At 73.1% G+C, this 112,461-nt stretch carries 112 protein-coding genes, 2 tRNA genes and 1 pseudogene (1 of these 115 cut by a window edge); 38 read left to right on the top strand and 77 right to left on the bottom strand.

Annotation, left to right across the window (positions count from 1 at the left end):
* The 15 genes and pseudogenes from D6B71_RS04135 to rpsP all read right to left on the bottom strand — a co-directional run.
* Positions 1-461, bottom strand: partial view of a YifB family Mg chelatase-like AAA ATPase gene (locus tag D6B71_RS04135; RefSeq protein WP_121252310.1) — the beginning only. Its footprint begins 1,129 nt before the window's first position; the window shows 461 of its 1,590 coding nt (coding positions 1-461); its start codon is at positions 459-461; its stop codon lies beyond the left edge, outside the window.
* 1 nt (position 462) lies between these two features.
* Positions 463-831, bottom strand: a complete 369-nt coding sequence (locus D6B71_RS04130) for a YraN family protein (RefSeq protein ID WP_121252308.1) — start codon at positions 829-831, stop codon at positions 463-465.
* 108 nt (positions 832-939) lie between these two features.
* Positions 940-2,805 (bottom strand): pilus assembly protein TadG-related protein, encoded by a 1,866-nt coding sequence (locus tag D6B71_RS23060; protein ID WP_121252306.1) that lies wholly within the window; start codon positions 2,803-2,805, stop codon positions 940-942.
* Positions 2,802-3,257: a TadE/TadG family type IV pilus assembly protein gene (locus tag D6B71_RS04120; RefSeq protein WP_121252305.1), complete on the bottom strand. Its 456-nt coding sequence runs from the start codon at positions 3,255-3,257 to the stop codon at positions 2,802-2,804. The genes D6B71_RS23060 and D6B71_RS04120 overlap by 4 nt, the downstream gene beginning before the upstream one ends.
* Before the next feature lie 117 nt (positions 3,258-3,374).
* Positions 3,375-4,721 carry a Tad domain-containing protein gene (locus D6B71_RS04115; RefSeq protein ID WP_240641064.1) on the bottom strand — a complete coding sequence of 449 codons (1,347 nt, stop codon included), beginning with the start codon at positions 4,719-4,721 and terminating at the stop codon, positions 3,375-3,377.
* Between the two features lie 135 nt (positions 4,722-4,856).
* Positions 4,857-4,973 (bottom strand): annotated as a pseudogene (locus D6B71_RS23890) (pilus assembly protein TadG-related protein); the annotation flags it as partial.
* Positions 4,974-5,018: 45 nt separating this feature from the next.
* The gene (locus D6B71_RS04110) at positions 5,019-5,489 is read right to left on the bottom strand and encodes a TadE/TadG family type IV pilus assembly protein (RefSeq protein WP_121252301.1); all 471 of its coding nucleotides are present in this window, start codon (positions 5,487-5,489) and stop codon (positions 5,019-5,021) included.
* A gap of 104 nt (positions 5,490-5,593) precedes the next feature.
* A complete protein-coding gene (locus D6B71_RS04105; protein WP_121252299.1) occupies positions 5,594-5,902 on the bottom strand; it encodes a DUF2469 domain-containing protein in 309 nt (102 codons plus the stop codon).
* A complete protein-coding gene (locus D6B71_RS04100; protein ID WP_121252297.1) occupies positions 5,899-6,645 on the bottom strand; it encodes a ribonuclease HII in 747 nt (248 codons plus the stop codon). The genes D6B71_RS04105 and D6B71_RS04100 overlap by 4 nt, the downstream gene beginning before the upstream one ends.
* Positions 6,646-6,662: 17 nt before the next feature.
* Entirely contained in the window at positions 6,663-7,496 is an 834-nt protein-coding gene (gene lepB / locus D6B71_RS04095) for a signal peptidase I (RefSeq protein WP_121252295.1), read from the bottom strand.
* A gap of 36 nt (positions 7,497-7,532) precedes the next feature.
* Positions 7,533-7,886 (bottom strand): 50S ribosomal protein L19, encoded by a 354-nt coding sequence (rplS, locus tag D6B71_RS04090; RefSeq protein WP_121252293.1) that lies wholly within the window; start codon positions 7,884-7,886, stop codon positions 7,533-7,535.
* Positions 7,887-8,105: 219 nt separating this feature from the next.
* Positions 8,106-9,254: a tRNA (guanosine(37)-N1)-methyltransferase TrmD gene (gene trmD, locus D6B71_RS04085; RefSeq protein WP_121252291.1), complete on the bottom strand. Its 1,149-nt coding sequence runs from the start codon at positions 9,252-9,254 to the stop codon at positions 8,106-8,108.
* A 10-nt stretch (positions 9,255-9,264) separates the two neighbouring features.
* On the bottom strand, positions 9,265-9,840 hold the full coding sequence (gene rimM / locus D6B71_RS04080) for a ribosome maturation factor RimM (RefSeq protein ID WP_240641063.1): 576 nt from the start codon (positions 9,838-9,840) through the stop codon (positions 9,265-9,267).
* A gap of 89 nt (positions 9,841-9,929) precedes the next feature.
* Positions 9,930-10,172, bottom strand: coding sequence for an RNA-binding protein (locus D6B71_RS04075; protein ID WP_121252289.1), 243 nt, complete (start codon positions 10,170-10,172; stop codon positions 9,930-9,932).
* Between the two features lie 5 nt (positions 10,173-10,177).
* Positions 10,178-10,708, bottom strand: coding sequence for a 30S ribosomal protein S16 (gene rpsP / locus D6B71_RS04070; RefSeq protein WP_121252287.1), 531 nt, complete (start codon positions 10,706-10,708; stop codon positions 10,178-10,180).
* Positions 10,709-10,893: 185 nt separating this feature from the next.
* Here rpsP and D6B71_RS04065 point away from each other — a divergent pair, with 185 nt between their 5' ends.
* On the top strand, positions 10,894-11,499 hold the full coding sequence (locus tag D6B71_RS04065; protein ID WP_121252285.1) for a hypothetical protein: 606 nt from the start codon (positions 10,894-10,896) through the stop codon (positions 11,497-11,499).
* Between the two features lie 15 nt (positions 11,500-11,514).
* Here D6B71_RS04065 and D6B71_RS04060 read toward each other — a convergent pair whose 3' ends face one another.
* From D6B71_RS04060 to D6B71_RS04050, 3 genes are all read right to left on the bottom strand, one after another.
* On the bottom strand, positions 11,515-12,837 hold the full coding sequence (locus tag D6B71_RS04060) for a UDP-glucose dehydrogenase family protein (protein ID WP_121252283.1): 1,323 nt from the start codon (positions 12,835-12,837) through the stop codon (positions 11,515-11,517).
* An 84-nt stretch (positions 12,838-12,921) separates the two neighbouring features.
* Positions 12,922-13,995: an amidohydrolase family protein gene (locus tag D6B71_RS04055; RefSeq protein WP_121252281.1), complete on the bottom strand. Its 1,074-nt coding sequence runs from the start codon at positions 13,993-13,995 to the stop codon at positions 12,922-12,924.
* Positions 13,996-14,016: 21 nt separating this feature from the next.
* Positions 14,017-16,086 (bottom strand): glycoside hydrolase family 3 protein, encoded by a 2,070-nt coding sequence (locus D6B71_RS04050; protein WP_121252279.1) that lies wholly within the window; start codon positions 16,084-16,086, stop codon positions 14,017-14,019.
* A 147-nt stretch (positions 16,087-16,233) separates the two neighbouring features.
* Between D6B71_RS04050 and D6B71_RS04045 the strand changes: the two genes are divergently transcribed.
* Positions 16,234-17,403: an ROK family transcriptional regulator gene (locus tag D6B71_RS04045; protein WP_121252277.1), complete on the top strand. Its 1,170-nt coding sequence runs from the start codon at positions 16,234-16,236 to the stop codon at positions 17,401-17,403.
* A gap of 3 nt (positions 17,404-17,406) precedes the next feature.
* Here the strand turns inward: D6B71_RS04045 and D6B71_RS04040 are convergent, their stop codons facing one another.
* The 10 genes from D6B71_RS04040 to smc form a co-directional block, all read right to left on the bottom strand.
* Positions 17,407-17,775, bottom strand: coding sequence for a hypothetical protein (locus D6B71_RS04040; RefSeq protein WP_121252275.1), 369 nt, complete (start codon positions 17,773-17,775; stop codon positions 17,407-17,409).
* Between the two features lie 4 nt (positions 17,776-17,779).
* On the bottom strand, positions 17,780-19,354 hold the full coding sequence (ffh, locus tag D6B71_RS04035; protein WP_121252273.1) for a signal recognition particle protein: 1,575 nt from the start codon (positions 19,352-19,354) through the stop codon (positions 17,780-17,782).
* 133 nt (positions 19,355-19,487) lie between these two features.
* Positions 19,488-21,707 (bottom strand): [protein-PII] uridylyltransferase, encoded by a 2,220-nt coding sequence (locus D6B71_RS04030; protein ID WP_121252271.1) that lies wholly within the window; start codon positions 21,705-21,707, stop codon positions 19,488-19,490.
* Between the two features lie 12 nt (positions 21,708-21,719).
* Complete coding sequence (locus tag D6B71_RS04025) at positions 21,720-22,058, bottom strand: P-II family nitrogen regulator (protein WP_121252269.1); 339 nt, start codon at positions 22,056-22,058, stop codon at positions 21,720-21,722.
* A 175-nt stretch (positions 22,059-22,233) separates the two neighbouring features.
* Positions 22,234-22,572, bottom strand: a complete 339-nt coding sequence (locus D6B71_RS04020; protein WP_121252267.1) for a P-II family nitrogen regulator — start codon at positions 22,570-22,572, stop codon at positions 22,234-22,236.
* A complete protein-coding gene (locus D6B71_RS04015) occupies positions 22,569-23,930 on the bottom strand; it encodes an ammonium transporter (RefSeq protein ID WP_206051551.1) in 1,362 nt (453 codons plus the stop codon). Before D6B71_RS04015 ends, D6B71_RS04020 begins: the two co-directional genes overlap by 4 nt.
* Positions 23,931-24,185: 255 nt before the next feature.
* Positions 24,186-25,349, bottom strand: a complete 1,164-nt coding sequence (gene ftsY / locus D6B71_RS04010) for a signal recognition particle-docking protein FtsY (RefSeq protein ID WP_206051550.1) — start codon at positions 25,347-25,349, stop codon at positions 24,186-24,188.
* A 93-nt stretch (positions 25,350-25,442) separates the two neighbouring features.
* Positions 25,443-25,661 carry a hypothetical protein gene (locus tag D6B71_RS04005; protein WP_121252265.1) on the bottom strand — a complete coding sequence of 73 codons (219 nt, stop codon included), beginning with the start codon at positions 25,659-25,661 and terminating at the stop codon, positions 25,443-25,445.
* 134 nt (positions 25,662-25,795) lie between these two features.
* Complete coding sequence (locus D6B71_RS04000; RefSeq protein ID WP_121252263.1) at positions 25,796-26,251, bottom strand: acyl-CoA thioesterase; 456 nt, start codon at positions 26,249-26,251, stop codon at positions 25,796-25,798.
* Positions 26,251-29,826 carry a chromosome segregation protein SMC gene (gene smc, locus D6B71_RS03995; RefSeq protein WP_121252261.1) on the bottom strand — a complete coding sequence of 1,192 codons (3,576 nt, stop codon included), beginning with the start codon at positions 29,824-29,826 and terminating at the stop codon, positions 26,251-26,253. Before smc ends, D6B71_RS04000 begins: the two co-directional genes overlap by 1 nt.
* 133 nt (positions 29,827-29,959) lie before the next feature.
* Between smc and D6B71_RS03990 the strand changes: the two genes are divergently transcribed.
* Complete coding sequence (locus D6B71_RS03990) at positions 29,960-30,385, top strand: hypothetical protein (protein WP_121252259.1); 426 nt, start codon at positions 29,960-29,962, stop codon at positions 30,383-30,385.
* A gap of 3 nt (positions 30,386-30,388) precedes the next feature.
* On the opposite strand, the gene D6B71_RS03985 is transcribed toward D6B71_RS03990, so the two are convergent.
* The 9 genes from D6B71_RS03985 to D6B71_RS03945 all read right to left on the bottom strand — a co-directional run bounded on the left by D6B71_RS03985 (position 30,389) and on the right by D6B71_RS03945 (position 38,515).
* Positions 30,389-30,607 carry an MreC domain-containing protein gene (locus D6B71_RS03985; protein ID WP_121252257.1) on the bottom strand — a complete coding sequence of 73 codons (219 nt, stop codon included), beginning with the start codon at positions 30,605-30,607 and terminating at the stop codon, positions 30,389-30,391.
* Between the two features lie 118 nt (positions 30,608-30,725).
* Positions 30,726-31,640, bottom strand: coding sequence for a bifunctional DNA-formamidopyrimidine glycosylase/DNA-(apurinic or apyrimidinic site) lyase (mutM, locus tag D6B71_RS03980; protein WP_121252255.1), 915 nt, complete (start codon positions 31,638-31,640; stop codon positions 30,726-30,728).
* Between the two features lie 5 nt (positions 31,641-31,645).
* Entirely contained in the window at positions 31,646-32,509 is an 864-nt protein-coding gene (rnc, locus tag D6B71_RS03975; RefSeq protein ID WP_476739129.1) for a ribonuclease III, read from the bottom strand.
* Entirely contained in the window at positions 32,464-32,649 is a 186-nt protein-coding gene (rpmF, locus tag D6B71_RS03970; protein WP_121252253.1) for a 50S ribosomal protein L32, read from the bottom strand. The genes rnc and rpmF overlap by 46 nt, the downstream gene beginning before the upstream one ends.
* A gap of 74 nt (positions 32,650-32,723) precedes the next feature.
* A complete protein-coding gene (locus tag D6B71_RS03965; protein ID WP_121252925.1) occupies positions 32,724-33,218 on the bottom strand; it encodes a YceD family protein in 495 nt (164 codons plus the stop codon).
* Between the two features lie 181 nt (positions 33,219-33,399).
* Positions 33,400-33,897 carry a pantetheine-phosphate adenylyltransferase gene (gene coaD, locus D6B71_RS03960; protein ID WP_121252251.1) on the bottom strand — a complete coding sequence of 166 codons (498 nt, stop codon included), beginning with the start codon at positions 33,895-33,897 and terminating at the stop codon, positions 33,400-33,402.
* Positions 33,898-33,899: 2 nt separating this feature from the next.
* Positions 33,900-34,496, bottom strand: coding sequence for a 16S rRNA (guanine(966)-N(2))-methyltransferase RsmD (gene rsmD / locus D6B71_RS03955; RefSeq protein ID WP_121252249.1), 597 nt, complete (start codon positions 34,494-34,496; stop codon positions 33,900-33,902).
* A complete protein-coding gene (locus D6B71_RS03950; protein WP_121252247.1) occupies positions 34,493-36,769 on the bottom strand; it encodes an ATP-dependent DNA helicase RecG in 2,277 nt (758 codons plus the stop codon). The genes rsmD and D6B71_RS03950 overlap by 4 nt, the downstream gene beginning before the upstream one ends.
* Before the next feature lie 12 nt (positions 36,770-36,781).
* Complete coding sequence (locus tag D6B71_RS03945) at positions 36,782-38,515, bottom strand: DAK2 domain-containing protein (protein WP_121252238.1); 1,734 nt, start codon at positions 38,513-38,515, stop codon at positions 36,782-36,784.
* 175 nt (positions 38,516-38,690) lie between these two features.
* Here D6B71_RS03945 and rpmB point away from each other — a divergent pair, with 175 nt between their 5' ends.
* A complete protein-coding gene (gene rpmB / locus D6B71_RS03940) occupies positions 38,691-38,876 on the top strand; it encodes a 50S ribosomal protein L28 (protein ID WP_121252236.1) in 186 nt (61 codons plus the stop codon).
* 96 nt (positions 38,877-38,972) lie between these two features.
* Here the strand turns inward: rpmB and D6B71_RS03935 are convergent, their stop codons facing one another.
* Positions 38,973-39,983 carry a thiamine-phosphate kinase gene (locus D6B71_RS03935; RefSeq protein ID WP_121252234.1) on the bottom strand — a complete coding sequence of 337 codons (1,011 nt, stop codon included), beginning with the start codon at positions 39,981-39,983 and terminating at the stop codon, positions 38,973-38,975.
* Between the two features lie 105 nt (positions 39,984-40,088).
* Between D6B71_RS03935 and D6B71_RS03930 the strand changes: the two genes are divergently transcribed.
* Both D6B71_RS03930 and D6B71_RS03925 read left to right on the top strand, forming a co-directional pair.
* Entirely contained in the window at positions 40,089-40,325 is a 237-nt protein-coding gene (locus tag D6B71_RS03930) for an Lrp/AsnC family transcriptional regulator (protein ID WP_121252232.1), read from the top strand.
* 30 nt (positions 40,326-40,355) lie between these two features.
* On the top strand, positions 40,356-40,859 hold the full coding sequence (locus D6B71_RS03925) for a DUF3515 domain-containing protein (RefSeq protein ID WP_164519533.1): 504 nt from the start codon (positions 40,356-40,358) through the stop codon (positions 40,857-40,859).
* 177 nt (positions 40,860-41,036) lie between these two features.
* On the opposite strand, the gene D6B71_RS03920 is transcribed toward D6B71_RS03925, so the two are convergent.
* A complete protein-coding gene (locus D6B71_RS03920; RefSeq protein ID WP_121252228.1) occupies positions 41,037-42,170 on the bottom strand; it encodes a D-alanine--D-alanine ligase family protein in 1,134 nt (377 codons plus the stop codon).
* 34 nt (positions 42,171-42,204) lie between these two features.
* On the opposite strand from D6B71_RS03920, the gene D6B71_RS03915 reads away from it, so the two are divergent.
* Positions 42,205-43,293: a trans-sulfuration enzyme family protein gene (locus tag D6B71_RS03915; RefSeq protein ID WP_121252226.1), complete on the top strand. Its 1,089-nt coding sequence runs from the start codon at positions 42,205-42,207 to the stop codon at positions 43,291-43,293.
* Positions 43,294-43,555: 262 nt separating this feature from the next.
* Here D6B71_RS03915 and D6B71_RS03910 read toward each other — a convergent pair whose 3' ends face one another.
* Together D6B71_RS03910 and D6B71_RS03905 are read right to left on the bottom strand one after the other, a co-directional pair.
* Positions 43,556-44,563: an NAD(P)H-dependent glycerol-3-phosphate dehydrogenase gene (locus D6B71_RS03910; protein WP_121252224.1), complete on the bottom strand. Its 1,008-nt coding sequence runs from the start codon at positions 44,561-44,563 to the stop codon at positions 43,556-43,558.
* Complete coding sequence (locus D6B71_RS03905) at positions 44,560-45,375, bottom strand: lysophospholipid acyltransferase family protein (protein WP_121252222.1); 816 nt, start codon at positions 45,373-45,375, stop codon at positions 44,560-44,562. The genes D6B71_RS03910 and D6B71_RS03905 overlap by 4 nt, the downstream gene beginning before the upstream one ends.
* A gap of 146 nt (positions 45,376-45,521) precedes the next feature.
* Here D6B71_RS03905 and cofC point away from each other — a divergent pair, with 146 nt between their 5' ends.
* Positions 45,522-46,181: a 2-phospho-L-lactate guanylyltransferase gene (gene cofC, locus D6B71_RS03900; protein ID WP_121252220.1), complete on the top strand. Its 660-nt coding sequence runs from the start codon at positions 45,522-45,524 to the stop codon at positions 46,179-46,181.
* A gap of 73 nt (positions 46,182-46,254) precedes the next feature.
* Here the strand turns inward: cofC and D6B71_RS03895 are convergent, their stop codons facing one another.
* The 3 genes from D6B71_RS03895 to leuC all read right to left on the bottom strand — a co-directional run bounded on the left by D6B71_RS03895 (position 46,255) and on the right by leuC (position 49,111).
* Positions 46,255-46,869: an HU family DNA-binding protein gene (locus D6B71_RS03895; protein ID WP_206051549.1), complete on the bottom strand. Its 615-nt coding sequence runs from the start codon at positions 46,867-46,869 to the stop codon at positions 46,255-46,257.
* A gap of 174 nt (positions 46,870-47,043) precedes the next feature.
* Positions 47,044-47,643 (bottom strand): 3-isopropylmalate dehydratase small subunit, encoded by a 600-nt coding sequence (gene leuD, locus D6B71_RS03890; protein WP_121252217.1) that lies wholly within the window; start codon positions 47,641-47,643, stop codon positions 47,044-47,046.
* Between the two features lie 49 nt (positions 47,644-47,692).
* Complete coding sequence (gene leuC / locus D6B71_RS03885) at positions 47,693-49,111, bottom strand: 3-isopropylmalate dehydratase large subunit (protein ID WP_121252215.1); 1,419 nt, start codon at positions 49,109-49,111, stop codon at positions 47,693-47,695.
* A 155-nt stretch (positions 49,112-49,266) separates the two neighbouring features.
* Between leuC and D6B71_RS03880 the strand changes: the two genes are divergently transcribed.
* Positions 49,267-49,992, top strand: coding sequence for an IclR family transcriptional regulator (locus D6B71_RS03880; RefSeq protein ID WP_121252213.1), 726 nt, complete (start codon positions 49,267-49,269; stop codon positions 49,990-49,992).
* 13 nt (positions 49,993-50,005) lie between these two features.
* Here D6B71_RS03880 and D6B71_RS03875 read toward each other — a convergent pair whose 3' ends face one another.
* On the bottom strand, positions 50,006-50,503 hold the full coding sequence (locus D6B71_RS03875; protein ID WP_121252211.1) for a methylated-DNA--[protein]-cysteine S-methyltransferase: 498 nt from the start codon (positions 50,501-50,503) through the stop codon (positions 50,006-50,008).
* Positions 50,491-52,023, bottom strand: coding sequence for an AlkA N-terminal domain-containing protein (locus tag D6B71_RS03870; protein WP_121252209.1), 1,533 nt, complete (start codon positions 52,021-52,023; stop codon positions 50,491-50,493). Before D6B71_RS03870 ends, D6B71_RS03875 begins: the two co-directional genes overlap by 13 nt.
* Positions 52,024-52,166: 143 nt before the next feature.
* Here D6B71_RS03870 and D6B71_RS03865 point away from each other — a divergent pair, with 143 nt between their 5' ends.
* A complete protein-coding gene (locus D6B71_RS03865; protein ID WP_121252207.1) occupies positions 52,167-53,252 on the top strand; it encodes an LCP family protein in 1,086 nt (361 codons plus the stop codon).
* A gap of 95 nt (positions 53,253-53,347) precedes the next feature.
* Entirely contained in the window at positions 53,348-53,890 is a 543-nt protein-coding gene (locus D6B71_RS03860) for a hypothetical protein (protein ID WP_121252206.1), read from the top strand.
* A gap of 54 nt (positions 53,891-53,944) precedes the next feature.
* Here the strand turns inward: D6B71_RS03860 and D6B71_RS03855 are convergent.
* From D6B71_RS03855 to D6B71_RS03825, 7 genes are all read right to left on the bottom strand, one after another.
* Positions 53,945-54,020: transfer RNA gene (locus tag D6B71_RS03855), tRNA-Glu, on the bottom strand.
* 113 nt (positions 54,021-54,133) lie between these two features.
* A tRNA-Gln gene (locus D6B71_RS03850) sits at positions 54,134-54,205 on the bottom strand.
* A 55-nt stretch (positions 54,206-54,260) separates the two neighbouring features.
* Positions 54,261-55,211, bottom strand: coding sequence for a CPBP family intramembrane glutamic endopeptidase (locus D6B71_RS03845; protein WP_164519532.1), 951 nt, complete (start codon positions 55,209-55,211; stop codon positions 54,261-54,263).
* 13 nt (positions 55,212-55,224) lie between these two features.
* Positions 55,225-56,667 carry a glutamate--tRNA ligase gene (gltX, locus tag D6B71_RS03840; RefSeq protein ID WP_420846302.1) on the bottom strand — a complete coding sequence of 481 codons (1,443 nt, stop codon included), beginning with the start codon at positions 56,665-56,667 and terminating at the stop codon, positions 55,225-55,227.
* A gap of 47 nt (positions 56,668-56,714) precedes the next feature.
* Positions 56,715-57,524, bottom strand: coding sequence for a fumarylacetoacetate hydrolase family protein (locus D6B71_RS03835; protein WP_121252200.1), 810 nt, complete (start codon positions 57,522-57,524; stop codon positions 56,715-56,717).
* A 9-nt stretch (positions 57,525-57,533) separates the two neighbouring features.
* Positions 57,534-58,103 carry a TetR/AcrR family transcriptional regulator gene (locus tag D6B71_RS03830; protein ID WP_121252198.1) on the bottom strand — a complete coding sequence of 190 codons (570 nt, stop codon included), beginning with the start codon at positions 58,101-58,103 and terminating at the stop codon, positions 57,534-57,536.
* 98 nt (positions 58,104-58,201) lie between these two features.
* Positions 58,202-58,972, bottom strand: a complete 771-nt coding sequence (locus D6B71_RS03825; RefSeq protein ID WP_164519531.1) for a M15 family metallopeptidase — start codon at positions 58,970-58,972, stop codon at positions 58,202-58,204.
* 108 nt (positions 58,973-59,080) lie between these two features.
* Here D6B71_RS03825 and D6B71_RS03820 point away from each other — a divergent pair, with 108 nt between their 5' ends.
* From D6B71_RS03820 to D6B71_RS03755, 14 genes are all read left to right on the top strand, one after another.
* Positions 59,081-59,614, top strand: coding sequence for a SigE family RNA polymerase sigma factor (locus D6B71_RS03820; RefSeq protein ID WP_121252193.1), 534 nt, complete (start codon positions 59,081-59,083; stop codon positions 59,612-59,614).
* On the top strand, positions 59,611-60,246 hold the full coding sequence (locus D6B71_RS03815; RefSeq protein WP_121252191.1) for a hypothetical protein: 636 nt from the start codon (positions 59,611-59,613) through the stop codon (positions 60,244-60,246). Before D6B71_RS03820 ends, D6B71_RS03815 begins: the two co-directional genes overlap by 4 nt.
* A gap of 21 nt (positions 60,247-60,267) precedes the next feature.
* Positions 60,268-61,194 (top strand): 3-methyladenine DNA glycosylase, encoded by a 927-nt coding sequence (locus tag D6B71_RS03810; RefSeq protein WP_121252189.1) that lies wholly within the window; start codon positions 60,268-60,270, stop codon positions 61,192-61,194.
* Positions 61,195-61,204: 10 nt separating this feature from the next.
* Positions 61,205-61,984 (top strand): hypothetical protein, encoded by a 780-nt coding sequence (locus D6B71_RS03805; protein ID WP_126688182.1) that lies wholly within the window; start codon positions 61,205-61,207, stop codon positions 61,982-61,984.
* 86 nt (positions 61,985-62,070) lie between these two features.
* The gene (locus D6B71_RS03800; RefSeq protein WP_121252185.1) at positions 62,071-63,234 is read left to right on the top strand and encodes a serine/threonine-protein kinase; all 1,164 of its coding nucleotides are present in this window, start codon (positions 62,071-62,073) and stop codon (positions 63,232-63,234) included.
* Between the two features lie 261 nt (positions 63,235-63,495).
* A complete protein-coding gene (locus D6B71_RS03795; RefSeq protein ID WP_240641062.1) occupies positions 63,496-64,983 on the top strand; it encodes a pyridoxal phosphate-dependent decarboxylase family protein in 1,488 nt (495 codons plus the stop codon).
* On the top strand, positions 64,983-66,311 hold the full coding sequence (locus D6B71_RS03790; protein ID WP_121252183.1) for a lysine N(6)-hydroxylase/L-ornithine N(5)-oxygenase family protein: 1,329 nt from the start codon (positions 64,983-64,985) through the stop codon (positions 66,309-66,311). The genes D6B71_RS03795 and D6B71_RS03790 overlap by 1 nt, the downstream gene beginning before the upstream one ends.
* Positions 66,308-68,719, top strand: a complete 2,412-nt coding sequence (locus D6B71_RS03785; protein ID WP_121252181.1) for a GNAT family N-acetyltransferase — start codon at positions 66,308-66,310, stop codon at positions 68,717-68,719. Before D6B71_RS03790 ends, D6B71_RS03785 begins: the two co-directional genes overlap by 4 nt.
* Before the next feature lie 57 nt (positions 68,720-68,776).
* Positions 68,777-69,160, top strand: coding sequence for a hypothetical protein (locus tag D6B71_RS03780; RefSeq protein WP_121252179.1), 384 nt, complete (start codon positions 68,777-68,779; stop codon positions 69,158-69,160).
* Between the two features lie 50 nt (positions 69,161-69,210).
* Positions 69,211-69,846 carry a M23 family metallopeptidase gene (locus D6B71_RS03775; RefSeq protein WP_121252178.1) on the top strand — a complete coding sequence of 212 codons (636 nt, stop codon included), beginning with the start codon at positions 69,211-69,213 and terminating at the stop codon, positions 69,844-69,846.
* A complete protein-coding gene (locus D6B71_RS03770) occupies positions 69,843-70,448 on the top strand; it encodes a pentapeptide repeat-containing protein (protein WP_240641061.1) in 606 nt (201 codons plus the stop codon). Before D6B71_RS03775 ends, D6B71_RS03770 begins: the two co-directional genes overlap by 4 nt.
* A gap of 98 nt (positions 70,449-70,546) precedes the next feature.
* Complete coding sequence (locus tag D6B71_RS03765; protein WP_240641060.1) at positions 70,547-71,065, top strand: RNA polymerase sigma factor; 519 nt, start codon at positions 70,547-70,549, stop codon at positions 71,063-71,065.
* Positions 71,058-71,789 (top strand): serine/threonine-protein kinase, encoded by a 732-nt coding sequence (locus tag D6B71_RS03760; RefSeq protein WP_121252176.1) that lies wholly within the window; start codon positions 71,058-71,060, stop codon positions 71,787-71,789. The genes D6B71_RS03765 and D6B71_RS03760 overlap by 8 nt, the downstream gene beginning before the upstream one ends.
* Before the next feature lie 36 nt (positions 71,790-71,825).
* Positions 71,826-72,515, top strand: coding sequence for a hypothetical protein (locus D6B71_RS03755; protein ID WP_121252174.1), 690 nt, complete (start codon positions 71,826-71,828; stop codon positions 72,513-72,515).
* 9 nt (positions 72,516-72,524) lie between these two features.
* Here the strand turns inward: D6B71_RS03755 and D6B71_RS03750 are convergent, their stop codons facing one another.
* Entirely contained in the window at positions 72,525-73,094 is a 570-nt protein-coding gene (locus D6B71_RS03750; RefSeq protein ID WP_121252172.1) for a TetR/AcrR family transcriptional regulator C-terminal domain-containing protein, read from the bottom strand.
* A 124-nt stretch (positions 73,095-73,218) separates the two neighbouring features.
* Between D6B71_RS03750 and D6B71_RS03745 the strand changes: the two genes are divergently transcribed.
* From D6B71_RS03745 to D6B71_RS03735, 3 genes are read left to right on the top strand one after another with little or no spacing between them, the layout of a single operon-like run.
* Complete coding sequence (locus tag D6B71_RS03745) at positions 73,219-73,833, top strand: biotin transporter BioY (protein WP_121252170.1); 615 nt, start codon at positions 73,219-73,221, stop codon at positions 73,831-73,833.
* Between the two features lie 4 nt (positions 73,834-73,837).
* Positions 73,838-74,557, top strand: a complete 720-nt coding sequence (locus D6B71_RS03740; RefSeq protein ID WP_121252168.1) for an energy-coupling factor ABC transporter ATP-binding protein — start codon at positions 73,838-73,840, stop codon at positions 74,555-74,557.
* Complete coding sequence (locus tag D6B71_RS03735; RefSeq protein WP_121252166.1) at positions 74,554-75,171, top strand: energy-coupling factor transporter transmembrane component T family protein; 618 nt, start codon at positions 74,554-74,556, stop codon at positions 75,169-75,171. Before D6B71_RS03740 ends, D6B71_RS03735 begins: the two co-directional genes overlap by 4 nt.
* A 41-nt stretch (positions 75,172-75,212) precedes the next feature.
* On the opposite strand, the gene D6B71_RS03730 is transcribed toward D6B71_RS03735, so the two are convergent.
* Positions 75,213-76,619, bottom strand: a complete 1,407-nt coding sequence (locus D6B71_RS03730) for an amidase (RefSeq protein WP_121252164.1) — start codon at positions 76,617-76,619, stop codon at positions 75,213-75,215.
* Between the two features lie 113 nt (positions 76,620-76,732).
* Between D6B71_RS03730 and D6B71_RS03725 the strand changes: the two genes are divergently transcribed.
* Together D6B71_RS03725 and D6B71_RS03720 are read left to right on the top strand one after the other, a co-directional pair.
* Positions 76,733-77,362, top strand: coding sequence for a TetR/AcrR family transcriptional regulator (locus tag D6B71_RS03725; RefSeq protein ID WP_206051548.1), 630 nt, complete (start codon positions 76,733-76,735; stop codon positions 77,360-77,362).
* A gap of 102 nt (positions 77,363-77,464) precedes the next feature.
* Positions 77,465-78,073, top strand: coding sequence for a transthyretin-like family protein (locus D6B71_RS03720; RefSeq protein ID WP_121252162.1), 609 nt, complete (start codon positions 77,465-77,467; stop codon positions 78,071-78,073).
* 82 nt (positions 78,074-78,155) lie between these two features.
* On the opposite strand, the gene cimA is transcribed toward D6B71_RS03720, so the two are convergent.
* Positions 78,156-79,751, bottom strand: a complete 1,596-nt coding sequence (gene cimA, locus D6B71_RS03715) for a citramalate synthase (protein WP_121252160.1) — start codon at positions 79,749-79,751, stop codon at positions 78,156-78,158.
* 280 nt (positions 79,752-80,031) lie between these two features.
* On the opposite strand from cimA, the gene D6B71_RS03710 reads away from it, so the two are divergent.
* Entirely contained in the window at positions 80,032-82,266 is a 2,235-nt protein-coding gene (locus D6B71_RS03710) for a GH92 family glycosyl hydrolase (RefSeq protein WP_121252158.1), read from the top strand.
* A gap of 26 nt (positions 82,267-82,292) precedes the next feature.
* On the opposite strand, the gene D6B71_RS03705 is transcribed toward D6B71_RS03710, so the two are convergent.
* The 6 genes from D6B71_RS03705 to D6B71_RS03680 all read right to left on the bottom strand — a co-directional run bounded on the left by D6B71_RS03705 (position 82,293) and on the right by D6B71_RS03680 (position 88,780).
* The gene (locus tag D6B71_RS03705; RefSeq protein WP_121252156.1) at positions 82,293-83,960 is read right to left on the bottom strand and encodes a serine/threonine-protein kinase; all 1,668 of its coding nucleotides are present in this window, start codon (positions 83,958-83,960) and stop codon (positions 82,293-82,295) included.
* A gap of 107 nt (positions 83,961-84,067) precedes the next feature.
* A complete protein-coding gene (locus tag D6B71_RS03700; RefSeq protein WP_206051547.1) occupies positions 84,068-85,114 on the bottom strand; it encodes an iron-siderophore ABC transporter substrate-binding protein in 1,047 nt (348 codons plus the stop codon).
* Positions 85,115-85,235: 121 nt separating this feature from the next.
* Complete coding sequence (locus tag D6B71_RS03695; RefSeq protein ID WP_121252154.1) at positions 85,236-86,108, bottom strand: ABC transporter ATP-binding protein; 873 nt, start codon at positions 86,106-86,108, stop codon at positions 85,236-85,238.
* A 35-nt stretch (positions 86,109-86,143) separates the two neighbouring features.
* Positions 86,144-87,235, bottom strand: a complete 1,092-nt coding sequence (locus D6B71_RS03690; RefSeq protein WP_206051546.1) for a FecCD family ABC transporter permease — start codon at positions 87,233-87,235, stop codon at positions 86,144-86,146.
* The gene (locus tag D6B71_RS03685; RefSeq protein WP_121252152.1) at positions 87,232-88,308 is read right to left on the bottom strand and encodes a FecCD family ABC transporter permease; all 1,077 of its coding nucleotides are present in this window, start codon (positions 88,306-88,308) and stop codon (positions 87,232-87,234) included. The genes D6B71_RS03690 and D6B71_RS03685 overlap by 4 nt, the downstream gene beginning before the upstream one ends.
* A gap of 121 nt (positions 88,309-88,429) precedes the next feature.
* Positions 88,430-88,780, bottom strand: a complete 351-nt coding sequence (locus D6B71_RS03680) for a saccharopine dehydrogenase family protein (protein WP_121252150.1) — start codon at positions 88,778-88,780, stop codon at positions 88,430-88,432.
* A 1-nt stretch (position 88,781) separates the two neighbouring features.
* Here D6B71_RS03680 and D6B71_RS03675 point away from each other — a divergent pair, with 1 nt between their 5' ends.
* On the top strand, positions 88,782-89,363 hold the full coding sequence (locus tag D6B71_RS03675; protein WP_121252148.1) for a GlxA family transcriptional regulator: 582 nt from the start codon (positions 88,782-88,784) through the stop codon (positions 89,361-89,363).
* A gap of 47 nt (positions 89,364-89,410) precedes the next feature.
* On the opposite strand, the gene D6B71_RS03670 is transcribed toward D6B71_RS03675, so the two are convergent.
* The 3 genes from D6B71_RS03670 to D6B71_RS22610 all read right to left on the bottom strand — a co-directional run bounded on the left by D6B71_RS03670 (position 89,411) and on the right by D6B71_RS22610 (position 91,885).
* Positions 89,411-90,487 carry a branched-chain amino acid aminotransferase gene (locus D6B71_RS03670; protein ID WP_121252146.1) on the bottom strand — a complete coding sequence of 359 codons (1,077 nt, stop codon included), beginning with the start codon at positions 90,485-90,487 and terminating at the stop codon, positions 89,411-89,413.
* A gap of 154 nt (positions 90,488-90,641) precedes the next feature.
* Positions 90,642-91,736: a 3-isopropylmalate dehydrogenase gene (locus tag D6B71_RS03665; protein WP_121252144.1), complete on the bottom strand. Its 1,095-nt coding sequence runs from the start codon at positions 91,734-91,736 to the stop codon at positions 90,642-90,644.
* An 11-nt stretch (positions 91,737-91,747) separates the two neighbouring features.
* Positions 91,748-91,885: a hypothetical protein gene (locus D6B71_RS22610; RefSeq protein WP_164519530.1), complete on the bottom strand. Its 138-nt coding sequence runs from the start codon at positions 91,883-91,885 to the stop codon at positions 91,748-91,750.
* 407 nt (positions 91,886-92,292) lie between these two features.
* Between D6B71_RS22610 and D6B71_RS03660 the strand changes: the two genes are divergently transcribed.
* Entirely contained in the window at positions 92,293-92,859 is a 567-nt protein-coding gene (locus D6B71_RS03660; RefSeq protein ID WP_121252142.1) for an O-methyltransferase, read from the top strand.
* A 24-nt stretch (positions 92,860-92,883) separates the two neighbouring features.
* Here the strand turns inward: D6B71_RS03660 and D6B71_RS03655 are convergent, their stop codons facing one another.
* The 4 genes from D6B71_RS03655 to yczE all read right to left on the bottom strand — a co-directional run bounded on the left by D6B71_RS03655 (position 92,884) and on the right by yczE (position 98,820).
* Positions 92,884-95,448, bottom strand: coding sequence for a hypothetical protein (locus D6B71_RS03655; protein WP_121252141.1), 2,565 nt, complete (start codon positions 95,446-95,448; stop codon positions 92,884-92,886).
* 124 nt (positions 95,449-95,572) lie between these two features.
* Complete coding sequence (locus D6B71_RS03650; protein WP_121252139.1) at positions 95,573-96,217, bottom strand: 3'-5' exonuclease; 645 nt, start codon at positions 96,215-96,217, stop codon at positions 95,573-95,575.
* Complete coding sequence (locus D6B71_RS03645) at positions 96,214-98,088, bottom strand: DUF294 nucleotidyltransferase-like domain-containing protein (protein WP_121252137.1); 1,875 nt, start codon at positions 98,086-98,088, stop codon at positions 96,214-96,216. The genes D6B71_RS03650 and D6B71_RS03645 overlap by 4 nt, the downstream gene beginning before the upstream one ends.
* 21 nt (positions 98,089-98,109) lie before the next feature.
* Positions 98,110-98,820: a membrane protein YczE gene (gene yczE, locus D6B71_RS03640; RefSeq protein ID WP_121252135.1), complete on the bottom strand. Its 711-nt coding sequence runs from the start codon at positions 98,818-98,820 to the stop codon at positions 98,110-98,112.
* Between the two features lie 61 nt (positions 98,821-98,881).
* On the opposite strand from yczE, the gene D6B71_RS23735 reads away from it, so the two are divergent.
* Positions 98,882-99,805 carry an aminotransferase-like domain-containing protein gene (locus tag D6B71_RS23735; RefSeq protein WP_206051545.1) on the top strand — a complete coding sequence of 308 codons (924 nt, stop codon included), beginning with the start codon at positions 98,882-98,884 and terminating at the stop codon, positions 99,803-99,805.
* Positions 99,802-100,320, top strand: a complete 519-nt coding sequence (locus D6B71_RS23730; RefSeq protein ID WP_206051544.1) for an aminotransferase class I/II-fold pyridoxal phosphate-dependent enzyme — start codon at positions 99,802-99,804, stop codon at positions 100,318-100,320. The genes D6B71_RS23735 and D6B71_RS23730 overlap by 4 nt, the downstream gene beginning before the upstream one ends.
* Positions 100,321-100,324: 4 nt before the next feature.
* Here the strand turns inward: D6B71_RS23730 and serA are convergent, their stop codons facing one another.
* Positions 100,325-101,896, bottom strand: a complete 1,572-nt coding sequence (gene serA / locus D6B71_RS03630) for a phosphoglycerate dehydrogenase (protein ID WP_240641055.1) — start codon at positions 101,894-101,896, stop codon at positions 100,325-100,327.
* 343 nt (positions 101,897-102,239) lie between these two features.
* Between serA and D6B71_RS03625 the strand changes: the two genes are divergently transcribed.
* The gene (locus tag D6B71_RS03625; RefSeq protein WP_121252131.1) at positions 102,240-103,838 is read left to right on the top strand and encodes an ABC-F family ATP-binding cassette domain-containing protein; all 1,599 of its coding nucleotides are present in this window, start codon (positions 102,240-102,242) and stop codon (positions 103,836-103,838) included.
* Between the two features lie 6 nt (positions 103,839-103,844).
* Here D6B71_RS03625 and D6B71_RS03620 read toward each other — a convergent pair whose 3' ends face one another.
* Together D6B71_RS03620 and D6B71_RS03615 are read right to left on the bottom strand one after the other, a co-directional pair.
* Complete coding sequence (locus D6B71_RS03620) at positions 103,845-104,666, bottom strand: DsbA family oxidoreductase (protein WP_121252911.1); 822 nt, start codon at positions 104,664-104,666, stop codon at positions 103,845-103,847.
* A 70-nt stretch (positions 104,667-104,736) separates the two neighbouring features.
* Positions 104,737-105,570, bottom strand: a complete 834-nt coding sequence (locus tag D6B71_RS03615) for a helix-turn-helix transcriptional regulator (protein ID WP_121252129.1) — start codon at positions 105,568-105,570, stop codon at positions 104,737-104,739.
* Between the two features lie 213 nt (positions 105,571-105,783).
* On the opposite strand from D6B71_RS03615, the gene D6B71_RS03610 reads away from it, so the two are divergent.
* Entirely contained in the window at positions 105,784-106,683 is a 900-nt protein-coding gene (locus D6B71_RS03610; RefSeq protein WP_121252127.1) for an ABC transporter ATP-binding protein, read from the top strand.
* On the top strand, positions 106,680-107,513 hold the full coding sequence (locus D6B71_RS03605) for an ABC-2 transporter permease (RefSeq protein ID WP_121252125.1): 834 nt from the start codon (positions 106,680-106,682) through the stop codon (positions 107,511-107,513). Before D6B71_RS03610 ends, D6B71_RS03605 begins: the two co-directional genes overlap by 4 nt.
* Positions 107,514-107,696: 183 nt before the next feature.
* On the opposite strand, the gene ilvC is transcribed toward D6B71_RS03605, so the two are convergent.
* From ilvC to D6B71_RS03580, 5 genes are all read right to left on the bottom strand, one after another.
* Complete coding sequence (gene ilvC / locus D6B71_RS03600; protein WP_121252123.1) at positions 107,697-108,725, bottom strand: ketol-acid reductoisomerase; 1,029 nt, start codon at positions 108,723-108,725, stop codon at positions 107,697-107,699.
* Positions 108,726-108,775: 50 nt separating this feature from the next.
* Positions 108,776-109,327 (bottom strand): acetolactate synthase small subunit, encoded by a 552-nt coding sequence (ilvN, locus tag D6B71_RS03595; protein ID WP_121252121.1) that lies wholly within the window; start codon positions 109,325-109,327, stop codon positions 108,776-108,778.
* Positions 109,324-111,084: an acetolactate synthase large subunit gene (locus tag D6B71_RS03590; protein WP_240641049.1), complete on the bottom strand. Its 1,761-nt coding sequence runs from the start codon at positions 111,082-111,084 to the stop codon at positions 109,324-109,326. Before D6B71_RS03590 ends, ilvN begins: the two co-directional genes overlap by 4 nt.
* Positions 111,085-111,368: 284 nt before the next feature.
* Complete coding sequence (locus tag D6B71_RS03585) at positions 111,369-112,040, bottom strand: 4a-hydroxytetrahydrobiopterin dehydratase (protein ID WP_240641045.1); 672 nt, start codon at positions 112,038-112,040, stop codon at positions 111,369-111,371.
* Positions 112,037-112,453, bottom strand: a complete 417-nt coding sequence (locus tag D6B71_RS03580; RefSeq protein ID WP_121252907.1) for a VOC family protein — start codon at positions 112,451-112,453, stop codon at positions 112,037-112,039. Before D6B71_RS03580 ends, D6B71_RS03585 begins: the two co-directional genes overlap by 4 nt.
* Positions 112,454-112,461: the final 8 nt, after the last annotated feature.

Below are 112,461 nucleotides of genomic sequence, written 5' to 3'. Positions count from 1 at the left end.
ATCCCCGGAACCATGGCGGCCTCAAGAAGCTGCGGCTCGGGCACGTAGACCTGCCGGATGCCGCGCGCCGAGGCCGCCAGCACCATCGGCAGCACACCGGGCACCGAGCGCAGTCCACCGGCCAGTGTGAGCTCACCGATGAACGCGGTCGCCGCGAGCTCTGCCCGGGGCACCTGTGCACAGGCGGCGAGGACCGACACGGCGATGGCCAAGTCGAAGTGGGTGCCGCTCTTGGCCAGGTCGGCGGGCGCCAGGAGGATCGTGATCCGCTTGGTGGCCGGCCACTCCAGATCGCTGTTGATGATCGCCATCCGGCACCGGTCGCGCGCCTCGTTCAGCGCGACGTCGGCGCGGCCGACCAGTGTCGTGCCGACCTGTCCGGGCGAGACGTCGGCCTGGACGTCGATCAGGTGACCCAGCGCGCCCCGCAACGAGACCGTGTGGGCGGTCGCGAACGGCATCTCAGCCGACCCCGCGTACGTGCTCGACCCGAGCGGCGCCGCGGGCGCTGAGCAGCACCGCCACCAGGTCGACCCGAGTGTCCTGCGGGTGCACGTCGTGGGCCTGGGCCCACAGCACGCCCAACCGGCGCAGCCGGTCCAGCTTCTCGTCGGTCACCGCCTCGTGCGGAGTGCCGCCCTCGGGACCGCTGCGGGTCTTCACCTCACAGACGACCAGGACCGAGCCCTCACGGAGCACCAGGTCGATCTCGCCGGCCTCGCACCGCCAGTTGCGGTCGAGCACCACCAACCCCTGGCCCACCAGGTGTCGCTCCGCCACCCGCTCGCCGTAGCCACCCAGGGCTTGTCGCTGCGCTGCTGTCGTCGTCATGTCGCTGACCTCCTGAACCGGAAGCCTGCCGCCGCGAGTACTCCACGCGCGCCCCACTGACGACGAGCCTGTGGACAACCGGCGGGGTCATCCGCCTGTGGAAAGCGCTCAGTCGACGAGGCGCACGATGGTCCGGTCGATGCGGGCCTGGTAGTCGGTGGTGGGCGCGCCCTCGTCGAGCTCGATGGCGTCCTCGTTGAAGACGAACACCTGCACCGACTGCACCTGCCCTCCGCCGTTGGTGACCACGCCGTTGGCGCTCGTCGCCGGCACGTTCGCGCCCTCCACGGAGAAGCCCTCGTCTGTGATGAACCCGGGCACGAACTCGAGGATCGGCTGGAAGTTCTTCTGGGCCCGATCATTGGCGTAGACCACCGGCAGCCAGACGAACCGCGGAGACTCGACGACGGACTGATCGAGCATCGCGGGGGTGACCCCGTCACGGGCGGCGATCGAGGCGAGGGTGGCGCCGCCGCGGAGGAAGCAGGACAGCACGTCGTTGTTGACGGCAACCCCGGACATCGAGATGTCGGAACGGCCCGAGCACACGGTGGCGCGTCCCGGAAGCGATGCGATGCGACCCGGATGGCCGTCGACGCCGGTGATCAGCCCCTCTTTGAGCGACGGGCCGTCGTTACCGGTGTCGCCCTTGATGCAGTTGCGCCGGTCCAGTGCCACGTCGTCCAGACGAGCGTCGGGCAGCAGGCCGGTCCTCGACTCGCACTCCTTGGTCTCCGGCACCGCAGCGGGGAAGACATAGGGCTCGAGCAGGTGATCGAGGCCCAGCGCGGTGTTCAGGGCCAACCGGGCGTTGCGGCCCCCTCCGGTCTTCCGCGGACTGTCCAGCTGTCCGAAGTTGCCGCGCTGCTGCCCGACGCAGCCGACCGGCACGCTGATCGGCACAGTCGTCGAGTCCTCGGCCGGCGGGCTCGACGGGTCGGACGTGGGCGTCGATGACGGTGCCGGCGCCCCGCTCGCGGTGACGTGGAAGGGCACGGACTCGAGGGAGATCTCCGGGTCGAACTTGCCGTTCTTGTGCTGGACCAGGGCCCAGACCCGCCAGGTCCCCGGAGTGTCGGTGACCTCCGGCCCCACCTGGAATGCCGGGACGACGAGGGGGTCGGTCTTCCCGAGGTCCTGCGCGGCGTACTCCAGGTACCGCCCGTCCGGTGCGACGAAGCGCACCGAAGCACGGTCGACATTGCTCGGGATGCTGCTGATGGTGAGGCCTTGCAGAGTGGCGACCATGCCCTGGGCCACCGTGAACGCCGGGCCCGCGAAGTGGTGGGTGCCGGGCGAGGTGCCTTCCGTGCCAGTCGCCGTCGGGGTCGCCGTCGTCGTCGCCGTCGGGGTCGTCGTCGCCGTCGGGGTCGCCGTCGCCGTCGGGGTCGCCGTGCTCGTCGGGATGGCCGTGCCACCGGTCGTGTCTCCGGCTGCAGGGCCGGCAGCACACCCGCTGGGCAGCCAGATCGGCAACACGTCCTCGGGGTCGGGGATCTCGGACTCGACCAGCACGGAGGCGTCCCTCTGCACCACGGTGTCGGAGAACCCCATGGCCCCAGCCAGACCGAAGTCGACGACCGCAGGCGGAGAGACGACTCTCATCCGGACACACTCCGTCGTGCAGGGTTCGCCCGCCTTGTTCATGAAGAGGACCTCGCCGTTGGCCTCGTTCGCGTCCAGGAGGGCCGCGCGAGTCACGACGGGCTGACCGCCCGCACGGTTCTCCGGGTCGTTGAGGTAGCGGGCGACCGCGTCGGCGATCGTGTCCCTGTTGGCGCTGGTCATCGGCAGCAGGTGGCCCGCGGAGAGCGCGCTGAGGTCGACCTGCTTCTGGACGGCCCGCTTCCGGGCCCACGCGTTCCCGAGGTCGACCGCCAGCGCCGCCACCGAGAACAGCATCACGACCATCACGGCCGCCATGACGGCCACAGCGCCGCGCTCGGGGCGCTGACGGGCGACGGGGAGCCTCACGGGCACACCTCTGGCTGCTGAGGGACGAAGTCCACTCGTGCCGACGCCTCGGAGGTGACCCGGCCATCGGCGATGAATGGGAGGAATGGCAGGCGCAAGTCGAAGCTGGTGAACTCGATCCGCACGGTCACCTCGTCGCCTACCGTGATCGTGGGCCGCGTGGGGTCGGTCTTGACGTAGGTGCGGCGGATGACCGCGGGCGCCTTGCCGACCAGGGCGTCCACGTCGCCACTCACCCCGCTCTTGAACGCGGCGCAGCTAGCCGGCTGGCCGACCGCCGCGCGCCGCGCGGCGTCCCGGGCGATGTCGCTGCCGCCCTGCATGGCCCAGAAGTACAGGCCGTACTGCACGATGCCGAACACGAGGAGCAGCAGCACCGGCAGCACGAGCGCGAACTCCACCGCCGCAGCGCCGCCCTGGCCGCGATGAAGGGAGCGCTCACGGCCGAGCATGAACGCCTCCTTCCACCACCGCGGAGGTCAAGTGGTTCCGATGACCTACGGGTCCCGATCGGCCACAGCCGCCTCGACCTGAGGACAACGCGCGGCCGGCCGCCTGGCGGTGATCGGTCAGCCGCGGAGCGTCGAGAACCGGCAGTTCGGGCGCGCCTCTCCACGGACGTCCACCCCCGACAGGTCGAGCCCGAGCAGCGAACCCAAGAAGTTCACAGTGGGCGTCAGGACCAGATCGATCCCGACCAGGAGAGGTCTGATGAGGAGGTCCGTCAGGGGTTCCAGCAGCAGTTTGTCGACAACCCACAGGTCGGTGCTCAACCCCGGCACCAACGAGGCCAGCCCGAGGGATGCGAGCGGAGCCCGGACCGGGACGGTGGCTGAGTGCGGCGCCTGGAGATCGGTCCAGCTGAGGGTGACCGTGCGGGCTGCGGTCGAGCCGATGGCGGCGTGGTCGACCTCGGCGGTGGGCTTCAGGCCGGGCAGGGTGACGGCGAGGTCTACGTCGACGTGAAGGAGCGCGGTCTGCACGTTCACCTCGGCCTCGTCGACCCCACCAGAGGGGGCACACCGGATGGCGGTGAGCTGACCCGTGGCGCGTCCCAGCTCCAGGTCCACCGCGAGGGCCACGCCGGCGATCTCCCCCGGGAGGCTGTCCATCGCCGACTCGAGCACGTCACCTCGCAGGTAGAGCCGGATCTGGGCGCTCTGTGCCTCGGTCTCGGGGGCAGCCCGGCCGCAGGCGATCGTGGGAGGCTCGATGATCCCGATCCTGGCCGTGAGCCGGATCAGCGGTGCAGCGGGCGGCACCGCGAGCGTCAGCGAGGGCACGCCGATGGCGTTCGCGTACGTGCCTTCGGATCCGTCGGTCTTCGCCTTCCCGGCGACGAAGAGCGTGGCCGTCAGGAGCTGCAACGCGCTGACGTCCAGCTGGAGGGCTGACGCGGCATCGGGGTCGATGCGAAGAATGTCCGCGAGCCGCAGTGGGACCTCGCCTACGGGCAGCGTGGCCAGGCCGTTCAGCAGCTCGACGGTGGCCGTGTTGGCAGAGTCCCGCTCCAGCACCGTCGCCATGGCCAGCACGAGCCGTCCCACCGTGATGGGTTCCAGATCCAGCAGCTGGTCCAGCTCGCCGACGCCGAGGGCGAGCGCCAGCTGGAGGAGGGGAATGCGCGCGCTGCCGATATCGGCGACGCCGGCGGCGCTGATCGCCGTCAGGTCGACCCCCACGATCCCGTTCAGCAAGGACAGGATGGGAGAGTCGCTGGTAGTCACAGAACCGGTCACGGCGCCGACGGAGAAGCAGGCCACCGACTCCGGCACGGCGACCGCGGATCGCACGGCACCACCCTCGCCGCTGGTGAAGCTGAAGTCCACGCTGGTCCGGGCCGTGACCTCGACCGCCGTCGGGACCGCATCGGCGGCGGTCAGCTCGCGGAACCCGGCGTCGTCGAGCTCTCCCACCCGCACGGTCAAGGTGGGTCGGGACCCGAGGGTGTCGCTGTTGCGCTCCCGGCTCTGCTCGGCCAGTGTCTGGAGCGAGGGCCACTGCGCCGCGAGCTGTTGCACCGTGCGGTTGCCCAGCGACCGTGCCACGTCGAGGGCGACCACGTCGGCGAGGGCCTGCATGTCGCGGCGGGCAACCCGCTGCATGCCGAGGTCGACGGCGAAGGCCGCGACGATGACGAGCAGGCTCACGGTCACCGCGAGGAACACCGCCACCGCGCCCGACTCCTGACGCCGAGACCCGCGCCCCACGGTTCAGCTCACCTCGGCGACGGCGCTGTACTTCAGGTGCTCGGGGAGGACGGCGCCGATTCCAGGAAGGGACGGCAGGAGTGAGTGCTGGCGGTAGAGGTAGTCGACCGTCACGGTCGCGCACTGTCGATGGTGGTTGTTGGAGCAGGCGGCTTCGGTGACCTCACAGGTGCCGACCTGGGTGCCGGCGCGCTTGAGCGCTGGGCCGTCGCACGTGACCCCGTAACTGCCCAGCGCCTCGTTCAACGCCTGCCGCGCTGCCTCGACCTTCTTGCTCCCGCCGGCGACGTCGAGCGTGACCGCGGCGGCACGCGCTCCCTCGGCCGCGCCCTGGCTCAGCGCCTGCCGGAAGCTCAGCATGTAGCCGTAGCTGATGATCCCGAACAACAGAAGCAGCAGCAGCGGCGCGACCAGTGCGAACTCGACGGCGGCCGCGCCCTCCTGCCGCCGACGTCTGGCCTCCCGGACCGACATCGACTCCCCGTCCTGTTGTCCGACGACTCCCCCAGTCGCCTCGCAGGGTAGGGCAGAAGGTCCCTATCTGTCGGGCCCCCCAGAGTGCGAATAGCCCGAAATGACTACGACTTCGGCGGATCGATGTCCGAAGGGCTGAGCTCCTCGACGTTGACGTCCTTGAAGGTCAGCACCTTCACGTTCTTGGCGAACCGCGCCGGGCGGTACATGTCCCAGACCCAGGCGTCGCTCATCGAGACCTCGAAGAACACCTCCCCCGCCTCGGTGCGGGCCTTCACGTCGACCTGGTTGCACAGGTAGAAGCGGCGGTCGGTCTCGACGACGTACTTGAAGATGCGCACCACGTCGCGGTACTCGCGGTAGAGCGTCAGCTCCATCTCGGCCTCGTACTTCTCGAGGTCCTCGGTGCTCATCGGCGCCCCCTCACGGTCTCGGCGAGCTCGGGCGGTGGGGTGTCCCGACCGACCTGCTCCTGTCCACCATTCTGCACGGCAGGCATCGGCTCGAGTCCCGCAGCGCGCCGGACGTTGACGAACCGCATCCGGTGCTGGGGGCAGGGGCCGTGCTCGCGGAGGGCCGCGGTGTGGGTGTCGGTGATGTAGCCCTTGTGGGTCTTGAAGTCGTACGCCGGGAACTCACCGTCCAGCTCACGCATCAGGCGGTCCCGGGTCACCTTCGCGAGCACGCTGGCCGCCGCGACGCAGGCCGCGACCCGGTCGCCCTTCCAGATCGCCAGACTCGGCACCGGCAGCCCGTCGACCGGGAACCCGTCGGTGAGCACGTAGCCGGGCGTCACCTCCAGCAGCGCCACCGCGCGCCGCAGCGCCTCGACGTTCGCGACGTGCATGCCCAGCCGGTCGCACTCCGCGGGCGGCACCACCACGACCGACCAGGTGAGCGCCCGCTTCACCACCTCGCCGTAGCAGCGCTCGCGCGCCCGCTCGGTGAGCAGCTTGGAGTCGGCGAGGCCGGGGATGATCCCGGCCTTGCCCGGCGGCAGGATCGCCGCGGCGGCGACCAGTGGCCCGGCGCAGGCACCACGGCCGGCCTCGTCGGCGCCGGCGACGGGCTCGATGCCGTGGCGGCGCAGCGCGCGCTCGTAGCCGTACAGCCCGGCGTCGCGGCGTACGGTGGCTCCTCGCGGCAGCCTGCTCATGGCCCGGTGGCGCGGGGTCAGGAGGCGTCCGGCACGTCGGCGAACGTCTCGGGACGCGAGACCCACGTGAAGCGGTCGCGCGGCCACAGCAGCACGAAGACCTTGCCGACCACGAGGTCGGTGTCGACGAACTCGTTGCCCGGGACGCAGTCGGTCTCGTCCTTGCGGCACATGTGCTTGGTGGAGTCGGCGGAGTGGCCCCGATTGTCGCCCATCACGAAGATGTGCCCCTCCGGCACGGGTCCGGCCTTCCAGTTGCAGCTGGGGATCATCGGGCCCCGGCACTCGACGCCGGGGTCCTGCAGGACGTAGTCGTCCTCGTTGAGCGGCACCCCGTTGACCGAGATGCGCCCCTCGGCGTCGCAGCACTCGATGACGTCGCCCTCGACACCGATGACCCGCTTCACCAGGTGGCCGCCGGAGGGGTAGAGCCCGATCCGGGCCATCACCTCGGTGACCGGGTTCTCGGGGCCGGCGCTGAGGCTGTCGTCGAGCCAGTCGCCCGGGTCCTTGAAGACCACCACGTCGCCGCGCTCGGGCTCGCCGCCGAACCAGTAGGACACCTTCTGCACCAGGATCCGGTCGTTCTCGACCAGCCCCGGCTCCATCGACTCCGACGGGATGTAGAAGGCCTGCACGAACAGCGCCTTCAGCACGATCGCCAGCACCAGCGCGACGCCCAGGAGCAGCATCGTCTCCTGCCAGATGGGCAGGTGCTTCTTGCTCTTGGCGGGTCGAGCCGCCGCGTCACCGGCCCTCGGCCCCCGCGACCTGCGCAGACGCGACGACCGCGACCCCCGGTCCGGGTCGAGAGGCTCGACTGGATCGAGGTCGCGGTCGTCGGTGGTCACGCGCTGAGTCTAAGGAACCGGTGGGCGGAGCCGACCTCAGGCCTCGCGGCGCTCCTTGATCTTGGCGGCCTTGCCGCGCAGGTTGCGCAGGTAGTAGAGCTTGGCGCGGCGCACGTCACCGCGGGTGACGACCTCGATCTGCTCGAAGATCGGGGAGTTCAGCGGGAAGGTGCGCTCGACGCCCACGCCGAACGAGACCTTGCGCACCGTGAAGGTGCGGCCGACGCCGTGGCCGTGCACCCGGATGACGACACCCTGGAACACCTGGACACGGGAGCGGTTGCCCTCGACGACCTTCACGTGGACCTTGATGGTGTCTCCGGCGCGGAAGTCGGGGACGTCGTCGCGCTTGACTGCGTTGCCGATCTCGGCGACAAGCTTGTGGGTCATGTCTCTCCTCGCGAGTGCCACAGGTCAGCCGCGGTAGGGGTGGGCGGTGCGTGCGGCCCGTCGTGGTGGCCGGCGGCGTCATGCTCCCCCTGTGGCAGGAGCCCGACGCAGACCCCCCGTGTGATCCTCGGGGCGGTCCTTCGGCCGACATGGCCGAGGAGCAAGTCTGCCACACGGCAACGGCCGCCGGAAAACCAGCGGCCCGGGCTCGCGGCCTGCTCAGCGACGACGTTTGGTCAGCACCACCGGCCCCGAGCGCCCCGGCAGCGTCTCGCGCACCGAGAAGCCGGCCTTCTTGTATCGCCGTAGGTTGTCGACGCTGTGCTTGCCGGTGAACAACCGGTACGCCGTCGCCTCGGCCGGCGCGGTCCGCTGGGCGTGCTCGAGCAGCAGCCGGCCCAGCCCGCGGCCGCGCAGATCGGGCGCCACCATCAGCCGGCCGATCTCCCACGTCTGCCCGTCCAGCCGTCCACGCACCGAGCCCACCAGGCGTCCGGCGGATCGCACGACGTAGGTGTCCCACTCCTGCAGCGAACCCTCGACGTCGGCGAGCCCTTCGTGCAGCGGCGGGATCGTGAGGTCGTCGTTGACGATGGCCTCGGTCACCCAGCAGGCGAGCTGGAGGGTGAGGATCTCCGCGGCGTCGGCACGCACGGCCGGGACGATCCGCCAGTCGTCGACGACCCGGCTGGGGTGCAGCAGGTCGGGTCGGCGCGCCGCGGTGCGCCGCTCGGCCTGGTCACGGCGCCAGTCGGCGACCGCCCCGTGGTCGCCGGACCGCAGCACCCCCGGCACGTCCAGGCCGCGCCACGACGGCGGCTTGGTGTAGACCGGGTACTCCAGCAGGCCGCCCTCGTGTGACTCCTCGACCAGCGACTCGGCGTTGCCCATGAACCCGGGCAGCAGCCGCACCACGGCCTCGGTGATCACCAGCGCGGCCGCCTCGCCGCCGTTGAGGACGTAGTCGCCGATCGACACCTCCCGCACCTCGGTGCGGGAGGCGGCATGGTCGAGGACCCGCTGGTCGATGCCCTCGTAGCGGCCGCAGGCGAACACCAGTCGCTTGCGGGTCGCCAGGTCGCGCGCCAGCGCCTGCGTCAGCGGCTCGCCCGACGGTGTGGTCACCACCAGCGTCGCACCGTCGAGGCCGAGCTCGTCGAAGGCCTCGCCGAACGGCTCGGGCTTCATCACCATGCCGGCGCCACCGCCGTAGGGGGTGTCGTCGACGGTGCGGTGGCGGTCGTGGGTCCAGCGCCGCAGGTCGTGCACCCGGATGTCGAGCAGGCCGGCGGAGCGGGCCTTCCCGGCCAGCGAGAGCTCCAGCGGGGCCAGGTAGTCGGGGAAGATCGTCAGGTAGTCCAACCGCACCGGAGGGGCCTCACTCGTCGTCGGGTCCGGGACGGACCAGCCCGGGGCGGTCGGCCACCACGACCCGCCGGGCGGCCAGGTCGACCTCGGGCACCAGCGCCTTCACGAAGGGAACCAGGGCGTCGCGGCCGTCGGGGGTGCGCACGCTGAGCAGGTCCTGGGCGCCGCCGTGGACGACGGCGGTGACCTCGCCCAGCGCCGTGCCGTCGACGTCGTACGCCGCCAGCCCGACCAGCTGGTGGTCGTAGTACTCGTCGGGGTCCTCGGGGGTGGCGTCGGCGGGGACCTCGGCGTGCAGCACGATCCCACGGGCGGCCTCGGCGGCGTTGCGGTCGGGCAGCTCGGCGAAGGTGACCAGCAGCACCGTCTGATGCCAGCGGGTGGCGGTCACGGTCAGCGAGCGCAGCGTGCTGGCCGATCCGGGCGGAGGGACGGCGCGCAGCACGGCACCGGTCGCGAACCGTCGCTCGGGCTCGTCGGTGCGGACGTCGAGGGTCACCTCGCCGCGGATGCCGTGCGGCTTGCCGATCCGGCCCACGACCACGTCGATGACAGGGTGGTCCGGCTCAGGGGTGTGCGGGGGCACTGGACTCCTCGGTGGTGTGCAGAAATGGCGCATGGGCGCCGCCCCGGAGGGCGGCACCCATGCGTGTGTACTCGTGCGGCGTCCGGGGCTCAGCGGCCGCGGTCGACGTCGACGAAGTCGATCCGGGCGCCGCCCCTGCCGGCCAGTGCCCCGATCACCGTGCGGAACGCCGAGGCGGTGCGGCCGCCCCGGCCGATCACCTTGCCGAGGTCGTCGGGGTGGACCCGGACCTCGAGCAGGGAGCCGCGCCGGAGCTGCTTGTCGCGCACCCGGACGTCGTCCGGGTGCTCGACGATGCCCCGGACCAGGTGCTCGAGCGCGTCGGCGAGCATGATGCTCAGCTGTCCGTCTTGGGCGCGTCGGCCGTCTCGGCCGCCTCGGCCTCGACGGTGGCGTCCTCAGGGCTCTGGCCGGCGGTCACCGGAGCGGCCTCGGGGGCCTCCTCCGCCTTGGGCTCGGCCTTCTCCGCCTTGGGCTCGGCCTTCTTGGCGGCCTTCTTGGTCACGGCCTCGCCGGTGTCGCCCTTGTGCGCCTCGGCCAGCGCCTCGTTGAAGACGTCGAGCTTGTCGCGCTTGGGCGCGGCGGTCTTCAGGGTGCCCTCGGTGCCGGGCAGGCCCTTGTGCTTCTGCCAGTCACCGGTGATCTTGAGGATGGCCTCGACGGCCTCGGTCGGCTGCGCGCCGACACCGAGCCAGTACTGCGCCCGGTCGGAGACGACGTCGATGTAGGACGGGTCCTCCTTCGGGTGGTACTTGCCGATCTCCTCGATCACCCGGCCGTCGCGCTTCTTGCGGGAGTCGACGACGACGATGCGGTACTGCGGCACCCGGATCTTGCCCAGGCGCTTCAAGCGGATCTTGACGGCCACGTTTGTGGTGTCTCCTCAGGAATTGGATGTCGGTGAGGGTCGGCGCGCGGGTGGGGTCCGGCGCCGACGAACTCGATGGGCACTGCCGCGACCGGATGAGAGGGTCCGGGCGCGCAGGACACAGCGGCCGATTCTGCCAGACGAGGACGTCGCGCAGAAAATCGGCCATGCGCCAAGATGGGGACATGGCCTCCTCGACTCCCCCACCGTACGCCGGGGTGCCCGGCGCCGTGCCGACCCCGCCCCGCAAGCCGCGCCCCAGCGGGTGGTGGTTCGCGGTCGGCGTGTTCCTGCTGGTGGCCGCGGTCGGGGCGGGCGTCGGGCTGTTCTGGTGGACGCTGTCGGGGTTCTTCTCGACCGACGACTCGGTGCCGGTGGACGGGCGGCCTCACCAGGTCTCGGTGGGCACCGACGGTGACCGGATGCTGTGGACCGAGGAGCTCCTGACCACCACGTGCACGATCGTCGACTCCGAGTCCGGGCAGGTGATCCCCCAAGACGACGTCGGCGCCGACTTCACCCGCGCCACCCGTGGGCCCCAGATGATCGGCTCGACGACGTTCGACCCGGGGTCTGGGCGGCTGGAGGTCACCTGCGTCGACGAGTTCGCCGGCGGCCCCGGGGCGGACGGGGGCGAGGTGGAGATCGGGCCGGCGCCGAAGATCGCCAACTTCGCGCTCGGCATCATCGCCGGGATCGTGGTCCCGCTGTTGCTGGGGCTGGCCGGGTTCATCGTGCTGCTCGTGACCGGCATCCTCTTCGCGACCCGGCCGGCCCGGCCGAAGGGCTGACCTCTCCGGAGAGCGTCAGGGGCGGCCGAGGGCGCGGTAGGTCCAGCCCGCGGCCCGCCAGGTGACGGGGTCGAGGCAGTTGCGGCCGTCGATCAGCCTGGGCGTGGCGACCTGCTCGCGCAGCGCGACCGGGTCCAGCCCGACGTACTCGGGCCACTCGGTCAACACCATCACCACCTCCGCGTCCGCGACCGCGTCCGCCACGGTCTCCGCGAACGCCAGGTCCGGCCACCTCTTCCGCGCGTTGTCCAACGCCTTCGGGTCCGTCACCCGCACCTGCGCACCCTGCAACTGCATCTGCGCGGCCACGTTCAACGCCGGCGAGTCCCGGATGTCGTCGCTGTCGGGCTTGAACGCCGCCCCCAGCACCGCGATCCGCCGCCCCACGATCGACCCACCACACACCTCCCGGGCCAGGTCGACCATCCGCACCCGACGCCGCATGTTGATCGAGTCCACCTCGCGCAGGAACGTCAACGCCTGGTCCACCCCCAGCTCACCGGCCCGCGCCATGAACGCCCGGATGTCCTTGGGCAGGCACCCACCGCCGAAGCCGACCCCGGCGTTGAGGAACCGCCGCCCGATCCGCGCGTCGTGGCCGATCGCATCCGCCAACGCCACCACGTCCGCCCCGGTCGCCTCGCACAGCTCGGCCATCGCGTTGATGAAGCTGATCTTCGTGGCCAGGAAGCTGTTCGCCGCCACCTTCACCAGCTGCGCGGTCGCCAGGTCGGTCACGATCCGCGGCGTCCCCGCCGCGATCGCCTCCGCGTACACCTCGTCCAGCAGCTTCACCGCGGCCTGGGCCTGCTCCCGGCCCTCCACGTCGGCGACCCCGTAGACCAACCGGTCCGGCGACAGCGTGTCCGCAACCGCGTGCCCCTCCCGCAGGAACTCCGGGTTCCACACCAGCTCCGCCTCGGGCTGTGCCTCGCGGACCCGCTCGGACAGCATCTCGGCCGTCCCCACCGGCACCGTCGACTTGCCCACCACCAGGTCACCGGGGGTCAGCAGCGGGAGGATGCCCTCCACCGCACTGCGCACGGCGCTCAGGTCCGCGGCGTACTCGCCCCTGCGCTGGGGAGTGCCGACACAGACGAAGTGCACCCGGGCACCGGCCGAGGACGCCGGGTCGGTCGTGAAGGTCAGTCGGCCGGACCCCAGCGTCTCGCCGAGCAGCCCCTCGAGGCCGGGCTCGTGGAACGGAGCCAGGCCCCCTGCCAGCGCGGTGACCTGCTCGGGGACGACGTCGACACCGACCACCTCGTGGCCGAGACGGGCCAGGCAGGCGGCATGGACGGCACCCAGGTAGCCGCACCCGATCACGGAGATCCGCACCCTCGGGACGGTAGGAACCGGACACACCGGGTGGCCGAACCCGGCGCGACGGCTGACGGTCGGGTGGGTGAACGCGTCGGTGCGTCAGGCGACCACGCGGCCGCGCAGCACCACCCGGGTGGGCTCGTAGAGCACACCGAGGTCGGACCGGGGATCGCGGTCGTAGACCACGAAGTCGGCCGGTGCGCCCTCCTCGAGGCCGCCGTTCCAGCCCAGCCACTCCCGGCCTCGCCAGGACGCGGCGGCCAGCACGTCCTCGGCCGGCAGCCCCATCTCGGCCATCGCGAGCACCTCTCCGGGCAGGTGCCCGTGTCGGGTCGGTCCGCCGCCGTCGCTGCCGACGAACATCTCGACGCCGGCTTCGTGGGCGGCCAGCAGCACCTCACGGCGGCGCGCGTAGAGATCGTCCATGGTGTCGGAGTAGGCGGGGAACTTGTCGCGGCCGCCGGCCGAGAACTCGGGGAACTTCGCGGTCTGCATCACCGTGGGCACCAGCGCCACTCCCCGGGCGGCCATCTGGTCGAGCTGGTCGACGGTGAGCCCGGTGCCGTGCTCGATGCAGTCGATGCCGGCGTCGAGCAACCCCTGGAGCACCTCACGGCCGAAACAGTGCGCGGTCACCTTGGCGCCGTGCTCGTGCGCGATCGCGATCGCCTCGGCGAACGTCTCCTGCGGGAACGAGGGTCGCAGGTCGCCGTCCTCGCGGGAGATCCAGTCGCCGACCAGCTTCACCCATCCGTCGCCGGCCTGCGCCTCCCGGGCGACGTAACCCGGCAGCTGATCGGGCTCGACCTCGTGACCGAAGTTGCGGATGTAGCGCCGGGTGCGGGCCAGGTGCCGGCCACAGCGCACCAGCCTCGGCAGGTCGTCGCGCTCGTGCACCCAGCGGGTGTCGGCCGGCGACCCGCAGTCGCGCAGCAGCAAGGCACCGACGGCGCGGTCGGCGAGCGCCTGGCGCTCGGTCTCGGCGTCGTCGACCGCGCCGCCGTCGTCGAGTCCGAGGTGGTTGTGGGCGTCGACCAGCCCGGGCACGATCCAGCCCGACGCGGCGGTCTCGGCGCCCGTCTGCACCTCGTAGGTGATCGCCCCGTCGACGACGTAGACGTCACGGTGTTCACCATGGGGCAGGACCGGTCCGGAGAAGCGCAGGGGTCGCATGCCGGCACAGGTTAGCCCGGCTCAACGGCCGCGGCGGGTGCGCAACCCCCATCCGTAGCCGAACAGGGGGTCGTAGTCGTCGTCGCCGACGTTGACCGGCTCCTGCTCGACGGTCCTCGGCCAGCTCACCGGCAACCGCCCGGTGAAGGCGCGCCGGCCGAAGAGGACGTCGGCGACCCCGCGGCCCTCGCTGCCGGGCAGCCAGGAGGCGACCAGCGCGTCGATGCCGTCCAGGAGGCCCGGGTCGATCGCCAGCGGGCGGCCGGAGACGACCAGCACCGTGCAGCTGCGGGCCTGCTCGCACACGGTGCGGACCGCGGCGCTGTCGGTCTCGGAGAGCTCCATGGTCTGCGGCGGGCGCGGCACCCCCTCGTCGGCGGGGTCCCATGCCCACTGCGGGCCGCCCACGTCGCCGAACCCTTCGGCGTACGGCGTCTCGCCGACCACGACGATGCCGTGCGCACCGCGCGGCACCGGCGCCGACGCGGCCTCGCTGAACCGCACGCGGCCCCGGTAGGCGTCGCGGATGCCGTCGAGGATCGTGTCTCCGGGGATCACGTTGCTCGAGCCGCCCTGCCAGGTGAGGGTCCAGCCGCCGGCCTGGTTGCCGATGTTGTCGGCGTTGCTGCCCGCTACGTAGAGCTCCGGGCGAGCTGCCGGCCCTCCACGCTTCGCCGTGCGGCGCAGTGGGAGGGTCCGATCGCGGTTGCGCAACAGCACCTGCGAGTCGGCGACGGCCCGCCTGGCCACGGCCCGGTGCGCTCGGCTGCCGATCCTGTCGATGAACCGCCGGTCGGTCATCGGCTGCTCGAACAGGCCGAGCTCGAACTTGACGGTCAGGATGCGGCCCACGGCGTCGTCCAGCAGGGTCTCGTCGACCCGTTCGGCCTCGACGAGCCCGATGAGCGTGGTGATGAACTCGCGCCAGGCGGGCTCGGTGCCTGAGCCGGGCTCCATGAACATGTCCACGCCCGCCTCGACGGCGGTCTCGACCTGGGTGGCGAAGTCGCCGGGGATCTGGTGGATCGCGCGCCAGTCGGAGACCACCAGGCCCTCGAACCCGAGGTCGCCCCTGAGCACGTCGGTGAGCAGCTCGCGGTGGGCGTGCATCTTCAGCGGGTCGCCCAGCCCGTCGTCGGCCCAGTCGACGCTCGAGAAGGACGGCATGACCGACCCGACGCCCTGCTCGACGGCCGGGCGGTACGGCGCGAGCGCGAGCGCGTCGAACTGCTCGCGGGAGACCTGGGTCACGCCCTGGTCGATCGTGTAGTCGCCCTCGCCGGTGCCGAAGCTGGTGAGCCCGTCGCCGGCGAAGTGCTTGGCGGTCGCCAGCACGCGGTCGGGTCGGTCGAGCTGCCCGGGCTTGCCCTGGAGCCCGTCGACGGCCGCGGCGCCCAGCCTGGCGGCCAGTCGCGGGTCCTCGCCGAAGGACTCGTAGGTGCGTCCCCACCGGTCGTCGCGAGCCACACAGAGGCAGGGCGCGAAGTTCCACTGCGGTCCGGACGCCCGGGTCTCGACGGCGGTGATGTGAGCGGCCCGCTCGACCAGCCGGGCGTCGCGCGTCGCGCCCAGTCCGATGTTGTGCGGGAAGACGGTGGCACCGAGCAGGTTGGCGTGCCCGTGCACGGCGTCGACCCCGTAGAGGAGGGGGATGCCGAGTCGGGTGTCGAGAGCGGCCTGTTGGAAGCCGTCGACCATGTCGGCCCACCCCTCGGGGCTGTTGTCCTCGGGCACCGAGCCGCCGCCCGAGAGGACGCTGCCGAGCCCGTGCTCGGTGATCAGCGTCGGGTCGCCGGCGACGTCGGCGCGCTCCGCCTGGGTCATCTGACCGACCTTCTCGGTGAGCGTCATCCGCCCGAGCAGGTCGGCGACCCGCTCCGCCGTCGGGAGCGTCGGGTCCTGATAGGGCAGCGTCCCCGGCGCGGTGTCGGCGTCCGACGGTGGCGTCCGCTGCTCACCGGCCAGCGCGGGCGCCGTGGTCGTGGCCAGGCAGAGCGCGGCCGCGACGGCGACGACCCCCCGGGAGGTCCGGAACCGGTGCCGGCCGGGAGCCTGCGTCGGTGGTGCGGAGGTGGGAGAGGGCAGCGACATGGGGGCCTCCTTGCCCGATCAAGAAGTGCGCGCGAGTGCGCGTCCGCCCAACGTAGGAAGCCGATTTTCGCCGGGTCAATGCGTAACGAGCCGGTAACATCGCGCCATTTAGTTCGGTTGACGGACGAATCCCCGTAGGGTGCCTGCGTGGTCAGTCACGGTTCGCTGGAGCGGCTGCGCACCGCGAACCGGCGCGCCCTGGTCTCCCTGCTGGGTGCCGAGGGGCCGATGAGCCGCGCCGACCTGGCTCGCGGCACCGGGCTCTCGCGCACCACCGTCTCCACGCTGATCGGCGAGCTGATCGCCAGCGGGCATGTCACCGAGACCACCGTGCGCGGTCGACCGCACAAGGGCGGGAGCGGGCGGCCTCCGCTGCTGGTCGCCCTGGCCACCCCTCCTGGCGTGGTGGCCGGCATCGACGTCGGCCACCGGCACGTCCGGGTCGCACTCTCGGACCGGTCGGCAGCCGTCCTGGCAGAGCAGGTCGAGTCGGTCGACGTCGACGCCGACGGCGGCGCCGCGCTGGACCGCGTCGCCGAGATCGTGACCACGCTGCTGGCCACCTCGGGCTTCGGGCGCGAGGAGCTGCACGCGATCGGCATGTGCGTGCCGGCGCCGCTGGACCGCCGCTCGGCCCGGGTCGGCACCGGCATCCTGCCCGGCTGGCGCGATCTCCCGCCGGCCGAGGAGCTGCGCCGGCGCCTCGACGTCCGGGTCGTGGTCGTCGACAACGACGCCAACCTGGGGGCGCTCGCCGAGCACAGCCGCGGCGCGGCCAAGGGCGTCGCGGACATCATCTACGTCAAGATCGCCAGCGGCGTCGGGGCCGGCATCGTGCTCGGTGGTCGACTGCACCGAGGCGCGACCGGCATCGCCGGTGAGCTCGGGCACGTGCAGGTCGACGAGGACGGCCAGGTCTGCCGGTGCGGCAACCGTGGCTGCCTGGAGACGCTCGTCGCCGCCCCCCGGCTGCTGGAGCTGCTGCAGCCGGCCTATGACGAGCCGCTCACCGAGGAGCGGGTGCTGGCGCTCGACGCCGAGGGCGACGCGGGGGTACGCCGGGTGCTCGGCGACGCCGGGCGGGCGGTAGGCCGCGCCCTGGCCGATCTGTGCAACAGCCTCAACCCCGAGCGGATCGTCCTCGGCGGCTCGCTGGGCACCTCCGGGTCGCTCGGCGAGGGGGTGCGGACCTCGCTCACCCGCTTCGCCCAGCCCGACACCGCGGCCGCGCTCCAGGTGGTCCCGGGTCGGCTGGGCGACCGGGCCGAGGTGCTCGGTGCGCTCGCCCTCGCGATCAGCCGGTCCGCCACGCTCTGAGGCTCACAGGTGCTCGAGCAGCCAGCTCGGGCGCAGCGCGACCGCGCCCGCGTGCTGGACCCGGGCCTGGAGGGCCCGGTCGGCGGTGACCACCGCGACCCGCCCAGCCCGGGCGACCGCCGCCGTGGCCTCGGCCAGGATCGTGTCGTCGCCGTTGCCGCGGGCGTGCACGGTGCGCAGGTGGCCGTCGCGACCGGCCGGCACCCCGGCCTTGGCGGCGCCCTCCAGCACCAGCACCACCTCGTCGTACCCGGGGTCGGCGACGGAGAGCTCCTCGTGCAGCCGCCGGGCGGCCCCGCCGCGGTCGCGCCACCAGCCGTCGGGGCGGCTGCCGACGACGTTCGCGCCGTCGACGACCAGCACCGAGGTCATCGGCTCACTTGAGGAACTTGGAGAAGTCCTTGGGCAGGTTCAGCGCCGCGGCGGCCTTCTCGTAGTCGACGTCCTCGGCCGCGGCGGGTGCGCCGAACGGGTTCGCACCGGCCCCCTTGTCCTTCTGGGCGGCGGCCTGCTGGGCCTTGTCCTGGGCGGCCTTGGCGGGGTTGCCCGACACCCGCTTCCTGCCCTTCTTCGCCGCGGGCTTGGCCTTGCCGCGCTTGCCGCCCATGCCGGGGAGTCCCGGCATGCCGGGCATGCCCGGCAGGCCGCCGCCGCGGGCCAGCTGCTGCATCATCTTGCGGGCCTCGAAGAAGCGGTCGACGAGCGTGTTGACGTCGGAGACCTGGCGGCCGGAGCCCTTCGCGATCCGGGCCCGGCGGGAGCCGTCGATGATCTTGGGGTTGGCTCGCTCGGCGGGCGTCATCGACTGGATGATCGCCTGGATGCGGTCGATCTCGCGCTCGTCGAAGTTCTCCAGCTGGTCGCGGAACTGGCCCATCCCGGGGAGCATCCCCATGATCTTCGACATCGAGCCGAGCTTGCGCACCTGCTGCATCTGCTCGAGGAAGTCGTCGAGGGTGAACTCGCCGTCGCCGCTGAGCTTCTTGGCGGCCTTGAGCGCCTGCTCCTGGTCGAAGGCCTTCTCGGCCTGCTCGATCAGCGTGAGCACGTCACCCATGTCGAGGATGCGCGAGGCCATCCGGTCGGGGTGGAACAGGTCGAAGTCGGTGAGCTTCTCGCCGTTGGAGGCGAACATGACCGGGCGGCCGGTCACCGAGGCGACCGAGAGCGCCGCACCGCCGCGGGCGTCGCCGTCGAGCTTGGTGAGGACGACGCCGTCGAAGCCGACGCCGTCGAGGAACGCCTGGGCGGTGCTGACGGCGTCCTGGCCGATCATCGCGTCGACGACGTAGAGGACCTCGTCGGGGTGCACGGCGTCGCGGATGTTCGCCGCCTGGCTCATCATCTCGGCATCGACGCCGAGCCGGCCCGCGGTGTCGACGATCACCACGTCGTGCAGCTTGCGCTTGGCCTCCTCGATCGAGGCCCGGGCCACCGCGACCGGGTCGCCGACGCCGTTGCCGGGCTCGGGGGCGAAGACCGGGACGCCGACGCGCTCGCCGTTGACCTGCAGCTGGTTGACCGCGTTGGGACGCTGGAGGTCGGCGGCCACGAGGATCGGGGTCTTGCCCTGCTCCTTGAGCCACAGCGCGAGCTTGGCGGCCAGCGTGGTCTTGCCGGCACCCTGGAGGCCGGCGAGCATGATGACGGTCGGCCCGGTCTTGGCGTAGCGCAGCCGCCGGGTCTCGCCGCCGAGGATCGTCACCAGCTCGTCGTGCACGATCTTGACGATCTGCTGGGCCGGGTTCAGGGCTCCGCTGACCTCTTCGCCGCGGGCCCGCTCCTTGACGGCCGCCACGAACTCCTTGACGACCGGCAGCGCAACGTCGGCCTCGAGCAGGGCGATGCGGATCTCGCGCGCGGTCGCGTCGATGTCGGCCTCGGTGAGCCTGCCCTTGCCGCGCAGGTTCTTGAAGGTCGTGGCGAGACGGTCGGAGAGTGTGGCGAACAAGTGTGTGGTCCTACGGCAGTCGCGTCAGAGTCGGGCCTAGCCTAGTCGCCGCGTTCGGCCAACGGGACATGCGCATGCGCGTGGGCCCGGGCGTGGGCATGGGCGTGGGCGTGGACAGGCGTGCGCTCGCGGCTCAGGTCCCGCCCGCACCGGTGAGCGCGTCGCGCACCGCGTGGGCCGCCTCGGCGGCCCGCAGCTCGCTGAGCGCCCCGGCCGACGACTCCTGCAGGTAGAACACGTCGACCGCCTGCGGTCCCAACGTGTCGACGTGGGCGGATCGGACGGCGACGTCGAGCCGGGCCAGCGCCGCGCAGACCAGGTAGACCACGCCGGGACGGTCGGCGGTGCGGACCTCGAGCACCGTCGCCTGCTCACTGGCCTCCGGACGAAGCAGCACCGACGGCGCCAGCTCGTCGGCGGCGGGAGCCAACCGCCGGGTCGGGTCGATCCGCCGCTCCCCCACCGCGACCAGCTGCTCGCGCAGCACGGGTTCGGCGGCCCCCCGCTCGGCGACCTCCCACACCGAGAACGCGTGCCCGTCCTGGGACCACGCCCGGGCCGCCCGCACCGGCAGCCGTTGCAGGGCCAGTGTCGCGGCCACGTCGGCCATCAGCCCGACGCGGTCCGGGGCGACGACGGTCACCCGCGCGCCGTCCACGACGTCCTCCACCGCGACCGAGACACCGCCCTCGTGGACCTCCGGTGGGACGGGGACGTCGTCGGCGACCGGCTGTGGGGCGGCCGTGCCCCGGTGCAGCGAGGCGCGGCTGCGACGGGCCAGGTCGGTGACCAGCCCGGCCCGCCAGGTCGACCAGGCCTTCGGCGCGGTGGCGCGGGCGTCGGCCTCGGTCAGCGCGAGCAGCAGCTCGAGACTCTCGAGGTCCGGCAACCGTGCGGTGACCAGCTCGACGGTGGCCGGGTCGTCGGGGTCGCGGGTCGTGGCGGTCTCGGAGAGCAGCAGGTGCCAGCGCACGAGCCGGGCGACCAGGTCCACCGCACCGTCGTCGAAGCCCATCCGGGCGGCGATGGCGCGGGCCAGTGGCTCGCCGGCGACGCTGTGCGCGGTGAGACCGCCCTTGCCGATGTCGTGCAGCAGAGCGGCGACCATCAGCACGTCGGGCCGCCCGACCCTCCGGATCAGCGCGGACGCCTCGACGCAGGTCTCCACGACGTGCCGGTCGACGGTGAAGCGGTGGATCGGCGACGCGTGCGGGAGCAGCCGGATGCGCTCCCACTCCGGCAGGATCCGCGACAGCGCGCCGGTCTCTTCGAGGGTCTCCCAGACCGCCAGCAGGCCGCGTCCGGCGGCGAGCAGCCGCACGAGCAGCTGCCGGGCCTCGGTGGGCCACGGTTCGGGCAGCGGCGCCCCCTCCCGGGCCAGTCGGGCCGCCGTGGGCGGCGCCAGCACCACGTCGCTCTCGGCCGCGGCAGCCGCCGCCCGCAACAGCAGGAGCGGGTCCTGCGCCGGGCGCGCTGTCGCGTCGAGCACCACCTCTCCCGCGGAGAGCGCCACCCCCGGGGCGAGCGGGGTGAGCGAGGGTCGCCGCTCCCCCGGGCCGCTGGGCCGGGCGAGCACCGCGTCCACCCGGCGCCAGGTCAGGTGGGACAGGTGCGTTATCCGCCGACCCAGCCGGCGCACGTGCACCTGGGCGGCCCGCCCGTCGGGGAGGTCGAGGCCGACGGCCAGGTCGTCCCACCGCTCGGGTCCGATCCGGTCGGTGGCCCGGCCCGCGGACGCGTGCAGCAGGTCGCGTACGTCGAGCAGCGCCAGGCGGGAGCGCTCGAGGTCGGCATGGGGTACGTCGACCAGCCAGGTGGCCACCAGTGCCTTGAGGACGGTGGCGTCCCGGAGGCCGCCCTCGGCCTCCTTGAGGTCCGGCACGGAGACGTGCGAGAGCTCGCCGACCAACTCGTGGCGGGCGCGCACCAGCGCGCGCAGGTCCGGGAGCCGCTCCCGGGCCTGGCGTCTCCACTGCGCCAGCACGGTGGTGCGCAGTCGCAGCGTCAGGTTGGGGTCGCCGGCCAGGTGCCGCACGTCCAGCAGTCCGAGCGCGACCTTGAGGTCGGCCTCGGCCGCGCTCAGCATCTCCGCCACCGACCGCACGGAGTGGTCGATGCGGAGGCCGGAGTCCCAGAGCGGGTACCAGACCCGGGAGGCGACCTCGCCGGGCTCGACGCCGGAGTCGGAGACGAGCACGACGTCGAGGTCGGAGTGCGGGGCCAGCTCGCCGCGGCCGTAGCCGCCCACGGCGACCAGCGCCACGCCGGTGTCGCCGCCCCCGGCCCCCGTGTAGGCCGCCGCGCAGAGCCGGTCGGCCTGGAGCGTGCGGTGCGCTCGGTCGGCGGCGGTCATGCCGGGGGCCCGTCAGATCGCCGCGCCGTCCCGTTCGCCGGTGCGTACCCGGAGCACGGAGTCCACCGGGCTGACCCAGACCTTCCCGTCGCCGATCCGGCCGGTCTGGGCGCCTTGGACGATCGCGTCCGCCACCGGGTCGACCTGGGCGTCGTCCACGACGATCTCGATGCGGATCTTTGGCACCAGCGCGACGTCGTACTCCGCACCGCGGTAGACCTCGGTGTGGCCCTTCTGCCGGCCGTAGCCGCTGACCTCGCTGACGGTCATCCCCGCCACGCCGACGGCCTCGAGGGCGGCGCGGACGTCCTCCCACTTGTGCGGCTTGATGACGGCGGTGACGAGCTTCATGCGGACTCCTGTGCGGTAGGGCCGGGCGGGCCGGGACTCCTCGAGCCGGGACCGGAGCGTCCCGACGGGGCGATCATGCCGCAGGGGGCGGCGACGCGGGACCCTCCGGCACCCGTCTCGAGGACGGGCGCCGGAGGGCCGGGGTGTCACTGGTGTGGCAGGTTCGGGAGGCTGCTCAGAGCGCCGCCTCGTCCTTGTCGCCGGTGCGGACCCGGATCACGGTCTCGACCGGGGTGACCCAGACCTTCCCGTCGCCGATCCGGCCGGTCTGCGCGGTCTTGACCACGATGCCGACGACGTCCTCGACATCGGCGTCGTCGACGACGATCTCGATGCGGATCTTCGGCACCAGCGCGATGTCGTACTCCGCGCCGCGGTAGACCTCGGTGTGGCCCTTCTGCCGGCCGTAGCCGCTGACCTCGCTGACGGTCATCCCGGTCACCCCGAAGGTCTCCAGGGCCTCCCGGACGTCCTCCCACTTGTGCGGCTTGATCACCGCGGTCACGAGCTTCATGCGTTGGCTCCTTCCGAGGCCGGTGCGGTCGGCTTGGGCTCGGCGGTGGTGCTGCCGGCCAGCACGGACTGGGTGCGCCGGGCACCCGTGCCCGGGGTGAGGTCGTACGCGGACTCGCCGTGCTCGGCGAAGTCGATGCCCTCGACCTCGTCCTCCTCGCTGACCCGCCAGCCCATGACCGCCTTGATGAGCAGGCCCACGATAAGGGTGGCCACGGCGGACCAGATCATCGCGAACAGGGCCACGACGACCTGAACGACCAACTGCTTGAGACCGTCGCCGTAGAAGAGGCCACCCGACGTCGCGAGGAAGCCGATGCCGATGGTGCCGACGAGGCCACCGACCAGGTGCACTCCGACGACGTCGAGCGAGTCGTCGTAGCCGAAGCGGTGCTTCAGGCCGACCGCCAGGGCGCAGAGCGCACCGGCGACGGCGCCGAGGATGATCGCGCCGACCGGAGACAGGGCGCCGCACGCGGGGGTGATGGCGACCAGGCCGGCGACGATGCCCGAGGCGGCGCCCAGAGAGGTGGCCTTGCCGTCGCGGATCTTCTCCACCAACAGCCAGCCCAGCACCGCGGCGCAGGTGGCGACCGTGGTGTTCAGCCAGACCAGGCTGGTCTCGTCGATCCAGTACTGCGCGTTCTCCTCGGCCGACATGTCACCGGGCACCCACGAACCCACGTTGAAGCCGAACCAGCCGAACCACAGCAGCCCGGCGCCGATCATCGTGAGGGTCAGGTTGTGCGGCTTCATCGGCTCCTTGCCGAAGCCGAGCCGCTTGCCGATCAGGATGGCCAGGACCAGGCCGGCGATGCCGGCGTTGATGTGGACGACCGTGCCACCGGCGTAGTCGATCGGCGCCACCTCGGCGCCGCCGTCGCCGGAGAAGATCAGGTCGGCCAGGCCGTTCTCGGCGCCGGACAGGAAGCCACCGCCCCAGACCATGTGGGCGAGCGGGAAGTAGGACAGCGTCACCCAGATCGGGAGGAAGACCATCCATGCCGAGAACTTCACCCGGTCGGCGATCGCACCGCTGATCAGGGCCGCGGTGATCACCGCGAAGGTGAGCTGGAACGCGACGCCCATGTAGCCGGCGCCGGAGATCCCGTCGAGGCCGAAGGTCTCGAAGGGGTTGTTGAACAGCAGGGCGACATCCTCGGTGCCGTAGGACATCGACCAGCCCCACAGCACGTAGACGACACCGATGACGCCCAGTGCCGAGAACGACATCATCATCATGTTCAGCACGGACTTGGACCGGCTCATGCCGCCGTAGAACAGCGCCAGTCCGGGCGTGGTCATCAACAGGACAAGCGATGCCGACATCAGCATCCAGGCTTGCAGGCCGTAGTCCATCGAACCTCCAGGGTTTGCTCTCGGGAGGACGGCCAGCGTGTCGCTGACGGCACTGTCACGCGCCGGCCCGTCCGTTGCGAGAACCCTGTTGTCCCGAGGTTTCACCCCACGCCGCGAGTTGTTGCGGCCAGGAAACGAGTCCCGGGGTTGCGTTACTTCCGCGTTACGGACCCGAGGTGGGGGTTTGCGCTGCACGGGAAGGGGGGACCGCCGGCAGCGGCTCGCGCCCTTCGCGATGCCCGCACCGCGAGCTCCTCAGGAACCGCCCAGGAGCGCGTCGACGAAGGCCCCGGCGTCGAAGGGCGCCAGGTCGTCGGCGCCCTCGCCGAGGCCGACGAGCTTGACGGGAACGCCGAGCTCGCGCTGCACGGCGACGACGATGCCGCCCTTGGCGGATCCGTCGAGCTTGGTCAGCACGATGCCGGTGACGTCGACGACCTCGCTGAAGACGCGGGCCTGGACCATGCCGTTCTGGCCGGTGGTCGCGTCGAGGACGAGCAGCACCTCGGTGACCGGTGCCTGCTTCTCGATGACCCGCTTGACCTTGCCGAGCTCGTCCATCAGGCCGGCCTTGTTCTGCAGCCGGCCGGCGGTGTCGACGATGACGGTGTCGACCCCGCGGTCGACCCCCTCCTTGACCGCGTCGAAGGCGACGCTGGCCGGGTCGGTGCCCTCGGGGCCACGCACGACGTCCACGCCCACCCGCTCGCCCCAGGTGGCGAGCTGGTCGACCGCTGCGGCCCGGAAGGTGTCGGCCGCGCCGAGCACCACCGTGCGGTCCTCGGCCACCAGGATCCGGGCGATCTTGCCCACCGTGGTGGTCTTGCCGGCACCGTTGACCCCGACCACGAGCACCACCCCGGGCTGCCCGTCGGCGCCGCTGACGCGCAGCGCCCGGTCCATGGTCGGGTCGACGAGCGTGAGCAGCTCCTCGCGCAGCACGCTGCGGGCGTCGGCACCGCCCTCGACGCGCAGCCGCGTGCGCAGCCGATCCACCAGCTCCTGGGTGGGCGTCACCCCGACGTCGGCGCTGAGCAGGGTGTCCTCGATCGACTCCCAGGTGTCCTCGTCGAGCCGGTCGCGCGAGAGCAGTGCGAGCAGCCCCCGGCCGAGGCCCCCCTGCGAGCCGGCCAACCGCTGGCGGAGCCGGACCAGACGGGACGCGGTGCCCTCGGGGCGCTCCAGGGCGGGGGCGGTCGGCTCGACCGGCAGCGTCTCGGGCTCGAGCGTGGCGGGCGGTGCCGATAGCTCGACCGGTTCCACCTCGCCCTCGACGGGCGGCGGAGCCAGGACGTCGGTGTGGGTGTTCGGCAGCGGCTGCGGGCGCCGGCGCCGGGAGACGAGGAGTCCCGAGACGGTCGCCACCAGGGCGAGACCGACCAGCGCGACGATCAGGATAACAACGGCCAGAGCGTCCATGGCCGCCATCCAACCAGAGCGCACCAGGGCCCCGAATTCGGCGGGGCGACCCACGCCGGAGACGCCTGGCGACGCCTCGCGAGTCAGCCAGGCTCAGCCGCGAGGCGCGCGGGAGTCGGCCTGATCCTGCCAGGCGGCGATGTCATCGGCTTCGGAGTCGACCGTCGGCAGGGACTCGGCCGCCCGGGCGAGCATCTCCCCCAGCCAGGGCGCCGAGCTGATCTCCCGGCCACGCAGGGGGTAGGCGACGAAGGCGAGGACCAGGCCACTGAGAGCCAGGATCACGACCATCACGGACGAGATGACGAACACGCAGGCGCTCCCGAGTCAGACGGACGACCCCGGTCGGGGCGTCGCTCCCACCGTGGCACATCCGAGCCGACTTCCACACGCCCGGCCGGATCTCGGGCGCGTCGAGGTCAGCCTGCAGCCACGTGGATGCAGGCTCAGCCACGCAGCAGCGGGAGCACCGCGGCTCGGATCGGGTCGGGGATCGGGGCCACCCGCCGGGCGGGGTCGGTGTTGTCGACGTAGACGTGGACGAAGCGGCCCTCGGCCGCGGCCACCGCCCCCTCACCGTCCGCATCGCCTTGGAACAGCCCGATGCGGTAGACGATCGAGGAGGTGCCGACCTTGTCGACGACCAGGCCCGTCTCGACCGGCCGGGGGAAGCCGATCTCGCGGAAGTAGCGGCACGAGGTCTCCGCGACCACACCGATCTGCGGCAGCCGGCGCACGTCGAGTCCGGTCGCCTCGTAGAGGTGGGCGTTGACGGCGGTGTCGAACATCTCGTAGTAGGTGGCGTTGTTGAGGTGACCGTAGGCGTCGTCGTCACGCCAGCGGGTGGTCACGGTGCGCCACGCGACATAGTCGGCGCGGGAGGGCCGGGTCACCGGGGGCATCAGGCGGGCTCCGCTTCGCGCAACCGCTGGCTGATCACCGTCGAGACGCCGTCGCCACGCATCGTGACGCCGTAGAGGGCGTCGCCGACCTCCATGGTGCGCTTCTGGTGGGTGATGACGAGCAGCTGGGAGTTCTCGCGCAGCTCCTCGTAGATCTCGAGCAGCCGTCCCAGGTTGGTGTCGTCGAGCGCGGCCTCGACCTCGTCGAGGATGTAGAACGGCGAGGGCCGGGCCTTGAAGAGCGCCACCAGGAACGCGACCGCGACCAGTGAGCGCTCACCGCCGGAGAGCAGCGAGAGCCGCTTGACCTTCTTGCCCGGCGGCCGGGCCTCGACCTCGACCCCGGTGGTGAGCATGTCGTCGGGCTGGGTGAGCACCAGACGACCCTCACCCCCCGGGAAGAGCCGGGAGAAGGTCGACTCGAACGCCTTCTCGACGTCGGCGTAGGCCTCGGTGAACACCTGCTCGACGCGGTGGTCGACCTCACGGACGATGTCGAGGAGGTCGCGGCGGGTCTTCTTGAGGTCCTCGAGCTGCTCGGTGAGGAACCGGTGCCGCTCCTCCATCGCGGAGAACTCCTCGAGGGCCAGCGGGTTGACCCGCCCCAGGGCGCTGAGCGCGCGCTCGGCGGCGCGCAACCGCTTCTGCTGCTCCTCGCGGACGTAGGGCACCGGCTGGGGCGGCTCGGCTCCCTCCTCGGCCGCCTCGGGAGCCAGGACGGGGACCAACTGGTCGGGGCCGTAGTCGCCGACGAGTGCCTCGGGGTCGAGGCCGAGCTCGTCGAGGGCCCGCTGCTCCAGCTGCTCGATACGCATCCGCTGCTCGGCCCGGGCCATCTCGTCGCGATGGACCGAGCTGACCAGCTCGTCGTTCTCCTTGCCCAGGTCGCGCAGCCGGGCACGGACCGCGATCAGCTCCTGCTCCCGGCCGGACCGGGCCTGCTCGACCTCGGACTTCGCCCGGGCGGCGGCGTCCAGGGAGACCTCGAGCCGCGCCAGCACGTAGCCGACGCCGGTGCCGACCGCCTCGGCGGCACGGCCCTCACGGAGCAGCCGCTCGCGACGCTCGGCGGCCCGGGCGCGAGCCTCCCGCTCGGCCCGCGCGCTGCGCAGCAGCGCGTCGGCCCGGCCGTGGATCGCCCGGGCCCGCTCCTCGGCCGTGCGCAGCGCCAGCCGGGCGTCCATCTCGGCCTGCCGGGCGACGCGTGCCGCCTCGGTCAGCTGTTCGCGGACGCTGGTGTCCGGCTCCTCCTCGGGAGCCTGCTGCGCCGAGGCGAGGCGGGCCTCGAGCTCGGCCAGGCCGGCGAGGTCCTGGTCGCGGGCGGCCTCGGCCTTCTCGATCGCCTGGGCGAGCCGCTCGGCCTCGCCCCGCGCCGCACGCGCCTGGGAGCCGTGCTGGCCGAGCTCCTCGGCGACCGCCGCGAGCGTCGCGTCGGACTCGTGCAGCTTCGCGAGCGCGACGTCGGCCCGCTTCTGGGCCTCGAGCCGCTCGGCCTCCAGCCGCGAGGTGTCGAAGGTGAGCCGCTCCGAGGCGGCGATGGCCTCGGCGAGCTGGGCCGCGGCCTCGTCGACGGCTGCCTGCACCTCGATCAGGCTGGGCTGGCTGGAGGAGCCGCCGGCGGCGACGTGGGCGCCGAGGACGTCGCCGGCCCGGGTGACCGCGGTGACCTCGGGGAGGTCGGCCAGCAGCGCGCGGGCGGCGGCCAGGTCGTCGACGACCGCGACCCGGTCGAGGACCCGGGCCAGCGCCGCCGCCAGCTCGGTGGGGCACTCGACCGCGTCGATGGCGTACGACGCGTGGCCGGGCAGCTGCGGCCAGGCGGAGCGAGCGGGGCGATCCGTGGCCGGGCCGGCGTCGCCGAGCAGCAGTGGGGCCCGGCCCAGGTCGTCGCCCTTGAGGTGCTCGATGGCGGCGATCGCGGCGTCGGCATCGCGCACCGCGACCGCGTCTGCGGCATTGCCGAGGGCACTGGCGACGGCGGTCTCGAAGCCGGTGCGGACGGTCAGCAGCGCGGCGACCGAGCCGAGAAGGCCCGAGACGGAGTCGGAGGCGGCGAGCAGTGCGCCGGTGCCGTCCTTGCGGCGCAGTCCCATCTCGAGGGCGTCCTTGCGGGCCGCGAGCGCGGAGCGCTCGCGGTCGGCCTCGGCCGTCGCGGCCCGGACCTTGGCCAGGCGCTCCTCGAGGTCGGTGAGCAGGCCGACGGCCGCCTCGTGCTCGGCGTCGAGCCCCTCCTCGCCGGCGTCGAGTCCGGCGACCCGGGTCTCCAGGGCGGTGAAGTCGCGCTGCGCGCGTTCCGCACGGGCCAGCGCCTCCGACCGGGCGAGCGTGAGACGGCCGACCTCGTCGTCGGCGGCGGCCGCGCGCGACTTCAGCGCGTTGACCTGGCCGTGCAGCCGGGCCAGCCCTTCGCGGCGGTCGGCGGCGGCGCGCTGCATGGCCGACACCCGCCGTTCCTCCTCGGCTGCGGCGTCCTCGGCGGCCTTGCGGGCGGCGACAGCCTGCTCGAGAGCCCCGCGCTGAGCGTCGACCTCGGCGTTGGTCTGCCGCTCCTGTTCTCGGACCCGCTCGGCCTCGGCCTCGAGCTGTTCGGGGTCTCGGCCCCCTCGGCCCTCGTCGGCGTCGGGGGCGGAGGCGGCATTGCGCCGTCGCTCCGCGGCCAGGGACTGGGTGCCGCGCAGCCGCTCGCGCAGTCCGGACAGAGCGAACCAGGTCTCCTGCGCCTGCGCGAGTGCCGGCAGGTCCTCACGCAGCGCCGCCTCGAGCGACGCCTCTCGCTCGCGGGCCTCGACGATCGCGGACTCGACCTGCTCCCGCCGCTGCAGCAGCGCGCTCTCGTCGGCCATCTCCTGCTGCAGTGCGGTGCGGGCGGTGACCAGGTCGTCGGCCACGAGGCGCGCCTTGGCGTCGCGCACGTCGGCCTGCACGGTCGCGGCTCGGCGGGCCACCTCGGCCTGTCGGCCCAGCGGCTTGAGCTGGCGTCGGATCTCGGTGAGCAGGTCGCCGAGCCGGTTCAGGTTGCCCTCGGTGGAGTCGAGCTTGCGCAGCGCCTTCTCCTTGCGCTTGCGGTGCTTGAGGACCCCGGCCGCCTCCTCGATGAACCCTCGTCGCTCCTCCGGCGTCGCCCGCAGGATCGAGTCGAGCTGGCCCTGCCCGACGATCACGTGCATCTCGCGGCCGATGCCCGAGTCGGAGAGCAGCTCCTGGACGTCGAGCAGCCGGCAGGACTGGCCGTTGATGGCGTACTCCGAGCCGCCGCTGCGGAACATCGTGCGGCTGATCGTCACCTCGGCGTACTCGATGGGGAGCGCGCCGTCGGAGTTGTCGATGGTCAGCAGCACCTCGGCGCGCCCCAGCGGAGGCCGCCCGGAGGTGCCGGCGAAGATGACGTCCTCCATCTTGCCGCCGCGCAGCGACTTCGCGCCCTGCTCGCCCATCACCCAGGCGAGCGCGTCGACGACGTTGGACTTGCCCGATCCGTTGGGGCCGACGATGCAGGTGATGCCCGGCTCGAGCTGCAGCGTGGTCGAGGAGGCGAAGGACTTGAACCCCTTCAGGGTCAGGCTCTTCAGGTACACCGTGGCTCCCAGCGTCAGGCAGTTCGTCGGGCCGAGGACGAGGGCAGCATCATCACAGCCGACCGTGGGGAAGCTCAGCGGACCTCACCCTACCCGGGGTTTGGGCGGGACCGGCGCAGGGAAACCCGACAGCATGATCCGCACGACATCGGTGGCCGTCGCGATGCTGCTGAGTTCGGGGCTGACCGCGCCCGCCTCCGCGTCCGAGGTCTCCGCGCCGGCCCACCGCAGCGCCACCGGCATCACCGGAAGCTGGCAGGGCGCCGTGATCAGTCAGGACGGTCCGGCGGGCTACCGCGGCAAGGTGCGCATCCGGCGCACGGACGACGGCTACGCCGCGAGGGCCCGCTACACGGCCGACCAGGACGTCATCGCCAAGACCCGCTGGAGGTACCGCGGCCGAGCCCACGGCTGGTTCGTGTTCCGTGAGCGCATGGTGGGCGCTTCCGACGGCAGCGCCGCGACCAGGGTCAAGGTGCGGCGCGACGGCGCGCGGCTCATCGTCCGCTGGCGCGACCCCAGTGGCTACACCGGCCACATGCGCGCCCGTCGGGTGTGAACCTCAGGCCGGCTGCATCTCCTGCAGCGAGGCGGGGATGGCGGCGGCCTCGAGGTCGAGCACCCGAGCAGCCTGAGCCGCCAACCTGTCGTTCTCCTCGGAGAGACGAAGCGCGAGACCCTCGAGCTCCCGCACCCGCGCCCGGAGACGGGCGTTCTCGGCGGTGAGGTGGGCGGGGGTCCGCAGGTCGCTGCTCAGGTAGCCGATCAGCGCCTTGGCCATGGAAACCCTTCCGTCGATGGTCGCCCGCGGCGGTGATTCGCGGGCCGTCTTCAAGAGTCCCACCACGAGCGGCTGGGGTCAATCCGAACACCGGAGATCGCCGGCGCGACGGGACCGGTCAGTCCGGCACCGCGGTGGACGGTGCCGGCAGCGTGCGGCGACGGCGCGGCACCGGCTGGCAGGACGGGCAGAAGTACGACGAGCGGTTCATGAACGCCACCCGCCGGATGGCGGTGCCGCAACGGTCGCACGGCTGGTCCTCCCGGCCGTAGGCGTGCAGCGAGCGGTCGAAGTAGCCGGACTCGCCGTTGACGTTGACGTAGAGAGAGTCGAACGAGGTCCCGCCCTGCTCCAGTGCCTCGCCCATCACGGCTCGCGCCTGCGCCAGGACCTCGCGGACCTGCGCCGCGGTGAGCCGCTCCCCCGGCCGGTCGCCGTGCACCCGGGCGCGCCACAGCGCCTCGTCGGCATAGATGTTGCCGACGCCTGAGACCAGGCCCTGGTCGAGCAGCAGTCGCTTCACGCCGCTCGCGCGGCGGCGCACCCGGCGGACGAACTCGTCGTCGTCGAACCGGGGGTCGAGCGGGTCCCGCGCGATGTGGGCGATCTCGGCCGGCAGGTCGGCGCCGCCCGTGGAGACCGAGAGCCCGCCGAACATCCGTTGGTCGACGAAGCGCAACTCCAGATCGGTGGTCGCCGCCGCGCCGGCCCCGGGTGCGTTCGCGGCCAGCGAGATCCGCACCCGCAGGTGCCGCTCGTCGGCCGCCCCCGGCTCCTGCACCAGGAACTGACCGCTCATGCCGAGGTGGGCCAGCAGCGCGTCGCCGCTGTCGAGCGGGAGCCAGAGGTACTTGCCCCGGCGCCGGGCGTCCTCGATGCGCCGGCCCGCGAGGGCCTGCGCGAAGCCGGAGGGGCCTCGCGGGTCGCGGCGGACCGGCCGGGGGTGCAGCACCTCGACGGCGTGGACCGTGCGGCCCAACACGTGGCGCGCGAGGCCGGCGCGGACCACCTCGACCTCGGGCAGCTCGGGCACGGCCCTCAGCCGACGCCGGAGGCCGGGGCGGGTCCGTCGCTCTCGCCGGAGGTCCGGTCGACGGCGCCCTCGACGGCGTCCTCGACCGCGCCCTGGAGGGGATCGCTGACCCCCAGCGCGGTGCCGATCTCGCCGTACGCCGTCTCGGCGGCGGCCTGCTCGGCCTCCTTCTTGGAGCGGCCCACGCCGTTGCCGTAGAGACGGTCGCCCACCCGCACCTGGGCGGTGAAGGTCTTCATGTGATCGGGGCCGTCGTCCTCGATGAGGTACTCCGGGACGCCCAGGCCGTGCTCGGCCGCCAGCTCCTGCAGCGAGGTCTTCCAGTCCAGCCCGGCACCGAGGGCCGACGCCGCCTCGATGAGCGGATCGAACAGCCGGTGCACGACCTCGGCGGAGACCTCGAAGCCGCCGCTGAGGTGGACCGCTCCGATCACCGCTTCGACGGTGTCGGAGAGGATGGAGGCCTTCTGCCGGCCGCCGGTGGCCTCCTCGCCGCGGCCGAGCTTGACGTGCTGGCCGACGCCGATGCCGCGGCCCACCTCGGCCAACGCCCGAGCGTTGACCACGGCGGCCCGCAGCTTGGCCAGCCGGCCCTCGGAGAGGTCGGGGTGCTTGCGGTAGAGGGTCTCGGTGACCACCACGCCGAGCACCGAGTCGCCCAGGAACTCCAGGCGCTCGTTGGTCGGCAGGCCACCGTTCTCGTAGGCGTAGGAGCGGTGTGTGAGCGCGCGCTCCAGCAGCTCGGGGTCCAGGTGCGGATCCCCGAGCGCGGTGCGCAGCTCGTCGTAGCCGGTCAGCGGAGCGTCCCGAACAGCGTCGGGGCTCAGAGGACCTGACGCCGCTCGGCCCGGGCGCCGTACTGGCCGCACTCGCCGCACGCGCGGTGCGGGAGGTGCTTGGCAGCACAGGCGGGGTTCGCACACGTCACCAGGGACGGCGCGACGGCCTTCCACTGCGAGCGACGGTGGCGCGTGTTGCTGCGCGACATCTTCCGCTTCGGGACAGCCATCGTTCTCTCCTCTACCTGGACCGGAGTCTCCGGCCATGTTGTCGTGCTTCGGTCAAGCGTCGTGCGGGGGTGGATCAGGGTGCTGCGTCGGGGTCCTGCTGCAGGGCGGCCAGCCCTGCCCAGCGCGGGTCCACCGGCTCCCCGTGCGTGTGCTCGGGCTGCTCGGCCAGGCGCACCCCGCACTCGGGGCACAGGCCGGGACAGTCGTCGCTGCACAGGGGCTGGAACGGCAGTGCGAGCACCACCGCGTCCCGCAGCAGGGGCTCGAGATCGATCAGGTCGTTCTCGAGCGTGCTGACCTCGTCGTCCTCCTCGGAGATGGCGTGCTCGGGATAGACGAACAGCTCCTGGAACCTCACCTCGACCTGGTTGCTCTGCGGGTCGGTGATCGGCTCCAGGCACCGGCCGCACTCGCCCTCGAGCCCGGCGTGCGCCGTGCCCGTGACCAACACCCCCTCCATGACCGCCTCGAGCCGCAGGTCGAACTCGACCGGCGAACCCTCGGGGACGCGAAGGACTTCGATGCCCAGATCTGCCGGCGCCGGAACCGTGCGTGTCACCTGACGCATGGACCCCGGGCGGCGGCCGAGCTCGCGGGTGTCGAGCACGAGCGGCGCTCTCGGGTCCAGGCTGGTCAGGGGATCACTCCGGTCCGGGCACAACAGACAGGGCGAGATCCTACTCGTCCGGTCCGTGGCCGAGCAAAACGTGCCCCTGGAGGTCGGGCGCGCGACGGATGCGGCGACCGGCTCAGCCGTCGTTCATGCTAGCCCGCTCGGCCAACCGCTCTGTCAACCGGGCGTTCACGAAGTCGGGCACCAGGCTCGAGACGTCGCCGCCGAAGGCGGCGACCTCCTTGACCAGGCTGGAGGCCAGGAAGGAGTACTCCGGGCTGGTCGGCACGAACACCGTCTCGACGTCGGTGAGCGAGGCGTTCATCTGTGCCATCTGCAGCTCGTAGTCGAAGTCGCTGACCGCCCGCAGACCCTTGACGATCGCGATGATGCCGCGCTCGGCACAGAAGGTCGTGAGCAGCCCGGTGAATCCGTCGACGCGCACGTTGGGGAAGTCGGCGCAGGCCTGCTCGAGCATGGCGATGCGCTCCTCGGCGGTGAACAGCCGGTTCTTGGACTTGTTCACCCCCACCGCGACCACGACCTCGTCGAAGAGCGTCGAGGCACGGCGCACGATGTCGAGGTGCCCGTTCGTGACGGGGTCGAAGGACCCTGGGCAGACGGCTCGGCGCACGGCTACTCCTCGCGCTGGGGTTCGATGCGGCCCGGACTGGCGTCGGCGGCGTGACCGTACCAGAGGGCGGTCTCGCCGTAGCGACGCTGCCGGCAGTCGGTGAAGCCGGCGGGCCACACCGGCTCGGCGCTGCGAGCCGAGCGTTCGACCACCACCAGCGCGCCGGGGGCCAACCAGCCACGTTCGACCAGCGACCCGAGGTCGGCGGCCACCAGCTCGTCGGCCAGCGGGTAGGGCGGGTCGAGGAAGGCCACGTCGTACGGCGTGGGCGGGGTGCGCGCCAGCACCGTCGCCGTCGCCGCGGCCACCACCTCGACCCGCGCCCCCAGAGTCTGAGCGTTCTGCCCGATCAGCGCCGCGGTGCGCCGGTCTTGCTCGACCAGGGTGACGGCCCCGGCCCCCCGGGACCAGGCCTCGAGGCCCACCGCCCCCGACCCGGCGTAGAGATCGAGGAACCGCAGCTCGTGCAGTGAGCCGCACCACGCGACGACCGCGGAGAACAGCGCCTCGCGCACCCGGTCGCTGGTCGGCCGGGTGCTCGCGCCGCGGGGGGTGGCGAGCCGTCTGCCCTTGGCGGAGCCGGCGATGATGCGGGTCACGACTTCTCCAGGTACTCGGAGTGGCGGGAGTGCTCGAGCGCCGCGACCGCGGCGGCCAGCAGCGGCCCGCTGGTCAGCTCGGGGTCGTCGTCGAGGAGCCGCTCGGCGGCGCCCCGCGCGGCGACGATCGTGTCCTCGTCGCGCAGCACCCGGAGGTTCTGCAGGCTCGAGAAGGCGCCGGACTGCGAGGCCCCGAGCACGTCGCCCTCGCGCCGCTGCTCCAGGTCGACCCGGCTCAGCTCGAAGCCGTCGGTGGTCGCCGCGACGGCGCTCAACCGCTCGTGGGCCGGGCCGATCTGCGGCACCCGGGTCACCAGCAGGCACAGTCCCGGGTGACCGCCGCGGCCGATCCGGCCGCGCAGCTGGTGCAGCTGGGAGACGCCGAACCGGTCGGCGTCCAGCAGCACCATGACCGTCGCATTGGGCACGTCGACACCGACCTCGATCACCGTGGTCGACACCAGCACGTCGATCTCGCCGGCCGCGAAGGCACGCATCGTGGCGTCCTTGTCGTCTGCGGGCATCCGGCCGTGCAGCATCCGGACCCGCAGGCCTGCCAGCGGGCCCTCGGTGAGGTCGGCGAGCACGTCGACGACCGTGGCCAGGCCGTCGCCGGTGCGGTCGACCACCAGGTTGCCGTCGTCGTCGAAGTCGAGCTGGTCGCGCTCCCCCTGCTCGGACTCGCCTCGCTCGATGCGCGGGCAGACGACGTAGGCCTGGTGGCCCTTCTCGACCTCCTCGCGGACCCGCGCCCAGACCCGCTCGATCCACGACGGGTGCCCGACCAGGTCGACGACCGTGGTCTGGATCGGCGCCCGGCCCGCGGGCAGCTCGCTGAGCACCGAGGTCTCGAGGTCGCCGAAGACGGTCATCGCGACCGTGCGCGGGATCGGGGTGGCGGTCATCACCAGCAGGTGCGGGGGCTGCCCGGCCTTGTCGGTGAGAGCCGCGCGCTGCTCGACGCCGAAGCGGTGCTGCTCGTCGACGACCACGAGTCCGAGGTCGGCGAACATGACCTGGTCCTCCAGCAGGGCATGGGTGCCGACGACCAGCCCGGCCTCACCCGACGCGAGCCGCAGCAGCGGCTCGGTGCGCTGCCCCTTGGTCATCGACCCGGTCAGCAGCTCGACCCGGGTCGCCTCGGCGGGGGCGCCGAGCTCGCCGCCGCGGGCCAGGTCGCCCAGCAGTGCCGTGATCGAGCGGTGGTGCTGCTGGGCCAGCACCTCGGTCGGGGCGAGCAGCGCCGCCTGGCCGCCCGAGTCGACCACCCGCAGCATCGCGCGGAGCGCCACCAGCGTCTTGCCGGATCCGACCTCGCCCTGCAGCAACCGGTTCATCGGGTGCGGCTGAGCCAGGTCGTGGTCGATCTGGGCACCCACCCGCAGCTGTCCGTCGGTGAGCGTGAACGGGAGCGTGGCGTCGAAGGCGTCCAGCAGCCCCCCGGCCCGGCCTTCACGGGTGCGGCCGACCAGGCCACGCAGCTCGCGCCGGCGGCGGACCAGCACCAGCTGGGTGACCAGCGCCTCCTCGAACCGCAGCCGGCGCCGTGCGGCGTGCACCTGACCGAAGTCGGCGGGAGCGTGCAGCCAGTCCAGGGCGGTGCGCGCGTCGGGAAGGTCGTGGGCCAGGCGCACCGACTCGGGCAGCAGCTCGGGCACCTCGTCGAGCACGGTGAGCGCGAAGGCCACCGCCCGCTGGAGGTCCCAGTGGTCGAGGCCCTTGGTGAGCCGATAGATCGGATAGAGAGGGGGCACCCCCTCGGTGGAGCTCATCAACCCGCTGCTCCCCCGCTCGTCCGCCGGCGGTCCGGCCTCCTCGAGCTCGTGGTCGACACCGAACAGCACCATGGTCGGGTTGGTCAGCTGCCACTGGTCGCGGAACCGGCCCACCTGACCGACGAAGAGCCCGCGCCTGCCGGCGTGCAGCCGCCGGGCCTGCCACTGCGCGATGCCGGGCTTCTTCGCGAAGAACGACATGCGCAGCCGGGCGCCGTCGGTGCCGAGCACCGTGTCGAGCCGGTAGGCGGTGCGGCCGGTGCGGCGGTCGGTGTACTGCTGCGGGGTGCTCTGCACGATCTCACCGATCACGGTGAGCATCTGGCCCTCCTCGAGGTCCGCGACCTCGCTGAGCTCGCCGGTGGGGATGTAGCGGCGCGGGGCGTGGCGCAGCAGGTCGCCGACCGTGCGCAGGCCGAGCCCCTCGGTGAACCGCTTGACCTTGGTCGCGCCGATGCTGCCGAGCACGGCCGGCACGGGTGAGTCGAGGCTGATCACGTGGTCCTCCGCTCACTCGACGGACAGCAGCAACGGGTAGCGCTCCTGCCCCCCGTCGTACACCACGACGTCGACACCCGGATGCCGGCGCTCGGTCTGCGCGCCGCATCGTTCGGCGAGCGACGCTGCGTCGAGCGTGCGGCCCGGCGCGTGGGCACCCTCGGCGCCGGAGCCGGCCACCACGGTCACGAGCTCGCCGCCGGGGGCGAGCAGCCGCTCGACCACGGCGGCCGCGACCTCGTCGAGGTCGTCGCCGACGATCACGAAGTCGCCGGCGACCACCCCGAGCACGTCGCCGGGCTCGCACGGGCCGGCCATCGTCATCGCCTGCCGGGCCGCGATCGTGACCGCGCCGTGCCGGGCGTGGCGGGAGGTGGCGGTCATCTCCAACACGTCCTGGTCGAAGCTGCGGCCGGGCTCGTGGACCGCCAGCGCGGCCAGCCCCTGGACCTGCGCCTGGGTGGGGATCACCGCCACCCTGATGTCGCCCTCGACCGCCGGGTCGTTCTCGGCGGTGCTCGCGGCGATCCGGGCCACCCGCACCGAGTCGGGGTCGTTGGGCAGCACGACGACCTCGCAGGCGCCGCAGCCCATGATCGCCTCCAGGAGCTGCCCGGTGGAGGGCCGTCGGCCGGGGCCGCCCTCGACGACGACGGCGCCGGCCCCCTCGAAGAGCCCGGCGAGGCCGGGGCCCGCGGAGACCGCCACGACCCTGCGGCCGCTGCGGTGTCCGTGGCGTCGCTCCGGCACCCGGCCGGGGTGCTGACGGGCGTGCTGCCGGGCGATCTGGTCGGCGAAGTGGGTGACCCGCACGCGGTGCGGCCGCCCTGCCTCGATGCCTGCCTCGATCGCCGCACCGACGTCGTCGACGTGCACGTGGACGTTCCACAGGCCCTCGCCGCCCACCACGACCAGCGAGTCGCCGAGCGGCCGGAGAGCCGCGCGCAGCCGCGGGATGCGTGCGTCGTCGGCGTCGAGGAGGTACATCACCTCGTACGCCGGGCCGTCCGGTGTGAGGTCGTCCTCGAGATGGTCGGTGCGCGCCGGGATCGGGATGTGGTGGGTGCCGATCGGGCCCTTCACCGGGCTCGGGCGGCGACCGGTGAGCACGGTCTCGGCGGCGTCGAGGATGACGGTGATCCCGCGTCCGCCGGCGTCGACGACCCCGGCCTCGGCGAGGGTGCGCAGCTGTTCGGGCGTGTGCCGCAACGCCTCGCGGGCGGCGGCCGCGGCGGCGGAGAACACCTCACGCGACGGCGTGCGCCCGGAGCCGACGGTGAGCAGCGCCGCGTCGGAGGCGGCGCGCAGCACGGTGAGCATGGTGCCCTCGACCGGGGTGCCGACCGCGGCATAGCTGGCCTCGGTCGCCCGGTGCAGCGCGTCGGCCATCACCGATGCCTGCTCCTCCTCGGGTCCGGCGGAGGCGAGCCGGCGGGCGATCGCCCCGAGCATCTCGCTGAGGATCACCCCCGAGTTGCCCCGCGCGCCCATCAGCGCACCGCGGCTGAAGGCGGCCAACGCCACCGGGAGCGTGGCCCCGTCACCAGCCGGACCGGTGACCTCCCGCACCGCGTCCCGGGCGGCGGACATGGTCAGGAACATGTTGGTGCCGGTGTCGCCGTCGGGCACCGGATACACGTTGAGCGCGTCGATCTCCTCGCGCGCCTCCGCGAGCGCGTCCACCGCGACGTCGACGAAGCGCAGCACGACCGGGAGCGCGAAGGTGCTGCCGGGAACTACTTCCATCGCCTGCCCAGGTAGAGTCGGGGTGACGCGCGCGATCGGCGCGAGCGTCTCGGAGTCGAGTCCACAGGTTAGTGCGTCCTCTCGATTCGCTCGCTGAGCGAGCCATCGGATACGCTGGTGCGGTTGCCCGCCCGTCCGGGCTCGAACGAAACCTCGATCTTTTCAGGAGTTAACGGTGGCTGCCGTCTGCGACATCTGCGCCAAGAAGCCGGGCTTCGGCAACAACCGGCCCTGGTCGCGCAAGATCACGAAGCGTCGCTTCGACCCCAACATCCAGCGCGTGCGGGCGACCGTCAACGGCACCCCGAAGCGGCTCAACGTCTGCACCGGCTGCATCAAGGCCGGCAAGGTCACCCGCTGACCTCCAGCTAAGCGCGTCGGGCCCCGCCGGGCCCAGGCATCCGCGGCCGCCGTCCCCCGGGACGGCGGCCGTTCGGCTTGTCCGGGGCCGTGGTCACTAGAAGTGCGTCCAGCCGGTCTCGCCCGCGTAGGCAGCGCCGTCGACGGTGACCCGCGGCCCGTCGGGTCCGGCCTCGGCGACCTCGCCGACGACCCGCCAGCCCTCCGGCAGCGACGCCGCGTCGGGGAAGGTGGCGAGCAGGGCGTGGTCGTCCCCGCCGCCGAGCACGAACTGCAGGGGGTCCGCTCCCAGCGCGGCGCCGACCGCGTGCAGCGGCTCGGGGACCTCGAGCGCGGCGGCGTGCAGGTCCAGCGAGACCCCGGACTCCTCCGCGAGGTGGGCGGCATCGGCCAGCAGCCCGTCGGACACGTCGATCATCGCGGTGGCCCCCGACTCCGCGGCGACCGGCCCGGCGGCGTACGGCGGCTCCGGGCGCCGGTAGGCCTCCACCAGCACCCGCGGCGAGCGGAACCCCCGGCCGAGCACGGTGAGGCCCCCGGCGGCCCACCCCTGCCGGCCGGCCAGCGCCACCACGTCGCCCGGCTCGGCGCCGGAACGCAGGACCGGCGGGCTGGTGCAGGCACCCAGCACCGTCACCGCGACCACGATCTCGTCGGCCCGGGTGACGTCGCCGCCGACCACGCCGGCACCCACCTTCGCGCACTCCTGGGCGAACCCGCGCGCGAAGTCCATCACCCACGACACGGGCAGGTCCGCCGGCGCGGCCAGGCCGACGGTCAGCCACGTCGCGCGACCACCCATCGCGTTGATGTCGGAGAGGTTCTGGGCGGCCGCCCGATGGCCGACGTCGGCGGCCGAGGACCACTCCCGCCGGAAGTGCCGCCCCTCGACCATCAGGTCGGTCGACACGACCACGTGGCCGGTCCTCACCCGCAGCACCGCGGCGTCGTCGCCCGGCCCCACCAGCACCCGCTCGTCGGCGGGCAGCTCGTCGGCGAACAGCCCGGTCAGCCGGCCGATCAGGCCGAACTCGCCGGCGTCGGCGAGGGTCGGGGCGTCGGTGGCGGTGGGGCCGGAGTCGGATGAGCCGAGGGGGGAGGCAGGCATGCCACCAGTCCAGCAGATCGGGCCCCACCGGCCGGCTATGGACACCCCGAGCGGGCACGGTAGGTTGAGGCGACCGAATCCACCCCACTCTCGCGAGGAGACCCGATGGTCGTCCAGGCCTACATCCTGATCCAGACCGACGTCGGCAAGGCCGCCGAGGTGGCCACGGCGATCGCGCAGATCAAGGGAGTCACCCTCGCAGAGGACGTCACCGGCCCCTACGACGTCATCGTGCGTGCCGAGGCCCGCAACGTCGACGAGCTCGGCAAGCTCGTGGTGGCGAAGGTGCAGACCCTCGACGGCATCACCCGCACGCTGACCTGCCCGGTCGTGCACATCTGAGTGGCCTCCCCCCGGCGTTCTCGGCGCCCCGTGTCCTCCCGGACGCGGGGCGTCGCCACGTGGTCCGGGCGCTCGGGGTCGGCGTTGGTCTCGCTCCTGCTCGTCGCCTGCAGCGGCGGTGACGTGCAGGTCGACTCCCCCGACGTCTCGGCCGCCGACGCGGCAGCCTGCGAGTCGGTCCTCGACGCGTTGCCCGACCGGCTCGCCGACCACGAGGAGCGCGAGGTGCGCCCCGACGGCGCTCTCGCCCGCGCCTACGGCGACCCGGCGATCGTCGTCGTGTGCGGTGTCGGCGAGCCCGAGGGGTTCGACGTCGGGTCCGCGTGCGAGGAGGCGAACGGCGTCGGTTGGTACTTCCCCGAGAGCCAGTTCGACGACCAGGACGCCGACATCGTGCTGACCGCGGTCGACCACACCCCCCGGATGCAGGTGCTGGTGCCCGGCGACTACCGGCCCGAGGGGGTGGCCGCGGTGCTCGCCCAGCTCGCCGGGCCGGTCGGCGACCACCTGGAGAAGACCGGCGACTGCGTGTAGGCGCCGAGCCGGTCGGATCTCGGTGGTCGCGCCTGCCAGGCCCCGGTGGTCGAGCCAGTCGAGACCTTCTGCCGATCGGGTCTCGACACGCTCACGCGACCTCGTGCCTCGGTCGCGTCGCTCGCTCGACCTGCCCGGCCCACGCGCAGCGCTCGTCCCTCGCGCTGCGCTGGCCGGTCACCTCAGCCCGGTGTCGCGGTGCAGGGCGAGCTGGATCAGCCGGTCGACGAGAGCCGGGTAGTCGAGGCCGGAGGCGGCCCACATGCGCGGGAACATCGACAGCGGGGTGAAGCCCGGCATCGTGTTGATCTCGTTGACGACCGCAGTGCCGTCGGGGAAGACGAAGAAGTCCACCCGGGCCAGCCCCTCGCAGCCGACCGCCTCGAAGGCGCGGACCGCGAGTGCCTGCAGGTCGGCGGTGACCGCCGCGGGCACCTCGGCCGGGACGTCGAGCTCGGTGTGCTCCTCGGGGAGGTACTTGGCGGCGAAGTCGTAGAACTCGTGGTCGCCGGTGATCCGGATCTCCGCCGGCACGCTGGTCTCCGGAGCGCCGTCGAGGCGCTGCAGCACCCCGCACTCGATCTCGCGCGCGCCGACCGCGGCCTGCTCCAGCAGCACCTTCGGGTCGTGCTCGAGCGCGGCCGCCATCGCCGAGTCGAGCTCGGAGGCGTCGTGCACCTTGGAGATGCCGATGCTCGAGCCGCCCCGGGCGGGCTTGGCGAACAGTGGGTAGCCGAGCGCACCGGCACGGTCTCGACAGCCGATCGGGTCGGCCGACCACTGCGCGGCGGTCACGGTCACCGAGGGCAGCACCGGCAGCCCCGCGGCCGCCAGGACCACCTTCATGTAGGCCTTGTCCATGCTCACCGCGGAGGCCAGGACGCCGGCGCCGACGTAGCGCACGCCGGCCATCTCGAGCATCCCCTGGATGGTGCCGTCCTCGCCCCACGGGCCGTGCAGGAGCGGGAAGACGACGTCGACCTCGCCGAGCGTGCGCGGGGGCTGCGCCGGCTCGGTGACGACCAGGTCGGTCGAGCCGGACTCGCGGAACAGTGCCACCGGCGCCCTCTCGGCGTCGACGTGCGGCAGCGCGTCGGGCCCCTGGATGCGGAGCCGGTCGGGGTCCCCGGACTCGAGCACCCATCGGCCGTCGGCGGCGATCCCGACCGGCACCACGTCGTAGCGGTCCGGGTCGATGGCCTGCAGCACGCTGCCGGCCGTCACGCACGAGATGGCGTGCTCGCTGGAGCGGCCGCCGAAGACGACGGCGACGCGGGGCTTGCGGCTCTCGCCGTCGACTGGACGGTTCATCGACACGAAACCCTAGCGGCCTAGGCTGGCGAGCATGAGCCAGGACTCCCCCACGCCGGTCCCCGACCCCGGGCTCCGGCCCGCCACGGTCGCGGTGACGGCGGGACGCCCGCCGCACGTCGCCGACCAGCCGCTGAACCCGCCGATCGCCATGGCCTCGACGTACGTCGCCGGCGGGGACCTCGAGTACGGCCGCTACGGCAACCCCACCTGGGCGGCGTTCGAGGAGACGCTCGGAGCCCTCGAGGGCGGCCGGGCGCTCGCGTTCGCCTCCGGCCTGGCTGCGGTGGCCACGGTGCTCGACCTGGTCGGCCAGGACGCCACCGTCGTCGCCCCCCGGCACGCCTACAACGGCACCGTGATGCAGCTCGGGGACCTGGAGGCCCGCGGCCGGCTGCGCAGCGAGCTGGTCGACGTCACCGACACCGACGCGGTCGTCAAGGCGTGCGAGGACGCGGCGCTGGTGTGGCTGGAGTCGCCCACCAACCCGGCACTCGAGGTCGCCGACATCGCCACGATCGCTGCCGCCGCACACGAGGCCGGCGCCTACGTCGTGGTCGACAACACCTTCGCCACTCCCCTCCTCCAGCGCCCGCTCGAGCTCGGTGCCGACCTGGTCGTGCACTCGGTGACCAAGTACCTCGCCGGCCACAGCGACGTGCTGATGGGGGCCGTGGTGACCCGCGACGAGCAGCTGTACGGCGTGCTCAAGGGCCGCCGCGACCTGCTCGGCGCGGTTCCCGGCACCCTCGAGGCGTACCTCGCGCTGCGCGGGCTGCGCACGCTGCACCTGCGGGTCGAGCGCGCCCAGGCCAACGCCACTGACCTGGCCTCCCGCCTCGCGGCCCACCCGGCCGTCGACCAGGTCCGCTATCCCGGCTTCGGCGGCATCATCTCGATCGTGCTCGCCGGTGGCGCTCCGGCCGCGGACCTGCTGACCCGCACCACCCGGATCTGGGTGCACGCGACGAGCCTCGGCGGCGTCGAGTCGAGCTTCGAGCGCCGCCGCCGGTGGAAGTCCGAGCCGGCCACGATCCCGGACGCGCTGGTGCGTCTCTCCGTCGGCATCGAGGACGTCGAGGACCTCTGGGACGATCTGCGGCAGGCGCTCGACGCGCTCTGAGCTCGTTCCTCGGCCCGCCGCCCTGCGCCCACTCGCCCGGTCTCGACACGCTCCTGGCGGCACCCGCGGCACCACCGACCGGGGTGACCGCCCTGCGTCGCTCACCCGGTCTCGACACGCTCCTGGCGGCGCCCGCGGCGCCACCGACCGGGGTGACCGCCCTGCGTCGCTCACCGGGTCTCGACACGCTCCGTCGCGACCTCGTTCCTCGGTCGCGGTCGCTGCTCGACCACCGATGAGACCGACTGAGCTCGTTCCTCGCTCAGTCGGTCTCGGCCTTCGTGTCGCGCCGGATGAAGGAGTCCATCATCTCCTGGGCGGTCATCCGCCCGGCCACGACGGCGTCGACGTGCTCGGCGATCGGGGCGTCCACGTCGTGCTTGCGGGCCAGCGCCAGCAGCGAGGAGCAGGACTTGGCGCCCTCCGCGACCTGACGGGTCGAGGCCACGATCTCCTCGGTCGTCATGCCCTGGCCGAGCTTCTCTCCGAAGGTGCGGTTGCGCGAGAGCGGCGAGGAGCAGGTGGCCACCAGGTCGCCCAGGCCGGCCAGGCCCATCAGCGTGAGCGGGTTGGCGTCCAGCCGCATCGCCAGCCGCGCGGTCTCGGCGAGACCTCGGGTGATCACCGAGGCGGTGGTGTTGTCGCCGAACCCGAGGCCGACGGCCATGCCGACCGAGAGCGCGACCACGTTCTTGTAGGCGCCGCCGAGCTCGCAGCCGAGCACGTCGACGCTGCGGTAGGGCCGGAAGGCGGCCGTGTGGGAGCGCTGCTGGAGCATGTGGGCGACGTCCTCGTCGGCGCAGGCCACGACCGAGGCCGCGGGTTCGCGCTGGGCGATCTCCCTGGCGAGGTTGGGGCCGCTGACTACGGCGATCCGCTCGGGTCCGGCGCCGGTCACCTCGGCGATCACCTCGCTCATCCGCTTCAAGGTGCCGAGCTCGACGCCCTTCATCAACGAGACCAGGACCGCGTCCGGCGACAGCAACGGCGCCCAGTCGGTGAGGTTGTCACGCAGCGACTGGGACGGCACCGCCAAGACGACGACGTCGGCGCCCGCGGCCGCCTTCTCCGGGTCGTGGGTGGCCTCGATGACCGGGGGCAGCTCGACGCCGGGCAGGTAGTCGACGTTCTCCCGGCGGGTGTTGATCGCCTCGCACACCTCCTCGCGGCGCCCCCACATCGTCACCTCGTTGCCGGCATCGGCCAGCACGATCGAGAAGGCGGTCCCCCACGAGCCGGCGCCGAGCACCGCCACCTTGCCACCGTTCACCGCTGCTCCTCCTGGCGTCGCTGTTGGTCCGGGTGCCGGCGTCGCGCGAACCGGCGATGCTCGGGCGATCTGTTCGGGTTGCCGATCTCGCGCACGCCCGCCCTGCGGACGTCGAAGCGCTCCGCCGGGGCGGTTCCTCCACGCACCAGCTCGACCTGGCTGGTGATCGCGGCCATGATCCGGTCGGTGGCCTCGGTGATCACCTGCGCGGTGCGAGGCAGGTCGTAGAGGTCGGACAGGTCGACCGGCTCGCCGACCCGCATCGTGATCTGGGTGCGTGGGAACAGGTGCGGACGCTTCGCGTAGGGCGCCAGCAGGTGCTGGGCACCCCACTGACCGACGGGGAGGACCGGGCACCGGGTCTCCAGGGCGATCCGGGCGGCACCCGACTTGCCGCGCATCGGCCACAGGTCGGGGTCGCGGGTGATCGTGCCCTCCGGGTAGACCACCACGCACTCGCCCTCGTGCACCGCGCGGACCGCCGCGTCGTAGGCGCCCACGGCGTTGCGGCTGAGCCGCTCGACCGGGATCTGCCCGGCGGCGGTGAGGAAGAACCGGAGGAAGCGGTTGCGGAACAGCCCGGACTTGGCGAGGTAGCGAGGGATCCGGCCGTGGTCGTAGACGATGTGGGCGGCCGTGAACGGGTCGACGTGGGAGATGTGGTTCATGACCAGGAGGCAGCCGCCGGAGGCGGGGATCCTCTCCCCGTCGATCCAGGTGTGCCGGGTGGTGGCCAGCAGGATCGGCTTCACGATCGCCACGGCGATGCTCCAGGCCCAGCCCCTCCTCTGCTGCAGCTTGCGGACCTTCACGTGCTCCCTCGGCGATCGTGGTGACGCTCGTTACGTCCCGGTGACTGTCGCAGGCTACTCGTTCTCGCCCCCGGGACCGTGGCACGCCGCGTCAGCACGCGGGCCGGCGCCAGGGCTCGGGCCCGGGCCTGACAGGATCGGCGGTGATGACCGAACCCACCTCGCCGCCGGCGCGGTACGCCGTGCTCGTCCCGGTGAAGCCCCCGGCGCACGGCAAGTCCCGGTTGACCCGGCTGGCCGGCCTGACCGACGCAGCCCGTCGGCGACTCGCGTCGGCCTTCGCCGAGGACACCGTCGCCGCCTGCGCCGCCGCACAGCGGGTCGGCGCGGTGCTGGTCGTCACCGACGACGCGTTCTTCTCGACGCGCTTGGTGGCGCTGGGGGCGGCGGCGATTCCCGACGGCGCGGCCGGCGACCTCAACGCGAGCCTGGGGCAGGGTGCCGCCGAGGCGGCCCGGCGGTGGCCGGAGCTGGAGCCGGTGGTGGTCTGCGCGGACCTTCCGGCGCTGCGCGCCGAAGAGCTGGACACCGCGCTCGACGCCGTGGTCCCGGGGGGGCCGAGCATCGTCGTCGATGCCGACGGGCGGGGCACCACGCTCTACACTGCGCCGCTGCCGCAGTTCGCCCCGCTGTTCGGCCCGGACTCCCGCGCGGCGCACGTGGCCGCGGGAGCACTCGAGCTGCCCGGTGACCTGGCGACCCTGCGCCGCGACGTCGACGACCTGGCCGGCCTGGGCGAGGCCGCCCGGCTGGGCCTGGGTGCGCGGACGATCGAGGCGATCGCCGACCTGGGGCTCAGGGTCTGATCGCGGCCCGGGACCGGAACCGCCACCGGGCCGCCCTCCCGAGCGGGAGAGCGGCCCGGCCGTGCGTGTCGGGTCAGGACTTCTTGGCGGTCTTCTTCGCCGGCGCCTTCTTGGCGGTCGCCGTGGTCGTCTTCTTGGTCGCGGTCTTCTTCGCCGGCGTCGACTTCGCCGCGGTCTTCTTGGCCGGTGCCTTCTTGGCGGTGGTCGACTTCGCGGCCGTCTTGGAAGCCGCCGCCTTGGTGGTGGGCGCGCTGCTGGTCTTCTTCGCCGGCGCCTTCGTGGCCGTCTTCGTGGTCGTCGCCTTCTTGGCCGGCGTCGCCTTGCGCGCCGCGGCGGCGGCCCGACCGGGAGCGGCGGCGGCAGCCTTGGCGGCCGACCCCGAGGCGGCGACGGTCAGCTTGGGCAGCTTCTTGGCCCCCGAGACGACGTTCTTCAGGTCCGCGCCCGGGCTGAACTTGGGGACGGCGGTCTTCTTGGCCTTCATCCGCTCGCCGGTCCGCGGGTTGCGCACCCAACGGGCGTCGCGCACCCGCTTCTCGAACGACCCGAAGCCGGTGATCGCCACCTTCTCGCCCTTGGCGACCTCACGGGTGATCGTGTCGAGCACCGACTCGAGCGCGTGCGCGGCGGCCTTGCGGTTGCCCTCGAAGCGCGCGGCCAGCGCGTCGATCAGCTCAGTCTTGTTCACTGTCTTCCCTTCCAATGAACCCGGAGCCGAGCCTGTGCTCGACATTCTTCCTGCGCACGCTAGGTAGTCGTGGCCTTCGCCACAATCGCCACGCCGAAACCCGCTCCGGATATTTCTGCCCGTCCAGACGGGGCCGGGCCCGTCGCCGGGACGGTCGAGGGGTCGATCGACAGGTCAGAGCGTGGCCGGCTTCCAGCTGGGACGCTGCTGCTCGAAGGCGGAGATGTCGTCGGCGTGGCCGAGGGTGATCCCGATGTCGTCGAGCCCCTCGAGCAGCCGCCAGCGGGTGTAGTCGTCGATGTCGAAGGAGTCCTCGATCGCGTCGGGGCCCTCACCCGCGCGCACCGTGCGCGACTCGAGGTCGACGGTGACGGTGGCGCCGGGCTGGGCGTCGAGCAGGTCCCACAGCCGCTGCACGACCTTCTCGTCGACCTGGGCGGCGAGCAGGCCCGCCTTGCCGGAGTTGCCCCGGAAGATGTCGGCGAAGCGGGGCGAGATCACGGCCTTGAAGCCGTAGTTCTGCAGCGCCCAGACGGCGTGCTCGCGCGAGGAGCCGGTGCCGAAGTCGGGCCCGGCCACCAGCACCGACCCGCCGGCGTACGCCGGGTTGTTGAGGACGAAGTCGGCGTCGCCGCGCCACGCGGCGAAGAGGCCGTCCTCGAAGCCGGTGCGGGTGACCCGCTTGAGGTAGACCGCGGGGATGATCTGGTCGGTGTCGACGTTGCTGCGGCGCAGCGGCACTCCGACGCCCGTGTGGGTGGTGAACTTCTCCATGACGTTCCTTCGGTGATCGAGCTTTGTCGAGATCGGGCGAGGCGCGGCGTCAGCTCGGCGCCGTCACCGGCTCGAGGTCGGCGGGCGAGGACAGCGTGCCGCGGATCGCGGTGGCCGCGGCGACCGGCACCGACACCAGGTGGGTGCGGCCGCCCTTGCCCTGCCGGCCCTCGAAGTTGCGGTTCGACGTCGACGCGCTGCGCTCGCCGGGGGTGAGCTGGTCGGGGTTCATGCCCAGGCACATCGAGCAGCCGGCGCCGCGCCACTCGCCGCCGGCCTCCTTGAACACCACGTCGAGGCCCTCCTCCTCGGCCTGCAGCCGGACCCGGACCGATCCGGGCACGACGAGCAGGCGGGTGTCGGGGTCGACCTTGCGGCCCTTGACGATCTCGGCGGCGGTGCGCAGGTCCTCGATGCGGCCGTTGGTGCAGGAGCCGACGAAGACGGTGTCGACCTTGACCTCGCGCATCGCGGTGCCGGCCTCGAGGCCCATGTAGCGCAGGGCGTTCTCGGCGGCCACCCGGTCGCTGTCGTCCTCGAAGCTGGCGGGGTCGGGCACCGAGGCGCCCAGCGGGACACCCTGGCCGGGGTTGGTGCCCCAGGTGACGAACGGGGTCATCGTGGAGGCGTCGAGCACGATCTCCTCGTCGAAGACGGCGTCGTCGTCGGTGACCAGGGTGCGCCAGTGCGCCACCGCGGCGTCCCAGTCGGCACCCTTGGGCGCCTCGGGGCGGCCCTCGATGTAGTCGAAGGTGGTCTGGTCGGGGGCGATCATGCCGGCCTTGGCGCCCCACTCGATGCTCATGTTGCACACGGTCATCCGGGCCTCCATGGAGAGCTCGCGGATCGCCTGGCCGCGGTACTCCACGATGTAGCCCTGACCGCCGCCGGTGCCGGTGTGCGCGATCAGCGTGAGCACGAGGTCCTTGGCGGTGACCCCGGCGGGCAGGCTGCCGTTGACGGTGACCGCCATCGTCTTCGGCTTCGCCTGCATCAGGGTCTGGGTCGCGAGCACGTGCTCGACCTCGGAGGTGCCGATGCCGAACGCGATCGCGCCGAAGGCGCCGTGGGTGCTGGTGTGGCTGTCGCCGCAGACGATCGTCATGCCCGGCTGGGTCAGGCCCAGCTGCGGGCCGACCACGTGCACGATGCCCTGCTCGATGTCGCCCAGCGGGTGCAGCCGGACGCCGAACTCCTCGGCGTTGCGGCGCAGCGTCTCGACCTGGGTGCGCGACACCGGGTCGGCGATCGGCTTGTCCCAGTCGAGGGTGGGGACGTTGTGGTCCTCGGTGGCGAGGGTGAGGTCGGGACGGCGGACGGTGCGCCCGGCGAGCCGGAGACCGTCGAACGCCTGCGGCGACGTCACCTCGTGGATGAGGTGGAGGTCGATGTACAGCAGGTCCGGCTCTCCAGCGGTGGACCGGACGACGTGCTCGTCCCAGACCTTCTCGGCCAGGGTCTTGCCCATGACGTGCTCCCTCGATGCTCGCTCGTGTGCTGGCAGGTGCTGCCAGCCGATGCTGTCACTGGCGCCCGACCGCCGCCCGGGTCTCGGGCCGGAAGCCAGGCAGGTCACACATGCTACCCCTTGCATCCCATGATCTGAGACGTCAGTATTGCCATATGGACAACTCTTCCAGTGGCGTCGGCGTGCTGGACAAGGCCGCCCTCGTGCTCACCGCCCTCGAGTCCGGCCCCGCGACCCTGGCCGGCCTGGTCGCCGGCACCGGCCTGGCCCGGCCCACGGCCCACCGCCTGGCCGTCGCCCTGGAGCATCACCGCCTGGTGGCGCGCGACATGCAGGGCCGGTTCGTCCTCGGGCCGCGCCTGGCCGAGCTGTCCGCCGCCGCCGGCGAGGACCGGCTGCTCGCCACCGCCGGCCCGGTGCTGGCCCGGCTCCGCGACATCACCGGGGAGTCCGCCCAGTTGTGGCGGCGCCAGGGCGACCACCGCGTCTGCGTGGCCGCCGCCGAGCGGCCCAGTGGACTGCGCGACACCATCCCGGTCGGCTCGCAGCTGACCATGCGGGCCGGCTCGGCCGCGCAGGTGCTGCTCGCCTGGGAGGACCCCGAGCGGATGCACCGCGGCCTGCAGACCTCGGCGTTCTCGGCGGCCGCGCTCTCGGGGGTGCGCAAGCGCGGCTGGGCCCAGTCGGTCGGCGAGCGCGAGCAGGGGGTCGCCTCGGTCTCCGCACCGGTGCGCTCCCCCGGCGGCAAGGTGATCGCGGCGGTGTCGGTCTCCGGGCCGCTCGAGCGGCTCTCCCGCCAGCCGGGCCGCATGCACGCCCCGGCGGTCATCGCCGCGGCCGAGCGGCTCTCGGAGTCGCTGCGGCGCGCGGCCGCGGAGTAGCCGACCCGCACGGTCAGAACAGTGCGCCGGCCTCGACCCCCGCGCCCCGCTCGAGCCCCAGCAGCGCCCGCTTGCGGTCGAGGCCGCCGGCGTACCCGGTGAGGGTGCCGTTGGCGCCGATCACCCGGTGGCAGGGGATCGCGATCGCGATCGGGTTGCGACCGTTGGCCAGGCCGACGGCCCGCGAGGCCCCGGGGACCATGCCCAGCCGTGCCGCGATGGCGCCGTACGACGTGGTCTCGCCGTAGCCGATGCCGCGCAGCTCCTGCCACACGCGCATCTGGAACGGGGTGCCGACAGGCGCCAGCGGCAGGTCGAACTCACGGAGCTCGCCGGCGAAGTAGGCGTCCAGCTGGCGCACCGCCTCGCGCAGCAGCGGGTGCTCGTCGTCGCGCTCGGACTCGGGGAGCAGTCTGGCCTCGGGCAGTGGGGCGAACTCCAGCGCGACGATCGCGCCGTCACGCTCGGTCACGCGGATCTCGCCGACAGGGCTGGGGGTCAGGGTCCACACGGGGCACCTCCGGAGGGGGTCGTCGTCGCAACGGTGGCCGACGGCATGAGCGTCTGCCACAGGTGGAGCAGGGCGTAGGAGCGCCAGGGGCGCCAAGCCGCCGGGCTGAGCTCGGCGAGGTCGCGGCCGAGCCGGGTGAGCGCCTGCCGCACGCCCAGGTCGGTGGGCAGGAACACGTCGGGGTCGCCGAGCGCACGCAGCGCGACGTAGTCGGCGGTCCAGGGGCCGATGCCCGGCTGGGCGAGCAGGGCCGAGCGGACACCGTCGCGGTCGGCACCTCGGTCGAGCGCGATGTCGCGACGGGCCAGCGCCGCCGCGAGCCCGACCAGCGCGCGCCCGCGGGCGCGCGGCATCGGCAGCGATGCCGGGTCGACCTCAGCCAGGGTCTCGGCGTCTGGGAACAGGTGGGTCAGGCCGGGCACGCCGGTCTCGACCCGACGGCCGTGCTCGGCCACCAGGCGCCCGGTGACGGTGCGGGCCCCCGCCACGCTGACCTGCTGCCCGACGACCGCCCGCACGGCGAGCTCGTCACCGTCGACCTGGCCGGGCACGCGCAGTCCGGGCCGCCGCCGGACCAGCGGTCCCACGAGCGGGTCGCCGGCGAAGTGGGCGTCGACCGCGACCGGGTCGCAGTCGGCGTCGAGCAGCCGGCGGGTGCGCTCGACGGCGGCGCCGGTGTCGCGCAGGTCGGTGAGCGTGAACGTCGCCGGGACGAACGCGGTCGCCCCACTCTCGGCCCGGTCGGCGGCGCCCACCTCGAGCCGCACGCAGCCGGGCCCGAACGGCAGGTCGAGCGTGCGGGCGTACCACCCCTCGCCGACGGCCTCGACGCCCGGCACCAGGTGGTGGGCCAGGAAGTCGAGCAGCGCCTCACCCGCGAACGGGGAGCGCACGGCGAGGCGCAGCGACACCGTGCCGCGGGTGGCCGCCGGCCGCCCCCGTCGCCCGCGCAGCTGCGTGGGCGAAGCGTCGTAGACGTCGCGCATCGTCTCGTTGAACTGCCGGACGCTGGAGAAGCCGGCCGCGAACGCGACGTCGGCGTAGCCGAGGTCGGTGGTCTCGATCAGCACGCGCGCGTTCTGCGCCCGGCGGGCCCGGGCCAGCGCGAGAGGCCCGGCGCCGAGCTCGGCGGTCAGCAGCCGGGTGAGGTGCCGAGGGGTGTAGCCCAGCCGGCCGGCGAGCCCGTCGACCCCCTCGCGGTCGACCACACCGTCGCCGATGAGGCGCATCGCGCGACCCGCGGCGGTGGCGCGGACGTCCCAGTCGGGGCTCCCGGGTGTGGCGTCGGGCAGGCAGCGCTTGCAGGCGCGGTAGCCGGCCGCCTGGGCGGCTGCGGCGCTGGGGTGGAACGTGACGTTGGCGTACGCCGGGGTGCGGGCCGGGCAGGAGGGGCGGCAGTAGATGCCGGTGGTGCGCACGGCGGTGAAGAACACGCCGTCGAACCGACGGTCGCGGGACTTCACGGCGCGATAGCAGGACTCGGGATCGAGCACCGCGCGACTGCCGGACGAGCTGGTCATGGCTCCATCGTGACCGACGCCACCGACACTCTCTGGCGGGAATCGGACACGGTCGCGAGCCTAACGCCACCGATCGGCACCGACGGCCCCGTAGGCTCCGGACGAGCCACGACTCTCGGGATCCCTGCTGGAAGGACCCCTGCATGCCCCACCGCCGGCGTCGCCGCCGCCCCGTGCTGCGCGTCATCCTCGTCGCCGAGCTGGTCGTCGCCCTGGTCACCGGGCTCACGGTGACCCTGGCCTACTCGGAGGTCGACCGCGGCATCGAGGAGGGGCCGGGGATCGAGCACGAGGTCGACCGGAAGCAGCCGGTGCACGACACCTCGGAGCTGAACATCCTCGTGCTGGGCACCGACCGCCGCGACTGCGTCGACTGCGGGGTGGACGCCGAGTCCGGCGGGGGCGGCTCGGACACGACGATCCTGCTGCACGTCGCCGACGGTCGCGAGTCGGCGTACGGCATCTCGATCCCGCGGGACACGCTCGTCGACCGTCCGGAGTGCGTCGTCGGCGGTGAGCCCGGCGGCGAGATCGTGCCGGCCGAGCAGGACGCCACCTGGAACGAGGCGCTCGCACTCGCCGGACCGCAGTGCACGGCGGCCCAGCTCGAGGCCACGACCGGCATCTACGTCGACTCCTATGTCGTCTTGGACTTCGGCGGCTTCAAGGACATGGTCGACGCGATCGACGGCGTCGAGGTCTGCATCCCCGAGCCGATCGCCGACGACAAGGCCAAGATCTACTTCGACGCCGGCACCCAGACCCTCGACGGTGACCTGTCCCTCGACTACGTCCGCCAGCGCAGCTCCACCCCGAACTCCGACCTCGGCCGGATGAAGCGGCAGCAGGCGTTCATGGCCTCGATGATCGGCAAGGTCCTCACCGCCGGCACGCTCACCCGGCCCGACAAGCTCTACTCCTTCGCTCGGGCCCTGACCGGCTCGCTGCAGACCAGCCCGGACCTCGCTTCGGCGGGCAAGCTCGTCCAGCTCGCCGAGTCGCTGCAGCACGCCGACCTGCGCGACATCCGGTTCGTGACCGCTCCTACTGCCGAGTTCCCCCGCGAAGACCCGAACTGGGGCCGACTCGAGCTGACCGAGGACGCCGAGAAGCTGTGGCGCAAGGTCATCGCCGACGAGCCGCTGGGCCGGCTCGGCAAGGGCGCGGTCAGCGGCAGGAACCCCGGCGGCTCGCCCGAGGACGCAGCCGAGAACGGGCTGTGCGGCTGAGCGCCTCACGGTGAAAGACCCCCGGAACCGGGTTAGAGCGGGACAGCGCAGGGAAGGACCTGTCCGCCACCCGCACCGACCCTCGGAGGAACCGCATGCGCCGCACCCTGGCCGCTCTCGTCACCGCCAGTCTCGTCCTGCTGACCCCTGCTGCCGCGCAGGCCGCGACGTCGACCACCAGGAAGGACGCCCAGGGCGACGTCGCCTCCAACCTGGACCTCAAGCGGGTGACGCTGACCAAGGACGGCAAGAAGATCGTCGTCACCTTCCGGACGTGGGAGGCGATCGCCGACGAGGACCTGACCTTCCCCGGGGGGCTCGGCGCCGACTTCCGGATCTCGAAGAAGATCATCCGCGGCGCCGCCGTGCGATACCGCGACGGCGAGGTCTCGGCCGACATCTGCAGCTACCGGGTCACGGGCTCGGGAGAGCCGCGCAAGTGCTCCACCGTCCCCTCCAAGCGGACCGGTGACAGCTCGTTCCGGATCACGATCCCGCTGAAGAGGATCGACAAGGGCACCCGGACGCTGCGTTGGCGGGCCTCGTCGTTCGCGATGGCCGGGACCGCCGGCTGCCCCGACACCTGCATCGACAGCGCCGGCAAGGGCGGCGCGAAGTACTACCGCTGGAAGCTCTGACGGCTCGCTCCACGACGAAGGGCCCCGGTCTGCCGACCGGGGCCCTTCTCGGTGTGGTACCCCCGACCGGATTCGAACCGGCGCTACCGCCTTGAGAGGGCGGCGTGCTAGGCCGCTACACAACGGGGGCATGCACTGCGGTCGCTCTCGACCGACCCTCTCGAGCCTGCCTCGAACAACCTGCGAAACCCTAGCCTGCGCTGGGGATCCGCACAAAATCGCGGCCCGCAGGCCGCGATCTCGCTGGGATACTAGGACTCGAACCTAGACTAACTGAACCAGAATCAGTCGTGCTGCCAATTACACCATATCCCACTGACTTGGTTCACTTCGGGCGCCTCCCAGCGCCTTCCGGAACCGAGGAGAGACCTTACACGGGTGGGTTTCGGGCCACCAAAACGGGCTCCCCGGTGCGCGACTCGACGCCCATCCGGCGGGCCACCAGCAGGGTCAGCCCGAGGAAGGCCAGCGACTGGGTCAGCGTCACCGGGATGCTCCACCACGAGCCGCCGGTGGGGTTCAGCGTGGACGCCATGTCGCCGAACGCCAGCGCCAGCCCGAAGGCCAACCAGTTGTTCAGCACGTGCATGGCGATGCCGGCCTCCAGGCCGCCGGTGGCGATCACGAGGATCCCCGAGACCACACCGAACGCGAACCGGTCGAAGAAGACCGGCAGGTCCTGGGCGCCGTGCGCCAGGGCGAACAGCAGCGCCGGTCCGAGCACCGCCACCCACCGGGAGCCGAGCAGCCCGCCGAAGGCCTGGGTGAGGTAGCCGCGGAAGGCGTACTCCTCCCCCGCGGCCTGGAGCGGCGTGAGCAACAGCACCACCAGCGCGAAGTCGCGGGTGGTGGTGGTGAAGTCGTTGAGCCCGCCGTCCATCGAGGTGTCGGCGCCCTGGGCCGGCAGCAGCGCGGAGACCAGCACGGTCACCACGAGCGCCGCGAACGCCAGCGCGAAGCAGGTCGCCAGCCAGCCCCAGCGCAGTCGCCCGCGCACCGACGAGGCCCAGCCGGGTCGCAGGGCGTGCAGCAGCCACACCAGGCCGAGCACCACCGGGATCGCGGCCGCCAGCGACAGGTTGAGGTAGGCCAGGCTGACCGGGGTTGGGTCGTCGAGGTCGACCAGCCGGTCCAGCGCCGCCCCCACGTCAGAGCCGGCGACGGCGTAGCCGACCAGGAAGACCACGGTGAGCCCGATCGGGATCACCACGACCATCAGCGCCAGCAGCGTGAAGACGCCGAGGATCGACCACCACCTGCTGCCCCGGCCCGCCCGGAACAGCTCGTGATAGGCCAGCCCGGCCGACGGAGAAGCAAGCACCCCCGGTCGCCCGTCAGCCCAGCGCGCGCTGCAGCCGCGCCAGGCTGCGGTCGCGGCCGAGCAGCTCCATCGACTCGAACAGCGGCGGCGACACGCGGCGACCACTCACGGCCACCCGGACCGGCCCGAAGGCGAGCCGCGGCTTGAGCCCCAGGCCCTCGACCAGCGCGGACTGCAACGCCTCCTGGATGTCGCCGGCCGCCCAGCCGTGCAGGCCCGCCAGCGCGTCGTGGGCCGCCCGGACGACCCGGAGGCCGTCGGCGTCGAGAAGCTTGGCCGCGTCGGCCTCGTCGACGGTGAAGTGCTCCTCGTCGACGAACAGGAAGCCGAGCATGTCGGTGGCCTCGGTGAGCTTGTTGATGCGCTCGGCGACCAGCGGCATGGCCAGCTCGAGAAGCTGGGCGTCGGAGTCGCTCACCGGGTCGGAGACCACGCCGGCGGCCTTGAGGTGGGGCAGCACCCGGTGGGTGATCTCGTCGAGCGAGAGCAGCCGCATGTGCGCCGCGTTGATCGCCTCGGCCTTCTTGAGGTCGAAGCGCGCCGGGTTGGGGTTGACGTCCTTGATGTCGAACGCCTCGACCATCTCGGCGAGCGTGAACACGTCGCGATCGGCCGCGATCGCCCACCCCAGCAGCGCGAGGTAGTTCAGCAGCCCCTCCGGGAGGAAGCCCTGCTCGCGGTAGAGCGCCATGTGCGCCTGCGGGTCGCGCTTGGAGAGCTTCTTGTTGCCCTCCCCCATGACGTAGGGCAGGTGCCCGAACGCGGGGGTCCCCGTGGCGACCCCGATCGCCTTGAGGCCCTCGAACAACGCGATCTGACGCGGGGTGCTCGAGAGGAGGTCCTCCCCGCGCAGCACGTGGGTGATCCGCATGGTGGCGTCGTCGACCGGCGCGGTCAGCGTGTAGAGCGGGTCGCCGTTGGCGCGGGCGAGCGCGAAGTCGGGGACGTGCTCGGTCTGGAACGTGATCGGCCCGCGGACCAGGTCGTCGAAGGTGATCTCGCCCTCCGGCATCCGGAACCGCACGACCGGCTGGCGACCCTCGCCGCGGAAGGCCGCCACCTGCTCCTCGGAGAGCTCGCGGCAGAAGCCGTCGTACCCCATCGCCTTGGAGCCGGAGGCCTTGCGGCGCGCGTCGACCTCCTCGGTGGTGCAGTAGCAGTCGTAGGTGTACGCCGACTCGCGCAGCTTCGCGAGCACGTCGGTGTAGATGTCGGTGCGCTCGGACTGGCGGTAGGGGCCGTAGGGGCCGCCGACCACGACCCCCTCGTCCCAGGAGAGGCCGAGCCACTGCATCAGGTCGATGAGCGACTCGTAGGACTCCTCGGTGTTGCGCTCCTTGTCGGTGTCCTCGATGCGGAACACGAAGGTGCCGCCGTGCTTGCGCGCGAACGCCCAGTTGTAGAGGGCGGTGCGGGCCAGGCCGACGTGCGGCGAGCCGGTGGGGCTCGGGGCCATGCGGACGCGGACGGGGCCGGTCGTGGGGGTGCTGCTCACTGCGGGGGTCACCTTGCCTTGACGGGGTTCGTGAGGGTGCCGAGGCCGGCGATCGAGACCTCGACCTCGTCGCCCACCTCCATCGGGCCGACACCCGCGGGGGTGCCGGTGAGGATGACGTCGCCAGGGAGCAGCGTCATCACGCTCGAGACGTGGGCGACCAGGGTCGGGATGTCGAAGATCAGGTCGCGGGTGCTGCCGTCCTGCTTGAGGTCGCCGTTGAGGTGGGTCTGGACCGCGCGTCCCTCGGCGAAGTCGTGCGGGTCGAGGTCCGTCTCGATCCAGGGGCCCAGGGGGCAGAACGAGTCGAACCCCTTGGCCCGGGTGAACTGCACGTCGCTGCGCTGCAGGTCGCGGGCGGTCACGTCGTTGCCGATCGTGTAGCCGAAGATCACGTCGGTGGCCTGCTCCGGCGGCACGTCACGGCAGATCCGGCCGATCACCAGCGCGAGCTCGCCCTCGAAGTGCAGCTCCTGGGTCTGGCGGGGGTAGAAGATCGGGTCACCCGGGCCGACAACGCTGGTGTTGGGCTTGAGGAACATCAGCGGCTCGTCCGGGACGTCGCTGTCCATCTCGGCGGCGTGGGCGGCGTAGTTGCGGCCGATGCCGACGACCTTGCTGCGCGGCAGCACCGGCGCGAGCAGCCGGACGTCGGCCAGCCGGTGCTGCTCCTCGAGCAGCTTGATCCCGACGTAGAGGGGGTCGCCGGCCAGGGCGACCACGACGCTGTCGTCGGCCGGCTGGCCGAACTCGTCGACCTCTCCGGTCACGACGCCGAACTGGGGCTCCTCGCCCGTGGTGAATCTCGCGATGCGCACCCGGCGAGCCTAACGACCCGGCCCCCGCTCCGACGCCCGGCCGGGGTCGCGAGTGAGCCGGGCCGCGGCGTAACGCAGCACCAGGCGCCGGGTCGAGGCGTCCAGGCCGCGCGCGAAGGCCCCGTCGACGGTGGCCCGGAACACCGCGACGGCGGCACCGACCTCGCGCGCCGGCACCTGCTCGCGGAAGGCGTCGGTGAAGCGATCGGTCAGCACCTCGTCGATGCGAGCGAGACAGTCGGCGACCACCTCCGAGCGACCGGCGTTCTCGTAGAGAAAGCCGAACATCGGCCACAGGGACGCCAACCGGTCGGTGGTCCACAGGAGCCGGGGCACCGGTGGCAGGTCGGCGGGTGGCGGCTCCGCGAGCTCGGCGGCGAGCAGCCGCTCCAGCGCGGCGACGAGGAGGTGAGCCCGGGAGGGGAAGTACCAGTAGACGGTGTTCTGTGCGACGCCGAGCTCGCGGGCGATCGCCGCCACCGACAGCGCGGCGGGGCCGCCGTCGCGCAGCCGGGCCTCGGCGGCGTGCAGGATCGCAATCCGTCTCCCCGCCTGGTCGGCGGCGCGGGACCCCGGCATTCTTGACACCCTCTCAAGAGTCAGTTCGCACTGTGTCTTGAGAGCATCTCAAGGCAGGTCAAGCCCGAGAGGGACCCTCCCAACGGTGGGCTCGCACGTCAGCCGGTGCGGTAGTCGCCCCCGGCGACCCCGAAGAACTCTTCGAGCGTCCCCACGCCGGTACGCCGCAACTCGGCCGCCAGGCCCCGACCGACGTAGCGCAGGTGCCACGGCTCCGGGGAGTAGCCGGTGATCGCGGTGCTGCCGGGCCGGTAGCGGACGACGAATCCGTAGCGCCACGCCTCGCTCGCCAGCCACCGGCCGCCCGGGGTCTCGGCGAAGCAGGCCTCGAAGTCGCACGCCGGGTCGGCCGGCGTGACCAGGTCGACCGCCAGCCCGGTCTGGTGCTCGCTGTGGCCGGCCCGCGCCGAGACCCGGTCGGCAGCCGCCCGGCCCCGGCTCGCGACGGTGGCCGCGTGGACCTCTCGCTGGTAGTCGTAGGAGCGGAAGGCACTGGCGATCTTGAAGCCCAACCCCAGGCGGTCGGCGTCCACGAGAAGGCGCTCGAGGGGCCCGGCCGCGGCGATCGCCACCTGGTAGCCGCGGACCAGGGCGACCTCGGGGCGGAAGTCGGCCGGCTCGATCGGGTTCGCCTTGTTGACGACGACCCAGATGCTGCTCGGGTGGGCGGTGGAGTGCACGGTCCGGTCGAAGGGGCCGGACTCGACGTCCCGGCCGGTCCCCCCGGGCGCGACCCTGCCGCTCGAGGGCTGTGCCGAGGTCGGGGCGGGGGTCACGGCCACGTCGTCCAGGTCTTGGGCCAGTAGCCCCGCGCCGACGGCGGAGCAGACGGCAGCGACGGCGACAGCGGCGTACCAGCTCTCTCTCACGCCCCGTTGACCGCTGCCGGCGGACACCGGGTTGCATGGCGGGTTGCCGGGCGGGTGCATGCAACCGTTGTCGGGCCCGCACCCGTCAGCAGGGTGGAAGGAGGACCTGTGCGCGCTGATGACCGGACCGCGGAGTTCGTCGAGTTCACCCGCACCCACCGTCGCGACCTGGTGCGGACGGCGACCCTGTTGTGCGCCGGCGACGAGGCGTTCGCCGAGGACGTCGTGCAGACGACGTTGACCCGTCTCTACCTGTCGTGGAGGCGGGTACGCCGCGCCGACAGCCCGCTCGCCTACGCCCGCCGGAGCCTCACCCACGCGTTCATCGACGAGACCCGACGTGCCCACCGGCGGCGGGAGACCGCGACGGCCGACCCGGCAGGCGAGCTCGTCGCCGAGCCGACCACCCCGGGCACCGACCTCGACACGCGGGCGGTCGTGCTCGCGGCGCTCGCCTCGCTCGGACCCCGCCAGCGGGCCGTGGTCGTGCTCCGGCACTGGCACGACCTCGACGTGGCCGAGACCGCGCGCGTCCTCGGCTGCTCCACCGGCACCGTGAAGTCGCAGAACGCCCGCGCCCTGGCCCACCTGCGCACCGTCATCACCCCCGCCGAACACCCGACGCTGGAGGCATCCCCATGACACCGACACCTGACCTCAAACGGGCCCTCGCGCTGGTCGCGGAGGCCGACCTGCCGTCGCCGGATCCCACCGACGACCTCGCCCGCGCCCATCGCGCCGCCCGGGCCCGGACCCGCCGGCGGTTCCGGGCGGGTCTCGCCGGCCTCGCCGTGACGAGCATCCTCGGGGTCGGTGCCGCCACGGTGCTCGCCGACGCCGAGTCTCCGTCGACCGAGGCCACCCAGGTCGCGCCGGAGGGCGTCCGGCTCGTCGCCGAGCGGTTCGACGCCGCGCCGTACTCCTTCGACCTCACCCCGACCGGGTGGTCGGTGCAGGGTCAGAGCCCTACGGCCGTGACGATCGCTCCCGACGACGGGTCGACGTCGGCCCACCCCGACGACTTCCGCGGCAAGCTGGTGATCATGTTCGACGCCAACCCGCCGCACGGCGAGGCGGTCGACCACGAGGGCCGCCGGTTCTGGATCGCCGAGAGCGACGGCTACACCACGATCGCCACCCACACCCGGGGAGACGAACCGTCCGGTGTGGTGCGCATCCAGTACCCGCACGACGCGGGCTGGGAGCACCCCTCGATGCTGGCCTTCCTCGCCAGCGTCCACGTCGGTGACGGCGCGCGTTGGGGGCTCGGCTGAGGCGGGACCTACCCTGAGGCGGTGCAGGTTCTCGAACGGTCGGAGTGGACGGTGCGCGCGGAGGCGCACGCCGCCCGGGTCGACGCGTTCGTGGCCCCGCACCTGGCCCGCCGCCAGGCGCGGGTGAAGCACCCGGTGCACGACTTCCTCTTCACCTACTACTCCCACCGCCCGGCGCAGCTGCGGCGCTGGCACCCGGGCGTCGGGGTGGCGCTCGAGGGCGCCGACGACCATGCGGAGCTCAAGGCCTACGCGCGCCGCGAGGACGGCACCGTCGCGGTCGACCCGGCGTACGTCGTCGCGCAGCGTCCGCTGCTCGAGGCGACCCGCCGCTTGCTGCGCGCGAGCGCGTCCCGGCCGGCGTCGTACGGCTGCTTCGGGCTGCACGAGTGGGCGATGGTCTACCGCCTCGCCGACGACGAGACGCGGCACGCGGACTGGCCACTGCGACTGGGACCCGAGGGGACGGATGCGGTCGTCGAGTCGCACCGGATCGCCTGCTCCCACTTCGACGCCTACCGGTTCTTCACCGAGCCGGCCCGGCCACTGAACGCGCTGCGGCCCGGCGCCGCCGACCGCCCGGACTTCGAACAGCCCGGCTGCCTGCACGCGGGCATGGACCTCTACAAGCACGCGTTCCGGCTCAGCCCGATGGTGGCCTCGGAGCTGGTCGCGGACTGCTTCGAGCTGGCGCGCGACATCCGGGTGCTCGACATGCGGGCGGCACCCTATGACCTGACCGGGCTGGCGGACCACGACGGGATGCCGTTCACCCCGGTGCGGATCGAGACGCCCGAGGGCAAGCAGGAGTACGTCGCCGCGCAGCGCCGGTTCGCGGAGCGCGGCGCGCCGTTGCGGGCGCGGCTGGCCGCCGAGTGCGGCCGGCTTTTGGGCACCGCAGCCGAGGTGGACGACTCTCGCCAGCGGGCGGAGGCGACTCGCGCTTAGCGTCGTGGCCATGCTGCGTCGCTCCGTTCCGCTCGTCCTGCTCCCTGTCTGCCTGCTGCTCGGCACCGCGGCCTGTTCCGACGACGGCGACGGGGACTCCACGACCGGCACCGCGGCCCGTGCCGACAGCGAGAAGGGCCCGAGCTCGGAGGACGTCGAGGCGTTCTTCACCGCGATGGCCAGCCGCCAGGTCGCCGACCTGGAGGCGATCCAGGGCCTCGCCGCGCCGGGGTCGCCGGCCGCGACCTATGCGGCGTACGGCCTGGGCGTGGCGACCGCGTTCGTCGAGGAGGGCGAGCCGGCACCGTCGGCCACGCTCGTCGAGGTCGACGGCGGCTGGCAGGCCTGTGACGACCCCGCGGACGAGTCGACCTGCGTGACCTGGACCGAGATCGAGGGCACCGACGGCGCGATCGCCTCCTTCCTGGTCAACGACGAGCCGGTGGCCGACCTGGTCGTCGCAGGTGACGGCGAGGCCATCGAGGTGCCCGGTCACGGCAGCGCGGAGATGAGAGTCGCCTACACCTCGCCCACCAGCGGGGCCCTCTTCGTCGTCACCGAGGTCACCGCCGATGCCGACGAGGTCATCGTCGGCTTCCCGGCGACCTACGTCGACGCCGACGGTGCGCGCGCCGAGCAGGTCGAGATCTGGGGCGATACCACGCTCGAGCAGGACCAGGTGGCGACCGTCGTCCACGCGTTCGCCGACGCCGAGCCCGGCGGGCGGATCCGCTACGACCTGATCGTCGACTCCACCGACGGCGAGCCGGTCGAGCTACCGGTCGGCTGACCGTCGGGCGGAGCAGCGCCACGATTGCCGGACGGCGATTCGGGGCACTTTCTGAGGTCGACACCCCCGAACCGCAGGAGCCGCACGTGCAGCAGGAGACTCCGGCCGGTGACCACCCCGAGACCACGGCCGAGCCGGTGCTGGGCGGGCGCTACCGGCTGGAGGGGCTGATCGGTCGCGGCGGCATGGCCGACGTGCACCGCGGCACCGACCAGTTGCTGCACCGGCCCGTGGCGGTCAAGGTGCTACGCGACACCACCGCCGAGGAGTCCGCCCGCGAGCGTTTCGTGGCCGAGGCCCGCACCCTGGCCGCACTCAGCCATCGCAACCTGGTGATGGTTCTGGACGCGGGCATCACCGGCGATCACCCGTTCCTGGTGATGGAGCTCGTCGACGGCGAGACGCTGGCCGACTGCTGTTCGGGGCGCGCGCTCGAGGCCGACCGGGTCGCTGAGATCGGCGGTCAGCTCGCCGAGGCGCTCGCGTACGCGCACGGCCAGGGCGTGGTGCACCGCGACGTGAAGCCGGCCAACGTGCTGCTGGGCGACGACGGCCGAGTGCGGCTGGCCGACTTCGGCATCGCCCGCCTGCTCGGCGACACGGTCCGCCACACCCGGACCGGACAGGCCATCGGCACGGCCGCCTACCTCGCCCCCGAGCAGGTCCGCGGCGCGGAGGTGACCACCTCCGTCGACGTCTGGTCGCTGGGCCTAGTGCTGCTGGAGGCGCTCACCGGCCGCCGTGAGTACCCCGGTCCGGCGGTCGAGGCGGCGATGGCCCGGCTGCACCGTGTCCCCGACGTGCCCGCGGACCTTCCGGCCCCGTGGCCGGACCTGCTGCGCCGGATGACCGATCCGGATCCCGCGCGCCGGCCGGCGGCCGAGGAGGTCGCCGCGGTGCTGCGCGGTGCTGCCGGACGGGCTGCGTCCGAGCCGGTGCCGACCCAGGCGACCCGGGTGCTCACCGCCCGACACCCGGTTCCTCCGCCGCCCTCCGCTGCGGCGGACGCCGCTCCGGCCACCCCGGCCCCTGGCTTTGCGGACCGGGCCGGAGACGCGATCGCGGCGCGGACCCGGCGCGCGCTGGCGGCGCTACGCCGGATGCCCGCGCACCAGCGTGGGGTGGCCGGCGCGCTCGCGGCGATCGTGCTGCTGCTGGTCGTCGCGGCGTTCGCCGCCGAAGAGCGCACGGACCCCGCGGACGACGACCGGGAGCGCCAGCGCCCGCCCGGTCAGCGCTCGAACCGCTAGCCGGCGCTCGGCATCCCGGCGCCCACCTGCGGATGACGCCGGCACGAGCTTGACGTGTCACTTGCTGCCGGATGCTGACAGCAAGTTCCACAGTTGACCGCCGCGCCGCCGACCGTGCAGACGCCCCCGTTTCGGTCCCGCAAGTCCGTCGCGGTTCGCAGATGGGCGTCCCAACCGACGGACAACCCTGTTGTCGCATCCACCGACTACGTCACTAAGGTAAGGCTCACCTTACTTCTCCTGCTCGGAAGGCAGACGTCGGTGACCCCTCCCCCGCACGCCACGCAGCGGCGCTCGCCCCTGACCCACCTGTTCCACCCCGACCACCTCGACGACTACCGGACCTCGTTGGCGCTCGGTCTCGACGCACTCAGCGACGCGATGCGCGCGCAGCGCGGCCCCGCGACCGGCGTGCTGCCGGCGCAGGCCGCGAAGCCGGTCGTCGACGTCGACCTCGACCGACCCCTCGGCGACGCCGCCCAGGCGCTGACGGAGATGCGCCGGCTCTGGCTCGACGACACCGTCTGGTTCCACGACCCGGCCTACGCCGCCCACCTCAACTGCCCCGTGGTGGTGCCGGCCCTGCTCGCCGAGCTCTTCGTCTCCGGCGTCAACGCCTCCCTCGACACCTTCGACCAGAGCGTCGGCGGCACCTTCGTCGAGCGGCACCTCGTCGACTGGACCGCGGCCCGGATCGGCTTCGGGCCCGGCGCCGACGGCATCTTCACCAGCGGCGGCACCCAGTCGAACCTCCAGGCGCTGCTGCTCGCCCGCGACGTCGCCCTCGCCGGCCGCAGCGCCGGCGACGCCTCCCGGCTGCGGGTGATCGCCTCGGCCGAGGCGCACTTCAGCGTGCAGAAGGCCGCCCGCCTGCTCGGGCTCGGCGACCACGCCGTCGTCAGCGTCGCCACCGACGCCCGGCACCGGATGGACCCCGCCGCACTGAGCGCCGCCCTCGACGGCTGCAAGAGCCACGGGCTCATCCCGATGGCCGTCGTCGCCACCGCCGGCACCACCGACTTCGGGGCGATCGACCCGCTCGAGGCCGCCGCCGACCTCTGCGCGCGGCACGGCACCTGGCTGCACGTCGACGCGGCGTACGGCGGTGGGCTCCTGGTCTCCCCCCGCCGGCGCCACCTGCTCGCCGGCATCGAACGGGCCGACTCGGTCACCGTCGACTACCACAAGACCTGGTTCCAGCCGGTCTCCTCCAGCGCCCTGCTCGTCCGGCACGGCGCCCATCTGGGCCACGTCACCTGGCACGCCGACTACCTGAACCCGCACGACGCCTCCGACACCGCCCACCCCAACCAGGTGGACAAGAGCCTGCAGACCACCCGCCGCTTCGACGCGCTCAAGCTGTGGCTCACCCTGCGGGTGATGGGACCCGACACCATCGGCGACTACGTCGACGCGGTCTGCGACCTCGCCGAGGCGACGCACGCTCGCCTCGCCGACGACCCGCGCCTGGAGTTCGCGGCGGCTCCCGAGCTGAGCACCCTGGTGCTGCGCTACCGGCCCGACGGCCTGAGCGAGGACGACGCCGACCGGCTCGCCCCGCGCATCCGGGCCACGCTCTACGAGCGAGGCGCGGCGATGGTCGCCAAGACCAAGGTCGACGGCCGCTGCTGGCTCAAGCTCACCCTGCTCAACCCGATGACGACCGTCGACGACGTCGTCGGCATCGGCACCCTGCTGGCCGCGACCGGGGACGAGCTCGCCGCCGAACTGCGCGAGGCGGTGGCCTGATGCGCGCGCCCACCGACGACCGCACCCACGACTTCGTGGGCATCGGCCTCGGCCCGTTCAACCTCGGGCTGGCCTGCCTCACCGAGCCGCTCGCCGACCTCGACGGCGTCTTCCTCGAGGCCCGCGACGAGCTGGCCTGGCACCCCGGCATGATGCTCGACGACGCCACACTGCAAGTGCCGTTCCTCGCCGACCTGGTCACGCTGGCCGACCCCACCTCGCGCTACTCGTTCCTGGCCTATCTCAAGGACACCGGCAACCTCTACCCGTTCTACATCCGCGAGTCGTTCTTCCCGCTGCGCAGCGAGTACGACGACTACTGCCGCTGGGCCGCCGCCCGGCTCCCGAACGTGCGGTTCGGGCGGCCAGTGACCCGCGTCGAGCACGACGGCGCGGCGTACGTCGTCACCGCCGCAACCGGCGAGACCTGGCGCGGCCGGCGGCTGGTGCTCGGCGTCGGCACCCAGCCGCGGGTGCCCGAGGCGCTGCGACTGCTCGTCGGCGAGGGTCACGCCCTGCACTCGGCGGACTACCTGCGCCACAAGGCCGACCTGCAACGGCTCGGCTCGATCACGATCGTCGGCAGCGGGCAGAGCGCCGCCGAGGTCTACCGCGACCTGCTCGCCGAAAGCCCCGACCACGACTACGAGCTGACCTGGCTGACCCGCTCGCCGCGGTTCTTCCCAATGGAGTACACCAAGCTCACGCTCGAGATGACCTCGCCGGAGTACACCTCCTACTTCCAGGGGCTGCCGGGCGGCACCCGCGACCGGCTGCTGCGCGACCAGCGCGCGCTCTACAAGGGCATCAGCAGCGACCTGGTGAACGAGATCTTCGACCTGCACTACCGGCTGCGGGTGCAGGGCCACGGTCCGCGGACGACGCTCGTGACGAGCACCGAGGTCACCGGCGGGCGCCGCGACGGCGCGGCGTACGCCCTCGACCTGCACCACCTCGAGACCGGCGAGCGGTTCGGGCTGCGCACCGAGGGGCTCGTCCTGGCCACCGGGTACGCCGCGCAGGTGCCGGCGTTCCTCGACCCGGTGCGCGAGCGGATCCGCTGGGACGACCGCGGCCGGTTCGCCGCCTCGGCGACGTATGCCGTCGACACGGCCGACACGGGTGGCGGCGAGATCTTCGTGCAGAACGCCGAGGAGCACACCCACGGCTTCGTCGCGCCCGACCTCGGCATGGGCGCCTTCCGCAACTCGGTGATCATCGCGGCGATGACCGGCCGGGAGGTCTACCCGGTCGAGAAGCGGATCGCGGTGCAGACCTTCGGCGTGCCCGACCACCTGCGCGCGGAGCCGTCGGGGGTGCCGGCATGACGCGCTCGCTGCCCGCGCGGATCACGCTCGAGCCGCTCGACCTCGACGAGCACCTCGGCCCGCTGCACGGCTGGGTCACCCACCCACGCTCGGTCTTCTGGCAGATGCAGGACGCGACCGTGGCCGACGTGCACGCGGAGTACGCCCGGATCGCCGCCGACCCGCACCACCACGCCTGGCTCGGCCGCGCCGACGGGGTGCCGGCGTTCCTCGCCGAGACCTACGACCCGGCGCACTCCGAGCTGGCGGCGCTGCCGGAGGTGGGCGGCCTGGCCGACGGAGACCTCGGCATGCACGTGCTGGTCGCGCCGACCGACCGGCCGGTGCGCGGCTTCACCCGCGCGGTGATGGGCGCGGTGTTGCGGCACTGCTTCGCCGACCCGGCGGTACGCCGCGTGGTCGTCGAGCCCGACGTGCGCAACGAGAAGATCGCCGCCCTCAACGCCGCCGCGGGGTTCGAGGTGGCCCGAGTGGTGCCGCTGTCCACCAAGCAGGCCGCGCTGTCGTTCTGCACCCGTGAGGCGTTCCTGGCCTCGTCTCTCGCCGAGCCGTCACCGGTTCACCCCCCGGTGGTCGAGCCTGTCGAGACCCGGCGTGTCGAGGAACGATCGACCTCTCGGCCGACCCCTCAACTCACCGCCGACCACCTGCGGCCCGACCTGCTCGACCGGGCGGAGCGCCACCTGGTCGCCAAGGCGATCGCCGAGTTCAGCCACGAGCGGCTGCTCGTCCCCGAGCCGGACGGCGCGGGAGCCTGGCGGCTGAGCGTCCCCGACCGGCGTACGACGTATCGCTTCGCCGCCCGGCGCACGGCGCTCGACCACTGGATCGTCGACGAGCCCAGCCTGACTCGCACCCGCGGCGGCGAGCAGGCACCGCTTGACGCGCAGGCGTTCGTGGTCGAGTTCGCCGAGCGGCTCGGCATCCCCGAGCAGCTGCTGGCCACCTATCTCGAGGAGCTCGCCGCCACCCTCGCCTCGTCGATGTGGAAGCTCGCCCACCGCGACGCGCCGGTCTCCGAGCTGGTCGACGCCGGCTACCAGGACGTCGAGGGCGCGATGACCGAGGGCCACCCGGCGTTCGTCGCCAACAACGGCCGGATCGGCTTCGGGCTCGACGACTACACCGCCTACGCGCCCGAGACCGGCGCCGACGTGCGGCTGGTCTGGCTGGCCGCCCGGCGCGCGCACACCCGGCTCTCGCTCGGCGAGGGCCTCACCGAGCAGACCCTGTACGCCGAGGAGCTCGACGCCGAGGTCCGCGAACGGTTCGCCGGGGTGCTGGCCGGGCTCGGCCTGGACCCGGCCGACTACCTCTACCTGCCGGTGCACCCGTGGCAGTGGACGAACAAGGTGGCGGTGACCTTCGCCCCCGACCTGGCCCGCCGCGACCTGGTGCACCTCGGTGCGGGCCCCGACGACTACCGCCCGCAGCAGTCGATCCGCACGTTCTTCAACACCAGCCGCCCCGACCGGCACTACGTGAAGACCGCGCTCGCGATCCAGAACATGGGCTTCCTGCGCGGGCTGTCGCCCGCCTACATGGGGCCGACCCCCGCGATCAACGACTGGGTGGCCGGGGTCGTCGAGGGCGACGCGACGCTGCGCGAGTGCGGCTTCGAGGTGCTGCGCGAACGGGCGGCGGTCGGCTACACCGGCGACGCCTTCCACGGCCTGGCCCACGAGCGCGGGGTGAAGTCGCCGCAGCAGAAGATGCTGGCCGCGCTGTGGCGGGAGAGCCCGGTCTCCCGGCTCGCGGACGGTGAGCGGCTGGTGACGATGGCCTCCCTGCTGCACCGCGACCGGGCGGGCCGCTCGTTCGTGGCGGCGCTCGTCGCGGCGTCCGGTCTCGATCCGGCGACCTGGGTGCGCCGCTACCTGCGCGCCTACGTGCGGCCGGTCGTGCACTGCCTGCTCGCCCACGAGCTGGCGTTCATGCCGCACGGGGAGAACCTTGTGCTGGTGCTGCGCGGCGGCGCGCCGGTGCGCGCGCTGATGAAGGACATCGGCGAGGAGATCGCGGTGATGGACGACCGGCCGCTCCCGCCCGATGTGGAGCGGGTCCGGGCGAAGGTGCCCGACGACGTGAAGGCGCTCGCCCTGCACACCGACGTGTTCGACGGGTTCCTGCGCTACCTCGGCGCGATCCTCGAGGTCGACGGGCTGCTGCCGGAGCGGGCGTTCTGGGCCGAGGTGGGCCGGTGCGTGCGCGAGCACCACGACGACCACCCGGAGCTCGCCGGCGCCGCCGCGGCGTACGACCTGTTCCGCCCGGAGTTCCGGCACAGCTGCCTGAACCGGCTCCAGCTGCGCAACACACTGCAGATGGTCGACCTGACCGACCAGGCCGAGTCGCTGATCTACGCCGGCACGCTGGCGAACCCGATCGCGGAGCACCGCCGCGCCTGAGCTGGGCTCGGTAGCGTGGCTCGACCACCGCGCCAGCCACTCGGGAGGATCGCCAGCGTGAGTCGGACCAGCGTGCTCGGGGGCGTCGCCTCGGGACTGTGTCTCGTCCTCGCCGCCGGGTGCACCTTCGTCGGCGAGGACCCGGAGATCACCATCGACGACGACACACGGCCGAGGTCGCAGCTGGAGAACCTCGACCTGGACGCCTACTCCTCCATCTCCTACGAGCCCGGCACGACGTTCTCCTTCTCGCTCACGACGGTGGAGCCGCCCGTCGACGGCACCATCGTCGACGCGTGGGTGGATGTGGAGGGCGAGGGTCTGCGGGTCGAGGGCTTCTCCGGTGAGCGGGTCACCGTCGAGAGCCCGGTGGGGCTGGGTCAGTGCTTCGACGACGGTGAGGGAGCGCCCGAGTGCCCGGCCGGCTGGCCGGCCGACTGAGCGCCCCGACCCCTTACCCGGCCCCCGGCGGGCCCCCTAGGGTGGGCCGCATGCTCGGCGCACGCAGTCTCCTCGGGTCGTTGCTCGCGCTCCTGCTGCTCGGCGGCGGAGCCATCGGCCTGCCGGCATCGGCCGTCACCGCGGCGAGCACGGCCGGCACGACCGAGCAGGTCAGTTCGAAGCCGAAGCCCGACCCGCGGTGGGTGTTCTACACCAAGGACAAGCGCCGCTACACCTCGCCGTGGTTCGGCGGGGCGCGGCGGATCATGATCCCGTTCGGCTGCACCCGCGCGCCGTACTACTCCCCCGACCCGCGCTGCAAGAAGGACCGCGGCTTCCACCACGGCCTCGACCTCGCGATGCCCTGCGGCACCCGGCTGTGGTCGGACCGCTACGCGTGGGTGGTCTCAGGCGAGAGCCTCGGCCCGGCGTACGGTGAGACCCCGCTGCTGCTGCGCAACCACAAGGTGGGCTTCGACCTGGTCATCGGCCATGTCCGCAAGGTCTATGTCGACGTCGGCGACCGGGTGCGCCCCGGCGACCTGATCGCGCGGGCCTCCGACGACGGCGCCCCCGACGGCTGCCACCTGCACTTCGAGCGGCGCGCGAAGAACGGCGGCCTCGACACCGCGGTCCGGCCGCGGGAGATGCTCGACCTCACCGCGAAGAGGAAGCAGCAGCAGTGAGGTCGGCGGAGCCGGTCGTGGGGCGCGAGATCCGCGGCGAGGACTGGTACGCCGAGGAGCTGGGCGACGCGCACTTCACCGAGTGCATGTTCACCGACGTCGACCTCTCGGAGTCGACCAGCGAAGGCGCCGTGTTCGACCGGTGTGTCTTCGCCAACTGCCGCCTCAACTCCTCGACTCACGTCACCACCGCGTTCGTCACCTGCGAGTTCCGCCGGACCAACCTCTTCGACGCGACCTTCGAGGGCTGCAAGCTCACCGGATCGGTGTTCGCCGAGTGCACGCTGCGCCCGATGGCGGTGCGCGGCGGGCAGTGGCGAGGAGTGAGCCTGCGCGCCGCCAACCTGTCCCGGCTCGACCTGAGTGGGATCGACCTGCGCGACGCCGACCTGTCGATGTGCGACCTCACCGGCAGCGTGCTGCGGGACGCCCAGCTCGACGGCGCCACCGTGCGCGAGTGCGACCTCACCGAGACCGACCTGCGCGGGGCAGCGCTCGGCGGGGTCGACCTGGCGGCCGCACGGCTGCGCCGGACCCGGCTCGACCTCGTCGGCGCCGTGCTGCTCGCCGAGCTGCACGGTGCCGCCGTCGACCCCGGCTGACCGGTCGTCGGGAACCTCTCGGCGGTCGGTGGTGTAGGAAGGGCGAGCCTCAGGAGGGAGCAGCGACCATCGCCGACGACGCCGCCCTGGTGGCTCGGGTGCGGGCGGGAGACCTCGACGCGTACGCCGAGCTGGTGCGCCGGCACGCCCCGATGGCGGTCCGCACGGCGGCCCTGCTGGGAGCAGGCCCCGACGCCGAGGACGCCGTGCAGGAGGCGCTGGTGAAGGCGTACCGGTCGCTGGGGCGCTACCGCGACGGGGCCGCGTTCCGCCCCTGGCTGCTGCGGATCGTGGCCAACGAGACCCGCAACCAGCACCGCTCCGCCGTACGCCGGGGGGCCCGGGAGCACGGCGTCTCACTGCCGCCGGAGCTGATCGACCCGGGCGAGGAGGTCGCCGACCGGGAGCGCAAGGAGCAGTTGCTGACCGCGGTCTCGCTGCTGCCCGACCGGTTCCGCACCGTGGTCACCTGCCGCTACCTGCTGGAGCTCGACGAGGCGGAGACCGCGGCCACGCTCGGGCTCTCCCGCGGGACCGTGAAGTCGCGGCTGCACCGCGGCCTGGCCCGCCTGCGCGAGCAGCTCGCCGCCGAGGACCGGGAGGCCGACCATGTCTGATCCGCTCGAGACCAGCCCGCGCGAGAACGCCGAGCTCGCGACCGCCCTGCGCGAGCTGGCCCGCGACCTGCGCACCCCGGCGCCCGGCCCCGGGCTCGTCGACGAGGTGCTCGGGCGCGTCGCGGCGCCGGGCCCGGCCGGATCGAGGCGGCGGGCGCGGTGGCTCGCGCCGGTCGTGGCGGTCCTCCTGGCTACGGGGCTGGGGGTCTCGCCGGTCGGCGCGAAGGTGGCCGAGTGGCTCGACTTCGCCGGGGTGATGGTCCGCGAGAGTGACAGCGGGCAGGAGTCCGGGCCTCCGGGCACGCCCACCGTGCCGGCGGAGCCCACCGCTACGGCCGCCACCGGGGCCACCTTCCGGCCGCTGGTGCCGACCGCGCTCGGCGAGCCCGACGGACTCAGCGTCGGCGCCGACGGCCGGCTGGTGTCGATGAGCTGGACCCAGCGCGGGCGCACGATCCGCATCGACCAGTTCGACGCGGGCCTGGACCCGATGTTCTGGAAGTCCGCGCCCGACGCGGTGCTGGTGCGCGTGGCCGGGAGCGACGCGCTGTGGTTCCCCTCCCCGCACGAGGTGGTGGTGACCCCCGAGGGCGACGGCCCCGAGGCCTATCCACCGCGGCTGGCCGCCCACACCCTCGTGGTGCCGCTGGGTGGTCTGACCGTGCGGCTCGAGGGCGACCTCACCCTCCGCCGGGCGGTGCGCATCGCCGGCTCGCTGGAGTGAACGGAACCGCATCGCCGACGGCGGTGTAGAGAGGGCATGCAGCGACTCCTCGCCCTCGTCCCGGTGCTCGTCCTGACCTCGCTGTGCGCCGCGCTGGCGCTGCCCGCGCCGGCCACCGCCGGCGGGCCCACCAGCGTGCTGATCACCGAGCCGGCCACCGGCCGGGCGACCGCGCTCTACTACAGCGACGCCCGCTACGCCGAGCTCGACGAGCTGCTGACGCTCGGCACGAGGCTCGACGGCGAGCCCACCGGGCTGGGCAGGCGAACCGTCAACCTCACCTGGATGCTCCACGACGTCGAGCCCTGGCGGTCCCAGACGGTCTATCCGGACGCCGACGGCGGGCCGGTCGTCGCGTCGTACGACCGCGCCGTCGGCGGCGAGCCCGCCCCGGTCGAGTGGCACCGGCTCACCGACCGCCGGGCCGTCGTCTCCGTGCTCGCCAGCGTCTTCCGCGGCCGTCCGGCACCGGCCGCCGCGGCGCCCGACCCCGCATCCGCAGCCGATCCCGCCGGTGCTCCGGCCGCCGACCCGGTGGTGACCGAGCGGGTGGTCACCCGCACGCAGGAGGCATGGTGGTCACTGAGCGGCTGGCGCTGGCTGCTCCCCGGCCTGGCGGTCGGGGCGGGCGCCGCGCTCCTGCTCACCCGCCGTCGGGAGGCCCCGGAGCCTCGCCGGGTGCTCACGGATGCCGCCCCCGAGGAGGCGGTCACCGCGCGCCGCTGACCGTCCGCCTCAGCAGTGCCGCGCCGGCCGGCGAGCCCGGATGCCGTCGACGACAAGGGCCAGGCCGACCGCGAAGTCGGAGTCGTCGACCTGGCGCGGCGCGTCGTCGATCGCACCGGCGCTGCCGGCCTGCAGGTGGGTCTGCTCGTCGACGACATGGCCGAACACGAAGTGCAGCAGGGTGCGCGAGGCCACCCGGGCCAGCTCGGCGTCGAGGCCGGAGTCGGCCAGCACCTGCTCGAGCTCCTCGCCCGGCCCGCCGGCACCGAGCCCGAACGCGTGCGCGGTCGCGACCACCTCGGCGCCGTCGCGGTAGGCCAGCATCGCCTCGCGCAGCTCGGTGCAGACCGCGGTGGTCCGGGCGTCCCAGGCGCCACCTCGCGGGTGGGCCGGGCCCCGGGCCAGGATCTCGTCGGCGACCAGCGCCAGCAGCGTCTGCTTGTTGGGCACGTGGTGGTAGAGCGCGCTGGGCTGCACGCCGAGCTCGCTGGCCAGGCGCCGCATGGTGAGGTCGCCGAGCCCGTAGCGGTCGAGCACCACCAGGGCCCGGTCGACCACGTCACCGCGGTGGTAGCGCACCTCACACTCCTCCGGCTCGTCCCAGGACCTGGGCCCCGTTGACCCCCGGCCCGTCCGAACCCTAACCTGAACACCGTTCACCTGACCACCGTTCAGGTTCGCCCGCCCCGACGAAGGACCACCGATGACCATGACCGAGAGCACCGGCGCCACCAGCACCGGAACGCCGGCCACCCGCCGCTTCACCACCACCGACCTCGCCCTGGTCGCCGCGTTCGCGGCCCTGATCGGCGCGGCGGCGTACGTCGGCGCGATCCCGGTCGGCGGCGCGGGCGTCCCGATCACCCTGCAGACCTTCGCGGTGATGCTGGCCGGCTGCCTGCTCGGCCCGGCGCGCGGGTTCGCCGCGGTCGCCCTCTACCTCGCGCTCGGCGCCGTCGGACTCCCGATCTTCGCCGGCCACGCCGGGGGCCTGGCGCCGTTCACCAGCATCAGCGCCGGCTACCTCTTCTCGTTCCCGATCGCCGCGGCGCTCGGGGGCTTCCTGGTCAAGTACGTCGCCGGGCCCCGCTGGAAGACCAGCGCCCTGGCCGTCTTCGCCTGCTCCTTCGCCGGCAGCGTCCTCGTCGTCCACCCGATGGGCATCCTCGGCATGATGCTCCACCAGGACGTCTCCCTGGCCACGGCCGCCAGCTGGGACACCCCGTTCTGGATCGGCGACCTGCTGAAGACGACACTGGTGGCGCTGATCGCCGCCGAGGTGCACCGCGCCTTCCCGCAGCTGCTGCACCGGCGCTGACCGCGTGCCCGCGATCGAGCTCGAGGCCGCCGGCGTCACCGTCGCCACCCCCGCCGGCGAGCGGGTCATCCTCGAGCCCACCACGCTGTCGCTGACCGAGCGCCGCATCGGCATCGTCGGGCCCAACGGCTCGGGCAAGTCGACGCTGGCCCGGATGGTCAACGGGCTGGTCGCCGCCACCACCGGACGCGTCGTCGTCGACGGCCTCGACGTGGCCCGCGAGGGCGCCGCCGTACGGCGGCGGGTCGGGTTCTGCTTCACCGACCCGGCCGCCCAGCTGGTGATGCCGACCTGCGTCGAGGACGTCGAGCTCTCCCTGCGGCGGATCGAGAGGAGCGCCTCCGCGCGCCGGCAGCGGGCGCTCGGGGTGCTCGAGCGGTTCGGGCTCGCCGACCACGCGGAGATCAGCGTGCACGCGCTCTCCGGGGGCCAGAAGCAGCTGCTGGCACTCGCCGGCGTGCTCGCCACCGAGCCGTCGGTGGTGGTCGCCGACGAGCCCACCACGCTGCTCGACCTGGCCAACACCCGCAAGGTGGCCGACGTGCTGTTCGGCCTCGACCAGCAACTCCTGCTGGTCACCCACGACCTCGACCTGGCCCGCCGCTGCGACCGGGTGCTCGTCGTCGACGACGCCGGGGTGCGCTACGACGGCGAGCCGGGCGCCGCGGTCGACTTCTACGTGGCCTCGGTCGAGGACCGGATCGAGGGGCGGGTCGGCCCGTGAGCAGCACCGCGGTGCTCATCGGCATCTACCAGCCCGGCACCAGCCTGCTGCACCGGCTGCCGGTCGGCCCCAAGCTGGCCGCGCTCGCCGCGCTCAGCCTCAGCATCGTGCTGGTGCGCAGCATGCCGGCCTCGTTCGCGTTCCTCGCGGCGTCGATCGGGCTGGCGCTGCTCGCGCGACTGCCGCTGCGGATGCTGGTCCGGGCGACCCGGGCGGTGCTGCTGATCGCGGTCGTGGTCGCCGCCTTCCAGTGGTGGATGTTCGGCCCGCACCGGGCCGTCGAGAGCCTGCTCGACCTGCTGGCACTGGCGCTGGCCGCCGTCGTGGTCACCGCCACCACCCCGGTCAACGCGATGCTCGACGCGATCATCCGCTGGATCGGACCGCTACGCCGGCTCGGCGTCGACCCCGAGCGGGTCGCGCTCACGTTCTCGCTGGCCATCGCCGCGCTCCCCGGCACGGTCTCCCTGGCGCTGGAGACCCGGGACGCAGCGCGCGCCCGGGGCCTGGGCCGGCACCCGCGTGCCTACCTGACCCCGTTCGTGATCCGGGTGGTCGGCCGGGCCCACGAGACCGGCGACGCCCTCGCCGCCCGGGGGCTCGGGGACGACTGACCGGGCCCGGCCCCGACGACCGGCTTGCCCCGAGCGACCCGCTACCAGCCCGGCGGCCGCCGGTGCGCCCACGGCGCGGCCGCCTCGACCTGGGCCGACAGCGCGAGCAGCAGCTCCTCCTCGGCCGGCCGGGCCGCGAGCATCACCCCGACCGGCAGCCCGTCAGGCGTCCAGTGCAGCGGCAGCGAGATCGCCGGCATCCCGGTGACGTTCCACGCCGAGGTCCACGGGGTGAACCGCTTCTGGGCGAGGAAGTCCGCGGCCGGGTCGTCGTCGTGCCGCATCGCCCCGACCGGCACCGGCGGCGAGGCGAGCGTCGGCGTCAGCACCGCGTCGTACGGCGCGAGGGCCTCGAGGGCCGCCGCCGCGAACCGGCGCATGGCACCGACCGCGAGCCCGAACTCCGGCCCCGACCAGGCGCGGCCCTGCTCGGTGAGCCACCGGGTCAGGGGACGGATCAGGTGCTCCCGCTCGGGCGGGGCCGAGGAGAGGGCGGTGAGCACCGCCCAGCAGGTCTCGAACTCCGGCACCGCCTCGGGCGGCAGCGGCACGGGCACGTCGACCACCTCGTGGCCCAGCGACTCCAGCAGCCGCGAGGCGTCCTCGTAGGCGCGGACACACTCGGGGTCGACCTCGACGTCGGTGATGATCGGGGTCAGGAAGCGCGCGACGCGCAGCCGGCCGGGCTCCTGCTCGCACGCGGCGAGGAACGAGCCGGACGGCGGCGGCGCCCAGTAGGGGTCGCCGACCCGGCGCCCGGCGAGGACGTCGAGCAGCGCGGCCGCGTCGCGCACGTCGCGGGCGATCGGCCCCGCGGTGGCCAGGCCGACCGCGTCGCCGTACATCGGTGCCCCGGAGATGCGGCCGCGGGTGGGCTTGAGCCCGACCAGCCCACAGCACGACGCGGGGATCCGGATCGAGCCGCCCCCGTCGGACCCCTGCGCCAGCGGCACCAGCCCGGCCGCGACGGCCGCGGCCGCGCCGCCCGAGGAGCCGCCGGCGGTGCGGCTGCGGTCCCAGGGGGTGACGGCGGGCGGGGCGACGTCGGGCTCGGTGTAGCAGGGCGAGCCGAACTCGGGGGTGTTGGTCTTGCCCAGGCTCACCAGGCCCGCCGACTCCATTGCGAGCACGACGCCGTCGGAGATCTCCGGCACGAAGTCGGCGAATGCCGCGGAGCCGAAGGTGGTGCGCACCCCGGCGGTGAGGTTGAGGTCCTTGACCGCCGTCGGCACCCCCCACAACGGCCCCCGCGCCCAGGCAGCCGGCTCGGCGGCGATCCGCTCCGCCCGCTCGCGCGCCGGATCGGCGGTGACCGTGACGAAGGCGCCCACGTCGTCGAGGCGCTCGACGCGGCCGAGATAGTGGTCGACGAGCTCGACCGGCGAGACCTGGCGCTCGCGCACGAGCCGGCCCTGCTCGACGGCGGTCAGGTCGTGGAGGTCGCTCACCCTCCGACCGTATGCCACGTCCCGGAGGCCGACGTCGAGTGTCCGGAAGAAACCGGACCTCGGTCCGGTTGAACCGACGAGACCACCCGCACCGCCCCTACAGTGAGCCCACCATGACCGAGCCCCTCAGCCTGCTCCCCGCCGCCGCGCCCACCCGCGCGCTGCCGATGGTCGACTCCGTCCCCATCGAGCGCCGCGACGCGGCGCGCAACCGGCGGGTGCTTCTCGAGGCGGCTCAGCGGCTGATCGCGTCCTGCGGCGTCGACGCGCTGACCATGGACAACCTGGCCGCCGAGGCCGGGGTCGGGAAGGGCACGGTCTTCCGCCGCTTCGAGTCCCGCGAGGGGCTCTTCGCCGCGCTCCTCGACCACGAGGAGACCGAGTGGCAGACCCAGGTCATCTCGGGCCCGCCGCCGCTGGGCCCGGGCGCCGACGCCGAGGAGCGGCTGCTCGCCTTCGGCCGCTCCCGCATCGAGACGGTGCTGCAGCTCACCCCGCTGATCCGCAACGCCGGCCGCGCGGCCAGCAAGGCCTACGCCGCCCGGTCGTTCCTGGTGATGCACGTGCGCTACCTATTGGCCGAGCTCGGTGTCACCGGCGACCTGCCGCTCCTGGCGACCGCGCTGCTCGCGCCGCTGGAGGCGCCGATCGTCGAGCACCAGGTCGAGGTCGAGGGCATGTCCGTCGAGCGCATCCACACCGCCTGGTCCGACCTGGTACGCCGAGTGGTCGCCGCGGGCTGACCGGCCGGCCGACCGGCGCCGGCAGGCACAGGGGTGCGCCCCGAGCCCATCTCTGACACCCTTGCCGGCGAACACTCGGGGTCCAGCTTCAGGGGGTCGGCCATGCGCCGGATCATCAGCACGCTCGCGATCACCGCACTGCTCGCCCTCTCCTCGGGGTGCAGCGACGACCCGGAGCCCGAGGCGGGTGCCCCGGCGACGCCTGCGGCCGGCGAACCGGACAGCGATCGCCCCACCAGCGGGCCGGAGACCGGGACGATGCTCGTCCACGGCACCGTCAGCGACGACGGCGAGCCCGTCGAGGGCGCCCGGGTGCGCCTCGCGGTGATGACGACCGAGGACGTCGCCGTCGGTGAGACCGTCCCCTTCTGGGACGCCGAGCCGGCGTTCACCGATGCGGGCGGGCGCTTCGCGATCGACGCGGACCCGGACCGGATCCCCAGCGAGTTCTTCCCCGCCGACGAGGAGTTCCTCAACTTCGATCTGTTGGTCACCACCGAGGATGCCTCGGCGTTCTGGGCCACCACTGCCTGGCTGCTGACCGATCCCGACGTCTGGCGCACCGAGGGCTCGCGGCCCGGCGACGAGGTGCTGAGAGTGGACCTCGACCTGGGCGAGGAGACGATCACGCTCACCGACTCCCAAGGTCGCGCGGAGACCCACGAGATGAGCGTCGGCCCAGCTGTGCCGACCGACTCGCCCGCTCCCTGAGCGGGCACGCCGACCCGTCGATCGTTCCCGCGGACACGGCGTGTCCGCGGGAATCTGTGACGCCTCGGCGTCAGGCCGGGGATCAGTCAGTGTGGTGGCGGCGCAGGCCGAAGGTGAACCCGTCGACGAGGGCGCCCCAGGACGCCTCGATGACGTTCGCGCCGACGCCGACGGTGACCCACGACGACTCACCGTCGCTGGTCTCGATCAGGACCCGGGTGATCGCGTCGGTGCCGTGGCCCTGGTCGAGGATGCGCACCTTGTAGTCGGTCAGCCAGAACTTGGCGACCTCGGGGTAGGCCTGCTCGATCGCCTGGCGCAGTGCGTGGTCGAGGGCGTTGACCGGGCCGTTGCCCTCGCCGGTGACGACGTAGCGCACTCCCCCGGCCCGCAGCTTGACCGTCGCCTCCGACATCGCGGCGTCCGCCGGGCTGGTCTCGGTGATCACCCGCCACGACTCGACGTCGAAGTACGACGGCCGGGCACCCTCGACCTCCTCGACCAGGAGCAGCTCGAAGGAGGCGTCCGCGGCCTCGAAGGTGTAGCCGCGCGACTCGAGCACCTTGACCCGGTCGGTGATCCGGGTGATCAGGTCCTTGCCGGCCGGGGTGTCGCCGGCCAGGTCGAAGCCCAGCTCGCGGCCCTTGAGCTCGATCGAGGCGCGGCCGGCCATGTCGGAGACCAGCAGCCGCATGTCGTTGCCGACCCGGGCCGGGTCGAGGTGCTGGTAGAGGTTCGGGTCGACCTTGATGGCACTGGCGTGCAGTCCGGCCTTGTGCGTGAACGCCGAGGTGCCCACGTAGGGCTGGCGCGAGGCCGGCGGGAAGTTCGTGACCTCGGCGACCGCGTGGGCGATCCGGGTCGACTCGGCGAGCAGGCCCTGCGGCAGCACCTGCCGCTCCAGCTTCAGCTCGAGGTTGGCGACGACCGCGATCAGGTCGGCGTTGCCGGTGCGCTCGCCGTAGCCGTTGATCGTGCCCTGCACGTGGGTGGCGCCGGCGTCGACCGCGGCGAGGGTGTTCGCGACCGCGCAGCCGGTGTCGTTGTGGCAGTGGATGCCGACCCGCACGCCGGTGGTCTCGACGACGTCGTGGACCACGTCGGCGACCCAGGCGGGCAGCATGCCGCCGTTGGTGTCGCACAGCGCGGCCACCTCGGCGCCGGCCTCGTAGGCGGTGCGCAGCACCTCGAGCGCGTAGTCGCGGTTGGCGCGGTAGCCGTCGAAGAAGTGCTCGGCGTCGAGGAAGACCGTCTGCCCCTCGGCGCGCAGGTGGGCCACGGTGTCGCGCACCATCGCGAGGTTCTCCTCGAGCGTGGTGCGCAGCGCCAGCTCGACGTGCCGGTCGTGTGACTTCGCGACCAGCGTCACCACCGACGCGCCGCTGTCGCGCAGCGCCGCGATCAGCGGGTCGTCGGCCGCCTTGACCCCGGCCCGGCGGGTGGCTCCGAACGCGGCCAGCCTGGCGTGGCGCAGGTCGAGCTCGGCGGCCGCGCGCCGGAAGAACTCGGTGTCCTTCGGGTTCGCTCCGGGCCAGCCGCCCTCGATGTAGCCCACCCCCAGCCCGTCGAGCTGCCGGGCGATCGACAGCTTGTCGGCGACGGAGAGGTTCAGCCCCTCCTGCTGGGCGCCGTCGCGCAGGGTCGTGTCGTAGACGTGGAAGCCGCCGTGCAGGTCCATCGGATGCTCTCTTCGCTGCTGGGTGCCGCTGTCTGGGGTGGTGCCGGGTGTTGCCGGGTGGTGCGGTGCCGCCGGCCGGCCGCCCGGATCGCCGGGCAACAAAAAAACCCCCCGCGGACGAGAGGTTGGCGCGTCGAGGGTCTCGACGCGCTAGGCAATGATGATCTCGCTGGAGACCGGTCGGCGCTGCACCCCGCCATCGTGCCACGGATGCCCCGCCCGCGGGGACGGGTCTCGGGATCCGGGTGTGCATCGTCGCCGCCGCGCCTAGCCTCGAGGCATGCGCCGGCGGCGAGTGACCTCACACCCGGCCGCCGTCGCTCTGGCGGCCGGCGGCGCTCTCCACGCCGCCCACGCCAGCGCCCAGGACCAGGAGCGGCTGGTCGACCCGTTCATCGGCAGCGGCGGCACGCCGCCCTGGTTCAGCGGCGGCACCACGCCCGCCGCCGCGCTGCCGTTCGGCATGGTCCAGCTCGGCCCCGACACCTCCTCCGACGCCGCCACCGGCGCGCCGTCGCGCACCCCGGTCGGCTACGCCGCCGACGACACCCTGGTCCGGGGCTTCTCGCCCACCCACCTGCCCGGCGCGGGCTGCGCCGCGTTCGGCGACGTACCGATCCTGCCCGTGACCGGCCGGCTCCCCGACGACCCCGCCGCGGCCACGGCGCCCCTGGACCGAGCCGGCGAGCGTGCCGGCCCGGGCTGGTACGCCGTGCGGCTGGGCAACGGCGTGCGCGTGCGGCTGGCGGCGGCCGAGCGCGCCGGCCTGGTGTCGTTCCGGTTCCCCCGCGGTGAGCGCGCCCGGGTCCTGGTGAAGGCGGCCGGAAGCCTGGCCGGCACCAGCGCCACGAGGGTGCGGTTCCCCTCCGACCGCGAGGTCGCGGTCACCGCGACCAGCGGTGGCTTCTGCGGCAGTCCCACGACCTACACCGTGCACGTGCTCGTCCGCTTCGACCGCCCGTTCGCCCACCGCGGCACCTGGGGCGGCGTCGCCCCGGGCGCCTGGGTCGGGTTCGGCACCCGCCGCACCGTGCGCGCCCAGATCGGGGTGTCCTTCGTCGACGCGCGCGGCGCGCGGCGCAACCTCGACGACGCCCGCCCGGGCTGGTCGCACCAGCGGCTTCGCGCGCGTGCGGCCGAGGTCTGGCGCGGCGAGTTGGGCCGGGTCCGGACCACCGGGGGCTCCGCGGAAGAGCGGCGGGTCCTCGACAGCGCGCTCTACCGGGTGCTGCTGAGCCCGATGCTGCTCAGCGACGCCGATGGGCACTACCCGGGGTTCGACGGAGTCGTCCACCGGGTCCCCCGGGGCCGGCGGCACTACACCGCGATCTCCGGTTGGGACGCCTACCGGACCCACCTGCCGCTGCTGGCGTGGCTGCGTCCCGACGTCGCCTCCGACGTCGTTGGGTCGCTGCAGCGCGCCGGTGAGCAGGGTGGCTGGCTGCCCCGCTGGCCGCTGGTCGCGGCCGACACCGGGGTGATGCACGGCGACTCGGCCGCACCGATGGTGGCCGCGGCGTACGCGCTCGGCGCCCGCGACTTCGACCTCGGCCCGGTCGTCGGCGCGCTGGCCGACCAGGGCGAGCGGGTGCCCGACGCCCCCGGCGCGGTGCAGGCCCGTCCGGGGCTGGCAGACTACCTGCGGCTGGGCTACGTGCCCGTCGACGACGCGCAGCCGCGACGACCCGGGGCGTCGATGACGCTGGAGTACGCCCTGGACGACTTCGCCGTCTCGAGGCTCGCGGCAGCCGCCGGCCGGAGGACCGTCGCGTCCCGCTTCGCCGCCCGCAGCGCATCGTGGCGCAACCTGCTCGACCGCGGCTGGTTGCTGCCGCGCGACACCGCCGGCGCGTTCCCGCCGGCGGGCACCGACCCCGGCGCCTGCTGCCACGGCTTCGAGGAGGGCAACGCCTCGCAGTACACCTGGGGCGGGGTGCCGCACGACATGGCCGGCCTGCTGGCCGCGATGGGGCCACCGGAGCGGGTGCTCGACTCGCTGGTCGCGTTCCACTCCCGGCTCAACGTCGGCGGGGGCGGCGCCCACGCCTGGCTGGGCAACCAGCCGACGCTGGGCACGCCCTGGGCCTACCTCTGGCTGGGCGAGCCGGCGCTGAGCCAGGACGTCGTCGCCCGGGCCCGGACGACCCTCTGGTCGGCCGAGCGGTCGGGCCTGCCCGGGAACGACGACCTCGGCGGCCTGTCCGCGTGGTACGTCTGGGCCTCGCTGGGCCTCTACCCGCTCACGCCCGGCACCGCGGACCTGGGCGTCGGCCGCCCCGCGTTCGACGAGGTGCTGGTGCGGCCCTCGTCCGGGCCGGCCACCCGGATCGTGCGCGTCGGCGCCGGCCGGCACGTCGCCGGCGTCACGGTCGACGGTCGACCAAGCAGCGCCTCCTGGCTGCCGTTCGGCCCGGCCCGGCGGCCCGCGGTGCTGCAGATCGAGACCACCGACGAGGAGCGGCCGGTGTGGGGCACCGGCCCTGCGGATCGGCCCCCCTCGCACCCCGCCGGCTGAGCCGTCAGCGGCAGGACCGGGGCGAGTCAGCGCCGGGGCCAGTCGGGGACGTCGTAGGAGGCGAACGGCCGCTGCTGGGCGGGCGCCCAGCTGGTGCCGTCGGCGTCGAGCCGCAGCCCGAGCACCCCGCCGAGCGCCACGACCGCGAGCAGCCCGACCACCCAGCTGCTGCCCGAGCGGGCGATCGGCTGGACGACCCGGCCCAACGGCGAGCGCACCCGCGAGCCGCCCGGCCCCCACCACAGCGAGGCGACGAGCACGACGCCACTGACGAACAGGGTCGCGGAGACGCCGGCAGCGACCGCGTAGCAGACCAGTGCGGCGGACGCCGCCAGGCCGAGCGCCCACAGCTCGAGGACCAGGGTGCCGCCGATCGAGCGCACCAGATGCCAGGGCGCGGCGACGAGGAGCTGGACGCCGTCGTACCAGCGTCGGCCACGCAGCCGGCGGCGGTCGCCGACGGCGCTCGCGGCGAGCGAGCCACTGCGCAGCAGCCAGACCGCAGTCAGCAGCGTGGCCGCGGCCGGCCAGGGGAAGGCGGCGACGGCCACCGCGGCGACCAGGCCGGCGCCGACCAGCAGCAGCCCGCGACGCAGCCGCTCCCCCGGCGACACCCGCGGCACCGGCTCCAGCTGCTCCTCCTCCCAGGGCCACGGCTCGCCCTCGGCCCGCCCCAGGCCCTGCTCGGGCACGTGCTCGGTGTAGCGACGGGTTCCGGCCGGCGGGTCGTCCCACGCCTCCTCGTCGGGGTCCCACTCGGCCTCGTCCTGCTCGTCGTCCCAGTCCTGCTCTTCGGCGGGGTCGGCGAACCGGCGGGTGGGCTCGTCGGCGCCCCCGGACGGGGCTGCCATCAGCGGCTGGGTGAGCGCCTCGTGCGGCACGTCGGGCACCGGCCCGCGGGTCAGCCCGGCACGGGGACGCAGCCAGCGCAGCAGCGCGTCGAGGGACGGCCGACGGGCCGGGTCGGGGTCGAGGGCGGCCCGGACGACCCGGCGCAGGTCGGCGGGGAGGCCGGAGAGGTCGTGCTCGCCGCGGCGGACCCGGTCCATCACCGCCATCGAGGGGCCACGGCCGAACGGCGCGCGGCCGGTGCCGGCGAAGGCCACCGTCGCGGCCCAGCAGTGCACGTCGGAGGCGGCGGTGGCGTCGTCGCCGTAGAGGATCTCGGGCGCGAGGTAGCCCGGCGTGCCCATCAGCCAGCCGGTGTGGGTGAGCCGGGGGTCGTCGGCGACCCGGGCCAACCCGAAGTCGATGAGGATCGGGGTGCGGCCCTCCATGAGCACGTTGGACGGCTTCACGTCACGGTGCAGCACCCCGGCGGCGTGCACCGAGGCGAGTCCCTCGGCCAGGCAGGCGGCGAACCAGTCGAGGTCGCGCCCGGCGATCGGACCCTCCTCGGCGACGTGGTCGTGCAGCGAGAGCCCCGGCACGTAGCGGGTGGCGACGTAGGGGACCTCGCCCCACGGGTCGGCGTCCACGATCTCGGCGACCCAGCGGCTGCGGACCCGGCGCAGCGAGCCGACCTCGCGGGCCAGCCGCGCCCGGCCGTCGTCGCCACCGACGACCTGGGGACGCAGCACCTTGAGCGCGACACGGGCGCCGTCGGGTCGGCGGGCCAGGTGCACCACGCCCATGCCGCCCTCGCCGATCCGGGCCAGCAGCGTGTAGTCACCGACCACGGTCTGCGTCGTCACGACCGCAATCTACCCGCGTCGCTCTCCGATTCGGGGTCTCGACGCACCACCGCCCCGGGAGTGTGGCGGGCTCCCGGGGCGGTGGACGGACGTCGAGAGGACCGAGCTCAGCCGGCCGCCTCGACGGCGGGGACGAGCGCCTCGATGAAGGCGTCCAGGCCCCAGGTCAGCGACAGCGCCGTCGGCGGCGAGACCGAGGACACGACGTCCTCGCCCACGACCGAGGCGACGGTGCCGTTCTGGAACTGCGACATCGCCTGGAAGGTCTTGTCGCCGGCGATCTCGTCGGCACGCTCCTGGTTGGGCGCGTAGGAGAGCAGCACGTCGGAGGTGAGCTTGTCGACCTCCTCGGTGCTGATCGTGTAGTAGAACGTCGACTCCTCGGTGTCGAGCTCGCCGACGCTGGGTGCCAGCGTGAAGCCGAGGTCCTCGAGGAACTCCACCCGCGGGTCGGCCGCCCGGTAGACGTAGAACGCGCTGGGGTCGATCGCGACGGCGGCGATCGTCTTGCCCTCGAACTCCGGGTGCGCCTCCGCGGCGGCGGCCACCTCGGCGTCGATGTCCTCGAGCAGGGCCTCGGCCTCGTCGCTCTTGCCGAGGGCTTCGCCGACGGTGGTGATCACGTCTCGCCACGGGGTGGCCCAGGGCTGGTCGGGGTAGGCGACGGTGTCGGCGATCTGCGAGAGCTTCTTGTAGTCGGCCTCGGTGATGCCGGAGTAGTTCGCCAGGATCAGGTCGGGGGCCGCCGCGGCGATCTCCTCGAACGGCGGCTCGGCGGTCTCGCTGAGCAGAGCCGGCTCCTCGCCGCCGAGCTCGGCGATCTTCTCGCTCTGCCAGGGCATCCGGCCCGAGTCGTCGGCGCCGTAGGAGTACTTCGGCATCGCGACCGGCATCACGTCCAGCGCGAGCACGGCGTCGCCACTGGCCCAGCCCCAGGTGACGACACGCTGCGGCTGCTCGTCGATCTCGGTCTCGCCGAAAGCGTGCTCGATGGTGACCGGCTCGAAGGTCTCCTCGGCCGGCTCACCCCCGGCCGACTCGTCGGTGTCCTCCTCGGAGCCACAGGCCGCGAGCGGCAGGACCAGCAGCAGGGCGACGGCGGGCAGGACTCGGCGCAGGCCGGTGGCCGGCGTCTTGGGACGAAGGGACCTCACGTCCACTCCTTGCGGTGCGGGACCGGGAGCCCGGTCGTTGATAGGTAAGCCTTACCTTACAACCACGAACCCGCAGGGATGACCACGATGCCCGAACTCCGGGCGTGGCCCGCGTCTCAGCTCAGGCCACCCGGCCCCGACGACGACCGGCCGGCACCACCATCGGCGCCCCCGTGACCGGGTCGGGGACCACGCTCGCCCGCAACCCGAACGCCGCCTGGACGCACTCCGCGTCGAGCACGTCGGCCGGCGCACCCTCGCGCAGCACCCTCCCCTCGTGCATGACCACCAGGTGGTCGGCGTAGCGGGCGGCCAGGTTCAGCTCGTGCAGGACCATCACCACGGTGGTGCCCGAGGTCTCGTTCAGGTCGGCCAGCAGATCCAGCAGGTCGACCTGGTGGGCGATGTCGAGATAGGTCGTGGGCTCGTCGAGCAGCATGATCCGCGGGTCCTGGGCCAGCATCATCGCCAGCCACACCCGCTGCCGCTGCCCGCCCGAGAGCTCCTCGACGCGGCGCGCCGCCAGGTCGTGGAGGTCGGTGAGCGCCAGCGCGCGCGACACCGCCTCGGTGTCGGCGGCACTCCATCGACGGAAGGCCCCCTGGTGCGGGTGGCGGCCGCGGCCGACCAGGTCGGCGACGGTGATCCCCTCGGGGGCCAGCGGCTGCTGCGGCAGCAGGCCCAGCACGGCCGCGACGTCCTTGGGCCGGAGCCGCTGCAGGTCCTCGCCGTCCAGCTCGACCCGGCCCCGGGACGGCCGGAGGACCCGGGCCAGGGCCCGCAACAACGTCGACTTGCCGCACCCGTTCGCGCCCACGATCACCGTGACCCGCCCCGGCGGGATCTCCAGGTCGACCCCGTGCACCACCGTCCGCTGGTCGTAGGCGAGGTGCACCCCGCGGGCCGAGAGCCGGACCGGATCGGAGGCCGCAATGCCCGACACCTCGGTGGCCTGCTGCGGCGCGGCCACCGGCACCGCTGTCGTCGTCGTCATGAGCGCTCTCCTTCGTTGCGGGAATCCGGTCGGCATCACGCGGTCCGCGCGCGACCGGTGGCCATCAGCCAGATCAGGTAGGGGCCGCCGATCACGCCGGTCACGACTCCGACGGGCAGGGACAGGTCAGGCGACACGAGATGCTGGGCGACCACGTCCGCCCCCACCACCAACGCCGCGCCGACCAACGCGGCAGGCAGGAGGGCGGTCGAACCGTGGCCCGCCAGCCGCCGGGCGATGGGGGCCGAGACCAGCGCCACGAACGCCACCGGACCGGCGGCCGCCGTCGCGACACAGGCCAGGGCGACGCCCAGCAGCACCACCACCGCGCGCACGCGCTCGGGGCGCACCCCCAGGGCCGCGGCCTGCTCGTCGCCGAGCAGGAGCAGCCGGAGACGTCGGGAGACGAGCGCCACCAGCGGCACCAGCACCCACAGCGCCAGACTGAGCGTGGCCACCAGCTCGGGCGTGGCCTGGCCGAGGCTGCCGGTCATCCACACCAGCGCGTCCGCCGCGGCGTTGAGCTCGCTGCGGGTCAGCAGGTAGCCCACGACGCTGGTGCACAGGTAGGCCACCCCAATGCCCGAGAGCACGAACCGGTGACCCGTCATGCCGCCCCGCCACGCCACGGCGTACAGCAGCAGACCGACGCTCAGTCCACCGGCGAGGGCGGAGAACGTGACGGGCCAGCCGCCCATGCCCGCGAGCAGGAGGGCCGCCACCGCGGCGGCACTGGCTCCCTGGGAGATGCCGATGATGTCGGGGCTGGCCAGCGGGTTGCGCAGCACCGACTGGAAGAGGGCGCCGGCCAGACCGAAGGCGACCCCCACCAGGAGCCCGAGCTGGAGCCGCGGCAGGCGCAGCTCGCCGACGATGAAGCCGGCGGGCGGCGCGTCGTCGCCGGCGACGGCCGCCAGGACCTGGCCCAGCGTGAGCCGGTAGTCGCCCAACATCAGCGCGGTCAGCGACAGCGCGAGCACCGCGCCCAGGAGGGACGCCACCACCACCAGGGTGCGCAGCAGCCGGCGACGGCGCAGACCGCGCACGCTGCGGCGCGCGGTGTCCTCGCGATCGGCCTCGACACCTCCCGGCTCGCCGGCGCGCATCGGCGACAGCACGGTGGTCACGACGCCACCCCCTTCGCCCGCCGCACGATGGCCAACAGCACCGGTGCCCCGATGACCGCGACCACCAGCCCCGCCTCGACCTCGCCGGGGCGGGCCACCAGCCGGCCCGCGACGTCGGCCACCAGCAGCAGCAGCGGACCGAGCAGCATCGAGAGCACCACGATCCAGCGGTAGTCGGGCCCGACGACGACCCGGGCCAGGTGGGGCACCACCAGTCCCACGAAGGCGATCGGGCCGGCCATCGAGACCGCCGACCCGCACAGCAGGACCACGGCCGCGACGACCAGCAGGCGGCCGCGCGCGACGTCCTGGCCGAGTCCCCGCGCCACGTCGTCGCCGAGCGCGAGCGCGTTGAGGACGCGTCCTGCGGCGAAGGAGAGCGCCAGCCCGGCGGCCACGAACGGCAGGACCGTCACCAGCACGTCGAGGGGGCGGTTGGCCAGCGAGCCGACCTGCCAGAAGCGGTACTCCCCCAGGGTGCGCTGGTCGGTCAGCAGCACCACGGTGATGATCGAGGTCGCGGTCGCGGTGAAGGCGGCTCCGACCAGGGCGAGCTTGACCGGGGTGACGCCCTCCCAGCCCATCGAGGCGGCCCCGTAGACGACGACGGCGGCCACCGCGGCACCGAGGAACGCGAACCACAGGTAGCCGCCGACCGAGCCGACCCCGAGTCCGGAGATCGCGACGATCACGGCCAGGGAGGCGCCGGAGTTGATGCCGAGCAGCCCCGGGTCGGCGATGGGGTTGCGGGTCACGCCCTGCATCAGCGCGCCCGCCACCCCCAGGGCGGCGCCGCCGACGAGGCCGATCAACGTGCGCGGGACCCGCAGGTCACGGACCACGAGGTGGTCGTTGTCGCCGTCGACCGGTGACCAGAGCGCCGCCCACACCTCGCCTGGTGCGATGTCGCGCGCCCCCCACATCAGGCTGGCCAGCGTGGTCAGCGCGAGCAGCGCGAGGAGGACGAGCACGGCCAGGACGCCGCGGCGGCCGGTGGCCGACGGTGCGGCGCCCGGACCTTCGGGGCCGGGCGCGGGCGGGGGCGTGCCAGGAGACTCGAGCACCGCGCTCATGTCCGCCTCCTCCGACCGTCGCCGTCGTTCGCAGGTAAGGCTAACCTCACTTGTCGCGGGGTGCGACCCGAAGCCCGAGATCCCCGGTGTGATGCTCCGGACCTCGGCCGCGCCCGCCGAGTCAGCCGAGCCGGATGCCGGCCGGGTGCCGGGCGAGCTCGCGCAGGACGTCGCTCGCATCGAAGGCCTGCCCGGGAGCCAGCGCGCCGGTGCCGCGGGCGCGTCCGTCCAACAGGCGTACGACGCCCGCCACGAGCAGTGGTGCGGTGACCGCGTAGATGTCCCGCCCGGACACCGCGAGCCGTCGCTCCTCGACACCGCGTCGCACGACGGCCTCGACGACGAAGCGCTGCTCGGACCGGCCCCGCTCGTCGGTGGCGGTCGGCGCAGGGGTGGCCGGGTCGCGCAGGTCCGCCAGGGGCGCGGTGCTCAGCCAGGAACGCAGCTCACCGACGTCGAGGTGACGCGCCACCGTGACGACCTCGGAGAACGGCGACGACCTCGCCCGGCGCTACCCGCGCATCGACGTGCGTGCCGACGTCCTCTACACCGACGACGGCGACCTGCTCACCTCGGCCGGCAAGACCGCGGCGCTCGACCTGTGCCTGCATCTGGTGCACGGCGACCTGGGGGCCACCGCCGCGACCGGCCTGGCCCGACGGCTGGTCGTCGCAGCGCACCGCGAGGGCGGTCAGGCGCAGTACGTCGCCGCACCCCCCGGTCCGCGTGCCTCGGTGGGGCTCACCCCCGCGTTGGTGTGGGCTCGGGCGCACCTCGACCGGCCGATCACCGTCGGCGACCTCGCCCGGCAGGCCGGGCTCAGCAGCCGCCAGCTCGCCCGGCGGATGAACGCCGAGCTGGGCAGCGCGCCACTCGACTGGCTGCACCGGCAGCGGCTGTCCCGCGCCCAGGAGCTGCTCGAACGCACCGACGCGGGCGTCGAGCAGGTCGCCGCCAGCTGCGGCCTGGGCAGCGCCGCGACACTGCGCCGCCACTTCCAGCGCACCTTCGGCGTGAGCCCGACGGCGTACCAAGCGGCATTCCGGTTGCGCTGATCCGGGGGTGAGCCGGGCCGGACCGGGTCGGACACTCCGGCGAGGGGTCAGACGATGCGGTGCATCCAGCCGAAGGAGTCGTCGGCCCGGCCGTACTGGACGTCGACCAGCGCCTTGCGGACCGCCATGGTGACCTCGCCCGCCTCGGCCGCGGCCGGCACCTCGCCGCCGTCCCACTTCAACGAGCCGACCGGAGTGACCACGGCGGCGGTGCCGCACGCGAAGATCTCCTTGATCTCGCCGCTGGTCACACCCTCGCGCCACTCGTCGATGTCGACCCGGCGCTCCTCGACCCGGAAGCCCAGCTTGCCGGCCAGCTCGATGATGCTGGCCCGGGTGATGCCCTCGAGGATCGTGCCGGTCTCGGGGGTGACGATGCGGCCGTCGCCGTAGACGAAGTAGAGGTTCATGCCGCCGAGCTCCTCGACGTACCTGCCCTCCTGGGCGTCGAGGAACACGACCTGGTCGCAGCCGTTGGCGGTGGCCTGCTGCTGCGCCACCAGCGAGCTGGCGTAGTTGCCGCCGGTCTTGGCCGCGCCCATGCCCCCGCGGCCGGCACGGGTGTACTCCTCGGTCAGCCACAGCGTGACCGGCCGGACGCCGCCCTTGAAGTAGGCGCCGGCGGGGCTGGCGATCACCATGAAGGTGACGTGCTGGGCGGGGCGCACGCCCAGGAACGCCTCGGAGGCGAACATGAACGGTCGCAGGTAGAGGCTCTTCTCCCCCGCCGGGTCGGGCACCCAGCGCTGGTCGACCCGGACCAGCTCGTCGACCAGGTCGACGAAGTCGGGCACCTCGAGCACCGGCAGCGCCAGCCGGTGGCTGGAGCGGACCATCCGCGCGGCGTTCTCCTCCGGGCGGAACGACCAGATCGAGCCGTCCTCGTGCCGGTAGGCCTTCATGCCCTCGAAGGTCTCCTGCGCGTAGTGCAGGACGGCGGTCGCCGGGTCGAGGGTCAGCGGGCCGTAGGGCTCGATGCGCGCGTCGTGCCACCCGGTCTCCGGCGTCCACTCCACCGTGAGCATGTGGTCGGAGAAGTGCTGGCCGAAGCCGGGGTTGGCGAGGATCTCGGCGAGGCGGGCGTCGTCGACGGCGGTCGTCGAGAGGGTGGTGCGGATGTCCATGGAGGGCACGGTAGTCGACCTTTCGGGCAGGCGGGGCAGCAGTGGCGGGGCGGCCCGGGGCGGTCGACTTCACGCGCGTTGCCCACGCTTCCCGCGTGCTGCAGCGCGTGCGGTGTGCGGCGATCGCCGGATATCCGGCGATTCCGCCGCCGCCTCAGGCCCCGGCTACTCGCGCCGCGATCGCGTCGCCGACCTCGGAGGTACGCCGGGTGGCGCCGTGAGCGCGCGCCGCGAGGTCGTCGATGACGGCGCGCTCCACGGCCGCGGCCGCGTCGGCGTGGCCGAGGTGGTCCAGGAGCAGGGAGACCGAGAGGATCGCCGCGGTCGGGTCGGCCTTCTGCTGTCCGGCGATGTCGGGGGCGGAGCCGTGCACCGGCTCGAACATCGACGGCGTGGTGCGGTCGGGGTTGACGTTGCCGGAGGCGGCCAGGCCGATGCCGCCGGTGATCGCGGCGGCGAGGTCGGTGATGATGTCGCCGAACAGGTTGTCGGTGACGACCACGTCGAAACGTGCCGGGTCGGTGGTCATGAAGATCATCGCCGCGTCGATGTGCATGTAGTCGACGGTGACGTCGGGGAACTCGGCGGCCACCTGCTGCACCAGCCGCCACCAGACCGAGCCGGCGTTGACCAGCACGTTGGTCTTGTGCACCAGCGTCAGCTTCTTGCGCGGCCGTCGCTGGGCCCGGGCGAACGCGTCGCGGACCACCCGCTCGACCCCGAAGGCGGTGTTGACCGACACCTCGGTGGCGACCTCGTACGGGGTGCCGACGCGCAGCGCGCCGCCGTTGCCGGTGTAGGGGCCCTCGGTGCCCTCGCGGACGACGACGAAGTCGACCTCGCCCTTGTCGAGCACGTGGTCGGCCAGCGGCGAGACGCTGCCCGGATAGATCCGGGAGGGCCGGAGGTTGACGTAGTGGTCGAGCTCGAAGCGCAGCCGCAGCAGCAGCCCGCGCTCGAGGATTCCGGGCGGCAGGTTCGGGTCGTTCGGCTTGCCGCCGACGGCACCGAGCAGGATCGCGTCGTGGTCGCGGATCTCGGCGAGCACCGAGTCGGGCAGCACCTCACCGGTGGCCAGGTAGCGCTCGGCCCCCAGGTCGTAGCGGGTCTGCTCGAACTTCACCCCGGCCGGCGCCACCACGTCGAGGACCTTGAGGGCCTCCGCGGTGACCTCCTGGCCGATGCCGTCGCCGGGGATGACGGCGAGCCGGACGGTGCCGGTGCCAGGGCTGGGGTGGCTGCTGCTCATGGACGACAACGTTAGTTGTCGTCGGGGCGCTGGCCGCCGTTGTCCCGCAGGTCGAGCGAGGCCTGGAGGGCGGCGCTGACGTTCTCGTGGCTGCGGGGGTTGTCGGGGTGGTGGCTGGCGGGGCCCCATTCGGGGTACATGTCGTACATCGTCTCTGCTGCTTCCTGGCGGGCCGTCCGGCGGCGGACGGAGGTGCGGGCGGTGGCTGAAGAGGGAGTCACCGGCGCAAGGGCCCCGCGGCGGGGGCGGACGCCCCGCGGATCACGCGGAGAGAGGGACCGACAGGGAGCGGGTCACACCATGACTGTTGGCTGCGACCCACCGCGGGAGCCTCTCGCGACGGTGAGAAGGCTGAGCTTCTCGGTCGTGGGGCCACGCAACGCCGAACTCCGCGGCGAGGTGGCCTCACGCAATCAGGCCTCGCCGCGGCGCTCGATGAGTACGAACACGCTCCGCATAGTGATCCGAGGGTAGGGGGCGACCTCCGCGCCTGTCAGGTGTTTTCTGGATCTGCCCGCCATCCGAGACGCGGGTCCCAGGATGAAAGACTCCTCGCATGAGTGCCCCGCCCGAGCTGCCCGAGGTCGTCTCGCGTGCGTTCGCGGTCTCCCGCCAGGCCGGCTACGTGTCGTTCTGCCGCAACGAGACCGGCCGTCTGCTGGCCGCCCTGGCCGCCACCCGGGGCGGCACCATGGCCGAGTTCGGCACCGGATGCGGCGTCGGCACCGCCTGGCTGCGCTCCGGCGTCCGCCGCGACGCGCGCATCCTGACCGCGGAGCTGGACCCCAAGCTCGCCACCGCGGCGGCGGCGATCTTCGACGACGACCCGTTGGTCGAGGTGCTGGCCGCCGACTGGTCGACGCTGCTCGACAAGGGACCGTTCTCGCTGCTCTTCCTCGACTCCGGGGACCCCAAGGCGGTCGCCGTCGACGCGGTCGCCGACCTGGTCGAGGAGGGCGGCATCGTGGTCCTGGACGACTTCACGCCGTGTGAGCTGTGGCCCCCGATCGCCGACGGCCGGGTCGACACGCTGCGCGAGCAGTGGCTCTCCGACGAGCGGTTCACCAGCGTCGAGGTGATGGTCGCGCCCGACGCGTCGACGATCATCGCGACCCGGCGCTGAGCCAGCGCTCCGCCGCGCCGTCGCTCAGCGCAACCGGAACTTGGACCACCCGGTGGCCGAGACGGTCTGGCCCCGGCTGTCCAGGCCGACGACCCGCCAGGTCCAGCGTCCCGCCGGCAGGTCGGAGACCGCGGCGTACGCGGTTCCCACCGTGCTGGCCTCGTAGCCGTCCGCGCCGTGCCGCAGCTCCATCCGGTACGACGCGGCCTGCGGGCTGGCGCGCCACGAGAAGTAGGCGCGACGGGAGTCCATGCGGGCGTTCGGACGCGGGGAGACCAGCCGGGGCGCGGCGGCCCGGACGCGGAACCGCTGCCAGGGACCCCACGCCGACTTGTTGCCGCTGTAGTCGGTGCGGCGGACCCTCCAGACCATGTCCTTGCCCAGCGACTGCAGCGGCTCGTCCCAGGTGAACGCCGTCTGCCGCAGGTTGTAGCCCTCAGCAGCGAGGTTGCCGCTCGAGGCGGTGGTGTCGGCGTTGCGATAGACCTCGATGTCGTAGTACTTCGCATAGTCCAGCGGTTGCCAGCGGAACGGCTGGACCGCGCTCACGGCCTCCCCCGCGCTCGGGGAGATCGGGACCGGGGACGGCGAGGTGTGCGTGAACGGCCGCGCCTCGCTCCAGGTCAGGCCGTTGCCGGCACCGTCGACCGCTTGCACCCGCCAGAACAGCTCCCCCTCCGGGTAGTGCCGGTCGAACGCGGTGTAGGTCGTCTGGTCGACGAGCTGGTTGTCGATGAGCTTCGAGAAGGTGGCGGTGTCGGAGACCTGGACGCGGTACTGGCGTCCGGCCTGCTCCGGGCGTTCGCCGACGTCGCCCAGGGCGCCGCTCGGCAAGGACAGGTTGGTCTCGAGGTAGTCCCGCCAGACGAACGTGACCTGGTCCGCGACGCTCGCCCCAGGCGTCGGCGCCGTCTGCTCGACCGCCGCCGACTTCTTGCGGAAGGCGTGCGATGCCTGCCGAGGCATCGGGCCACAGGGAGAGGCGCCTGCGCCGCAGGCGCGCACGAACCAGTAGTAGGCCTCTCCGGCCTGGGTGTCGGGCAGTGCGCTCTTGGCGACCCAGCGTGTGTTCTGCGTCGCCGGCAGCGAGCCGACCTCTGCTGCGCTTCCGTAGCCGTCGACCATGTTCGTGAAGTTCACGTCGTGCGAGAGGTAGAGGCGGTACGAGGTCGCCCCGGGCACGGGGTCCCAGTCGAAGACCGGCGTCGCCCGGACGTCGGTGCACACGGCGGGCAACGCCGTGCCACACGGTGCCGCGCCGGAACCCGACAGCAGGACTCGTTGACCTGAGACAGGTCCCACCGTGCCGGCGGTGACGCCGGTCGGCGCGAAGGTGAACTCGCGGGGCTCCGAGATCAGGCTGTTGACGGCCTGATTGCGGGATCCGGGGTCGTCCAGGGCACGCACCCGCCAGAAGTAGGTGCCGCTCTTCGCCGGCATGCATTCCGATCTGTCCGACCACCGGGGTGTGTAGGTGGTCTGAGTGGTGACGCAGGTGCTGACCCCGACCGCGAACCCGGGATCGGTGCTGAAGTCCAACGCGTAGCGCGAGGCCAGTCGCACCGGCGCCCACTCGAAGAACAGGTCGTCCTGTCCGACGGAGGCACCCGCGGTGGGGTGCTGGAGCTGCGGGGCGAGCAGCCACGCCCGCCGGAACTCCCCCGTCCGCACCGGGTAGCTCGGCCATTCCTCACGGTTGCCGAGGGCGTCGACGGCCCGGACCTGCCACCAGTACGCGGCGTTGTCGTAGGTCACCGGGGGTGAGTAGCGCGTTCCCGACAGGAGGCGCTGGTCGGTGATCGTGTTGAAGCCGTTGTCGGTGCTGACCCGGATCTCGTAGGCGACGGCACCGGGGACGGGGTCCCATCCGAGGACGACGTCCTCCATCGGCTGCACGCGGTCGACATCGCGAAGTGAGACCGGACGCAACGGCAGCAGCGTGTAGGACCGGGCCTCCGAGTAGCGCGTGTTCACGTCGTTCCCGAGGACCGCGTGCACCCGCCACCAGTAGGTGCCGACCGGCTGCGGCTCGTTGACCACCGTGGAGGTCGTCTCCGTGGTGTAGGTCTCGACGTCGACCCAGTCCTTCTCGGCGCCGTCGATCTCGACCACGTAGGAGCGCGCGCCGGGGACCGGCTCCCAACGCAGCACCGGGGGATCCTCGGGCTGCTGGAGCTCCACCCCGCTCGACGGCCCCACCAGGCTCGGACCGGAGCGGGCGGAGCGCACGAACCTGCCGCCGGCCCATCCGCTGGTGCCGGATGCGGTCACGGCCTGCACTCGCCAGTGGAGCCTGCCCAGGGGCAGCGTCCCGGTGGGCGTGGAACGGACGTTGACGGTGGTGGAGTCCCACAGCACGGTCGCGAAGGAGGAGGAGTGGGAGACCTGGACGCGGTACTCGCTCGCGCGCGGGACCGGGCGCCAGGACAGCACCGGGCTCGTCGCGACCGCGGTCACCTTCAGGCCCCGTGGCTTCGGCGGGGCCGCCTCGGCCGGCGCCGCGGCCAGGGCCGCGATCACGACCCCGAGCGCGAGCACCAGACTGAGCCAGCGATGAGGCGCCAGGGCACCTCCGAGCACGCGATCCATGACGTTCCTCCCCAGACGACCACCCGAAGGTTAAGGAAGCGATCGACCGCGCGCAGACGAACCTGAAGGAAACCTCGGGACCACCCGCCTCTCCGCGACCAGGGCCGAGGCTCCCCCGTCCGGATCAGCGTGGGCCCGGGAGCAGCCGCCGCCACCAGCCCTCCCGCAGCCGCAGGTCGCGCAAGGTGACGGCGCGGCCGTCCGCCTCCAGCTCGGCGAGCTGGGCCAGGTAGAGCTCGGCGGCGGCGAGCGCGTCACCGAGCGCGTCGTGGCTGCGCACGGGCGGCAGGCCGTGGCGGGCGCGAGCCCGCCACAGCCGCAGCGCACCGGCCGGCAGCTCCGAGTGGGCGCGGTGCAGGAGCCGGCGCTCGAGCCGCAGCGTGCACACGACCGGCCCCGAGCGCAGCACGGCCGGGAGCGGCTCGCCCAGGCGGCGGTACGCCGCGCGGAGGAACCCCACCTCCATCGGCGCGTGGTGGGCGAGCAGCGCCCGGCCCGCCAGCGCGTCGTCCAGCAGCCGCAGTGCCTGGTGGAGCGGCAGGCCCTGGACCAGGTCGTCATGGGTCAGGCCGTGGATGGCGACCGCGGGGCCGGGATCGTCGTGGCCGACGAGGACTCGGCGCGCCCCGGCGAGCTCGATCCGGCCGCCGTTCACCGGCACCCAGCCGATCGCCAGCACCCGGTCCCGGTGCGGCGAGAGGCCGGTGGTCTCCAGGTCGACCGCGAGCAGCGGAAGTTCGGCCGAGGGGCAGCCGTCGGGCGGGGTCACGTGATCGCGCGGACCGGGTAGCGCATCGCCAGCGCGCTCTGGGCGGAGCGGATCACACCGAAGGCGGCCTTGAGGTGCTGCTTCTCGAACGAGCTGAGCGCGTCGGTGGCGATCCAGTTGTCCGGCACCCGCCCCTCACGCACCAGGTCGGCCTGGTGCCGAAGACGCAGGTGGCCGAGGAACTCCCAGGCGTCACGGAGGTCCGCGGCCAGCGCCGAGCTGAGCCGGCCGTCGGACTCGGCGTCCTCGAGCCGGTCGAGGGTGTTGGTCCGGGCCGAGCCGGCGGCGAGCGCGTGCACCCGGGCGACCTCGGAGACGATCAGCAGGCCGCCCCGCTTCACGTCGAGGCTGTCGCGGTGATCGCCGCTGCGCTCGACCACGAGGCCGCGGAAGAAGCCGACCGGCGGGTGCGTGCGAGCCGCCGCTCCGGCCAGGTAGGCCAGGAACAGCGGCGACCCGCGCACCGAGGTTCGCTGGTGCTCCACCAGGGCCTCGGACAGCGACGCGTCGCCCGCCAGGTGGCGCAGGTCGAAGAAGACGCTGCACTCCAGGACGGCATCGGGCGTCGGGGCCGAGAGCCAGCGCATCACCTGGCGCTCCCACCCCGCCAGCGTCATCCGCCAGCGGGGGTTGGACGCCATCTTCTGGCCGCGGCAACGCGGGTAGCCGGCCCGCTCGAGGCCCAGGGTCACCCGGTCGGCGAGCTCGGCGAACCAGGCGTCGTGGGCCTCGGTCGCGTCGTCGTGCAGCACCAGAGCGTGGTCCTGGTCGGGGCCGAGCGCCTGCTCGAACCTGGCTCGAGAGCCGAGCGTCACCCAGGCGTAGGGGACGGGGGGCGGGCCGAGCTCGGCCTCCGCGAGCTCGATCAGCCGCCGCTCCACCGCATCGCCCACGGTGGTGACGACCCGGCCGGCGTCGTGGGCGGTGCTGCCCTGTCGCACCAGCGACTCGACCAGCGGGGCCAGCCGGCCGGCGACCTCGGCGACCGCCGCCGCGTCGGTGGCCTTGGCGACGTCGCCGACCAGGTGCACGGGGTTGGCCTGTTCGAGGCGGAGCAGGTCGGTGGCGGTGACCATGCCCACCACCCGGCCCTGTCGCAGCAGCGGCAGGTGGTGGATGTTGCGACGGACGAGCTCGAGCATCGCCTCGAGGGCGAGGGCGTCGGGGTCTGCGGTGATCGGATCGGGGGTCATCACCTCCGCCACCGAGACGCCGGTGTCGACCCCCGCCGCCACCACGCGGCCGCGCAGGTCGCGGTCGGTGAGGATGCCGGCCAGGCGGTCGCCGTCGGTGACCAGCACCGAGGAGATCCGCTCTTCGGTCATCCGCTGAGCCGCCGCACGGACGGTCGCCTCGAGCGGGACCGCCACGGGCGGCCGCCGGACCAGATCGCCGATCCGGCTGCGGAGCACCGGCCCGGCGGGTGGCTCGTGGTCCTCACGCTGCCGGGCCACGGCCGAGCGGAGCCGTCCTCCGAGCGGCGCGGCGAAGAACGCGGCCAGGTCGGGGTGGTCAGCACACAGGGTCGCGAACACGTCGGCGGGCACGGCCAGCAGCAGGCTGTCCTCGATGGCCATGGCCGTCGTGGGCTGCGGCGCGCCGTTGCGCAGCGCCGTGCCACCCAGGCAGGTGCCGGCCGCTCCGCGCTCGACCAGGTGGCCGGCGGCGTCACGCACCTCGACCGCCCCCGAGCGCACCACGAGCAGCTCGGTGGGCACCTCCCCCGCCGGCAGCACCACCGAGTCGCGACGACGGTAGACGACGCTCGCCCGCGCGGGCAGCGCCTCCTGCACGGTCTTGGGCAGCCAGGCGAAGGGTGGGTGCTCGGCCAGGAAGTCGCGCAGGTCGGCGAGCTCGACGTCGAGGGCCACGCCCCCATCATGCCTGCCGGCTCACCCCTCGTCTCGGCTCTGCACCGGTTGCTCGACCGGGAGCCGGACTGCCACGGTCCAGGCGGGGAGCAGCCGCTGGGTCAGCGGTCCGATCGCGAGCGCGTAGAGCACGGTGCCGGCCCCGGCGACGCCGCCGAGGAGGAGCCCGAGCAGCACCACGCCCACCTCGAGCCCGGTACGCACCAGGCGAAGCGAGAGACCGGTGCGCCGGTGCAGGCCGGTCATCAGTCCGTCCCGCGGGCCCCGGCCGAGCTGGGCCCCGATGTAGAGGGCACTGGCCAGCCCGCAGAGCAGCACCCCGCCGATCATGAGTCCGCCGCGCCAGACGGCACCGGCGGGCGCCTCGAGCAGGGCCAGGGTGGCGTCGGTCGCGACGCCCACCACGATCGCGTTCGAGATCGTGCCCAGGCCGGGCATCTCGCGCAGCGGCACCCACGCGACCAGGACCGCGAAGCTGGTCAGGACCAGCGCCTGCCCGAGCGTGAGCGGGAGGTGCCGACTCAGGCCCGAGTGGAGGACGTCCCAGGGCGCCAGGCCGAGGTCACCGCGCACCATCATCGCCAACGAGACCCCGTAGAGCACCAGCCCCACGTAGAGCTGCGGCAGCCGCCGCCCCAGCCGGCCCGCGCGCAGCTGGGCGATCGGTCCCAGCTCGACGAGGGTCAGCGTCGGGCGCTCGGACCGGGAGGAGACGAGGGGACGTGACGGCACCCGCCCAGCCTCCCCACAATTGGCCTGTTGACAAATAGCCAATCATGAGAGAGTGGCCTGCATGCTGCGCTCCGTCACCGCGGCCCGCACCGCCACCCTGGTCGGCGACTTCGACCGCCGGCCCGCCTACGAGGGGCTGGCGCGAGCGCTGACCGAGCTGATCGGCGACGGCCGGATCCCCACCGGCACCCGGCTGCCGAGCGAGCGCGACCTGACCGCCCGGCTCGGCGTCTCGCGCACCACGGTGGCCCGGGCCTACGGCCTGCTCCGCGACAGCGGGTACGCCGAGTCCCGGCGGGGCGCGGGCACCTTCACCCGGATGCCCGGGAGCGCCAGCAGGGTCCTGGACCGGGCCCTACACCCACGCCAGGACGGCGACGCCGGCATCGACCTGAGCTGCGCGGCCACCAGCGCGCCACCCGGGATCGCGGCCGCGTACGCCGCCGCGGTGGAGGACCTGCCCGCCCACTTGGGCGGGCACGGCTACTACCCGGCCGGCCTTCCCGCCCTCCAGGAGGCCGTCGCGCGCAGCTACGCCGAGCGGGGCCTGCCCACCGAGCCCGGCCAGGTCGTGGTCACCCCCGGGGCCCTGTCGGCGGTGGCGATCGTCGGCCGGGCTCTGGCCGCCCCGGGGGCCCGCGCCCTGGTCGAGTCGCCCAGCTACCCGAACCCCGCGCAGTCGCTGCGCCAGGTCGGCCTGCGACTGGGCTCGGTGCCCGTCGACCCCGACGGCTGGGACCTCGACGCCGTCGGCGCCGCCGTGCGGCAGGCCGGCGCCGACCTGGTCTACCTGGTCCCGGAGTTCCAGAACCCCACCGGCCACCTGATGACCGAGGCCGAGCGTGCCGCGTACGCCGCCCACCTGGCGGCCGCCGGGACGCTCCCGGTGGTCGACGAGGCGCACCAATGGCTGGGCCTCGACGCAGGCCCGATGCCGCGGCCCTTCGCCGCCTATGCCCCGCACGCGCTCAGGTGGGCAGCATGAGCAAGGGCTTCTGGGGCGGCCTCCGGGTCGGCTGGATCCGGGCGCCCCACCATCTGGTGGACCGGCTCACCTCGGCCCGGCTCGGCCTGGACCTGGGCGTGCCGGTGCTCGAGCAGTTGGTCGCCGCCCGGCTCCTCGACGACCCGGGAGCGGTGCTCGAGCACCACCGCAGCCGGCTGCGCGGGCAGCGTGACCGGCTGGTCGCCGCCCTCACCGAGCACCTGCCCGACTGGCGGTTCCGGGTGCCCTCGGGCGGGTTGGTGCTGTGGTGCGAGCTGCCCGAGGCGGCGGCGAGCGCCGTGGCGGCGGCCGCGGAGCGCGGTGGTGTCACCGTCGCCCCGGGGCCGGTCTTCGCACCGGAGGGAGGATTCGACCGCTTCCTCCGGCTGCCGTGGACACGTCCCGGTGACGAGCTCGAGGAGGCCGTCCGTCGCGTCGCCACGGCTTGGGAGGAGGTTCGGGGCCGGGCGGACACGACTCCGGGCGGGCGGCCCGGCCGGGTGATGGTCGCCTGAGTCGTCAGACCAGGTCGACGGCGCGCACCAGCTCGGCCTCGATGGCCTGCTGGATCTCGTGCAGCGTGTCGGGGGGGATCGCCGAGTCGACCGACAACGCGGCCAGCGCCCGGCCGCCCTTGGCGTCGCGGGCCACCTGCATGCCGGCGATGTTGACGCCCGCGTCGCCCAGGATCACCCCGACGGTGCCGACGATGCGCGGCCGGTCGGCGTAGGCCAGGAAGGCGAGGTGCTCGGTGGGCTCGAGCTCGACGTCGAAGCCGTTGACCTCGACCAGGCGCTCCCGCTGGTTCATGCCGATCAGGGTGCCGCTGACCGAGACCTGGGAGCCGTCGGCGAGGGTGCCGCGCAGCGTGATCAGGCTGCGGTGGTCGGGGCTGTCGGGGTCGACGACCAGCCGGACCGCGGTGCCGCGCTCGGCGGCGAGCAGCGGGGCGTTCACGTAGGAGACCTGGTCCTCGACGATGTCGGTGAACACGCCCTTGAGCGCGGCCAGCTCGAGCACCTTGACGTCGTAGTCGGCGAGCTCGCCGCGCACCTCGACGTCGATGGACTGCGCCACCTCGGCCGCCAGGCCGGTGAAGACCCGGCCCAGCTTCTCGGTGAGCGGGATGCCGGGACGGACGTCCTCGGCGATCACGCCGCCCTGCACGTTCACCGCGTCCGGCACCAGCTCGCCGGCCAGGGCCAACCGCACCGAGCGGGCGACCGCGAGGCCGGCCTTCTCCTGCGCCTCGGCGGTCGAGGCTCCCAGGTGCGGGGTGGCGACCACGTTCTCGAGCTCGAACAGAGGGCTGTCGGTGCACGGCTCGGTGGCGAAGACGTCGAGCCCGGCGGCGGCCACCCGGCCCTCCTTGAGCGCGGCGTACAGCGCCACCTCGTCGACGATGCCGCCCCGGGCGGCGTTGACCAGCACCAGGGTGGGCTTGACCCGGTGCAGCTCGTCGTGGCCGATCAGGCCAACGGTCTCGGGCGTCTTCGGCAGGTGCACCGACATGAAGTCGGAGTCGGCGAGCAGCGTGTCGAGGTCGACCAGGCGGACGCCCATCTGCGCGGCCCGGCCGGCCTGCACGTAGGGGTCGTAGGCGATCACCTTCATGCCGAACGCGGAGAGCCGCTGGGCGACCAGCACGCCGATCCGGCCGAGCCCGACGATGCCGACGGTCTTCTCGTACAGCTCGGTGCCGGTGTAGCGCGATCGCCGCCACTCGCCCTGGCGCAGCGCGTGGTGGGCCGGGGAGACGTGCCGTGCGGCCGCGAGCATCAGTGCCACCGCGAGCTCGGCGGCCGAGACGATGTTGGAGGTCGGCGCGTTGACCACCATCACGCCGGCGTGCGTCGCGGTCCGCACGTCGACGTTGTCCAGGCCCACGCCGGCGCGCGCGACCACCCGCAGCCGGGCGCCGGTGGCGAGCACCTCGGCGTCGACCTTCGTCGCCGAACGGACCAGGAGGGCGTCCGCGTCCGGCAGGGCCGCCAGCAGGGCCGCCCGGTCGGTGCCGTCGCAGTGCCGGACCTCGAAGTCCGGCCCGAGCGCGGCGACCGTGGCGGGGCTGAGCTCTTCGGCGATCAGCACGACGGGGTGCCTGGACGACCGGTCGTCCGGCCTGTCGGCGGGGTGGGTCACAGCGGGTCCTCGCGGGTGGTCGTCGCGATCGTCCTCGCCGAGTCGTCGAGTCATCGCGGTTCTGCCGCGGCGCCGGGAGCCGGCGGGGCGGTGTCGAGCACGACGCTGTGCCGGCCTCCACCCTACCCGAGCACCGCGCGAAAAGCGGTCGCGTCCCGGCCCCGTCGCGGTCTAGCGTGGGCGACGTCCCATCGCCGACCCACTGGTGGTCCCTTGCTCCTCTGACGCCTCCGGCCCTCGTCGCTCGAGCCCCTGCGGCTCGCGACCCCGCTGCGTCCACCCAGGAGCTTCCATGGCTGCACCCTCCCCTGTCCTCGCCTGCTCGTCGCTCACGTTCCGCTGGCCCGACGGCAGCACCGCCCTCGACGGTCTCGACCTGGTCCTCGGCCCCGGCCGTTCGGGGATGGTCGGCGTCAACGGGTCCGGCAAGTCCACCCTGCTGCGACTGCTCGCGGGCGAGCTGCGCCCGACCTCCGGGCAGGTCCGGGTCAGCGGCGAGGTGGGCTACCTGCCGCAGGACCTCACCCACGACGCGGCCCAGTCGGTCCCGCGGTTCCTCGGCGTCGCCGCGGTGTTGCGCGCCATCGGGGCGATCGAGGGCGGTTCGGTCGACCCGCACGACTTCGACACCGTCGGCGACGCCTGGGACATCCGGGAGCGGACCGTGGCCGAGCTGGCCCGGCTCGGGCTGCCGAGCGGCGTCCTCGACCGGCGGCTCGGCGAGCTGTCCGGCGGCGAGGTGGTGCAGCTGGGCCTGGCCCGCCTCCTGCTGCGCCGCCCCGACGTGCTGCTGCTCGACGAGCCGACCAACAACCTCGACGCCGCGGCCCGCGAGCGGCTCTACGAGATCGTCTCCGGTTGGCCACGCACGCTGTTGGTGGTCAGCCACGACCGTGACCTGCTCGAACGGGTCGACCGGATCGGCGACCTGCGAGACGGGGCCGTGCGCTGGTACGGCGGCGGCTACTCGGCGTACGCCGCCCAGGTCGAGGCCGAGCAGCAGGCAGCGGCACAGGCGGTCACCACGGCTCGGGCCGAGCTGCGACGTCAGCAGGCCGATCGGGTCGAGGCGGAGCGGGTGCTGGCCCAGCGGCGCAGGGTCGCCCGCAAGGCCGAGGCCACCACCGGCCTCGGGAAGGCCGCCATCCACTTCAAGCGGCAGCGCGCCCAGGCGTCGGCCGCCAAGCTGCGCAGCACCCAGCAGGACCGGGTGGAGGACGCGCGCGACCGGCTCGTCACCGCGGCCGCCCGGCTACGCGAGGACCGCGAGATCAGGGTCGACCTGCCCGGCACCGAGGTGCCCCGCGGCCGGGTGGTGCTGACCACCCGGCAACTGGTGCTGCGGACCGGCCGCCACCTGGAGCTCGAGGTGTCGGGGCCGGAGCGGATCGCGGTCGTGGGCCGCAACGGATCGGGCAAGAGCACCCTGCTGCACACCCTCGCGGGGCGGGTCGCACCGGCCGCCGGGACCGTGGACGTGGCCGTGCCCGTCGCGCTGCTTCCCCAACGGCTGGACCTGCTCGACGACCGGCTCAGCATCGCGGAGAACGTCGCCTCCCGGGCACCGCACGCCGATCGCAACCTGGTGCGCGCCCGGCTCGCCCGGTTCCTGTTCCGAGGCGCCGCGGCGGACCGTCCGGTCGCGGCGCTCTCGGGTGGTGAGCGGTTCCGGGCCACGCTGGCCGCGCTGCTGCTGGCCGACCCGGCACCGCAGTTGCTGCTGCTCGACGAGCCGACCAACAACCTCGACTTCGCCTCGTACGACGCGCTGGTCTCCGCGCTGTCGGACTACCGGGGGGCGCTGGTCGTCGCCAGCCACGACGAAGCGTTCCTCGACGACGTCGGCGTGGTGCGGGTGCTCGACCTCGACGCGTCGCCGGGGGGCGCGTGACTCGGCTCAGATCGCGCAGCCGTCGGGGCCGCAGGCCTCGGCGTCTCCCCCGAGCCCCTGCAGCACCGGGTGCGCCGCGGACCAGGCCTGCTCGAGGACCTGGGTGAACACCTCGGTCGGCTGGGCACCGGAGACACCGAACCGCCCGTCGACGACGAAGAACGGAACGCCGGTGGCGCCGTACGCGCGAGCCTGGTCGACGTCGGCGCGGACCTGCTCGGTGTACTCCCCATCGCTCAGCACGGCGGCCACCCGGGCCGGGTCGAGCCCGGCGTCCACCGCCACGCGCGCCAGCACCTCGTGGTCGCCGACGTTCTCGGCGCGCACGAAGTAGGCCGCGAGCAGCGCCTCCTTCAGCTCGCGCTGGAGGGCCGGCCCGCCGGCATCCAAGGCGAGGTGGAGCAGTCGGTGGGCGTCGACGGTGTTGGTGTGCACGTTGTCGAAGAGCCGGAACTCCAGCCCCTCGCCGGCCGCGGTGTCGACCACGTGCTGCATCATCTGCCGCATCTCGGTCTCGGAGCGGCCGTACTTGCGGGCCAGCGTCGCCAGGGTCGGCTCGTCGCCGTGCCGGGGCGCCGACGGGTCGAGCTCGAACGAGCGGTAGACGACCTCGACCTGGTCCCGGTGCGCGAAGCCGGCCAGCGCCGCCTCAAGTCGCCGCTTGCCGATGTAGCACCAGGGACACACGACGTCGGACCAGATCTCGATGCGCATGCCGGCCACAACACGGCCTGACCACCCGGTGTTCCCGGCGCCGGCGGGCTGGTTGCAGGAGCCTGCAAGGCGATTGCGGGCGGCGCGCGCGTGAGGTGGGATGGGTCTAGCCATGGTCGGGCCTGCCCGCACCATGCAGGGCGAAGCCCAGCCGGGTAGCGCCACCTCGGGGTCGTGCGAGCCGTCAGTCGCCCGAACCGATCCGGGGGGACGCCGGAGGCTGCTGATGATCGGCAGCCTCCGGCGCGGGCACCGTGGACCACGTGTAGTCCGTCGTCCCCCGCAACTCGCCGATCCGGACACCGGCCGCGAAGCGGGACCGTGCGTCGAGGCGGTCGAGCAGGTGGGCGACGTCGTAGCGCACTGTGCGCACGGAGATCCCCAGTGCCTTGGCGATCTGCTCGTCGCTGGCGTCGCCGGCCAGCAGCGCGACGATCTGGCGCTGCCGAGGGGTGAGCTCTCCCAGGTCCGAGCGGGCGTCCGTGCACGGGAACGCCGAGGCCATCAACGTCCGCCAGTACGCCGAGGCGGCGGCGACGCAGCCCGGGTCGCTGACCGCCATCAGCGTGGGCTCGCCGTCCTGGACGGGGCCCTCGAGCAGCACGAGCTGTCGATCGACGATCTTCATCTGCACCGTGGCGTAGCAGAAGAGGTACTCGCCGTACTGCTCACCGCCGAGCAACAGCCTGACCATCGGCTCGGTTCGGTAGTAGTCGAGGAGGCTGACCATGCGACCACCACCGGCGACGAACTTCCGGTTGTTCGGCACGCTGTAGCGCAGCGCGTCCGCGGTGCTGGTGAGTCGCACCGAGAGCAGCTCTCGCCAGGTGAAGAGTTGGGCGGCCAACCACTGGTTGATCTCTCGCAGCCCGCGCGCGACGACTTCGGCGCCCGGCTGCTGCCCGGCGTCCAGCGCGGCGGCCAACGCCGAGCGCCGCACCTGAAGAAGTGCGCCGGCGTCCATGATCCGTTGCACGACGACCGGGTCGAAGATGCTCGGCTTGGTGAAGACCTCCATCTGCCCCCTCTTCTCCGGCGGACTTCTCCGGCCGAACCCATCCTATGGCGCCAGTCGTGCCGCACGGCCCCTTTCCGTTCGCCGCCCCATCGTAGGTCGATCGGATGACGCCCGACCCCGAGCCCACCCCCGACCCGTCTCAGGGTCGGCTCGTGGTCGCGACCAGCGGTCTCCCCGATGTGCGGACCGGCCTCCTCGCGAGAGGTTCAGGTCATGATCACAGTCGAGTCGCTCACCAAGAGGTACGGCGGCGTCAAGGCCGTCGACGACGTCAGCTTCACCGCACACCCCGGCCGGGTCACCGGCTTCCTCGGTCCCAACGGCGCGGGCAAGTCCACCACGATGCGGATCATGGTCGGCCTCACCCCGCCGACCTCCGGCGACGCCACCTTCGACGGCCGCCGCTTCGCCGAGCTGCCCAACCCCGGCCTCGAGGTCGGGGTCCTGCTCGACGCCTCCGCCCAGCACGCCGGCCGCACCGGCCGCGAGATCCTCGGCGTCGCCGCCCAGACGATGGGCCTCCCCCGCACCCGGGTCGGCGAACTGCTCGACCTGGTCAGCCTCACCGAGGCCGAGGCGGACCGCCGGGTCCGCCACTACTCGCTGGGCATGCGCCAGCGGCTCGGCATCGCCACCGCGCTGATCGGCGACCCCGAGGTGCTGGTGCTCGACGAGCCCGCCAACGGTCTCGACCCCGCCGGCATCCGGTGGATGCGCGACCTGCTGCGCGGCTACGCCGACCAGGGCGGGACCGTCCTGCTCTCCTCGCACCTGCTGCACGAGATCGAGGTCGTCGCCGACGACCTGGTCGTGATCGGGCAGGGCAGGATCGTCGCCCAGGGCACCAAGGCCGAACTGCTCGCCGCCGCCGGCACCGTGGTCCGCGCCGAGGACCACCAACGACTGGCCCGCGCGCTGACCATGGCCGGGGTGGCCAGCACCCTCACCACCGACGGGGCCCTGCGCACCGACGCCGAGCCCGCCCGCGTGGGCCACATCGCCCACGCGGCCGGCTGCCCCCTCATCGAGCTGCGGTCGGCCGACGGCGCCGGCCTGGAGGAGATGTTCCTCGAGCTCACCGCCGAGACCCAGCGCGAAGGAGCCGCAGCATGAGCACGACGACCACCCCGGCCAGCACCACGGCCGGCACCACCCCCACTCGCGCCCCCCGAGCGCGGAACCGCCCGGCACCCGCGCCGATCCCCACCGGCCGGCTGCTCCTGGTCGAGCTGCGCAAGATGTTCGACACCCGGTCGGGGTTCTGGCTGCTCGCCAGCATCGCGATCACCGCGACCCTGGCCACCGGGGCCGTCATCTTGTGGGCCCCTCAGGACGACCTGACGTTCGCGACGTTCGGGGCGGCGATCGGCTTCCCGATGGCCGTGATCCTGCCGATGATCGCGATCTTGTCGGTGACGTCCGAGTGGAGCCAGCGCAGCGGCCTGACCACGTTCACGCTCGTCCCCCACCGCGGCCGGGTCGTCTCCGCCAAGGCGATCGTCGTGCTCGGCACCGCGGTGGCCTCCATGGCGCTGGCCTTCGCCATCGGCGCGGTCGGCAACCTCGTCGGCACGGCCATGGCCGGCACCGACCTGGTCTGGGACATGGGCCTGGACGACTTCGGCTACATCGTCGGCGCGAACACCCTCGGCATGCTGATGGGCTTCATGCTCGGGGTGCTGGTGCGCAACTCCGCCGGCGCGATCGTGGCGTACTTCGTGTACTCGCTCGTGGAGCCCCCGCTCTCGCAGCTGCTCGCCGCCGCCCAGTCCTGGTTCGCCGACCTGCGCCCCTGGGTCGACTTCAACTACAACCAGAACATGCTGTTCGAGGGCGGCTTCACCAGCGAGCAGTGGGCGAACCTGGCGGTCTCGGGCGGCCTGTGGCTGATCGCGCCCCTCGGGATCGGCCTGGCCCTGCTGCTGCGCTCCGAGGTGAAGTGACGCCGGGTCGGCGCTACTGCCGCTGAAATCGCGTCGAGTCGGCGCCAGTGCTCAGCACTGGCGCCGACTCGACGTTCTGAGATCTGCCGAAGCGCTCAGCGTGCGATGCCTGCTGTCCGCACGCTCTGCGGGGCTCGCCTCCAGCACACCTCGCTAGCGCTCGGCGTACCTCCGGCTCACTCCTCAGCGTGCGGAGGAGCCCTCGACGTAGTCGGAGTCGTGGCTCTTCACCCAGGCCATCAGCTTGCGCAGCTCGCGGCCGGTCTTCTCGATCGGGTGCTGCTCGGCCTGCTCGCGGAACCTCGTGAACTCCGGGCTGCCGGCGTCCTGGTCGTCGATGAAGCGCTTGGCGAAGGCACCGTTCTTGATGTCCTCCAGCACCGCCTTCATGTTCTCCTTGACCCGCTCGTCGATGACCCGGGGGCCGGAGATGTAGTCGCCGTACTCGGCGGTGTCGGAGACCGACCAGCGCTGCTTGGCGATGCCGCCCTCGTACATCAGGTCGACGATCAGCTTCAGCTCGTGCAGGCACTCGAAGTAGGCCACCTCGGGCTGGTAGCCGGCCTCGATGAGGGTCTCGAAGCCGTACATCACCAGCTGCGAGGCGCCGCCGCAGAGCACGGCCTGCTCGCCGAACAGGTCGGTCTCGGTCTCCTCGGTGAACGTGGTCTTGATGCCGCCGGCGCGCAGGCCGCCGATGCCCTTGGCGTAGGACAGCGCGAGCGGCCAGGCGTTGCCGGAGGCGTCCTTCTCGACCGCGACCAGCACCGGCACGCCGCGCCCGTCGACGTACTCGCGGCGGACCAGGTGGCCGGGGCCCTTCGGGGCGACCATGAACACGTCGACGCCCTCGGGCGGGGTGATGTAGCCGAACCGGATGTTGAAGCCGTGGCCGAAGACCAGGGTGTCGCCCTCGGCCAGGTTGGGCTCGATCTCCTCGGCGTAGAGCTTGCGCTGGTGCTGGTCCGGCGCCAGGATCACGATGACGTCGGCCTCCTCGGCCGCCTCCGCCGGCGTCAGCACCCGCAGGCCCTCCGCCTCGGCCTTGGCCCGGCTCTTCGAGCCCGGCTGCAGGCCGACGCGGACGTCGACGCCCGAGTCACGCAGCGACAGCGCGTGGGCGTGGCCCTGGCTGCCGTAGCCGATCACAGCGACGTTCTTGCCCTGGATCAGGGACAGGTCTGCGTCGTCGTCGTAGAACATCTCAGCCACGGAGGCTTCTCCTTCTTGGGTTCGTTTCTCGGGTGGAGCTGGGGGTTGGGTCAGACCACGGAGCGGGCGGCCGGCGGCGGGGCCGGGATCGCCACCGGGCGCAGGCTGCGCTCGGAGATCGACCGGGAGCCGCGGCCGATGGCCACCATGCCGGACTGCACGAGCTCGCGGATGCCGAACGGCTCCAGCACGCGCAGGAAGTCGGCGAGCTTGTCGGCGTTGCCGACGATCTGGATGGTGACGGCGTCGGGCGCGATGTCGACCACCTTCGCCCGGAACAGCTGGACGGCGTCGAGCACCTGCCCGCGGGCATCGACCGGGGCGGCGACCTTGACCAGCATCAGCTCGCGCTGCACCGAGGCACTGTGGTCGAGCTCGACGATCTTGATCACCTCGACCAGCTTGTTCAGCTGCTTGGTGACCTGCTCCAGCGGGGTGCCCTCGACGTCGACGACGATGGTCATCCGCGAGATCTCGGAGTGCTCGGTCGGGCCGACGGCCAGCGAGTCGATGTTGAAGCCACGGCGGCTGAACAGCGCGGCGATCCGGGTCAGGACGCCGGGCTTGTTCTCGACCAGGACCGACAGGGTGTGCTTGCTCATGCGTTCCGGACCTCCCAGTCGTCCTCGACCTCGTACTTGGGGGCGAGGTCTCGGGCGTACTTGATGTCGTCGTTGCTGGTGCCGGCGGCGACCATCGGCCAGACCATCGCGTCGCGGTGCACCCGGAAGTCGACCACGACCGGAGCGTCGTCGATCTCCATCGCCTTCTCGATCGTCGCGTCGACCGCCTCGGGGCTCTCGCACGCCAGGCCCACGCAGCCGTAGGCCTCGGCGAGCTTGACGAAGTCGGGGATCCGCTTGGAGTGCAGGTCGGTGTTGGAGTAGCGCTCGTTGTAGAAGAGCGTCTGCCACTGCCGCACCATGCCGAGCGACTCGTTGTTGATGATCGCGACCTTGATCGGGATGTCGTTGATCGCGCAGGTGGCCAGCTCCTGGTTGGTCATCTGGAAGCAGCCGTCGCCGTCGATCGCCCACACCGTGGAGTCGGGACAGGCCACCTTGGCGCCCATCGCGGCCGGCACCGAGTAGCCCATGGTGCCGAGGCCACCGGAGTTCAGCCAGTGGTTGGGCTGCTCGTAGCCGATGAACTGCGCCGCCCACATCTGGTGCTGCCCGACACCGGCGGCGTAGATCGCCTCCGGGCCCGCGATCTGGCCGAGCCGCTCGAGGACGTACTGCGGGGCGAGGGTGCCGTCGCTGGGCTGGTCGTAGCCGAGGGCGTACTTCTTCTTCACCCCGGCCAGGAACTCCACCCAGGCCTCGTAGTCGCCGGTGTGGCCGGCGTCGGCCTCGGCCTTCAGCGCCACGACCAGGTCACTGATCACCTCGCGGCAGTCGCCCACGATCGGCACGTCGGCGTGCCGGTTCTTGCCGATCTCGGCGGGGTCGATGTCGGCGTGGATGACCAGCGCACCGGGCGCGAACGAGTCGAGGTTGCCGGTGACCCGGTCGTCGAAGCGGGCACCGAGGCTGATGATCAGGTCGGACTTCTGCAGGCCCGCGACCGCGGCGACGGTGCCGTGCATGCCGGGCATGCCGAGGTGCTGGGCGTGGCTGTCGGGGAACGCACCGCGCGCCATCAGCGTGGTCACCACCGGCATCCCGGTCAGCTCGGCCAGCACCCGCAGCTCCCGCGCGGCCCGCGCCCGGACCACGCCGCCGCCGACGTAGAGGACCGGACGCCGCGCGGCCAGGATCAGCCGGGCCGCCTCGCGGATCTGCTTGGAGTGCGGCCGCGTCACCGGGCGGTAGCCGGGCAGCTGCAGCTCGGTCGGCCAGGTGTAGGTCGTCATCGACTGGAGCGCGGACTTCGCCACGTCGACCAGCACCGGGCCGGGCCGGCCGGTCGCCGCGATGTGGAACGCCTCCGCGATCGTGCGCGGGATCTCGGCGGGATCCTTGACCAGGAAGTTGTGCTTGGTGATCGGCATCGTGATGCCGCGGATGTCGGCCTCCTGGAAGGCGTCGGTGCCGATCAGGGTGGCGCCGACCTGCCCGGTGATCGCGACCATCGGCACCGAGTCCATGTGGGCGTCGGCGAGCGGGGTGACCAGGTTGGTCGCGCCGGGGCCGGAGGTCGCCATGCAGACGCCCACCTTGCCCGACGCCGCGGCGTACCCCTGCGCGGCGTGGCCGGCGCCCTGCTCGTGGCGTACCAGGATGTGGCGGATCGAGGAATCCATGAGCGGGTCGTAGGCCGGGAGGATCGCGCCTCCCGGAATGCCGAAGATGTTCTCGGCCCCCGCTGCTTCCAGCGACTGGATCAGGCTCTGTGCGCCCGTGACCTGCTCGCTCATCTGCCTTGCTTTCCTCATCGGTTCCGTTGGTCCGGCGCTCGAGTGGGCGTCGGGATGGTGCTGGGCGCGTCGCGGCGGACCGGCCTGCGCCCACAAAAAAGCCCCCCGGCCAACATGGGCAACGAGGGGTGACGCGCTGGCTGAGGTGTGGTCAGCCTACGCGTCGCGTGCGTACAAGGATGTCTCGGCGCATGCGACGAGGGTAGTCGCCCGGTTCCGCTCCCGTCAGCGAGTTTGGCACGCGTCCCACGATGCGGGATGCGCGTCCCATATCGTGGCGGACCTCAGCCCCTCTCGCGCTCCTGCCAGGTGCACACGCACGCCTTGTTGCCCTCGGGGTCGGCGAGCACCCAGAAGCTCGGCGCCTCGTCGTCGCTGACCAGCCGCCCGCCGGCGGCCAGGACCGCCGCGACCCGGGCCTCGGCCTGGTCGGCGGGGACCCACACGTCGAGGTGGAAGCGCTGCCGGGGCTCGTCGTGGGCGGTGGTGCCCCGGAACCACAGGGTGGGCAGGCGGCCCGCCGGATCGCTCACCTCGCCGTCGGACACGACCGCGTCGGGGCCGTAGACCGCACGCCAGAACGGCCGCACCGCGGCCTCGTCGGCGGTGTCGAGGGCGATCTCCAGGCACACCGGCGCCGCCGGGTCGGCCCTCACCCCCAGCTCGCCGGCCAACTCGCTGATGCGGGTGGCCAGCCGGACGTCGCGCCGGGTCAGCCCGGCCACGTCGTGGGAGCGCAGCCGCACCTCGAGGGAGGTGTAGCGCAGGTCGAGGTCGGGGTGGTGGTCGTGCTCCTCGGCGGCCGCCGCCACGGCGTCGAGCAGCCGCACGCCGGTGGCGAAGTCGCCGGTGCGGAACCTCGCGTGCAGCCGGCCGAGCACCACCCGCCAGTCGGCACCGGCGGCCTGCTCGACCTCCTGCGCGCCGAGCCGCTCGCGGTCCTCCGGCGCGATCACGGGACCACCAGGTCGCCGACCGGGCCGGGCGCCCAGGCGACCTCCCAGCGGAAGCCGTCGGGGTCGGCGAAGTAGCCGGAGTAGCCGCCCCACTCGCGATCGACCGCCCCACTGACCGGGCTCGCACCGGCGGCACGCGCGGTGGCGAGCACCGCGTCGACCTCCTCGCGGGAGCCGACGTTGTGCGCCAGCGTGACCGGGGCCAGGCCCTCCCCGCGCCGCACCGGGCCGACCTCGGCCTCGAAGCCGGCCTCGCTCCACAACGAGAGCAGCAGGTGCTCGCCGACCTGCACCATCACCACCTCGCCGGGGACGTCGACGTGGGCGCGCCACCCGAGGCCGTCGAGGTAGAAGGCCCGGCTGGCCGCGACGTCGCGGACCGCCAGCGTCACCAGGCTGACTCGCTGCTCCATGCCGGCCA

Source organism: Nocardioides ferulae, from assembly GCF_003660455.1.
GTDB lineage: Bacteria > Actinomycetota > Actinomycetes > Propionibacteriales > Nocardioidaceae > Nocardioides > Nocardioides ferulae.
The sequence above is the reverse complement of the archived record's forward strand: the minus strand, read 5'-3'. Positions and strand labels throughout refer to the sequence as shown.

What these genes read in the sequence shown, in the direction of transcription:
- D6B71_RS03860 (WP_121252206.1), top strand. Translation starts at nt 53,348, where the DNA reads ATGCGCCGCACCCTGGCCGCTCTCGTCACCGCCAGTCTCGTCCTGCTG.
- rplS (WP_121252293.1), bottom strand. Translation starts at nt 7,886, where the DNA reads ATGACCCACAAGCTTGTCGCCGAGATCGGCAACGCAGTCAAGCGCGAC.
- D6B71_RS04130 (WP_121252308.1), bottom strand. Translation starts at nt 831, where the DNA reads ATGACGACGACAGCAGCGCAGCGACAAGCCCTGGGTGGCTACGGCGAG.
- D6B71_RS04040 (WP_121252275.1), bottom strand. Translation starts at nt 17,775, where the DNA reads ATGACCTCGGTGCTGGTCGTCGACGGCGCGAACGTCGTCGGCAGCCGC.
- D6B71_RS03805 (WP_126688182.1), top strand. Translation starts at nt 61,205, where the DNA reads ATGCTGCGTCGCTCCGTTCCGCTCGTCCTGCTCCCTGTCTGCCTGCTG.
- D6B71_RS04110 (WP_121252301.1), bottom strand. Translation starts at nt 5,489, where the DNA reads ATGTCGGTCCGGGAGGCCAGACGTCGGCGGCAGGAGGGCGCGGCCGCC.
- D6B71_RS04050 (WP_121252279.1), bottom strand. Translation starts at nt 16,086, where the DNA reads ATGTCGCTGCCCTCTCCCACCTCCGCACCACCGACGCAGGCTCCCGGC.
- D6B71_RS03870 (WP_121252209.1), bottom strand. Translation starts at nt 52,023, where the DNA reads ATGACCAGCTCGTCCGGCAGTCGCGCGGTGCTCGATCCCGAGTCCTGC.
- D6B71_RS22610 (WP_164519530.1), bottom strand. Translation starts at nt 91,885, where the DNA reads ATGTACGACATGTACCCCGAATGGGGCCCCGCCAGCCACCACCCCGAC.
- cimA (WP_121252160.1), bottom strand. Translation starts at nt 79,751, where the DNA reads ATGGACCTGCACGGCGGCTTCCACGTCTACGACACGACCCTGCGCGAC.
- D6B71_RS03590 (WP_240641049.1), bottom strand. Translation starts at nt 111,084, where the DNA reads ATGAGCGAGCAGGTCACGGGCGCACAGAGCCTGATCCAGTCGCTGGAA.
- D6B71_RS03670 (WP_121252146.1), bottom strand. Translation starts at nt 90,487, where the DNA reads ATGGACATCCGCACCACCCTCTCGACGACCGCCGTCGACGACGCCCGC.
- D6B71_RS03610 (WP_121252127.1), top strand. Translation starts at nt 105,784, where the DNA reads ATGATCACAGTCGAGTCGCTCACCAAGAGGTACGGCGGCGTCAAGGCC.
- cofC (WP_121252220.1), top strand. Translation starts at nt 45,522, where the DNA reads ATGACCGAACCCACCTCGCCGCCGGCGCGGTACGCCGTGCTCGTCCCG.
- D6B71_RS03815 (WP_121252191.1), top strand. Translation starts at nt 59,611, where the DNA reads ATGACACCGACACCTGACCTCAAACGGGCCCTCGCGCTGGTCGCGGAG.
- D6B71_RS03615 (WP_121252129.1), bottom strand. Translation starts at nt 105,570, where the DNA reads ATGGAGGTCTTCACCAAGCCGAGCATCTTCGACCCGGTCGTCGTGCAA.
- D6B71_RS03620 (WP_121252911.1), bottom strand. Translation starts at nt 104,666, where the DNA reads ATGGCTAGACCCATCCCACCTCACGCGCGCGCCGCCCGCAATCGCCTT.
- D6B71_RS03625 (WP_121252131.1), top strand. Translation starts at nt 102,240, where the DNA reads ATGGCTGCACCCTCCCCTGTCCTCGCCTGCTCGTCGCTCACGTTCCGC.
- D6B71_RS03725 (WP_206051548.1), top strand. Translation starts at nt 76,733, where the DNA reads ATGACCGAGCCCCTCAGCCTGCTCCCCGCCGCCGCGCCCACCCGCGCG.
- D6B71_RS04055 (WP_121252281.1), bottom strand. Translation starts at nt 13,995, where the DNA reads ATGCGACCCCTGCGCTTCTCCGGACCGGTCCTGCCCCATGGTGAACAC.
- D6B71_RS03745 (WP_121252170.1), top strand. Translation starts at nt 73,219, where the DNA reads ATGACCATGACCGAGAGCACCGGCGCCACCAGCACCGGAACGCCGGCC.
- D6B71_RS04000 (WP_121252263.1), bottom strand. Translation starts at nt 26,251, where the DNA reads ATGCCCCCGGTGACCCGGCCCTCCCGCGCCGACTATGTCGCGTGGCGC.
- D6B71_RS03580 (WP_121252907.1), bottom strand. Translation starts at nt 112,453, where the DNA reads ATGGAGCAGCGAGTCAGCCTGGTGACGCTGGCGGTCCGCGACGTCGCG.
- D6B71_RS03660 (WP_121252142.1), top strand. Translation starts at nt 92,293, where the DNA reads ATGAGTGCCCCGCCCGAGCTGCCCGAGGTCGTCTCGCGTGCGTTCGCG.
- D6B71_RS03930 (WP_121252232.1), top strand. Translation starts at nt 40,089, where the DNA reads ATGGTCGTCCAGGCCTACATCCTGATCCAGACCGACGTCGGCAAGGCC.
- D6B71_RS03945 (WP_121252238.1), bottom strand. Translation starts at nt 38,515, where the DNA reads ATGGAAGTAGTTCCCGGCAGCACCTTCGCGCTCCCGGTCGTGCTGCGC.
- leuC (WP_121252215.1), bottom strand. Translation starts at nt 49,111, where the DNA reads ATGGGCAAGACCCTGGCCGAGAAGGTCTGGGACGAGCACGTCGTCCGG.
- D6B71_RS03755 (WP_121252174.1), top strand. Translation starts at nt 71,826, where the DNA reads ATGCAGCGACTCCTCGCCCTCGTCCCGGTGCTCGTCCTGACCTCGCTG.
- D6B71_RS04030 (WP_121252271.1), bottom strand. Translation starts at nt 21,707, where the DNA reads ATGACCGCCGCCGACCGAGCGCACCGCACGCTCCAGGCCGACCGGCTC.
- ilvN (WP_121252121.1), bottom strand. Translation starts at nt 109,327, where the DNA reads ATGAGCAAGCACACCCTGTCGGTCCTGGTCGAGAACAAGCCCGGCGTC.
- D6B71_RS04105 (WP_121252299.1), bottom strand. Translation starts at nt 5,902, where the DNA reads ATGAGCACCGAGGACCTCGAGAAGTACGAGGCCGAGATGGAGCTGACG.
- D6B71_RS23735 (WP_206051545.1), top strand. Translation starts at nt 98,882, where the DNA reads ATGCTGCGCTCCGTCACCGCGGCCCGCACCGCCACCCTGGTCGGCGAC.
- D6B71_RS03880 (WP_121252213.1), top strand. Translation starts at nt 49,267, where the DNA reads ATGGACAACTCTTCCAGTGGCGTCGGCGTGCTGGACAAGGCCGCCCTC.
- D6B71_RS03685 (WP_121252152.1), bottom strand. Translation starts at nt 88,308, where the DNA reads ATGAGCGCGGTGCTCGAGTCTCCTGGCACGCCCCCGCCCGCGCCCGGC.
- D6B71_RS03985 (WP_121252257.1), bottom strand. Translation starts at nt 30,607, where the DNA reads ATGGCCAAGGCGCTGATCGGCTACCTGAGCAGCGACCTGCGGACCCCC.
- D6B71_RS03760 (WP_121252176.1), top strand. Translation starts at nt 71,058, where the DNA reads ATGTCTGATCCGCTCGAGACCAGCCCGCGCGAGAACGCCGAGCTCGCG.
- rpmF (WP_121252253.1), bottom strand. Translation starts at nt 32,649, where the DNA reads ATGGCTGTCCCGAAGCGGAAGATGTCGCGCAGCAACACGCGCCACCGT.
- D6B71_RS04025 (WP_121252269.1), bottom strand. Translation starts at nt 22,058, where the DNA reads ATGAAGCTCGTCACCGCCGTCATCAAGCCGCACAAGTGGGAGGACGTC.
- D6B71_RS03695 (WP_121252154.1), bottom strand. Translation starts at nt 86,108, where the DNA reads ATGACGACGACGACAGCGGTGCCGGTGGCCGCGCCGCAGCAGGCCACC.
- D6B71_RS03775 (WP_121252178.1), top strand. Translation starts at nt 69,211, where the DNA reads ATGCTCGGCGCACGCAGTCTCCTCGGGTCGTTGCTCGCGCTCCTGCTG.
- D6B71_RS23730 (WP_206051544.1), top strand. Translation starts at nt 99,802, where the DNA reads ATGAGCAAGGGCTTCTGGGGCGGCCTCCGGGTCGGCTGGATCCGGGCG.
- D6B71_RS04120 (WP_121252305.1), bottom strand. Translation starts at nt 3,257, where the DNA reads ATGCTCGGCCGTGAGCGCTCCCTTCATCGCGGCCAGGGCGGCGCTGCG.
- D6B71_RS03920 (WP_121252228.1), bottom strand. Translation starts at nt 42,170, where the DNA reads ATGAACCGTCCAGTCGACGGCGAGAGCCGCAAGCCCCGCGTCGCCGTC.
- D6B71_RS04015 (WP_206051551.1), bottom strand. Translation starts at nt 23,930, where the DNA reads ATGGACTACGGCCTGCAAGCCTGGATGCTGATGTCGGCATCGCTTGTC.
- D6B71_RS03665 (WP_121252144.1), bottom strand. Translation starts at nt 91,736, where the DNA reads ATGAGCAGCAGCCACCCCAGCCCTGGCACCGGCACCGTCCGGCTCGCC.
- D6B71_RS03965 (WP_121252925.1), bottom strand. Translation starts at nt 33,218, where the DNA reads ATGCGTCAGGTGACACGCACGGTTCCGGCGCCGGCAGATCTGGGCATC.
- D6B71_RS03990 (WP_121252259.1), top strand. Translation starts at nt 29,960, where the DNA reads ATGATCCGCACGACATCGGTGGCCGTCGCGATGCTGCTGAGTTCGGGG.
- D6B71_RS03605 (WP_121252125.1), top strand. Translation starts at nt 106,680, where the DNA reads ATGAGCACGACGACCACCCCGGCCAGCACCACGGCCGGCACCACCCCC.
- D6B71_RS03710 (WP_121252158.1), top strand. Translation starts at nt 80,032, where the DNA reads ATGCGCCGGCGGCGAGTGACCTCACACCCGGCCGCCGTCGCTCTGGCG.
- D6B71_RS04065 (WP_121252285.1), top strand. Translation starts at nt 10,894, where the DNA reads ATGGCCTCCTCGACTCCCCCACCGTACGCCGGGGTGCCCGGCGCCGTG.
- ftsY (WP_206051550.1), bottom strand. Translation starts at nt 25,349, where the DNA reads ATGGACGCTCTGGCCGTTGTTATCCTGATCGTCGCGCTGGTCGGTCTC.
- D6B71_RS03830 (WP_121252198.1), bottom strand. Translation starts at nt 58,103, where the DNA reads ATGCCGGGGTCCCGCGCCGCCGACCAGGCGGGGAGACGGATTGCGATC.
- D6B71_RS03865 (WP_121252207.1), top strand. Translation starts at nt 52,167, where the DNA reads ATGCCCCACCGCCGGCGTCGCCGCCGCCCCGTGCTGCGCGTCATCCTC.
- D6B71_RS04075 (WP_121252289.1), bottom strand. Translation starts at nt 10,172, where the DNA reads ATGCTCGCCGACGCGCTCGAGCACCTGGTCCGGGGCATCGTCGAGCAC.
- D6B71_RS04100 (WP_121252297.1), bottom strand. Translation starts at nt 6,645, where the DNA reads ATGAGCAGGCTGCCGCGAGGAGCCACCGTACGCCGCGACGCCGGGCTG.
- D6B71_RS03935 (WP_121252234.1), bottom strand. Translation starts at nt 39,983, where the DNA reads ATGCCTGCCTCCCCCCTCGGCTCATCCGACTCCGGCCCCACCGCCACC.
- D6B71_RS03655 (WP_121252141.1), bottom strand. Translation starts at nt 95,448, where the DNA reads ATGGATCGCGTGCTCGGAGGTGCCCTGGCGCCTCATCGCTGGCTCAGT.
- D6B71_RS03915 (WP_121252226.1), top strand. Translation starts at nt 42,205, where the DNA reads ATGAGCCAGGACTCCCCCACGCCGGTCCCCGACCCCGGGCTCCGGCCC.
- D6B71_RS04020 (WP_121252267.1), bottom strand. Translation starts at nt 22,572, where the DNA reads ATGAAGCTCGTGACCGCGGTGATCAAGCCGCACAAGTGGGAGGACGTC.
- D6B71_RS03785 (WP_121252181.1), top strand. Translation starts at nt 66,308, where the DNA reads ATGACGCGCTCGCTGCCCGCGCGGATCACGCTCGAGCCGCTCGACCTC.
- leuD (WP_121252217.1), bottom strand. Translation starts at nt 47,643, where the DNA reads ATGGAGAAGTTCACCACCCACACGGGCGTCGGAGTGCCGCTGCGCCGC.
- gltX (WP_420846302.1), bottom strand. Translation starts at nt 56,667, where the DNA reads ATGGCCCCGAGCCCCACCGGCTCGCCGCACGTCGGCCTGGCCCGCACC.
- D6B71_RS03790 (WP_121252183.1), top strand. Translation starts at nt 64,983, where the DNA reads ATGCGCGCGCCCACCGACGACCGCACCCACGACTTCGTGGGCATCGGC.
- D6B71_RS03720 (WP_121252162.1), top strand. Translation starts at nt 77,465, where the DNA reads ATGCGCCGGATCATCAGCACGCTCGCGATCACCGCACTGCTCGCCCTC.